Consider the following 115,343-nt stretch of genomic DNA (forward strand, 5'->3'; position numbering starts at 1 on the left):
TCTCTTTTGCTTTCAATTATAAGCAGCAGGATCCTTTTAGCCAATTGGATGTCGGAGCTCAACTTTATTTGGAGCCTTTGGTATTAGGTCTTTGGTATAGGGGATTGCCAAGTAAGAACTCTCTTCCAAACAATGAAGCGGTGATAGGACTGATAGGAGTTTCTCTTCCAAGTGGGTTGGATATAGGATATTCTTATGATGTAACCGTCTCTAAATTAGGTCTAAAAAACAGTGGAGGAGCTCACGAAGTATCGATTAGATACACTTTTTTATGGGGAGATCCGAAATCTAGAAACCAAAGAGGCAGGGTAATTCCTTGTTTTAAATACTAGATTTTCCTACTTCAGTCTGTTTTTAGGACAAAAAACAATATTCAGCCTCTAGTTTTAGGGGTTTGGTATAGAGGAATCCCGGTTTCTAATGAAGAGCAACCAAATCATGAATCAATCATAGCCCTAGTTGGTATCTCTTTAGGTGGAGGTTTAGATGTAGGATATAGTCATGACTTTACTATCTCCTCTTTGGGAAATGCAAATACCGGTGGAGCTCACGAAATTTCGCTTCGATATAGCTTCCTTTGGGGAAAAGCATCAGGAGCTGGAAGAAAATCCTCTATGCCTTGCTTTAAGTACTAATATTAAAAAGCATAGAGGAATGAGTTAATTTCTATACTGTCAGTGTGTTTGAATAATTATGGAAGGCCTAATACTTACAAAAGCTTATATTTTAGAACCTTGAAAGAATGTCCCTTTTTTCAAAGTAAAATATTTAAAAAAACAGCAGAAGTATTTAAATTTTAATTGGGATAGAAATAGTGCCGCTACACCAGCCTGCCATCAAATCACCATCATATTGGCCTAAGTAATATAAGATTTCCCATTCTTTTTCAGTATCAATTACATAGGGGCCAAAAAACTCTTGGTCAGCCATTGGGATTGGCTCCATACTAGCATTGCCCCTAATTGTATGGTGATAAAGTTGTCTCAATGGAATTCGGCTCAATAACCTATTAGCTAACACAGTTGGACCAGTAGCTTGCGTAAAGAAATTAACAGCATATAATCTTGACTTATAAGCTTCTGCTAGAGCAGGGTTATTGATTGCCTCAGCCTCTACGATTTTTGTTTTAAGCCATGTCATCCTATTTTGAAAATAAGTAGAAAGGCTATCCATAGTTAAGCCTACTTGTGCTAGCCCATCTTCAGACATTGCAAATCTCTGATAGGGTAGACGGCGACTAACGACATCGTTAGGAAATATTTGATACAATTGTTTGTCGGGACAATTCATATCCAAAGGATCAAATCTTGATAACACCATTTTGGAATCATCAGGGCTGGAGATTGTAAAAACAAAAGGATTAACTGTAAATCGGTCGGGATCTCCATCGGAGGTTATTTGGTTTCTACCTTCAAAGATTGGTCCATTGAATGGCCCATTGGATTTAGGGCGATTAGCAAATCTGCATAAAAAGCCCTTCATTTTTTCAGTGAGATCCGAGACTACTTCACCGTTTATCTGTACTTCTTTCACCAGGATTCCAATCCCTCTAGAATTATAATTTACATAATCAGGAGAGGCTTCACGAATGTTTTTAATATCAAATTGAGGATTGCTTCGAAGAGGGTCTTTAAAGGCAGAATCTTTATCACCATATGCATCCTGGATGTCTTTTGCCTGTGACCAGATCGAAGGATCCAGGAGGGTTTCACCTGCAACTGAATATGTAAATCCGCTGATTCCCCGTTGTTCGTTAGAAGGGTCAGGGTCAGTTGCCAATCGGCATTGAAAGTATCCGTCAAAAATTATGTCAAGAGTGGCCATAAAAAGTATTAATTAAAGGTGTTAGAATAATTTTGGAATCCTTTGGAAGGAACTGGTGCTTCCATATTTCCATCCCAATAGGCACAAAAGTTTTTTCCAATTCTCTCGAAGTTTTCTTGCAAATACCCAAAAGATGTATCAAAATCCCGAGCGTCTTTTTGTTTATAGAAAGCCATATGGTAGCCCTTCTCAATACAAAGATTTTTCAGTTTTTCTGCTTTGCTACTCATATCATTGAATTGATCTAAGTAATATTTGCAGTCATCAGAAGGGAGAATAGCATCCTTAATATCAGTTTCATTGTTAGGTGAAATATTTAATAGGAAATCGGGGCCGGCACATCTTTCTGGGACTTTTCCTTCATTGGGAACAAAATCGGCATCTGCCGGAAGCCTACAGATCATCTCCCCAAGCGGTCTAATAATATTAGTCATGAAAGGATAAAATGCAGTTTGAAAATATGCATTTACCTTATTTGGTCGGATTCCAGTCGTTTGGTCTATTTCATAATGTCCAAAAAAGCCACTTAGCATTTTCACCATAACAGAATATGCTTGGTCAAATAATTCCATGGCTTTTATTGCCACTTCATTTGTGACTTTATAGGTAGCTTCGTAAGGGGCGTTTTCCTGGGTGGATGGGTTTTTCAAATGTTTATTTTCTTCTAGAGAGATTGTAGGGTTCCAGACTACAGGAAGAGCTGGCTCAAAAGGTAACCCGGTTATTTTTTCTTCATTAGAAATCTCATCGAGAATAGTTTGAAACACCCAAAAATGACTTCCCAAAGAAGGTGGTACTCCCCAAACTCCTTCTCCCTCCTCTACAATTTGGCTGATTGCTTCATCCACATACTCCACAAATTGACCGATTACTAATGGATTTAATGTGATGTTAAATCCATAATGTTCATCTACTATTCTCTCAAAATTCTGGCCCTCAAAAATCTGGTAGTTTAGACCAATTATTAAAAATGCTCTAATAAACGTATACAATTCTTCAACGCTATCGAAGTAAGTTCCATTTATAAGTGGTTGATGAATTTTATCTAATTCTGAATCTTGGAGATCATTAGAAAGGAATGCTGATAAAAAATCAAGGGCTTTTTGCTGGGACGCTATTGGATCAAAAGGCTTTGATTGCTGATGTGGAATTGTAAAGAGTTTTTTAAGAGTATCAGAAATTTCAGTTGCATCCAATGGATCTGAAACGGGCAAATGGTCTGGTTTTTCCCAATACCTAAATATCTCAATAGCCACAGGAGAAAAGGGCATAAGATTTACTGGTTTCCCCATTGGGAATGATTCTGCTGGCACTGGAAAATTAGGCCTATATAAATATGGATTTTCACCTATAATTGCCAATAGGTTCATATCATAACAAAGGTGCCCCATTTCTTCTCTTGAAACCATCAAGATATTGGCTTCCCATCTTCTTATTTTCTCAATTTGAGCTAATCGTATTTGATTAATTCTTTGTTGCTCTGAATCAGTTGAATCAGGTTTGTAATCTGAAAATTCCTCTGGATATTTCTTAAGACTAAAGCTTGTGAAAAGATATTGCATCGCAAGCAAATGCTCAGTAGTGCTTGCCTGTTTTAAAAGTGAATTAATTAATTGAATAAATTCTTTTTTCTCCCCTTCTGAAATATTTAGAATCTTTTGAAGTAGATCTCCTTCAAGTTGGATTTTATTGTGTTTTTTCTGTGACATATTTTGTTAAAAAATAAAGGTTATTATATAATTTCAAGAAATACAGTATCTTAAATATAAGCTTTTGTTGGGACTAGCCCCATTTTTTTTTATATTTCAATAACAGTTTTTTCAATTTCAAAATAATTTTTATTCAAATGCCAAACATTAAGAATGGAGTGAATCTCGATAATATCGAAGCACTCGTAGGAGCGATCCAAAATGATCCCACAGTAGCAAAAGTTCAGTTTAAAGCAGAATCAGAATGGATGGGCGGAACCCAAGCTTCTGTCACAGTTTCTGAATTGTTTTCAAACGGAGCAAACATCAGAAGTGAAGGAAGCAAATTCAATTTAATAGTTGATGAGCCAGCTGTGCTGGGAGGAAAGGATGAACATCCTAATCCAGTTGAATACCTCGCCTCAGCATTATGCGGTTGCCTAACAGCAGGTATTGCTACTAATGCAGCACTATTTGGTACTGAATTAGAGAAAATCAATGTGGAGGTTTTTGTGAATTTTGATATTCATGGTGTGCTGGGCCTAGATCGATCTAAGCCAAGTGGTCCCCTGGATCTACATTATAAGGTAACGTTAAAAGGGAAGAATGGAGCCACCATGGACCAGCTTATCAAATCGAAGGAAACTCTCGATAAGAAATCTCCAATAAAAAACACCATTGAGCTTCCTTTGAGAGTAACGACCGAAGTTGTGATAGAGGAATAATCATGTCTGCAAAATATACTTCATTTGGTGTTGGTTTCTCTGAAACAACAAATTCAACGCTTGCTGGAGTAGAAGCAACTAAACAAGCATTATCTAAGGCTGGACTTTCTCCACAGGAAGCCCAGCTTTGTTTTTTGTTTTGTACTTCACGTCATGATGCAGAAAGTTTCTTCGAAGGTGTAAAATCTTGTGTTGGAAGAGAAACTCAATTTTTTGGAGGTTACTCCAATGGATCTTGTACCAATACAGAGCTTGGATATGATGGATATCAAGTGGTGGTAGGTATTTTGAGCAAAGGAGATTATAAATTTGATCTGATTTTAAAGGAAGGAATTGGTTTCCATGAATATGAAATAGGGAAAGAATTAGGGCAAGAAATTCAAAAAAAGGACCTTGGTAGAAATGCTCAAATGTTCTTGCTTTTTGATGCCGTAAATAGATTAGAGGGGAGATTTCGGATGAATTATGGAACTCCTTTTATTAAAGGAATGAGTGAATCAATTACTGAGTGGCCAAATATCATTGGTGCCAGGATGCTCGGGGATATGAAGTTTAAACCTACCCATCAATGGTGTGGTAGGGAAATGAGCAAAAATGCGGCGATGGCGCTGCTTTTTCATGGAAATATTCAGATTGATTCCCAAATTATGCATGGCTGCCAACCTGCAAGTGCGTATCATCAAGTAACTGCAGTCAAAGGGGCCAATATTTTGGAATTGGACAATCAGCCTGCTTTAGATGTAGTCGGGGAAATATTAGGGAGTGATTTGATTGAAAGACCTCAGGAATTAAAGTTTTTTGTCACATTGGGAAAAAATGTTGGGGACAAATGGAAACCTTATAGTCCTGGTGATTATATCAATAGAATGTGTGTGGGTGTAGATACGGTAGGCAAAGGGCTTTATATGGCAGAAATGGATATAGAACCAGGGATGGAAGTGCAATTGATGCGAAGAAGTTTTGAAATGGAGTACGTTTCTATTCGAACCAAAAAATTGATTGAGCGGGTGAAATCAAATAATAGGAGGATAATTTTTGGTTTATATATAAATTGTTCTGGACGGGCGGCAGCTTATTCTAACCAAACAGATGAAGATGTCCGGTATGTTCAATCAGCAATTGATGGGGAGTTTCCACTATTGGGCATTTATGAGGCTGGAGAACTAGCTATGATCAAAGACCAACTTCAGGTGCTTGATTGGACGGGGCTCTTTTGCATTTTTAGTGAAAAAATAACAAATGATTAATGGAGCCGGAGTCAAATGATCAGCAGATTAAAGAGCTTCAAAGGCAGGTAAAATATTATCGTGACCTTTCTGACGAAGTTGCGGGACAAAATATCAGGAGTGATTCTCAAATTTCATTGCTCAAAAGAAAACTGACCCAAAAAGAAAATGGATTTACCATTCTATCTGCTTTACATGATTCTTTTGGCCAGCAAATTTTTGAAGAAGACTTTATCGTCAATACACTTTTATTGATCAATACAACACTGAAGATGGATAAAACAGTGGTTGTCTGGAAAGCTCCAGGAAAAAACCACGTTTTTCAAACAAGATTTCATATGGGGTTTGAAAAATCAGAAGTAGAAAAGATCATGCCGGTAGAAATCGATTTTTTTGAAGCAGAGGAAAAGATTGTTCGGCCTTTTATTAAAAATAAGATGAGTCCTCCTAGTCATATTGCAGAGGAGCTACAATCAAAATTACTTATTCCATTTTTCATCTCAGTCCCTATTAGGATGCGGAGTGAGATCATAGCCTGGATGATTACAGGGAGGGAAAAAGAGGCTTGGCCTTTTTATCCGATTTTAGATGAGGGAGATCTTGATACTTTGGTATCTATTTCAGGTTTTCTGGAAGCTGGACTTTCCAATGCCAGTTTATATAATAGCCTAGAAAAAGCAAATGAAGAATTAGAATCTTACAATCAGGAATTGGAAAAACGAGTAGCAGAGAGAACCAAAGATCTGAGGAAGAAAAATCGGGAGTTGACCTTTGAAAAAAAACGATCAGAGGATTTGTTGTTGAATATTTTACCAGAAGAAACCGCAGAAGAGTTAAAAAAATATGGATTTGCAAAGGCAAAACTTCAGGAAAATGCAACAGTGATGTTTACCGATTTTGTCAATTTCACCAAATTTTCATCTAGTATATCCTCCGAAGAATTAGTGGCTGAGTTGGACCATTGTTTCAGGAACTTTGATACAATTACTACTAAATATAGATTGGAGAAAATAAAAACAATTGGGGATGCTCACATGAGCGCCTGTGGAGTGACAGGAGATGGAGGAGATGCATCAGATGTGATTCGGGCAGGTTTAGAAATGAGGGATTTTGTAGAAAAATATGCGCTTGAAAAACCTGAACATCTACGTCCTTATTTTAAAATAAGAGTAGGTATCAATACTGGCCCAGTTGTATCAGGAGTGGTCGGATTAAAGAAATTTTCCTTTGATATCTGGGGTGATACTGTAAATACCGCAGACCGAATTCAGTCTGGATCCATTGCAGGAAAAGTGAACGTTTCAGAAAGTACTTATCTCTTGACAAAAGACTTATTTGAATTTGAAAACAGAGGTAAAATTGCTGCCAAAAACAAGGGTGAAATTCAAATGTATTTTGTGGAAAGAAAGGTTAACTAGGAGATGATGGAGGTTCTTTCTCCATTAATACTCTGGTCTTTGGAAGACATTCAGGATAATTTTTCTGAATAAATTCTATCATTTTTTCACGAACATAAACCCTCAAATCCCAAGCTACTGGGGAATTTCTGGCACTAACCAATATTCTGGTTTCAACTGTATGCTCTTTTGCATCACTGACTTGTAAAACTTTTACCTTTTTATCCCACAAATCTGTCTTTTCGAGGATCCTATCTAATTCTTTTCGCAGCTCATCAAAAGGAATTGTATAATCAGTGTATATAAATACAGAGCCTAATAAGTCACCGGAAGTTCTAGTCCAGTTTTGAAAGGGTTTTTCCAGAAAATAGGTGGTAGGAAGGACCAATCTTCTCAGATCCCAAATCCTTACCACAATATAATTCAAGTTGATCTCCTCAATCCAACCCCATTCTCCTTCTACAACCACTGCATCCTCTAACCGGAATGGTTGAGTAAATGCAATCTGAATTCCGGCTATCAGTGTTCCTATCGCTTTCTGAGCTGAAAAACCAATGATGATTCCTGCAACTCCAGCAGAAGCGAAAAAGCCGACTCCTACTTTTCTCACCGATTCAAAGGATAATAAAATCAGTCCTATGGAAAATAAGATAATGATGAAATTGGCGATTTTGACAAGGATGTTGATTTGGGTGTAGACTTTTCTTGCCCTTAAATTATCCTCCTGAGATATATCATATTGCTTGAGAAACATGGATTTGACAATCTGCATTCCTACTAAGAAACACCAGGTAAATCCAAATATTATCAAGACTGTATTGAGATGAGGTAAATAGGCCATCAAACCTTCCCATTCTTTGGCCTCTTGTCCAAAATAAAGTTTCAAAAAGGATAGAATTAGGGTGACTACTAATGGCAAAACCAAACGTTTGTAATATTTCATGGCGGTAGTAAAAAGAGATTATTCGGATAAATCCGACATTGAAAAAGGTGATTTTGGGCGAATCAATTCTAGAAATTAGGGAAATACGAGTACAAAGTCAAAAATTGAAAATTTTCACATTCATAATAATGATTTCACTGGATTGGATTTTATCCTGTGATTTATGCTTTCAATTCTATTCAAAAAAAAACCGCCTCATAGGAAGGCGGTTCAAAATTGTTTTTGGAATTTTTATTTTTCAGGCATTCCGCTCTCTTTCCAAGTCTCAAATAATGCTATTTGATCAGCTGTCAAAGCTGGTTTTTTTAACTGAAAAGGCATAAATCCTTTCTCATCCTGTGGCTTCTTTACCCTCTCTAAAATATCATCAATATTTGAGGAAACTGCATTGTAAGTGTCTAGGTACTTTTTCTTGCCTTCATCAGGAAAATGGCAAGGAGTACAACTTGCAATCAAAATTGGCTTGATGTCTTTTTCATAAGAAACTGCTGACAAGGAAGGAGCAGTAGCTTTTTTAGAGCTTGTACAGGACTGGTAAACAATCAAGCCAAATGCTGCAATCAAAATTAAGTAGCGTGTTTTCATAGTGTTGAATTATTGGGTTAGGTAGATTCTTTCTCTTAGATGGATTGTGAAACAATAATTTAAAGTCTATAGGAAAAACATAGAAATGTAAGTAATTCTTTAATAAAGAAAAATACGAAATTTTATATGGGGAGTTATTTTATCCAGAAAAATAAATAGTTGTTTATCTGTTTTATATCGAAATAATAAAAGAGAGGCTCAACCTATATGAGAATTATTGACACGGAACTGGTTTCAAAGCAAGTCCATGACTGTAATCCAATGAATCGATATTTACCTGTACCGGAATCCCATCCACTTCTTTCATTTCTCCAAAACCTTCTTTCCAACCCTCATCAGTGTTTTTGAAGACCACTTGACGTTTTGAAGTTTGACCTTCTGATTGAAAAGTGTATTCAGCGATAATCAAATTATCCCTGATTTCCCCGTCAATGGTTCCTGAATTTTTATCCTTTTCAAATAAGGAATAATCCAGAGTTCCATTGATATTCGTTCCGTCAATATGGGTAGTTAATTTAATGGTGTCTTTCTCACTTATGTATTGAAAACATTCCGTGTTCATGTCCGTAAGTTGTTCATCCTCTGGGGAAAAGGCTACCTCAATTGGGGAATCTTCTTTTGGCCCTTTGCAAGAAATCATGGCCAATACAATAAAAAATGCGGCTATAGATGCTTTCATGATGATTTTTTGTTTTGTCTTCCTTAATTAATGCAAAAAGACCGCCAATAGGATGACGGTCTTTTTGATTTTATTGAAAAAAGGTAGGTTAATCTCCAATCCATTCGGCTACAAAAAGATTGGTGTCCCTTGTGCCACCATTGTTTCTATTGCTGGAGAAAACAAGGTATTTCCCATCGTTAGAGAATACTGGGAAAGCATCAAAGGTCCCATCATGAGTGATTCTTGTTAATCCGGTTCCATCTAAATTGATCATGAATAAATTGAAAGGATAGCCTCTTTCCGTCTCATGATTGGAAGCAAAAATGATCTTCTCACCAGATGGATGGAAGAAAGGTGCCCAGTTAGCTTTGCCCAGATCTGTTATCTTTTTCACGTCAGATCCATCTGCATTTGCCACATAAAGCTCCATGCTGGTTGGCATCACCAAACCTTCATTTAAAAGATCTTTGTATTCTTTGATTTCTTCTTCTGTTTGAGGACGAGATGCTCTCCAAATAATCTTTGATCCATCTGGTGAGAAAAATGCACCGCCATCATATCCTAAATCTGAAGTAATTTGCTTGACATCGGACCCATCTATATTCATAGTATATAGCTCCAAATCGCCAGTTCTAATAGATGTGAATATAATTTTATCCCCTTTTGGTGAAACTGTTGCTTCTGCATCGTAACCAGGAGTATCGGTCAATTGAGAGATAATATTTCCTTGCTGATCAGCGGTGAAAATGTCGAAGCTATCATAAATCGGCCAGACATATTTGCCATCTTCTCTTCTTTCCGGTACAGGCGGGCAGTTTTCATCTCCCAAATGCGTGGATCCGTAGACAATGGTTTTGTCTCCCGGAAGGAAGTAAGAACAGGTAGTTCTTCCTAGACCTGTACTCAGTCGCTGAGGTGCATTGTTTTTCAAATCATCTTCTCTCCAATTGGTATAAAATATCTGATCACAATCAGATCCCCAACCAGAATAATCTGATTGAAACACAAGCATCGAATCATCAAATGACCAATACGCTTCTGCATTGTTCCCTCCAAAAGTGATTTGTTTGATGTTTTTTAAATACTTCATTTCCTCTGGAGTCAGAAGAAGTGAGTCTGAGGCTGAGTGCGCATTGGATTCTAGCTCAGTTTGAACTTCCGTCTTTGGGCTACAAGCAAAGGAAAGTAGCAGCATGGCAACAAAAATTTGTCTCATATTTTTGATAGAAAATTAAAGGATAGCAAGGCAAAGTTACCATTTATTATCTTTGGCAAAAGATGATTAATACTATGAAAAACTTCCATAAATATACATTTCCAATCTTTGTCATTTTTCTTGCTTTGGCGAGTTGTAATACTGCTCCTTCGGAGGAAAGCTTGTTGAAGGGTTTGAAAGAAGATGTCACATTTCTAGCAGCGGACGATCTCGGCGGGCGAGCTATAGGAACTGAAGGTGAACAGAAAGCTTCAGAATATCTTGCGGCGGAGTTTGAAGAAATCGGTTTGTTGCCGAAAGGTACAGAGGGGTATTTTCAGCCTTTTACCGTATCAAAACCTAGTAATCCACATGAAGAGGCGATAATTGGAACAGATGGAGAAGGGGTAACAGGCAGAAATGTAGTCGGTTTTATTGATAATAATTCAGAAAATACCATCGTCATCGGAGCACATTTTGATCACTTGGGAATGGGAGGACAAGGGTCTCTTCATCGTGGAGATTCCGCAATTCATAATGGTGCGGATGACAATGCCAGTGGGACAGCAGCCTTAGTAGCTTTGGCAAGAATTCTTAAACATGAAGAGCACAAAAGCAATTTTCTGTTTATCGCTTTTTCAGGTGAGGAAAATGGGTTGTGGGGTTCCAACTACTTTGTGAAAAACCCTACTATCGATCTTTCTCAAATTAATTACATGATCAACATGGATATGGTTGGTCGAATGAACGAAGAAAAAACTTTGGCGATCAATGGTGTTGGAACCAGCCCTAGTTTTGTTCCTACATTGGATTTGGCGAATGCCGACAGCTTGAAATTAGTAACCTCTGAGTCTGGTGTTGGTCCTTCCGATCACACTTCGTTTTATCTGCAGGATTTGCCGGTACTTCATTTTTTCACTGGCCAACATGAAGATTATCACAAGCCTTCAGATGATTCGGAATTAATCAACTACGATGGTTTATTGCTTGTTGTGAAATACATTGATAGGCTAGTTAGTCAATTGGATACTGAACCAAAACTGGCTTTTACCAAAACTAAAGACAGCAATGGAGATTCTCCAAGGTTTACGGTTTCCTTAGGCGTGGTTCCTGATTATTTGTACGATGGCAAGGGAATGAGAATTGACGGGGTTTCGGAAGACAAGCCTGCTCAGGCTGCTGGATTGATGAAAGGAGATGTGGTTGTTCAAATGGGCGACTCCACTATTGTCGATATGATGAGTTACATGCGCGCATTAAGCTCTTTCCAAAAAGGTGATGAAGTGCTTCTAGGCTATGAGAGAGATGGGGAGAAAAAGGAAGTGAAGGTTGTTTTATAGTAGCTAGAAGCAAGACTTAAGAATCAAGACTTTAAAAAAAACCCGAGTTCACTATAGAACTCGGGGTTTTGTTTTCGTTTATGTCATTAAAGTAAATTAAAGATTTTCTTATTTTACTTTCCTTCGCCATATTCAAAGGCTTGCAAATGCTCTTGTATTCAAGGGTTTACTCAATTGGGTTCGCTTGAACTCCTTCGAAAGTCATTTTGATCGGCTTGATCGTTCCGTCTTCATTAAATTCCATCACATCAATACAAGTTACCCGATGGTCTCTTCCTTCATTTGGAATAGGTCTTCTGTGATAGACCATATACCAATCATCAGTTCCAGGCTTTTGGAAGGCTGAATTGTGACCTGCTCCGGTTGCAACTGTAGTATCTGATTCCAGAATCGTTCCGATCCTTTCCCAAGGACCATTGATATTATCTGACATGGCGTAGGCCACTTTGTAGCTGTCATTTGTCCAGCCGCCTTCTGACCACATGAAGTAATATTTTCCCTCTCTGATAAATACAAAAGGTCCTTCTACGTAGCCTTCTGGAGTAATTTCATGAAAAAGCTCTCCGTCTTCCCAAGGTTCAAAACCCGTAAAGTCAGCATTCAGTTTCCCGATGTTACAATGACTCCAACCACCATATAACATGTAATACGTACCATCCGTGTCTTTGAACACAAATTGGTCAATGGGTTGCGCATCATTGTAAAATTCCGAAAGCAAAGGCTTGCCTAGGTGATCCTTGAAAGGTCCTCCTGGGGAGTCAGCCACCGCAACACCCAATCCACCGAAGTGGTTGATGTCATTATCTGGATCCCAACCTGGACGACTTGGTCGCTGAATGTCATTTGCAGAGAAGAAAAGGTAATATTTCCCGTCTTTTTCGATTGCCGCAGGAGCCCACATGGCTTGTCTAGCCCATTTGATCGCAGCAGTGTCCAATATATTTGCATGCTTTTCCCAGGTCACCAGGTCTTTGGATGAAAAGGCATCGAAATGCAGTTGGTCGGTGTATCCAGCAGAAAAAGTCGGGTAAACCCAATATTCATCTCCGAATACAATTCCTTCTGGATCTGCATACCAACCTTCTACAATTGGATTTCCGGCAAGTTTTGGAGCTTCAGTTTCTTCTGTTGTTTTTGGAGAAGAACAGGCAAAAGCTAGAGCTAAAGAGCCTGTCATTAAATAATAGCTAAGTTTCATGAATTAGAATTGAGATCAAATGAAATCGAAATTTAAGCAGCACAAACCAAAAGAAGTTGCGTCTGGTGTAAAAGTGCTGAAAAATGAGGATTTTCTTAGATTGAGCCGATTAAATCGTCTATTCGGCTCATAAAATAGATAATTATGAGCCGAATAATTTTTGTGATTCAAATCCGCCCTATAAAGTTTAATCTGCTACAAATAATACCTAAAATCAGAGAATCTCCATTTTTTCCGATTCACCCTCCCAAAAAGGGGGATTTCTACTATCTTTGTGCCTGCTTTTGAGGAGCATGGAAACCTTAGGGTTTTCTTTGCAGTTTTAGACTTTCAGGTTCTTTGGAGTCAAATTCTAAAAAGCATTAATCAGAATCAAATCACCTACTTGCCTACAAGAAAGGATATTGTGAAGACATATAAAGAGTTTAAACAAGTTGACTACCCTGCAATAGGGGAGGACGTACTTCAGTACTGGAAAGACAATCAGATTTTCGAAAAATCCATCGCCAACCGAGATGGAGCCGAAACCTTTACATTTTTTGAAGGTCCACCTTCGGCAAATGGTACTCCTGGTATTCACCATGTGATGGCCAGAACACTGAAAGATATCTTTTGCCGATACAAAACTTTGCAAGGCTACCAAGTAAAAAGAAAAGGTGGCTGGGATACGCATGGTCTTCCTGTGGAGCTTCAGGTTGAAAAAGAATTAGGGATTACCAAAGAAGATATCGGTAAAAAAATCTCTGTTGAGGATTACAACAAGAAGTGTAAGGAAACAGTCATGCGATTCAAAAATGAATGGGATGAACTGACAGAAAAAATCGGCTATTGGGTTGATTTAGATGATCCTTATATCACATTTGACTCTAACTACATCGAAACACTTTGGCACTTGCTAAAGAAGTTTTACGATAAAGGCCTCCTTTATAAAGGATATACCATTCAGCCATTTTCCCCAGCAGCGGGAACAGGTTTAAGTTCGCACGAGCTTAATCAGCCGGGAACGTACAAGGATGTGAAGGATACGTCCATCACTGCCCAGTTTAAACTGAAGGGTCAGGAAAATACTTACATCTTAGCTTGGACGACGACTCCATGGACTTTGCCTTCCAATTCAGCCTTAGCAATCGGTGAAAACTTGGATTACGTGAAAGTGAAAACTTTCAATCCATATACTTATGAGCCATGCTATGTGATTTTGGCGAAAGCCAGAATGAATGCTTATCTCAATCCAAAAGCAAAGGATCTAAAAGTAGAAGATTATAAGGCTGGAGATAAATTGATTCCTTTTGAAATCATCGAGGAGTTCAAAGGGAAAGATATGCTAGGTTGGGAATACGAACAGCTTTTCCCTATCGAAGCTTTGGCTCTGCCACATCCAGCTTTTACTGTGGTTTCTGGAGATTATGTTACCACCGAAGATGGTACAGGTATCGTGCATTTGGCAAAAGCTTTTGGTGCAGATGACTTTAGAACTTTGGTGCAGAATAATGTTCCAGGAGTTTTTGTGAAGGATGAGCAGGGAAATGAAATTCCTGTGGTTGACAGACAAGGTAAATTCATCCCGGTTGTGGGTGAATATTTGGCTGCAAAGATGAAAGAACATGGAATCACCGCTCATAAAGAATATGGTGTAAGTGATTTTTATGTAAAGAATTATACAGAAGATGATGAAAACGCTGCTGACTTTAAAAACACAGATGTCATCATTTCTATCATTTTAAAGAATGAAAATAAGGCTTTCAAAGTAGAGAAATACGAGCACAGTTATCCTCACTGCTGGAGAACTGATAAGCCGGTATTGTATTATCCTTTGGAAAGTTGGTTTATCAAAACCACTGCATACAAGGATCGATTGGTAGAGTTGAACAAAACGATCAACTGGAAGCCAGAAGCAACCGGAACGGGTCGTTTTGGAAATTGGCTTGAAAACTTGGTGGACTGGAACTTGAGCAGATCAAGGTTCTGGGGAACACCATTGCCTATCTGGAGAACTGAAGATGGTTCGGAAGAGAAATGCATCGGTTCAATTGCCGATTTGCAATCAGAAATCGAAAAATCTGTTACCAAAGGCTTTATGGAAAAGTCTCCTTACGAAGGCAAAGAGTTAGATCTTCATAGACCTTATGTGGATGATGTGATCTTGGTTTCCGAAAAAGGAGAAAAGATGTTCCGCGAGCCGGATTTGATTGATGTTTGGTTCGATTCGGGAGCGATGCCTTATGCACAATGGCATTATCCATTCGAAAACCAGGATGTATTCAAAGCAAATTATCCGGCAGATTACATTGCAGAAGGTGTGGATCAGACCAGAGGTTGGTTCTTTACATTACATGCAATTGCCGTGATGCTTTTTGATAGCGTAGCTTTCAAAAACGTGATTGCAAATGGTCTTGTACTCGATAAGAATGGCAATAAAATGTCCAAGAGATTGGGCAATGCAGTGGATCCTTTCAAGACTTTGAAAGAATATGGTCCAGATGCAGTTCGTTGGTACATGTTGAGCAATGCCAATCCTTGGGATAACCTGAAATTCAATCTGGATGGAGTAACAGAAGTGCAGCGTCGCTTCTTTGGTACTCTTCAGAATACCTATAATTTCTTTGCGCTATATGCAAACTTGGATGAGTTTGTTTATGTGCAATCCAATGCAGTTCCTGTAAGTGAGCGTGCAGAATTGGATCAATGGATTATTTCTAAACTTCAGTCTTTGATCGCTGAGGTGGAAGCAGCCATGGATAACTATGATGCAACCAAAGCTACTCGAGCTATTATGAATTTCACAGTGGATCAATTGTCAAATTGGTATGTGAGATTGGCTAGAAAGAGATTCTGGAGAGGTGAAATGAATGCAGATAAGCAAGCAGCTTATGAGACATTGTACGAATGTCTGCTTTCATTGACGCAGTTGATGTCTTCTTTCTCTCCGTTCTATTCTGACTGGATGTATCAAAATTTGACGAAGTCCGCAGCAGATGGTAAAGAGTCTATTCACTTGACAGATTGGAAAAAGGCAGATAATGCTTTGATCAATACTGATCTGGAAGAAAGTATGGAGTTGGCTCAGACGATTTCTTCTTTGGTTCACTCACTTAGAAAGAAAGAAAAAGTAAAAGTTCGTCAACCATTACAGCGTATTTTGATCCCGATTTTAAAAGAGAAAACAAAAGCACAAATCGAGCATTTGGCTGAGTTGATCAAATCGGAAGTCAATATCAAAGACATCGAGTTTATTGATGACGCATCGGGAATTTTGGTGAAAAATGTGAAACCTAACCTTCCTGTTTTAGGTAAGAAGTTAGGGCCGAAAATGCGTTTCGTTGTGGCAGCAATCAATGGCTGGGGTCAGTCAGAAATTGCAGAGATCGAGCGTGAAGGTAAAATAGCCGTTGATGTGGACGGAGAAACTCTTGAGCTTTTGCTAGAAGAAGTTCTCATTACATCACAGGATATTCCTGGCTGGTCAGTAGCATCAGACCTTGGAGTTACAGTGGCTTTGGATGTGACTATTTCCGAAGAACTGAAGCAAGAAGGTGTTGCCAGAGACTTGGTAAACAGAATCCAGAACTTAAGAAAAGACATGGGGCTGGAGGTGCAGGATAAGATCAACATCTCGTTAGAAGATTCCTTTGACCTAGTGAATGCATCTGTGGAAAGTTTTGGTGAATATATCCAGTCCGAAACTCAAGCTTTAAATCTCACTTTGGTGAAAGAGTTGAAAGATTCTACCAATTTGGAAATGGATGATTTTGAAATCGCTGTAAAAGTGGAAAAGGCCTGAGGTCGAATCAAATAGAATGAATAAATACGTGAAATATTTTGGCATTGCACTGTTGGTGATCTTGATTGATCAGGCGGTAAAAATGCTCGTGCATTTCGAAATGGATTTTGGCTCTCCGGGTCAAATTCCAATTTTTGGAGATTGGTTTAAGCTTCATTATACCACCAATCCAGGAATGGCATTTGGGATGGAAATAGGCTCAGAATATGGTAAGCTGATTCTAACTTCTTTCCGTTTGGTTGCTATGGCAGGAATAGGATACTATTTGTACCATATTATTGAGCAAAAGAACCATCCGGTATTTATCGTGTGTATTGCTATGATTTTGGGAGGAGCAATTGGTAATTTGATCGACTCTATTTTCTATGGAGTTTGGTTGAATAATGCGCCATACAATGCGCCTTCTCCATGGTTTCATGGTCAGGTAGTAGACATGTTCTATTTCGATATTTGGGAAGGATATCTTCCGGACTGGGTGCCGCTTTGGGGTGGAGATTACACCGCATTGTGGCCGATTTTCAATGTCGCAGATGCTTCCATATTTATTGGAGTAGCTATCATCTTGATATTTCAGGGTCGTTTTTTCCCGGATCATAAAGAGAAAATCCCTGATAATCCACCAGTGGAGGAAGAGAAAACTACACTGGAAAGCAACTAAAAAGAGGTCTCATTTCTAAATTTCGGAAATGAGACCTCTTTCTTTAATTATTCATTTTTTTTCAGGGTTTGGTGAAAAAATAGATTCAAAACCTCCTTTCTGATCAATTTTTATGTAATTTTCAAGCTGCATTTGATTCAAAATGTAACTATGTCCTCATTTTTGGTTGCTCTTGAAAATAAAGTAATTAGGAGCTGCCTCGCTGTTAGTTTAGAACCCTGTTATGATAGTTGATCCGGAAAAACCCTTTGAGATTATTTATTCACTTTTTAATCATGAGTACCTGGGATTATTACTGGACTCATTTACGATTCAATTAGATGAACAAGGAAGACTTTCTTTGGCTCATCAGAATATCAGTTCTGTCAATGCGAAAGAATTCTCCGCAAAGCTAGACAAAGCGGATTTTGAACTCATTAAGCTCATGGATAGCATGCAGCAGGAGGCCGTAGTCAAAAAACATAACAAGAGAAACCTGAAGCCAAAAGAGTTTCTTCGCAAAATCTATGATGAGAATACCGGGAATGAAACGATACAGAAACTGATCGAAGAAAACCTGGAAAACACCAGAGCCAAGATTTTTCCTTTGCTGAAAGGTAAGAGATTGTTTGAAATGGGAAACGATGGAAACCCAATTTGGAAAGAAATTGAGGTGACTGATCAGAAAGCTACAGTGCTGTTTCATTTTAGAAAAAATGAAGAAAACACGCATTATTTTCCTACAATCAAATACAAAGGAGCCAAACTCGAATGGCAGTATAAAAATGGGTATTTGGTATGCCATAATCCTGCTTGGTTAGTGGTGAACCAGATGCTATTTAGCTTTGAGAAAGGCATTGACGGGAAAAAGCTGAAGCCCTTTTTAAACAAGAAATTCATTGTCATTGATAAGCGCTTTGAGCGTGAATATTACCGTAAGTTCATCACACAGCTATTGGCACTTTTTGATGTGTATGCGGAAGGCTTTGATATCAAGGTAGAACGCGGAGATCCGAAGCCGATTCTTTGTATCGCCGATTTGCCAGCCAATTCTGGGCAAAATCTATTTGGGGAAGAGCTAGAGAATATCACCGAAGATCAATTGGTTTTTTCTCTCAAGTATAAATATGGAGATTATGTGTTTGACTCGGCAGAGTCGATCAATAACTCGGTGAGACTGGAGGAAAATGGAGAACATTATATTTTCCATAAAGTGATCAGAAGCAAAGAGAAGGAGAAAGCGATCGTCAAATATTTAGAAGGGCGAGGGCTGGAGTTTGTCCATGGCAAGCGTGCGATGAGTAAAATCAATGCCTTTGATTGGATCAGTGAAAACCTGGATCGACTGGAGATTGAAGGTTATAAGTTTGAACAAAAAGAAAGTCCTAAAGGAAAAATCTACCACATAGGCAGAGCTCAGATTTCTATTGAGGTTCAGGAAAACATCGATTGGTTCGATGTGAATGCCCAAATCAAATTCGGGATTTATCTAGTTCCTTTTGCGAAGCTTAGAAAACTTCTCGTGCAGGGGAAAACCGAATTTGAACTGCCTAACGGGGAGTATGCGGTCATTCCAGCCTCTTGGTTTGTCAACTATTCGGAATTGTTTTCTTTCCTAGAGGATAAAGGAAATACAGGCCAGATGATGATGCGTAAACACCATTTGGCATTGGCGAAAACATTGGAATCTGGCAATTTGGTGCAGCTGACGCTAAGCAGAAAACTGGAACAATTGCGGGATTTTGAAACGATTGAGGAATATCAAGTTCCCTGCAAATTTGCTGGAACTTTGAGACCGTACCAACATGCTGGATATAACTGGTTGAGATTCCTGAATGAATTTAAGTTTGGTGGTTGTTTAGCGGATGATATGGGTTTGGGTAAGACTGTTCAAACCTTAGCACTTCTGGCACATGAAGCGGAAGTGAATGAAGGCCAGACTTCTTTATTGGTTATGCCGACCTCCTTAATTTATAACTGGGAATTGGAAGCGAGGAAATTTACACCTGACCTAAAGATCCTGGTTTATACCGGAACGCAGCGAATTAAAGATCCATGGAGATTTAGCGATTACGATCTGGTTTTGACTTCGTATGGGATCATCCGTTTGGACATCGAAATATTGAAAAGCTTCTTTTTCAATTATGTGATTCTAGATGAATCTCAAGCGATCAAAAATCCAAGTAGCAACATTGCTTCTGCTGTCAATCAATTGAAAAGTAAGCAGCGATTGATTTTGACTGGTACACCGGTGGAGAATGGCACCATGGATTTATGGTCCCAGATGAACTTTGTGAATCCTGGATTATTAGGAACTCAAAACTCTTTTAAGAAGCAGTTTCTCCAACCGATAGAAAAGCAAAATGATCGTAACAAAGCCATAAAGCTTCACTCGATGATCAAGCCTTTTATTCTTAGAAGGCTAAAATCTCAGGTAGCAACGGATCTTCCAGAGAAGATTACTAACGTGAAATATTCAGCGATGACAGCGGAGCAAGAGAGCGTCTATGAAGAGGTAAAGAGCTATTACAGAGAAAAGATTATCTCCGATATCAAAGCGACTGGAAGGAATTCCCAACAGTTTACATTGCTACGTGGTTTGACTCAGTTGAGACAAATTGCAAACCACCCGAAATTGGTCAGAGATGATTACGAAGGTGAATCTGGTAAGTTGGAGGATATTACATACATGCTTCAATCCACAATTTCTGAAGGGCATAAAGTTCTTGTATTTAGTCAATTTGTGCGTCATCTCGCCATCGTGAAAGAGTATCTTCAAAAAGAGAAAATACCATTCTCTTACTTGGATGGATCTACCAAAGATCGCCAAGCACAAGTGGAGGCATTTCAGGAGCAAGAAGATATTAAAGTGTTTTTGATTTCATTAAAAGCAGGTGGTGTCGGTTTGAATTTGACTAAAGCAGAATATGTGTTCCTTTTGGATCCATGGTGGAATCCTGCTGTGGAGGCACAGGCTATTGATAGAGCGCATAGAATCGGCCAGGAAAACAAGGTCATTATCTATAAATTCATTTCACGAAATTCTGTGGAGGAAAAAATTATGGCACTCCAAAACCGTAAACTGGCGCTTGCCGGAGAGCTGATCAGTACTGAAGAAAGCTTTATGAAAAGCCTAGATCAAGAGGATATAGCCGCGCTTCTGGCATAAAGCCCCCATAAATTCAAAAAAAGGGTATGATTAAGGATCTTACCCTTTTTTTATTGACTTGATTGTCAAATAAATAGGGACTAATTCAAATTTTTTAATAATAATTTATTGTAGAAAGAGAGAATTTACAGACAATATTTTTCTAAATTAAACATACTCAGTACCATTAGAACCTACCGCACACATGCCAAGAGCAAAAGCCGATAAAGATCGGAAAATCTTTGTGTTGGATACTTCAGTAATCCTTTATGCACATAACTCCATCATGAATTTTGCCGAACACGATGTGGTCATTCCGATTACCGTGTTGGAGGAACTTGATCAGTTCAAAAAGGGCAATGACACCAAAAACTTTGAGGCGAGAGAATTTATACGGCTTCTGGATAAGTTATCCAAAGACCATATGATTCATAATTGGACTCCGCTCAATGGGAAAACGAAGGGGAACTTTCGAGTCCTGATGAATCCTGAGAACCAGATCAATGCCAATGAGATTTTCGGTGAGGAAAAAAATGACCATAAGATTTTGAATGCCGCTTTGTATCTCAAGCAGCATGAACCTTCGAGAAAAGTAATCTTGGTCAGTAAGGATATCAACCTTAGGCTCAAAGCCAAATCTTTGGAATTGCTGGCTGAAGACTATGAAACCGGTAAAATCAAGAACATTACAGAACTTGAAAATACGGGTAAATACGTCTTGGAGGATGTAGATCCAGAAGCTATAAATAAGCTCTATGAAGTGGGTTATATTGAGGCTAAAGTAGTTTTGGGCACAAGGAAGAGAAAAGCGAATGCCTATTATATCCTAAAAAGTGATAAGAATTCAGTTTTGGCTTATTTCAATCCAGAAGAGAATATCCTGGAGCGTGTGGATAAAAAACTGGCCTATAACATCAAGCCTAAAAATGCAGAGCAAACCTTTGCATTGGATGCTATTACTAATCCTAGAATTCGTTTGGTATCGATTCAGGGTGTGGCAGGTACGGGAAAGACTTTATTGGCTCTAGCCGGTGCATTAGAGCAAAGAAGAGATTACAAGCAGATATTTCTGGCTCGTCCGATTGTGCCCTTGAGCAACAAGGATATTGGATATCTACCAGGTGATATCAAATCCAAACTGAATCCATACATGGAGCCACTTTGGGATAATTTGAAATTCATCCAAAACCAATACAAAGAGACGGATAAGGAATTTCAGAAAATCACTGAGTTGGTCAATCAGGAGAAATTGGTGATCCAGCCATTGGCCTATATTCGTGGTAGATCGCTGTCGAATATTTTCTTTATTGTGGATGAAGCACAAAACTTGACTCCGCATGAAATCAAGACGATTATCTCAAGAGCGGGTGAAAATACCAAGATCGTATTTACGGGTGATGTATTCCAGATTGATACACCTTATTTGGATTCTCAATCCAATGGATTGTCGTATTTGATAGATCGAGTTAAGGATCATCCACTCTATGCACATATCAAACTCGAGAAAGGAGAGCGATCTGAATTGGCAAACTTGGCTAATGAGCTTTTGTAGATAAATTTCGTTTTAGGAATTTCAAAAGATGCTTCCCTCAAGGAAGCATCTTTTTTTATGGAAAATTTTATTTGGTTAAAAGTCAATAATTTTAAGATTTATTGTAACCTTACAAAAACCCGAAATGCTTTATTTTTTTTGTTCGCAACTGGCAGATAGGTGTACGAAAATGCACATATTAAAACAATGATTTCATGTTAAATATCTGAAAATCAACATATTAATATTTTTGGTCGCTTTTTGGCATTATAGGTAATACGAATTTAAACCAACTTATTTACTGCCATGATAGCTACATATTTATCTCAGAAAAACATTTGTGCTGTACTTGGCTTACTAATGGCTTTCACCATTGTTTGGAAAGCCAAAACAGAAGCAAGTTCCTACACACAAGAGCATACTGCCCGATTTGAAAATACTAAACCAACGAATACTATCGGACAAAAGGTGGATGTTTACCACATCTCCACAGAAAAATTAAAGCCTGAAATCCAGTTTGAAGATTTGGATTTCAGGCCTGTAAAATCTTAAAGATTATTACTCGTAAGGGTTAATTTGGTTGATTGTTTGGTTATCAAAAAAGGTGAGTTTTGCTCACCTTTTTTATTATCTCAACTTTCAGTAATTGTATTCAATTTAGAAAGGAAGCTATTATAATATTGTCTTCCTACTTGTACGACAGCACCTTGCTTGAGGGTGATTTCTTTGGTGTTGAAGTACTCGATTTGTCCAAGGTGGACGATAAAGGATTTTTGTACGCGTAAGAAATATTGAGAAGGAAGAATGTCCTCAATTTCTTTCATGGATTTACGAATGCTGAAATCCCTGCTTTTGGTAAAGATGGTCACCATGTTTCCATTGGCTTCCACATAATAGATGTCATTGTAAGAAACTCGCTCAAAAGCATTATCCGCTTTGATAAATACTGCGTCTGTCACCAGAAATGGACTATCTACACCAGTTTTGGCTACAGCAGTTTCATTGCTAGGATTGGTTCTTTTGTTATAAAGAACAATCTCCACAATGGCATGAATATCATTCGTGTTAAATGGTTTTACAATAAAACCGGCTGGATTGATTCTTTTAGCTCTTTCGATGATCGTCGGGTCACTGTAGGAGGTCACATATACCAAAGGTGCATCCACCATCTGCTTGACAATTTCTCCTAATTCAATACCGTCTTTGTCTCCTTTTAATTTGATATCCATGAATATCAAATCCGGACGGTTTTTTTTAATGACTTTGATACATTGATTCGCTGAGTTTGCGATATCAATATTGACGTAGCCCAGTAATTCGAGTATCTCTTGAATATTCTCGGCAATACTGATTTCGTCTTCTACTATTAAAATGCGCTCTTCTTTCATAAGATGCCTTTAGGATTTCTAGATTGACGTATTAAAAGATTCTAACTTAATATTTTATAAATATACCCTAATAACAGAATTTAAATCCGTAAATCAAATGCCTTTTTTTGCATATGAAATTAAAGCTCCTTTATAAGCTCATCATTTCTTTAAATCTCGCAGCTTGTCTTCTACTTACTTCGATTCGGTCACCGCCTTTAAGAGTAACTACCAGTCCCCCGTTAAACCAAGGTTCAATCCCTTCTACCCAGCCTAAATTAATAATATGCTTTCTGCTTGCTCTAAAGAATGACTTTTCATCCAATCGCTCATCCAATGCATTTAGAGACTTGTGAATCATTGGTTTAAAGTTATCAAAGTACACCTTAATGTAGTTTCCATCAGATTCAAATAACCTCACATTAGATAGTCTCACAAACCAGCATCGATCTCCGTCTTTTACAAAGACCTGATCTTCCAGAGTCAGTTTCTTTTGATTTTGAGAGTAATTTTGCTCCTCTTTTTTATTACCTCCATCTATTTTAGTAGACAGTTTATTGATCGCCTCTTCGAGTCTTTTTGGTTCGATAGGTTTCAATAAATAGTCAAGAGCATTTACCTGAAAGGCTTTCAAAGCATATTCATCGTATGCAGTGGTAAAGATTACATGAGGAACCTGATCCAATTCTTCCAGTAATTCAAATCCTGTTTTTTCAGGCATCTGAATATCCAAGAAAATCACATCTGGGTTGAGCTGTTCGATTTTTTCTTTAGCATCATCGACGTTTACAGCTTCACCGACTACCTCTACACTTTCCAATTGATTTAAAAGGGTGATCAGCTCTTTTCGAGCTAGTCTTTCATCATCTATTACAATTGCTCGCATTATATTGTTAGTATTTGTTATTCTAAGTTAACCCTTTGTTTCGGGATTTTAATTTCTGTGATTACAAACTGAGTTCCTGAGTTAAAGATACGCAATGTACCTTTTTCCCCATAAATCAGTTTCAATCTTTGCAGGGTGTTGCTTAATCCATGTCCGCCTTCTCCTTTGGCTTTTAGAGTAGGTGGGGTGAGTAACCTACCGCTGTTTTTGACCTGGATATACAGATCATCGTCTATGCCTTCACGACATTTTATTTCGATTACTCCTCCTTTGACTAAGTTCGAAATTCCATGTTTGATGGCATTCTCCACGATGGTTTGGAGCATCATAGGAGGGATTTTATAACTGTAAGCCTCGTCTTCAATTATATAGCTGACTTCAAGTCTTTCCTCAAAACGGATAGTTTCCAGAGCTAAGTAATCTTTGACGGTACTTAATTCGTCCGCAAATTCAATCACCTGTTTCTTATCCATCATCAAAGAAAATCTCAAAATATTGGAAATTCTGGTTATAGCAGATTTAGCTTTGGCTGGATCCTCATCGACCAAAGCCCTGACGCTGTTGAGGGCATTGAAAATGAAATGGGGATTAAGCTGGCTTTTTAAATGGTTTAATCGAATCTCATTGATTTTTGCCTCATACTTCAGCGAAGTATTATAGTTGTCCAAAAAGTGAAAAAGGAAATAAGACAAAAACCAGATCGCATAGAAAAGGAAGCTCAGGAATAAATTGGCAGAAATTACCAAAATTTTAAAATCTTCCTCCGGATTTAAAGTCCCAAATGCAATATTGATAAATACCTGAGCAATGGTATTAATTAGACTGAGTGCCAATAGTGCCAATAATGCTTGCAGCAGAAGTTTGGAAATTTCCTGCTTGAACCATTCGTAGGACTTGACGATGTATCGGAGAAAATGGGTAGAGACTAAATAAAATGCCGCCAACACTATAAAAGCCCAGATCTGAACAGAGGAAATCCCTTTAGATAAATTCGCGAAGAAAATATTGACAAAGGCAAAAAATCCCCATCCCAAAATCTGTAAAATCCAATATAAGCTGAATCTATTCATACCCTGCCAAAGATAGGCAACCCAGTTTTTTGATCTCTTTTAATGTGATAAATGGAGTAAAGCCTTGATTTTTACCCAGATCAGTGGTTTAGCTCTTGTCTAAGAAATTTGGCCGTATGGCTTTTAGTGTTTTTTGCAACATGTTCTGGAGTACCTTGGTCTACAATTGTACCGCCTTTATTCCCTCCTTCAGGTCCCAAATCCACAACATAATCAGCCATTTTGATCACATCCATATTATGCTCGATGATCAATACAGTATTTCCTTTATCGACTAATCTATTTAATACCAACATTAGCAAATCGATGTCCTGGAAATGCAATCCAGTGGTGGGTTCATCCAGAATGTAAAAGGTCTTCCCGGTATCTTTTTTGGATAATTCTGTAGCTAATTTTACTCGTTGTGCCTCTCCACCTGAAAGGGTCGTCGCATGCTGTCCAAGGGTGATATATCCTAATCCAACATCATTCAGAGTGCTTATTTTTCTGAGGATTTTCGGTTGATTTTCAAAAAACTCTACAGCCTGCTCCACGGTCATATCCAAAACATCAGAAATGGATTTTCCTTTAAAACGGACCTCTAGCGTTTCTCTATTGTATCTTTTTCCTTTACAGGTTTCACACGGGATATGCACATCTGGAAGGAAATCCATCTCGATCAACTTCATGCCTGCTCCCTCGCAATCCTCACATCTTCCACCTTTCACATTGAAAGAGAAACGACCCGGTTTATAGCCCCTGATTTTTGCTTCCGGAAGCTCAGTAAATAAGGTTCTGATGTCTGAAAAGACTCCTGTATAAGTTGCAGGGTTGGATCTTGGAGTTCTTCCAATTGGAGACTGGTCTACCTCAATAACTTTATCCAGTTCTTTCAATCCATCGATGCTTTTATAGGGCATCGGTTCTTTTTTGGATCGGTAGAATTCCTGGCTTAAAAGTGGAAATAAAGTTTCGTGGATCAAGGTACTTTTCCCGCTACCAGAAACTCCCGTGATACAAATCATTGTACCTAAAGGCAATTTGAGATCTACATTTTTCAGGTTGTTTCCAGATGCTCCTTTGAGTTCCAAATCAATTCCTTTTCCCTTACGACGTGATTTAGGAATTGGTAAACCCAGTTTCCCAAGAAGGTATTGAGCAGTGGTTCCAGTAGTTTTCAAAACTTCTTCAGGCGTACCAGCTGCTACGACATGGCCTCCATGTCTTCCCGCTCCAGGTCCCATATCTAAGACAAAATCTGATTCTAACATCATGTCTTTGTCATGTTCTACCACCAAGACAGAATTCCCAAGATCTCTTAGGTTTTGAAGGGCTTTGATCAACTTCACATTGTCTCGTTGATGCAGGCCAATACTCGGTTCATCTAGAATGTATAAAACACCCACGAGTTGGGTCCCGATTTGAGTTGCAAGTCGAATTCGCTGCGCTTCCCCTCCCGAAAGTGTTCGCAATGGTCTGTTCAGTGATAAATAATCCAAACCAATGTCCAACAAGAAACCAATTCTCTTTCTGATTTCTTTTAGGACTTCCGCCGCAATGATATTTTGCTTGTCTGTGAGTCTTTCTTCTAGGCCTTCAAACCACTCTCCCAAGCTATTGATATCCATCACAGCAAGCTGGCCAATGTGTTTGTCGTCAATTTTAAAATTGAGTGATTCTTTCTTCAGTCTGTACCCATCACAATCAGGGCAAACTTGGGTCGTAGTAAATTCACTCACCCATTCCTGAATTTTATCCGAACTTCCTTCTTGGTATTTCTGAAGGAAATTGATGATTCCTTCAAAAGTGGTATGCCATTTTGTACCAGGGTATTTCACTGAATCGACAGCAACTTCCATTTTATCTCCGTGCAATAAAATTTCGATCACTTCTTCAGGAAGATCTTTGATCGGTGTGCTCATGGAGCATTTGTATTGCTTTAGTACGGCCTCTATCTTTTTGAAAATCCAGATATCCCGATACTCACCCAAAGGCGCTATGCCTCCTCTTGTGATACTAAGTTTTGGATCTGGAATGATGCTTTCTCTCGTGATTTCCTCTTTAATCCCTAAACCATTACAAGTAGGACAGGCACCATAAGGGCTGTTGAAAGAAAAGTTGTTTGGTGCAGGCTCATCGTAAGAAAGACCAGTTTCGGGATCCATCAAGTATTTTGAGAAATGATGAATTTCGCCTTCTTCATCACGGATCATAATTACCCCTTTGCCATGCTGAAGTGCAGATTTCAATGATTGAGTGATGCGGAATCTGTCTGACTCGTCTGCCACAATTCTGTCGATCACAATCTCAATATCATGGATTTTGTATCGGTCCACTTGCATTTTTGGGACCATTTCCATGACCACTCCATCTACTCGTACTTTCGAAAAACCCATTTTACGGATTTGCTCGAAGAGTTCTCTGTAATGTCCTTTTCTGCCTTTTACTACCGGGGCAAGGATATATAATTTCTTATTGGAAAATTTTGAAAATAGCTGCTCAATAATCTGATCCTCGGTTTGTCGGATCATTTTGGCACCAGTTAAGTATGAAAAAGCTTCTCCAGCTCTTGCATAAAGTAAGCGCATGAAGTCATAAATTTCTGTAACGGTTCCAACAGTAGATCTCGGGTTTTTGGAAGTGGTCTTTTGCTCGATGGCAATTACCGGCGAAAGGCCGTTTATTTTATCGACATCCGGTCTTTCCAATCCACCCAAAAAAGATCGTGCATAGGCAGAGAAAGACTCCATGTAGCGTCTTTGCCCTTCTGCGTAAATGGTATCAAAAGCCAAAGAGCTTTTACCACTTCCACTTAGGCCAGTGACCACGACTAATTTATTTCGTGGAATCTTTAGATCCAGGTTTTTTAAATTATGCTCTCGGGCACCAAAAATTTCAATAAATTCTTCCTGACTAGAAGTAGCTTGACTCATAAATTTCGGGGCAAATACAATCGGCAAAGGTAAGAAATTTAGGGGGTAAGAGGTAGCCGAAATCTAAATTGTAACTTGAATCTGTGCGAGTTGGTTTGTTTTGTGACAGTTTATTTCCCAAAGATTTAAAGAGAGCCTTAATTAGCCTTTTTTTGAGGACGTTGATCGGAATGAAAGCCTTAATTATCAATAGTGCTAAAAGCAAAACCTTCCATTAAGTCAAAGGATTTGCAAGTCACTTATGAAATCAAAATGGATTTTGTCAAAAGCCTTTATTTTGGAAGTTCAATTTCGTAGGATTTGCCTCTTTTTACATTGAGGTTTCTGTCACGAAGCCAAGGATTATAGAGTTTTAATTCCTTGTAGCTACTTCCATTTTGTTTTGCCCAGCTGGCGAGATTTTTTATGTCGGAATTAACTTTCAAAACTCTCAATTCCGGATTGGTATAATAATCGGATTCACTTAAATGAAAACCGAACTCGCCTGGGTTTTCAAAAATTACTTTAAAAGCCAAGATTCGGAACATATATCTACTTGTCTCATCATTTAAATAGAGGTCATAGTAATTGTCCTGAAGTTGTTCGGATTGTCGCCTGGCAAAGCCTGATTGCCCCATGTTGTAACTTGCAGCCACTGAAGTCCAATCGCCAAATTTTCTATGCGCTTTTTTCAGATAATTACCTGCTGCAACAGTGGCTTTCTCTAAATGATATCGCTCATCAACATCCTTGGAGACTTCAAGATTATACTCTTTTGCTGTCGCCGGCATAAATTGCCAAAAACCTCTAGCGCCAGCCGGAGATGCAACATTCATTAATCCCGATTCGGCCATAGCCAAATATTTAAAATCATCCGGAACATTATTTTCCTTGAGCAGGCGCTCTATTTCCGGTAGGAACTTGGCAGACCTTTTCATCAATAAAATCATGTTGGACTGCCAATAAGCATTTACATATATTTCCCGTTCTAATCTTTCTCTCACATCTGGGATTTCCAGAGGAACTTTTTCGCCAGAAAAGCTCAATTCCTCAGGCAAATTGAAAAGCTTAATGGAATCCCTTGAAGGCCTTGGCATTGATTTCAAAACTCCTTCACTTGCGATCGGACTGATGATAGCAGGTGAATCAGGAGATTTTAAAATCGCATAACCGGCCATGGCTATTCCGACAAAAAGTAATGAATAGATGAAGAAGAGGTGCTTTTTGCTCATTAGAAATTAGGGCTAAGAAGGTATTTGCTATAGAAGTCATCGATCACTTTTACAGCTTCCGTAGGATCTTCCACGATAGTGAAAAGTTCCAAGTCCTCCTCATTGATGTAATTATTTTCCAAGATCGTATTCTTTATCCAGTCCAAAAGTCCAGTCCAATAATTTTTTCCGACCAAAACGATTGGGAAACGTCCTATTTTATTGGTTTGGATTAATGTCAACGCTTCAAAGAATTCGTCCATCGTTCCAAACCCTCCAGGCAGTACTACGAATCCTTGGGAGTATTTCACAAACATTACCTTGCGGACAAAGAAATAATCAAAAGTCAACAACTTATCTCTGTCTATATAAATGTTGTTGAACTGCTCAAATGGGAGTACAATGTTGAGACCTACGGACTTACCTCCTTCAAGATGTGCTCCTTTATTTCCTGCCTCCATGATACCTGGACCACCACCTGTGATCACACCATATCCATGTCTGACAAGTTTTGCAGCAATTTCTTCTGCCATTTTATAATGAAAGTGATCTCTACTTGTACGGGCAGATCCGAAAATAGAAACACATGGGCCGATCTTCGCCAGTTTTTCAAATCCTTCTACAAACTCTGACATCACCTTAAAAATCACCCATGAATCTGAGCTCTTAATCTCATTCCAATCCCTCTCTTTAAACGCCTGTCTTATCCGATCTTCTTGATTTGTATCTTCTATGTTGCTCATTTCAATCTAGTTTTTTTAAAGAAAACGATCTCTAGCTAAAAATGTCTAGTTAGTATGGATTTTTTCCAAAATGAATGCCTTTAATCGGCTGATAACCAAGTTAAAAAAAATAAAGGCGGGTGAATGAATCTTGTGTCTTCTCTTTGTGTACTTTCGCAAACTATTTTGACATATCATTGAATCTGGAAGAAAAGTCTCTAGCAGTATTGAAGGTTTTCAAGGAGCTGGAGGAAGAAGCAAGGGAGTTTACTTCAAAAAGCGGCCTGACCTGTGTCACGGGATGCGGTGCTTGCTGTGCCAACCCCCAAATACCCGCCTCCCCCTTAGAATTTTTACCTTTGGCTTTTGATTTTTACAACAAAGGAATTGCAGAATCAATTTTGACTTTACTGGAGACTGGTGATGATGAAGGGAACTGCATTGTTTATCGTGCTCATCCAACCAATGAGAAATCCGGCTACTGCACAAATTACCTTAATCGGGGTATGATTTGCCGGCTTTTTGGAGCTTCAGCAAGAAAAAATAAATACGGATCGAAAGATATTATTATCTGTAAGACATTAAAAGAAGGGAAAAAGGAGTTTTTTGAAGAAGCTACCAAAAGGATAAATTCTGACTTACCGATTCCAAATGCTTCCAAGTATTACATGTTTCTGGATGAAATCGATGATTCTTTGACAAAACAGATGTCAATAAATAAAGCAATCACATTTGCTTTGGAGTTGGTTCTTCGATTTAAATTTTATGAAGAAAAGTTCGAGGAGACTACCTAATTTTTTTGCTCTTTCGATTTCAAGTATATTGTGGAATAATTTTGAACCGAATTTTACTCTATGTTAAAAATTGGAGAAATAGTCCAAACAGTAAAAGGAATCGTTGAGACTAAATTAGATATTGTAAAACTAGAAATACAGGAAGAGTTTCTTGGGATTGTCTCCAGGATTTTGCTTCTGCTTTTTATGTGTGCAGTTTTCCTGTTGGTTTTGCTTTTTTTTAGTTTTTCATTAGCATTTTTCTTGAGTCAGTATACCAATTCTCCTTATTTGGGATTCTTGTTGGTGGGACTTATTTACCTGACGGTATTGGCCTTTTTATATTATACCAGATATTCAAATACCTTCCAGAAAAATGTTCAGGAAGGTTTGAAGGTGTTTATATTCAATGCTCGTAAAATCAAAAAGAAAGAAGATGAACCAGGAGCTTGAAAACAAAGCAGAAGAACTAGAGCAGACTTTAGCCAAACAGCTGGAATTACTAAAAAGAGACTCTGAGGACTGGATAAAAATTGGCGGGATTGCCCTTGCCGGAGGTTTAATTGCCATGGCAATTTTGAAAACCAAAAAACGGAAGAAAAATAAGAGTACAGAAAAAGCGCTGGCTCTTTTGGAGAAGGAAGGTTTGCTGACAGAGGAGATCAAAGAACGCTTGAAACATAAACCAAAATCAAGTGGGTTCTTCCCGACTTTGGGGCAGCGTTTAATGGTTTTAGGTCTTGCTTATGCCAAAGAAAAATACCTTCCAAACTTGTTTAGCACTGGATCCGAGGAAGATGCCCCAACAGGAAACGAGAAAAATCAGTAATCTCCTTCAGTCATTAAATCAATCTAAAAAGAAAGGATTGGCTTGGTTGATCGATCCTGATAAATTCCCAAGTGCTGATTACTTTATTGAAAATTTTGATTGGGTAAAAGATTCTGATTTAGACCTGATATTAGTAGGAGGAAGTGATTTTGAAAGGAGTGATTTTTCCGAAATCATAGATTCCATCAAGAAAATTTCTGGAGAGATCCCGGTAGTGATTTTTCCTGGGTCTCAATTGCAATTGGCTGAAAACGCCGATGCCATCTTATTTCTTTCTTTACTTTCTGGAAGAAACCCAGATTTACTGATTGGTCAGCATGTGCACGCAGCTCCCAAAATTTTAAAGATGGGTTTAGAGGTGCTTCCAACTGCCTATTTACTGGTAAACAACGGTGAAATAACGAGAGTGCATACTGTGAGCCAGACTTTACCTATTTTAAATTCAAACCCTACACTCGTAAAAAACACGGCTTTGGCTGGATACTATTTGGGTTTGAAGTATTTTTTTATTGATGCTGGTAGTGGGGCAACAAATCCGGTCTCAAGTCAGGTAATTGAGTCAGTTAAAGATTTGGTGCCTTGTCCACTGATTGTAGGCGGTGGTATTGACAACTTGGAAAAGCTCAAAGATGCTTTTGAGGCAGGGGCTGATTTAGTAGTCTTGGGGAATGTAATAGAAAAAGACCCCGGATTTTTGTCCGAGGTCTTAGATTATAAAGCTTGGTATAATTTGTCTTTAAACATTAATTAAAGACTCTCTTCTTCTCATTTTCCCAGCTGGTACTCCGTACATCATTTTAAATCTTCTACAGAAATATGCTGTGTCTTTGTAGCCAACTTCTTTTCCAATATCTCTGATGGATTTTTTGGTGGTTCTTAATAATTCCACTGCAGCTTCCATTCTTTGATATTCGATATAATCCTGCGGATTGATGCCAGTCAGCATTTTAAAATATTGACCTACATAGTCTTCAGAGACATTCGCAACTTTAGCCAAGATTTTGTTTGAAAGATCTCCCCCAAGGTTTGTTTTGATATAATTAAATAGATCGATCAAACGTGGATCCTTGAAGTAGGTAGAGTTGGTAGATAATTCCTCCAAGAACAATCTGTTTTTCAGGATATGGCGAAGTAATTCAATCACCAAAATCTCTGTTTGAGCTTTTAATGCTCTTTCCCTACCGACGTGAGTTTGCTCCATTTCCTTCATCAGATCTTCGATGATCGTAGCCAAACGATCATTAAATCGGATGATAAAAGGAGGGATGTCCAATGAATTGAAAAAGTTAACGACATCAAAAACTTTTGATTCAAAGCTGACCATGGAAATGCAATCATCTTCGGTATTTTTGATTTCCCTAAAGCTCAAGCTTTGAAGGTGTTTTTTCTTGGATTCTAAAAACTGATCAAGGTTAACTTCACTCTTTTTTGCACTACCACCGATCGTTAAAACAGTTTTCTGACCGCCTGGTAAAAAAAGCACCTCTCCCTCATTCACTAATTCCTGATCTTCGCCAAATTTAAGAGTTCCATGGTGCAATAATACCAATGTGTTATCGGATTCTTCATAGTTAACAACCGTTGCAGGCTTTTCAACCCGGTAGTTATTGCCTCTTAAAAATCGAACATTGATCGATTCAATTACTTTGTTGTAATATTCCATTATTTTTTAGTAGAAAAACAGAAAACAAAAATATGATTTTTCTTACTGAAAAACATAAAAATTTGATAAAAGGTCTAAATAAATAAAAAATGGGTATAATTACTTGTAATTATACCCCCTAGAATTATTTAAAAACTGGATTATCTCAATATTCCTCTGGATATTACTATTTTTTGGATTTCAGAGGTTCCTTCATAAATCTGTGTGATTTTAGCATCGCGCATAAGTCTCTCCACGTGGTATTCTTTTACATATCCATAGCCTCCATGAACCTGAATTGCTTCCACAGTTACATCCATAGCTACTTGAGAGGCATACAATTTAGCGATTGCTGAAGCATGGGCATAATCTTCGCCTTGATCTTTAAGCCATGCAGCTTTGTGAACCAATAATCTTGCAGCTTCTATTTGTGTGGCCATATCAGCCAATTTGAATTGGATAGCTTGATGCTGGCTGATTGCTTTTCCAAAAGCCTTTCTTTCTTTTGAATAAGCCAAAGCCAATTCATAAGCTCCGGCAGCAATTCCAAGTGCTTGGGCTGCGATTCCGATTCTACCACCATTCAAGGTTTCCATGGCATAGGTAAATCCAAATCCTTCTTCTCCGATTCTGTTTTCTACTGGGACTTTTACATCGGAGAACATCAAAGAATGTGTGTCTGAGCCTCTTATTCCCAGCTTATCCTCTTTTTTTCCAACTACAAAGCCATCCCAGCCTTTTTCAACTATAAATACAGAAATGCCTTTATGGCCAAGTTCAGGGTGAGTTTGGGCAATTACCAAATAAACACTTGCAGAAGAACCGTTTGTGATCCAGTTTTTGGTTCCATTTAAAATGTAATGGTCTCCATTTAAAACAGCCTCGGTTCTTTGAGATGTAGCGTCTGAACCTGCTTCAGGTTCTGAAAGACAAAAAGCACCAAGAATTTCACCAGCTGCTAATGGTTTTAGGTATTTTTCTTTTTGTTCCTCTGTTCCATATTTTTCAAGACCCCAGCAAACCAAAGAGTTATTTACTGACATAGCCACAGAAGCAGAAGCATCAATTTTAGAGAGCTCTTCCATTGCGAGGACATAAGAAATTGTGTCCATTCCACCTCCATTGTACTTAGGATCCACCATCATTCCTAAAAAACCTAATTCTCCCATTTTCTGGACTTGTTCTTTCGGAAAAATGGCTTGAGTATCTCTTTCTATTACTCCAGGAAGTAATTCTGACTGGGCAAATTCTCTTGCCGCCTCACGGACTGCGATATGTTCTTCTGTCAGTTCAAAATTCATGATCAAATTGTGGGTTTATGTTCTCGAATGGAAGATATACCAAAAAAAGAAGAGGGGCAAAAGCTTGCCCCCCTTCAAAATTCTTATTTGATCTGGATCAATCCCTTCCGCCAAAGAATACCATAATATAATAGGCTAATGTTGTAATAGAAGCGAGAGCTGCAACAACATACGTCATCGCTGCCCATTTTAAGGCATCTTTAGACATTTCATATTCCGCTGGAGTCACGATGTTTCGTGTTTTTACCCAAGCCAACGCCCTGCTACTTGCGTCAAACTCAACTGGGAGAGTTACAATAGTAAATAGTGTAATCACTGAATAGGATCCCACGATGATATAACCAATAAATGGTACAGGCAGACCTAAAGCCAGACCACCAAATAAAGAAGCGATCAAAACAATGTTCAAAATCTTACTTGCGCTATTTTGGATAGGTACTAGTGTAGATCTAAGATTTAGCCAAGTGTAAGAAGTAGCATGTTGAACTGCGTGTCCACATTCGTGAGAAGCAACAGCAGCTGCGGCAGCATTTCTTCCATAGAATACATCTGGACTTAAATTCACTGTCTTATTAGCAGGATTGTAGTGATCCGTCAATTGACCTTCCACACATACTACCTGAACATCATGAATGTTATTATCTGCCAGCATTAATTTGGCGATTTCAGCTCCAGAAAGATTTGCCTGTAATGGAGTCTGAGAATATTTTTTAAACTTACTTTTCAATCTGCTACTGACAGCAAAGCCAGCGATAGCAAAGACGATTACAATTAGAATAATCATAGGATATTTGTTTGCTCTTGATAACGAATTAAACTTCTTCTGGTTGTTTCCAAGTTGGTATTTTCATCATAACTAACCAACTGATTATTCCCAAAACAAGTACTAAAATTAATTGAGTACCGTGGATGATGGCAGCGAATATTTTACCATCAACTTCAGATATACCGAACTGAATCAAAATAAAGGCCACAAGTGCATGAAAGGTACCAATGCCCCCTTGAACAGGCGCTACCATGCCAATACTACCCATTACCATGACCAAAAGGACTTCTCCAGAAGACAAATTGGCAGTACTTTCAATTCCCAAAGACACGGTATACATGGTAAGGAAATAGATAATCCATAATAAAATAGAGCTTGTCCAAAAGCCAATAGGGTTATCCATTTTTCCGATTCGCTTCAGTCCTCCCCCAATTTCTCTAAAGAAATGTTGGATTTTATTGATCAGACCATGGTCACTGAATCTTTTAAAAATGAATCTAATTATTAATACCAAAACCACTAAGCCTCCAATTGCAATAGGGAGATTTGATTGGATGCTTGAGATTAAACTTTCTACATTGACTAACTGACCAGCCAGTTCCAAAAACAATTCGTTCTGTACCAGAAAAGCCAATAAAATAGTTCCTATCAAGCAAAGCAGGTCGACACTTCTCTCTAGTATTACAGTGCCTAATAAGTGTCCCATGGAAATCCCATTTGTTCTGGTCAGAACTCCGCATTTCGCCACTTCGCCGGCTCTTGGAATCATGAGGTTTACCAAATATCCGACCATGGTCGCATGGTATCCAAGGATTGGGCTGACCTTTCTCCCTTCATCTGAATGAATCAACAATGTCCATCGCCAGCCTCTCATTGCATAGCCAACGAAAGAAATAAGGATGGAGGCTCCTATCCAAAACCAATTACTGGATTTGATTTGCTCGATCAGACTGTCTAAAGCAATATCCTTATATAAAAACCAAAAGATCCAGACAGCTATTCCTAAAGAAATACCTACCTGGATCCATTGTTTAAGTTTTTGATTGTTCATCAAATAATTTTATTTCTTTCGTCAGGAAAAATCAGGACTGGTTTGTGTTTTTTGGCTTCTTCCATATCCATTCCAGCATAAGAAATGATGATTACCACATCTCCCACCTGAGCTTTTCTGGCTGCTGGGCCATTAAGGCAAACTTGTCCGCTGCCTCTTTCTCCTGTTATTACATAAGTTTCCAATCGCTCGCCATTATTCACGTTTACAATCTGAACTTTCTCATTTTCAATAAGATTAGCAGCGTCCATCAAGTCTTCATCAATTGTGATTGAACCCACATAATTGAGTTCGGCTTGTGTGATTTTAACTCTGTGTATCTTGGATTTTAATACCTGAATTTGCATTGTTTGAAATTTGCCGCAAAATTAAGGAATTATTGGAAGGTTATCTATTAATCTGATATTTCCTATATATGAAGCCACGCAAATGGAAGATTTTTTTGTAGGATCGAATTCTGAATAAACCAGAAATGTTTCTGGATCCACCAATTCAAAATATTCCAATTTTGCCAAAGGCTCTGCCTCAAATACCTGCGTAATTTGGTTACGAACAGCCAACCATTTTTCACCCTTCATTAGTTCATTTTTAGCATGGGTCAAATTGTTAAAGAGTAACAAGGCTTTTTCTCTTTCTGAAGAAGAAAGTCGCATGTTTCTGGATGACAGAGCTAATCCATCGCCTTCTCTTCTGGTAGGAACGACCGTAATCTCTACAGGAAAAGATAGATCTGCTACCATTCTTTTGATGATCGCAACCTGTTGTAAATCTTTCTGACCAAAAAACGATTGATGAGGTCGAATAATATTGAAAAGTTTAGAAACAATGACTCCTACTCCACTAAAATGACCTGGGCGAAATGCTCCTTCCAATACAGTTTCAAGCTCTCCAAAATTGAAGCTAAGTCTAGGTTTTTCTGGATAAACGCTCTCTGCTGATGGTAGAAAAACAAAATCCACATTTTCTTTTTCCAAAAGCTTCAAATCCTGGTCAGTTAGGATTGGATATTTTTCGAAATCTTCGGAATTATTAAACTGAATTGGATTTACAAAGATAGAAACGACTGTTAAATCAGTTGATTTTTTGGAAGCTCTGATCAAGTCTAAATGACCTTCATGAAGTGCGCCCATGGTGGGGACAAATCCTATAGATTTCTTTGTTTGGAGCGCCTGAAGCCAGTTTTTTTGCCACTCGGCCCCGGTATTGAAAACCTGCACGGGATAGGGGTATTTGATAGGTAAATAGCAGCAAAACTAGATTATATTTTAGAAAAACAAGGCTAATAAGGCTTTTTTTATTATCTTTGTGCCGTTGTTTATCACCTAATAACGCTAAAATCCAAAGAGCATGTCTAAACTACGTATCCTCTACGTTGCCAGTGAAATCAACCCTTTTCTCGAAACTTCTGAAGTAGCAAATTTCCTAAGATCACTTCCTCAAGCGATGCAAGAGCGTGGTATGGAGATTCGTATTTTGGTGCCAAGATTCGGATTGATTAATGAAAGAAAAAACAGATTACATGAAGTTGTTAGACTTTCAGGAATCAACATTGCAGTAGGAGAGGAAGAAAAGCCATTAGTGATCAAAGTTGCATCTATTCCAAATGCAAAACTTCAGGTATACTTTATCGATAACGAAGATTACTTCCAGAGAAAAAGTGTATTCCATGATAAGCAGCAGAAATTTTACGAAGACAATGATGAGCGAGCAATTTTCTTTTGCAAGGGCGTCATAGAAACAGTTAAAAAGTTAGGTTGGGCACCAGATATCGTGCATTGTAATGACTGGATGACCAGCTTAATTCCAATGTATCTGAAGACGACTTATAAAAATGAGCCATTATTCAAGGATACTAAATCAGTATTTGCGATATACAACAACGGATTTTCTCATACCTTTGGCGATGATTTGTTAAACAAGGTTAAGATGGTGGACATAGATGATACTATTTTAGCACCTTTGAAAAGCAAAGACTTCGAAGGCTTTATCAGCATGGGTATGCAATATGCAGACATGGTGGTCAAAGGCGGCGAAGTGTCAGATAAATTGAACCAACTAATAGAGGATTTCTCAAAAGACAAGAAGTTTGAAATCAGCATCGAAGCAGAAGAACAAGCTCATGAAGAGCTCTACGGCATTTACACAAGTCTCGCCGGTTAATTTGGCCTTTTTGGCCCTCTTGTCCATTATTCTAACAAGTTCTTGTAGTGACCCAGCCACAGTAGGCATCGAGTTAGCTCCTGAAAACAACCAGATTGGGGTGTTTTTTGAGGAGCTAGACTTACCTGCTGAGGTAGTGTTATTGGATTCGTTTAATACAACCAACAAAGGAAATGTAATTGTTGGGGTGGAAGAGGACGATTATTTCGGTAAAACTGAAGGGACAGGATACACAAGAATGTATTTCGAAACTTCCGACGAAAGACCCGATGATCAGGCATTTTTAGATTCCATGATTTTTGAGGTCAGTGTTACTGGTGTTAACGGTACTGATCTTGATCAACCTAAACGTATTTCTATTCATCGGCTGACCGAGTCAATTCTCGATACTACTTATTATAATTTTGATAAGTTGATGTATGAGGAATTACCGATTGCCTCTGGTGAATTTGTGTTTGGAGAAGTTCAGGACACTGTTGTATCCATGAATATCACTCAGGAATTCCAAGAAGAACTATTTGGTAAAATGGTTTTTGGATTTGAGTTTAATGATCTATTTAGATTCAGAGATTATTTACCAGGAATGGCCATTAAAGGACGTGATGGAGATAATACCTCTTTTGAAATTGATCTAGGCGATAATACTAGAATTGCTACCTATTACCATCATTTAGGAGATACTGCATCTACTTTATATGAAATTAATACATCCTCCTCGAGGTATTTTAGTGGAATTGAAAGTGATAGATCAGGTACGCCAACAAGTGTTGTAACTGAATTGGGTAAGAATTATACTACAGGATCTTTGGTAGGGCTTAAAGCTGGTTTAGGAATGGTCATAAAAGTGGATACAAGCCCTCTTGACGCATTTTTGGATACACTTTCTGGAATTACCTTTAACCAAGTTAATCTTGAAATTGGTGAGATTGAACCTGTTCCAGAGGGAAAAAGTCCTTCAAGTCCTCTTTCTCTTTATTTTACAGATAATTCCAATAAAATTCTAGAGGGAAGTAACACGCTTTACCTTTCGGTACAAGCTGATGGGCAATTTCAAGTTTATACAAACGAAGCTGGAGACGTTGTTCCTTCCACAACTTACCCTGCTTCAGTGAGATTCGATTCAGAGACGAACATGTATTCTCAATTAGTAACATCACATGTAAATGCAATATTTAGAGGGCAACTGACTAGAAAAGATTGGTTAATATATGGAGGGTTCTCAAGCAGCAAGGTTGGAACCAGTGGAGATATTTTTAGACAATCTATGAGGCAATTCGTCGTTGATTCAAATAAAATTAAGTTAAAGGTGATTTATTCTAAAATAAGGTAAAACCCTTTTGACTTTATTATAGGTAGCCTACTTCTTTTTTTAAGAAGTAGGCTGTTTTTTTTGGCATGAATACTGTTTCTTTGCGAAAGTCTAAAACATCAACCAATTATTTTTAACTATGTGTGGAATTGTCGCTTATGTGGGGCAACAAGAAGCTTTGCCAATTATCATCAAAGGATTAAGAAGATTAGAATACCGAGGTTACGATAGTGCCGGAGTAGCTCTACTCGATGAGCAAGGCTTAAGTGTCTATAAAAAGAAGGGAAAAGTATCCGAGCTTGAGAAATTTTTAGAGACCAATCTAAATCTCACTTCCAAAATCGGAATTGGTCATACAAGATGGGCAACCCATGGTGAACCTAATGATGTCAATGCCCATCCTCATTATTCTTCTTCAGAACACCTTGCAATTATTCATAATGGAATCATCGAAAATTATGAGGTACTCAAAAAAGATCTTGAGAAGAAAGGTTATCATTTTCAAAGTGATACGGATACGGAAGTATTCATCAAATTCATTGAGGATATTTATGTAAATAATGATTGTAGCCTGGAAGAAGCATTAAGGCTGGCACTTCATAAAGTGGTTGGTGCTTATGCCATAGTTTTGATCAATAAGGATGAACCTGATACTTTAATTGCTGCGAGAAAAGGTTCTCCATTAGTGATTGGGGTAGGAGAAGATGAATACTTTTTGGCCTCTGATGCAACTCCAATCATCGAGTACACGAATAAAGTTGTTTATCTGGACGATTACGAAATAGCAGTAATCCGAGATAATAAGCTTCAGGTTAAAACCATAGAAAACGTACAGACCAATCCTTATATCAACCAATTGGAGTTGGAGTTAGAGGCAATTGAAAAAGGTGGCTATGAGCATTTTATGCTTAAAGAAATCTATGAACAGCCAAAATCCATTGCGGATTGTCTAAGAGGAAGATTAGATGCTAAGTCTGGTAGATTAGTTCTCGGTGGTTTGAGGGATTATATGAACAAATTCCAGAATGCCGAACGAATCATCATTACAGCTTGCGGAACTTCTTGGCACGCTGGATTGGTAGCTGAATACCTTTTTGAAGAATTTGCTCGCGTACCAGTGGAAGTAGAATATGCTTCAGAATTCAGGTATAGAAATCCGGTTATCAGTGAAAAGGATTTTGTCATCGCAATCTCACAATCTGGGGAAACAGCGGACACCTTGGCAGCAATTGAATTAGCCAAATCAAAAGGTGCTACTATTTTTGGAGTTTGTAATGTGGTAGGATCTTCAATTCCTAGGGCAACTCACGCTGGTTCATATACCCATGCAGGACCTGAAATAGGGGTCGCTTCTACCAAAGCATTCACGGCTCAAATTTCCGTTTTAGCAATGATGGCCTTGAAACTAGGTTTCCAAAGAGGAACCTTGACAGAAAGCAGATACATTCAGCTTTTACATGAATTAGGTTCTGTCCCTGCTAAAGTTGAAAAAGCATTGCAATCCAATGATGTGATCAAATACATCGCCGGAGAATACAAAGATGTAAGAAATGCACTTTACCTGGGAAGAGGCTATAATTTCCCTGTTGCATTAGAAGGAGCTTTGAAGTTGAAAGAAATTTCCTATATCCATGCAGAAGGCTATCCGGCAGCAGAAATGAAGCATGGGCCAATTGCATTGATTGACGAAGAGATGCCAGTTATTTTCATCGCAACTCAAGATAGCTCGTATGAGAAAGTCGTTTCAAACATTCAAGAGGTTAAAGCTCGAAAAGGAAAAGTTATTGCTGTGGTAACAGAAGGTGATACTACTGTGAAAAGTATGGCAGACCATGTCATAGAAATTCCGCCGATTCATGAGGCATTTGTGCCTTTAGTAGCGGTTGTACCACTCCAGTTGTTATCCTATCATATAGCAGTATTGCGGGGCTGTAATGTCGATCAGCCAAGAAACTTGGCAAAATCAGTTACAGTAGAATAAATAGAATGGCTGTCCAAAAAGGGCAGCCATTTTTTAATTACATGCACCTTCTGTCCAGGAAGTAACGCCCGCCAAATCTGCTTCACAAGCATTTCCATAGGTCTTTCTGTCACAGCCACAAACTGGATTATATTCTAATGTACAAGCTCCGACCCTGATTTTCTCCGGATCGATACAATTTTTAATAGGCTCTTCATTTTCGCAGGCAAATGACGAAAGTAAAACCAATATGCTTAATATTAATTTCAATATTTTCATGACTATTGAACGTTGAATAGACTTGTAATGCAACTGGAATCCTGTTTTTTAGTTTTTATTGGATTTTCAGGCTACCGATAAAATTCCCTACTTTTGCAACGCGAAAGAAAAATTATGCTGGACAAATTACAAGCCCTTAAAGATCGATTTGAAGAAGTTGGACAACTAATCGTATTGCCTGAAAGTATGGCGGATATGAGCAAGTATGCCAAGCTGACTAAGGAATACAAAGATTTGGAGAAAATTGTGGCCGTGTATGACGAGTATAAATTAGTACTTCAAAACATCACTAGCTCCAAAGAACTCCTGGATAAAGAGAAAGATCCTGACTTTAGAGATATGGCGAAAGCCGAAATCGAAGAGTTAAAGGATCGAAAAGAAGTCTTAGAAGCTGATCTCAAACAACTGCTGATCCCGAAGGATCCGAATGATTCCAAAGACTGTATCCTGGAAATCCGGGGAGGTACTGGTGGGGATGAAGCAGCAATTTTTGCAGGTGACTTGTTCAGAATGTATGAGCGTTTTTGTGAAATGCAGGGTTGGAAATTGACAGTGCTCGATTTGACTTTTGGCTCAGCAGGTGGTTACAAAGAAATTATTGCCACAGTTTCTGGCGCAGATGTTTACGGTATGCTCAAGTATGAATCTGGTGTCCACCGGGTACAGAGAGTTCCTGCGACTGAATCTCAAGGAAGAGTTCATACCTCCGCTGCTTCGGTGGCGGTATTGCCAGAAATGGATGAAGTAGAAGTACATCTCGATATGAATGATATCAGAAAAGATACTTTCTGTTCTTCAGGACCAGGAGGTCAGTCTGTAAACACCACTTATTCAGCTGTTCGATTGACACATGGTCCAACAGGATTGGTTGTAACCTGTCAGGATGAAAAGTCTCAGATCAAAAACTTTGAGAAAGCTTTGAAAGTGTTACGTTCAAGAATCTATGAAATCGAATTGGCGAAGCATAATGAAGCAGTAGGTGCCCAAAGAAGATCCATGGTGGGAAGTGGTGACAGATCAGACAAAATCAGAACTTACAATTACTCTCAGTCACGTGTCACCGATCACAGAATCAACAAAACTGTCTACAATCTACCCGATGTGATGGATGGGCATATTGAGGATTTTATTTCCGCTTTGAGGTTTGCAGAAAACTTAGAGAAAATGCAGGCCACTGGAATGGAAGAATAGAGCCTTTTTGAACAGAATAATTTTGGCAATTTTATTGTTTTTGAGAATAGCCTATTAACTTGAGGAATTAATCAAACGACTTTTATGAATATAGCAGGAGAAAGAGGTATAAGTTTAGTGACTTGGAATGAGTCCCATTTTCATCAGCTCTATCCTCTTGCCAACAATCCAAAAATTGCCATGAATCTGAAGGATAGCTTCCCTCAGCCTTACACCATTCATGATGCCCGTCATTGGATTGAACACAATCAGAAATTCAATCCACCGCAAAATTTTGCCATTGAGTTTGAAGGGAAACTGGCCGGAGCAATTGGGGCAGAACGTGGGAAAGATGAACTTCGCACAAATATGGAATTAGGATTTTGGGTAGGAGAACCTTTTTGGGGTAAAGGAATTGCGAATGAAGCAGTAAAGCTTTATACCAAGTTCATTTTTGAGAAATTTGATATTCAAAGACTATTTGCGCAAGTCTATGATTTTAATGGCCAGTCCATGAATGTTCTCGAAAAAGCAGGATATATCCCGGAAGCAATTTTGAAGAAAGCATTTGTGAAAAACGGTGTGGTCGGCGATATTTTCCAATACGTTATCGTACGAGGCGAACAACCTCAATAACTAGCTTTATTTTACTACTACTTTCCTGATAACCGTCTGATGATGGTTTTTTAACCGTATCAATATAATACCCCTAGGCAAATCAGTCAGATAAATCTCTGTCTGACCCTCATAAATCTGGCCTTGAAGAAGTTTTTGTCCTAAAGTATTGATCACCGTTACCTCCTGAAATTTTGATAAATTTTCTGAAGAAATGGTCAAAAATCCTTGGCTCGGATTTGGATAAATTTTCAGTGCCAAATCGGCCTCGGGCTCTATCCCTGTAATAATATTTACATTGACGGTTAATAGTCTAGGTTCTCCGTCATTACAAGAGTTTTGGGGAGTTACTTTTATCGTAAAATCTCCTTCCAAGAGCCATTCAACAATGATTTTGTGAGACCCTTGTCCTGAAAGTATACTTCCTCCATTTCCGCTGATTTCCCATTGATAATCGATTCCATCTAAAGGTTCCACTTCATAAGAATAGGTGTCAAAACCAACCTGAACATCACCTTGGATCTCACTTGGCTGATCTGGTGCAGCATTTATCAGAATATCTTTTAGAATAGGCTCTGACTTTCCACACTGATTTTCCAGTACCACACTTATTTGATGTTCTCCGGTTTCTATCCATTGGACTTGAATCTCATGTGAATTTTCACCTTCTATAATTTCACCTCCATTCACCGTCCATAAATAGTCAATGCCCTCTATTCTTTCCAAAGAATAAGTTTCAGGTTGATTGGTACAAACAGATCCATTTCCTTCGATTTCTAAGTTAGAATCTGGTTTTGAAACCACTAATACCTCCAAAGCTGAAGTTTCGCCATTTCCGCAGAAATTTTGTCTGCTTACAAAAACTCCTTGCCTACCAGATGTGGTCCAGTTTACTTGAATCGTTGTGGTGCCTTGTCCGGAAATAATTTCTCCTCCATCCACTCTCCAGACGATTTGAGATCCGGAAACTGCTGCGTCTTCTACCTGATAAAACGAAGTGCCTATACAAACTTCTGTTTCACCGGTGATTTCACTGATGCCGGGAGGTGGTACACAGGTATATGTAAGAATTGTTCCATCATCTCCGGCTGTAAATGCCACTAGGGATGTTCCCATACTGACAGAATTAAGATCTCTTACAGTACCACTTTCTATTTTTAACCAGCTTTCGCCTCCGTCTTTTGTCTGTAAAGTCAATCCATTATCGCCCACAATCATCCCAATATTCTCATCCCAAAAATCAACCGAATTAAGGTTTTCAGTAACTCCTGAGTTAATGCTTCGCCAGGTTTTGGCCATGTCTTCGGATTTTAAAATTACACCTCCATCTCCTACGATTACTGAGGTATTAGAATCCAGTTTAGCCAATGCTTTCAAATCCTGATCTGTCAATTTTGGGAGATTTTCCCAAGTGTTTCCTCCATTTGTCCAGCTAATCTGGCCATTATCGCCGATAGCAAATCCAACCTGATAATCAAAGTAGGTGACATCTTTCAAGTTTTCAGAAGTGTTTGTAGCAATGTTTGAATCCCAAGTTCCACCCGAATCAAAGGATCTGGCGATATATCCATTGGTTCCGGTCACATATAAAACTGATGGGGCAAACAAGTAAAAACCAGTGATGCTTTCTGCTGTGGAAGCAGGAACAGGAACCCAGGCCGAACCTCCATTTCCTGTTCTATACATTTTTCCGGATTCTCCACTTGCATACCCAAACCCAGTATTCCAGAAATCAATGCTGATGATATCAAGCGGCTCAGGAAGAGGTCTACTTATTATAGAAGTGGCTGCATTGGAGGTGACAAAAAATTGCCCATTATCCCCGGCAATAAACCCGGTCCGATCTGATTTAAAATCTATGGAATTGAAATTTGTGCGATATCCTGCTAGTCTTGTTGACCAGCTTGAACCTGAATTGACAGAACTGATTAAATATCCATCTTGACCTACCGCTAAGGCAAGATTGCTTTCCGGAAGAAATTCTATTGAATTGATTTTTCTTGTATTCGTTGCGCCTAAATTTATTTTAGAAAAAGAAGCGCCGGAATTGGTAGATTTTAATAAAGTACCTTGATCTCCTCCTACTAGCAATATTCGGTCATCCACAGAGTGGATGACAAGTTTTAATAAATCTACAGTAACTCCACTGGTTAAAGCCGCCCAATTTTCCCCTCCGTCTGTGGTCTTATAGATTTTTCCTTCTGCACCTGATACATATCCTACCGATTCATTGGAAAAGGAAACAGAATAGATCGCGCTGTTAAATGGCATAGGGTTTTTTGTGAAATTGGAACCTCCATTTTCAGTTTTAAGGAAAGTACCTTGATCACCCACAACAAAACCTAATTGGTCACTTAAAAAGAAAATTTCATTCAAATTTGAGGATGTGGTTGATGAAATTACTTGCCAAGAGTTGCCTTGATTTTCAGAAAGGAGAATTACACCTGATTCTCCAACTGCTAGGATACGATTGTCATTGACTTTCGAAATACTTTTTAAAGAATTTTCTGTAGGGCTATTGATTATACTCCATTGTATTCCCCCGTCCTGACTTTTTAGAATTGTACCACCTTCACCAATAGCAATGACAATTGTTTCATTGATGATCAGCAAATCATTGAGGCGTTGAACTTCAGGGATTCGAGTTTCGCTCCAAGTTAAACCGCCGTCATCTGTACGAATAATCAGATTTTCTCCCACAGCTAACCCAATAGATGAATTTGCCCAAGTGACTGATTCCAGATCCAGCCCCCAACTCTGCATTCTTTTCCAAGTTTGGCCAAAAAGTGATGGGCTCAAAAAAAGACAGATAACTGTGACGTAAAAAACCTTCCGCATAATTGGACGCATTAATCAAACAAAAATACGGGAATTACTTACTTAGCAAAGTGAAGTGCCTTATTGAGGCATAAAAGATTAAGTGAATCTGGAATCTTTGGAATCCTATGGTTAGGATTTGTACTTTTATTAATTCAAATAGCTTTCAAATGAAGAATTACTTGACGCTCCTTATTTTCTCTGTCTTGGTTTTTTCCTGCGGGCCTCGCGAAAGAGTTTCCAAAGAAGTTTTTGATGAAGTAAACAAGACCATGGAAGTCAAAAGGGTGACTGATGCTGAGATTACTCAGGAAGCAATGATTTGGGGAGACTCTATTACTACTTTAGCACAAAAGAATTTGATTTCAAATCTTCAAAAAGCTATTGAAGAAGGAGGCTTAGTTTATGCGATCCAGTTTTGCAATGAAAATGCTTCTGAATTAACTGATGTTTTGGATCCTTCAGAGGGTGTAATAATAAAGCGTGTTTCAACCAAAAACAGAAATCCTTTAAATGTACCTGATGAAGATGAAGCACAGATATTAGATGCATATGCTTATAATTCTGAACAAGGATTGGAAAGTGAACCAAATATTCAGAAAATAGAAAATGGTGAGGTATTATTATATACCAAAGCCATTATTTTCCCTGGGGGTTTGTGCCAAAATTGCCATGGAGACCCAGATTCTGAATTATCTCCAGATGTTCTAAATGAAATCAAGAATCGTTACCCTCAGGACCAAGCTTTTGGTTTTAAAACTGGCGATTTAAGAGGTATGTGGTCGGTCAAAATGCCTAAAAAAAGTATCGTAAATAGGCTATAATCCAATAGAAAATTGGAGAATTGTTGAAGACTTTAATTCAATCTACTGAATTATTGATTTTTCAATTTTTTTTAACTTTTGTTAACGTATCGTTAACGAATAATAACTTCATTTTCGAATTAAAAAACGAAGGGTTTAATCTTGTGTTGAAATAATGCATTTTCGCTTGATTAAATTATATTTTATTGCAAGAACACGGTTATGCAATCGATTGAATAGGGCAAAATACAGTCAGTATTCAAAAATATTCAGTGAGAATTTGCCTAAATTAATATTCAATTTCACCTATTAATATTAGTTAATGCAACCCAAACCAATAACCGTGTATGAAAAACTCTACTCGATTTAAGCTATTTGGCTTAACATTTTTAATGTTTCTGGGCCTCATGGGCTCAGTTTTGGCTCAGACCCGGGAGGTGTCTGGGGTCGTGATATCAGGGGAAGATAATTTGCCCCTTCCAGGTGTTTCCGTATTAGTGAAGGGTACCACTACTGGTACTGTAACTGATGTTGACGGAAAATTCAATGTAAATGTGAGTGGTTCTGATGCCACGTTGGTACTATCCTTTATTGGGTTCACCACTTTGGAGGTGCCAGTTGGGGATCGGTCGACTTTTGACCTTACTTTATTACCTGACACCAAATCTTTGGAAGAGGTAGTAGTAGTAGGTTATGGTGAGCAAAAGAAAGAAACCATTACCGGTTCGGTAGCTACTGTAAAAGGAAAGGAATTGACTCAATCTCCAGCCATGAACTTATCCAACTCAATTGCTGGTCGTATGGCCGGTGTGGTTGCAGTGAACAGATCCGGTGAACCAGGTTATGATGGATCCGGGATCCGAATCAGAGGTAGTAATACTCTTGGGAATAATGATGCATTGGTCGTAATCGACGGTATTCCAGCTAGAGCTGGTGGACTTCAGCGTTTGAATCCGAATGACATTGAGAGTATTTCTGTATTGAAAGATGCATCTGCTGCGATCTATGGTTCTAGAGCGGCAAATGGCGTTATCTTGGTAACAACAAAAAGAGGTTCGACTGGTGCTCCTGAATTGACTTTTCAGGCTAACCAAGGTTGGGCTCAACCGACTGTCGTACCTAAGTTGGCGAATGCTGCACAATACGCTGAGATGTTAAATGATCTGGATATTTATGGGCTTCCTACTTCAGAATGGGCTGCTGCAAACCAGGCTTATCAGCAAAATGGTGAGTATATCAGACCAAATGGTCAAGTAAGATCTGCTCCTTACACACCGGAAGAATTGGAATTGTATAAAAATGGGTCAGACCCTTGGCATTATCCGAATACTGACTGGTATGGGGAAACTTTAAAAACTTGGTCTCCTCAGAGCAGATACAATCTACAATTGGTTGGAGGTAGTGAAAACGTAAAGTATTTGACTTCCTTAGGTTACCAGAATCAAGATGCATATTATAAGAATGCGGCGACTGGATATAAGCAGTACGACTTTAGAATCAACTTGGATGCAAATGTTAATAAATATGTGAAAGTGGGCTTAGGTATTTTGGCAAGAGAAGAATTTAGATTCTTCCCTACCAGAGGAGCTGGAGCAATCTTCCGTATGCAGATGAGAGGTAAGCCAAATCAACCGGCATTTTGGCCAAATGGTAAGCCGGGACCAGATATTGAGAATGGTGAAAACCCTGTTGTGATTACCACAAATGCTACTGGATACGATCGTGATAAACAGGATTATATTCAGACGACTGGTAATTTAGAAATCAAGATTCCTGGAGTTGAAGGGTTGAAATTTACCGGAACTGCTGCAATCGATAAATTTATCCGTTATAGAAAATTATGGCAAACCCCTTGGACATTATACGAGCTAGGGAATGGTTTTGAAGCTGATGGCGTAACTCCTACTTTAGTTGGAACTCAAAGAGGACCTGCTGAACCTAGATTGAATGAATATACAGAACAGCGTCTGAATATCCTCTTGGGTGGGGTTTTCAATTATGATAAAACATTTGGTGAAGATCATACTTTGAATGTAGTAGCAGGTGTGAACAGAGAAACTGTAGAAGGAAATGACTTCAATGCATACAGAAGATTCTTTATTTCGCCTGCAATTGATCAATTGTTTGCAGGGGGTGACTTACAGAAAGATAACGGAGGAGGAGCATTTAACAGAGCTCGTTTGAACTACTTTGGTAGAGTTGCCTATAACTATAAAGAAAAATATCTGGCAGAATTTCTTTGGAGATATGACGGTTCTTACATCTTCCCTGAAGATACAAGATTCGGTTTCTTCCCTGGAATTATGTTAGGTTGGGTTGCTTCAGAAGAAGGATTCTGGAAAAATTCAGGTCTCGGACAAACATTTGATTTCTTTAAAATAAGAGGTTCTTGGGGTCAGTTAGGTAATGATCAGATTTATTATGATAATACTTTCCAAGAGTACCAGTTCTTATCTACCTATGGCTTTGATTCTTATATCATTGGTGGTGCACAAACTAAGACATTATATGAGACTAGGGTGCCTAATAGAGCCATTACTTGGGAGATTGCAAATAACTCCAATCTAGGTTTTGAGGGTCAATTCCTTCAAGGAAAGATTTTCTTCGAATTTGATTTATTCTATAACAAGAGAACCAATATCCTATGGAGAAGAAATGCTTCTGTTCCTGAAACTTCTGGTCTTAATCTGCCTGCAGAAAACATTGGTGAAGTTGAAAACAAAGGTTTTGATTTAAACTTGGGATATAGAGGAGGAAAAGGTGAATTCCAATATTCTATCAGCGCAAATGGTGGATATGCAAAAAATAAGATCTTGTTCTGGGATGAAGCTCCAGGAGCACCTGATTGGCAAAGATCAACAGGAAGCCCAATGAATACAGGTTTAGTTTACCAATATGATGGAGTTTTCCCTGATCAGCAATCAATTGATGCAGAGACTATAGATTACTCAGCAATTACCAATAACCTTCGTCCAGGCGACATGAAGTATAAGGATTATAATGGTGATGGTAAAATCACTCCAGACGATCGTGTAAGGATGGATGCTAATAATATTCCTACTTTCCAAGGTGGATTAAATATTTCTGCTAACTGGAAAGGGTTTGATTTGGCAATCTTATTCCAAGGTGCAATGGGAGCAAGACAATACGTAGTTACTGAATCAGGAAACATTGGTAATTATTTATTGGATGTTTATGAAAACAGATGGACAATTGATAATCCAAGTACCACAGACCCAAGAATTGCTAACAGAAATGATCAGTATTATTCCAATAATAATACCTATTGGTTCAGAAAGACTGATTATTTGAGATTGAAGAACTTGGAGATTGGTTACAACATTCCTGCTACTCTGACTGAAAAAATCGGAGTAAGAAATGCAAGGATTTATGTAAATGGTTTAAACTTAATCACTTGGGATAAGTTAAAAGTCTTTGATCCTGAAACTGATAGTTCAAGTGGACAGTATTATCCTCAGGCTAGGGTAATCAACACAGGTATTTCTGTTTCATTCTAAAAACTTGATAACATGAAAAATAAATTAAAATATTTAATTATAGCAGTAACGACATCAATGACGATGTTAAGCTGTAATGGTGATTTCCTAAATACAGAGCCACAAACAGAAATATCGGAGTCTGCTGTATGGACTGATCCAGCTTTAGCTGAGGCTTTTGTGACAGGTATCTATCAAGGCTTAGGACAAGGTGGATTCAATGAAGAGATGCTTGCATCAATGACAGATGAGGCGATTTTCACTCACCCAGGAAGAGGTATTACCACTGTAACTGAGGCAAGGATTAATCCAGCTGATGTAGGATGGAATAATGCCGGCAATAGAACTTGGAACTGGCAAAGACTTTATAGCTACATCCGAAGAACCAATTTGGCAATTGCAGAATTGTCTGAACCTCAATTTGAAAATGATGGTGGTATTGTGGATAGATTATTAGGTGAAGCCAAATTTATGAGAGCCTATTACTATCAAGATTTAGCAAGATATTTTGGCGGGGTTCCTTTGGTCGATAGACCTTACGAATTAGGTGAAGAGTCTTATGACATCGTGAGAGCTACATATAAGGAAACTATAGATTTCATTCTTGCTGATCTGGAAGATGCGCAAACTTTGTTAGCGGGTAAAAATATGGCTTCAGGTAGAACAAATGAATTAGCAGTACTTGCGTTGAAAGCTAGAGTTTTATTATATGCTGCAAGTGATCTTCATGATGCTCCTACAGCACAAGGAAATTCCTCTGTTTTAGCAGGATATGGTAATATTGACTTAATAGCTTATACGGATGGAAATAGACAAGAAAGATGGCAGAAAGCTCAGGCAGCTGCAAAAGCTGTTCTTGATAAAGCTTCTGGAAACCTTTATGGTCTTTCTGAGCCAGTTTCACATGAAGAAGGTATCCAAAACTATATGAATAACTCACTTTCCAGAAATGGGGGTGAAAAAGAATTAATTTTTGCGAGATACTTTATCAATGCCAAGCAAGAAAATGGTGGCCGCCAGGGACTTTATAATGGACCTAATGGCTATAACAACTGGGCGGGTAATAGCCCTGTTCAACTGCTAGTAGATGATTATGAAATGATGGATGGAACAGAGTTTAACTGGAACAATCCTGAGCATGCAGCTAATCCTTATGAAAACCGAGATGCTCGTTTCTATGCTTCAATTTTATATGATGGAGCTCAGTGGAAGCCAAGATCTACTGCAAATGCACCAAAAGATCCATTAGGACAAATTCAAACGGGTACATATGAAGTGACTGATGCTTCTGGAGCAATAGAAACTCACTTCGGTTTGGATACTAGAAACAGTTCTATTGAGGATTGGAATGGTAGCTACACAGGCTATTACATTCGAAAATTTATAGATCCTAATCCAGCAATTGTAGATCAAAATACATGGCAAGAGGTTCCATGGCCTATCTTGAGATACACTGAAGCAGTTCTAAATTATGTAGAAGCTTCTTTGGAACTAGGACAAGAAGATGAGGCGAGAGCTTGGTTAAACCAAATCCGTTTCAGAGTTGGGCAGCCAGCAATTACTGCTACTGGAGATGAGTTAGTAGAGATTTATAGAAATGAAAGAAGAGTTGAAATGGCTTATGAGGAACAAAGGTTCCACGATGTAAGACGTTGGATGATTGCCGAGGAAACTTTTGGCCGTCAAGCAAATGTCATTAGTATCACTGGCACTTTGAAACCAGGTAAGTCCCTCTCGATTTACAGATATGATCCTGAAATATATGATTATAATTATGTTGTTCAACCTATAGATCCAGGTAAAGAAAATAGATTATGGCTGGACAAAATGTATTTCTTCCCAATTCATAGAGATGAAATAAACAGGAACTCAAGTCTCGTTCAGAACCCTGGATTCGAATAAGTTTCTTAAATTTCCAAGCCACCCAAATCGGGTGGCTTGGTCTTTATTTCTGCTTTGAAATCGAGCACGTCTTAAACGACGAAAAAGGTATGATTAAGAGCCATGCGAGATTCCATGTGGCCTCTGAATTACAGATATACTCACATGAAAAAGTTAGTACCCAGCTTAACCCTCATTACCCTATCAATTTTTTTTTCATGTTCTAATGACCCTCAGGTTGAAAAAATAGAACAACCAAAAGAACCTTCTCTTTTTAAACTAATAGACCCGAAGGATTCAGGAGTTAATTTTCAAAACACACTGAATGAATCTCTCAATCTAAATGTCCTGATGTATGAATACCTCTACAATGGTGGTGGTGTTGCTGTTGGAGATTTGAATGGAGATGGATTGGAGGATATTTATTTTTCTGCCAACGTTTCGGGAAATAAACTTTTCCTCAATAAAGGCGACTTAAAATTTCAGGACATCACAGAACCATCCGGAGCCCTAGGTAGACCAGGGCCTTGGAAAACAGGAGTCACCATGGTGGATATTAATGGTGATAATCTTCTGGATATTTATTTATGTTACTCAGGAAATTTAATTCCTGAAAAACGAAAAAATGAACTCTTTGTTAATCAGGGAAACAACGATCAAGGCATCCCTACTTTCAAAGAAATGGCAGAAGAGTATGGCATTGCTTCAGGGGCACCAAGTACATCTGCGAGCTTTTTTGACTTTGATAAGGATGGTGATTTGGACCTCTTTTTATTGAATCACAATACCAAGTCTACCCAGATTTTAGACTTGGCTGTAACCAAATCAGCTCTTAAAGAAAAACACGAAGCTGGTCCACAGCTTTTCGAAAATAAGAATGGGAAATTTGTAGAAATCACTATCGAGGCTGGAATTTCCAGTTCCAGTTTGTCTTATGGATTGGGTTTAGCTATTTCTGATATTAACAGAGATGGTTGGCCGGATATCTACATCGGTAATGATTACACCATTCCTGATTACCTATACATCAACCAAAAAGACGGGACTTTCAAAGATCAGATTCTGGAAATGATGGATCACGTTTCCAACTTTTCAATGGGAAATGATATCGCAGATATCAACAATGATGGTTTGGTTGATATCATGACTTTGGATATGATGCCGGAAGGAAACGAAAGACAAAAATTACTTTTGGCGCCCGATAATTACGAAGTCTTTGACTTGAATGTGCGAAAAGGATTTCACCATCAATACATGAGAAATATGCTCCATCTTAACAATGGAGATGGGACTTTTTATGAGATAGGGCAGGTAGCAGGAATATCCAATACCGATTGGAGTTGGGCAAGTTTATTTGCTGACTTTGATAACGACGGATGGAAAGATCTTTTTGTAAGCAATGGATATTTGAGAGATTATAACAACATGGATTTTCTTAAATACATGGATAATTATGTGCAGACTTCCGGAGGGAAATTAAAAAGGGAAGATCTCTTGAATATGGTCAAGAACATGCCTTCCTCTAATTTGACCAATTACATCTATCAAAATAACAACAACCTAACTTTCAAGAATGTAACTGAAGCTTGGGGAATCAATCAACCAGCCAATAGTAATGGAGTGGCTTACTCAGATTTAGACAATGATGGGGATTTGGATTTGGTGGTAAACAACATCAACTCCAATGCTTTTCTATACCAAAATCAAAGCGTGGAGCAAGGCAAAGGGAATTACCTAAAAGTCAAACTTGTCGGAACAGGTCAAAATACTTTGGCACTTGGGTCATCAGTAAGATTGTTTTCGAATGGGGAAACACAGCTTTTGGAGCAAAATATTCATAGAGGTTTTCAGTCTTCAGTGACACCAATTTTACATTTTGGATTGGGACAAGTTTCAGGAATTGATTCCTTAATCATTAATTGGCCTAGCGGGAAGCAAACAAGAATGTTTGATATTCCATCTAATCAGGAAATTGAAGTTTTAGAATCTGAAGCTGGAAAAGGATCCGGATTCTCTGCTAATTCAAATCAGGTTTTATTTACCGCAAATCAGGAAATTTCTATCAAAGGAGAGAGAAAAATCAATGATTTTAAACGCCAGCCTCTTTTAACAAATGTGATTTCAGGTAATGGGAAGGCTTTGATTTCAGAAGATTTTAATGGTGATGGTAGGCCTGATATTTTTGTAGGAGCCGGACCAGGGCTTAGTGGAAGAGTCTATTTCCAGAACTCCTCAGGGAATCTAGTTTTTTCTGATTCTTCTGCTTTTTCTTTCGCGAATCAGTCTGAAGATGCAGTGGCTATTTCATTGGATGCCAACGGAGATGGATTTATGGATATTTATGTCGGAAGTGGTGGGGTCTTTGATTTTGCAGAAGGAGATATTAGATTTTCTGATCACCTGTACCTAAATGATGCTAAAGGGAAATTTGCTTTGGCTCCAGATGCATTACCAAAAGAAAACTTTGCAACAGGGACAGTTTTATCTCTAGATGTAAACCAAGATGGATTTGAAGACCTATTTGTAGGTGGAAGAGTTGTCCCCGGACAATATCCTTTATCGCCTGGAGCAAGAGTTTGGATAAATGACGGCAAAGGGAATTTTGTAGATCAAACAGATCAAATCGCTCCAGATTTTAAGAATCTTGGAATGTTGACCGATTCGAAATCTGCTGATTTAAATCAAGATGGGGTAGACGAATTGGTTTTGGTGGGAGAAGCAATGCCAATCCAGGTTTTTGAGCTAAAGGATGGAAAATTTCAAGATGCCACTGGAAATTACTTCTCTCAATTGGAAGTAGGTTTCTGGAATCATATTGCTGTTGAGGACTACAATGGAGATGGTAAGCTGGACTTGTTTGCAGGAAACTTAGGGACGAATTCTCAGCTTCAGGTTAGCGATGAAAAACCGGCTGAGCTGCTTTACAAAGACTTTGATGGAAATGGCTCTGTGGACGCTATTCTGAGCTCTTATATTGGATCAGAAAAATACCCTACAGTCAGCAGGGATGAACTACTTGGTCAAGTGAATTTTCTAAAGAAGCGGTATTTGGATTTCAAATCCTTCGCTACTGTTAAAACAGATGATATTTTCACAGAAAAAGAGCGGGAAGGTGCTGAAATTATCTCCATTAATAGACTAAAATCTACCCTGTTTTTACAAAACGCATCCGGTAAGTTTGAAGAAAAAGTATTGCCAATCCAAGTTCAATTCTCTCCTGTATTCACGTCTGAATTCTTAGATGTCAATGGAGATGGAAATAAGGATTTAATTCTTGCTGGAAATATGAACCAGACAAAATTGAGATATGGCAAGTATGATGCAAACCATGCGATGGTTTTCCTTGGAGATTCTAAAGGTGGATTTACCTACTTACCGAAATATTTGGCGGGACTTTCCGTTAAAGGGGATGTAAGAAATATTGTGCAAATCAATAATAATCTACTGTTTTTAGTCAAAGGGCAAGGTTTAAAATCGTTTGTTTTCCATTCGTCAAAAGATTAAAAAATCACATTGTTTTAATACCTAATTTACTTCTTTAAAGTTTCGCTTACGATTACCATGAAAAAACTAGTATTGCCAATAGCGCTAATTGGCGTTTTGGCATTTTATAGTCTTGAAAGACCCATTTTTGAATCCTATACGCAAAAGATCCCAGGTACGCCTGTCACTTTTGATATGACTCCTATTGAAGGAGGCACATTTAAAATGGGTTCTTCGTCCAGTGCAAATGCTGATGAAAAACCAGTTCATGAAGTGAAAATCGATCCTTTTTGGATGGGGACTCATGAAGTTACTTGGGATGCATTTGAATTGTTCCTTGATAAAAATTACGAATTGGCCATTTCAGAGGAGCCAATTGGAGAGATTGTCGATGGATTAACCCGGCCAAGTTTACCCTATCTAGATATGACTTTTGGAATGGGAAAAGAACACAAGCCAGCAATAGGAATGACCCAGTATGGTGCCATTCAATACTGTTATTGGTTGTATTTAAAAACAGGCATATTTTATAGACTTCCGACTGAGGCAGAATGGGAATATGCAGCAAGAGCTGGATCTGATTCAAAATACTTTTTCGGAGATGATTCTGAAGCGATTACTGAATATGCTTGGACAGCTGAAAACAGTGATGGAATGACCCAAATGGTCGGAAAAAAGAAACCGAATCCTTGGGGCTTGTATGATATTTATGGCAATGTATTGGAATGGACCTCCGACCAATATGACCCTGAATTTTATAAGAATTCTCCGAAAGAAAACCCTATGAATCCATCAGATGAACTGTATCCGAGGATTGTGAGAGGGGGGAGTTTCAAGACTCCTGCAGAAGAAATCAGTTCTGCAAAAAGATTTGTAAATGATCCAAAATGGAAACAATTGGATCCTCAGATTCCAAAAAGTCAATGGTGGTTTCCGGAAGCACCATTTATTGGATTGAGATTGGTGAGGCCTTTGAATCCTCCAAGTCCAGAAGAAATTAATGCTTATTATACCGCAGCACCTATTGCGGACTATTAAACCCTGAAATGACAATATTATGAAAAACACAAGAAGAGATTTTATCAAAACTTCGGCGCTGGCTACCGGTGGAGTGTTAGCAGCCAATTCTTTCGTATTACCTGGAGCTTATGCAGCACCAGCGGAAACTCACTTGAAACTTGCTTTGATTGGCTGTGGGGGTCGAGGTACAGGAGCTGTTTTCCAGGCTATGGAAACAGGTCATCCAATCAAATTGGTGGCTATGGCAGATGCTTTTAGAGATAGATTGGATGGGAGTTTGAAACCTATCCTTGATAAATATGGTGCTGAAAAGGTAGACGTTCCAGAAGACAGAAAATTCGTAGGTTTTGATGCCTACAAACATGCAATTGCCGAGGCGGATGTAGTCATTTTAGCAACACCTCCGGGCTTCAGACCTGACCATTTTACTGAAGCTGTAAAGCAGGGTAAACAAATCTTTATGGAAAAGCCTGTAGCGACTGATGCAGTAGGTATCCGTAAAGTTTTGAAAGCAGCTGAAGAAGCAAAAGCAAAGAAATTAAACGTGGTGGTGGGTCTTCAGAGACATTATCAGGATAACTATAGAAAAACCATCGCAAAAATCCATGCAGGAGAAATCGGTGATATCATCGGTGGACAAGTGTATTGGAATGACGGTGGAGTTTGGGTAAGACCTAGAAAACCAGAGCAAACTGAGATGGAATATCAGATGAGAAACTGGTACTATTTCAATTGGCTGTGCGGAGATCATATCACTGAGCAGCACGTTCACAACATTGACGTGGCAAACTGGGTGAAAAAAGGATATCCTGTTAAAGCTGAAGGAACTGGTGGTAGAATGGTAAGAACCGGCAAGGAATTCGGAGAAATTTTTGACCACCATACAGTTCAGTTTACTTATGAAGATGGTACAGTGATTCACAGTGAATGCCGTCACTTCCCTGGTGCTGCAAATAGAGTAGATGAGACTTTCCAGGGAACCAAAGGAACTGCTTATTTGAGTGCTGGGAACCATGGAGTTTTGACTGATTACACTGGAAAGAAGTTATACGAGCATGATCGTGAAAATAACATTAACCCTTATCAACAGGAACATAATGAGCTTTGGGCAGCACTTGTAAATGGTGAGTATAAATTTGCTGATGCTGAAAATGGTGCGAGAAGTACCATGACGTCTATTTTGGGAAGATATGCTACATATTCCGGTAAGGTCATTACCATGGATGAAGCTATCAATTCAGACATCAATTTATTCCCAGATACTTTGGCTTGGGATGCTACTCCTAAACTGGTTCCTAATGCTGATGGATTCTATCCTCATGCAGTTCCTGGTAAAACCAAAACTGTTTAAACCATGGAAAGAAGAAAGTTTTTAAGAAATCTAGGAATTAGCGGATCAGCTCTCACCTTAGCGACGGGAGCTGTGATGCCTTCTTTTGCAAGGAATGAAGAATTTGCGGAGCCTACCTTCAAAATGGATTTTGCACCGCATTTCGGAATGTTCAGAAATTCGGCTCCTGATGGAATAGTGGATCAGCTAAATTTTATGGCAGATCAGGGTTTTCGTTCTTTGGAGGATAATGGAATGCTAGGAAGATCTGTGGAAGAACAGACTCTTATTGCAAAAACCATGGAATCTCTAGGGATGAGAATGGGAGTTTTTGTAGTAGATGGTGGAGATAACTGGAAAGTTTCTCTGACATCTGGAAAGCAAGAATTTATGGATCATTTTCTTGATACCTGCAGAAAGTCTGTGGAAGTTGCCAAGAGGGTAAATGCTACTTGGATGACTGTAGTGCCAGGGTATTTTGAAAGAAACTTACCAATAGGCGTTCAGACGGGAAATGTGATCGAAGCTTATAAAAGAGCAGCGGAGATTTTTGAACCGCATGGATTGGTGATGGTGATGGAGCCTTTGAGTGATAACCCAGATTTGTTCTTAAGACATGCTGATCAATCTTATATGATTTGTAAGGCTGTGGATAGTCCTGCTTGTAAGATTCTTTATGACATCTATCACATGCAGCGAAATGAAGGGAATTTGATTGCCACCATGCAGAAAACCTGGGATGAGATCGCTTATATCCAAATTGGGGACAATCCTGGTAGAAAAGAACCAGGTACCGGTGAGATCAATTACCAAAATGTTTTCAAATTCATCCACGAAAAAGGGTTTAAAGGAATCTGTGGAATGGAACATGGAAATGCTAATCCTGGCGTAGAAGGTGAAAAAGCTTTAATAGAAGCATATAGAAAAGTAGATATCTCTTAATTTCGCCTATGCGAAAAGTAGTATGTGTTCTGGCTTTAGGAATTTTCTTTTCTTGTCAGACAAATGAAATAAAAGTCCCAGAAAACCCCTTGGGTTGGGAGATTTTTGAAACACCAGTGAAAGCCTCCTTAAGGGGGCTTTCTCCGGTTACAAGTGAAATAGCCTGGGCCTCTGGAAGTGGAGGGACTTGGTTACGGACAATTGATGGAGGAAAAACATGGGACCACGGTGTCATCGCAGGTTTGGATACTGTCGATTTCAGATCTATCCATGCATTTGATGCGATGAATGCGGTGGCTGTTTCAGCTGGGCAACCTGCTGTGATTTTTAAAACAGAAGATGGTGGCCAAACTTGGGATCTAAAACACAAGGAAGTTGAAGAAGCCTTTTTGGATGGGATTTCATTTGCAGATCCTAATCGTGGTTATGTCGTTGGTGATCCGATCGATGGGAAATGGATGATTTTGCAAACTGCAAACCAAGGAGAATCCTGGTACCCGGTTTTAAATTTGCCGGAGGCTAAAGAAGGAGAAGCAGGTTTTGCTGCAAGTGCAACATCGCTTATTTCCGAAGGGTCCAACATTTGGTTAGGAAGTGGTGGCACGGAAGCAAATTTGCATTATTCACCCGATTTTGGAGAAAGCTGGAAAAAGTGGAAGTCTCCGATTATGCAAGGAGAACCTTCAAAGGGAGTTTTTTCTGTGACAAAATTAGGTGGAGAGGAAGTTTATTTAGTGGGAGGAGATTACATTAAAATGGATGACACCATTTCTGTGGCAGCTTCATTTTCCACACTACATGAAAAATGGATTGCTCCGGTGTCCTCACCAAAAGGCTACCGTTCTGGAGTGGTTTATTTCCCAAGATTTCATTGGTTAGTAGCCGTGGGACCGACTGGTTCTGACTTCTCAAATGACGGTGGTCAGGTTTGGGAGAATTTTTCCAATGAAGGTTTTCATGCAGTGAAATTGGGACATGCAGAGGCTGCTATTTGGGCTTCAGGTTCCAATGGAAGAATCGCAAGGTTGAAAGTTGAATAAATCTTTTGGATTTTTAGAAGCTTCCAGATTATAAAATTTTGATAGTTTTCAAAATTTCGAAGTTAGGATTAGCACTTCTGTATTATCTTTAAGGAAAACTTATTTGAAATTTTTCCTAAATACCCTTTAATTTTAATCCATGTTTGAAATAATTCCATCTATTTGGTTAATCAATGGCAAATGCGTTAGGCTCAAGAGAGGTGATTTTGCTACGGAAGAAGCAATTTCCAATAATCCCCTTGAGATAGCCCAGGCATTTGAATCTATTGGGATTAAGCGACTGCATTTGGTGGATTTGGATGGAGCCAGAAGAGGTGAGCCAAAGAATTATCATATTCTTGAAGCAATCGCGGGGTATACAAATTTAAGTGTTGATTTTACAGGTGGTATTTCGACTGACGGCGATGTGATCAAATGTTTTGAATTTGGAGCTAAAACTGTAACCATAGCCTCTGCAGCAGCAAACCACCCTGAGCGTTTCAGTCAGTTTATTCTTTCTTATGGGAGAGAAAAAATCAACCTAGCGGCTGATACCAATCCGGAAGATCATAAAATCAAAATTAAAGGCTGGTTAAAGAAGACCGAAATAGACCTTTTCGATCATATCGAGTTTTTCTATGATAGAGGTTTGAAATATCTAAAATGTTCAGATGTCACTAGGGACGGGGTGATGCAAGGACCAAATTTTGATCTATATGCAGAACTCGTTGAGAAATTTCCAAATCTTCATATCGCAGCAAGTGGTGGAGTCAGAAATATCGATGATTTCAAAAAATTAAGAGATCTCGGACTTGGTGCAGCTGTTTTTGGAAGAGCTTTTTATGAAGGGATGTTAGAGCTTAAGGATCTAGAAGAATTCATCTCAAAAGGATAAAAAAAAAGAGGTTTTTAAACCTCTTTTTTACTTTATAAACTTTTTCTTAGTCAGCTTTAAATTTATCTACTATGTAGAGGAAGATGTTAAAGGAAAGCGTTGATGGGGCTGCTTCTTCTTTTTTAGCATCTTTATCAATTCCTCCTGCTGGAAGATCTCTTTTTACCGCAACTTTATTACTAGTAGATGGTGCAGGCAATACCTTTGTATTCAAAACTTTAGGAGAACCAGAGTCTAAATTTTGGTTTAATTCATCAGAAATTGGCTTATCCAAAGGTTTTACATTCTCTAAATCCACTTTCTCCTGCTCGGATTGAGCCAAAGATTCACCTGCAAAAAGGCACATCCCAAGTAGGGCAAGTACCGAAAAGCCGATTTTCTTAAAAGGAAATGTGGATTTCATATACATTCGTAAAATAGTATTCTATTACAGTTAACTTCAGAAATTGCAAAAGGTTCCTAAAATTATAAAAAAATTCGTCTATGCAAACGATTGACTACGAAGATTTTTACAAAATTGAATTAAGAATTGGTACGATAATACGTTCAGAAATTTTTGAGAAAGCTCGAAAACCCGCCTATAAAATTTGGATAGACTTGGGAGATGAAATTGGCGTCAAAAAATCCTCTGCTCAAATCACAGATTATTATACCCCGGAGACTTTGATTGGAAGGCAAGTGATCTGTGTTTGTAATTTTAAACCAAGGCAAATTGCAGATTTTATGTCTGAGGTTTTAGTGACTGGATTTACCCACAGCGAAGGAGGAATTATTCTCGCAGGTGTAGAAACCCCAGTTCCTAATGGTTCTAAGCTTCATTAAGGCAATGTGATGACCAACCCATTTTCCGTAAGGCTTGTGGGATAAGTTTCTAAATCTGCACAAGAACCTGCAGAGACTCTACCTGATTTTAATTCAAAACGGTATTGGTGGAGAGGACAAATGATCTCATTTATAGAATTAATTGAGCCCTCTAATAAAGAAGCTCCTCTATGTGGGCAAAATGACTGAAATGCAAAGAATTCATCTTCTATTCTCACTAGAGCGATCTTTTTATCCCCAACCAAGACTCGTTTAATTGATCGCTCATTGATCATGTATATGATTTGTTCCTTGCTAGTTCCCAGCGTAAATTTTCTCATCAATTCGAAATATTAAAATTCATTTCTTTTTTGAACCAGATGCAAAATGCATCAAATTGGAATCAAGCATGGTAGTTTTTCAATAAATTCTAATCAGAAAGCTATTAGCGAGATTAATTTTTTCCTTTCTAAAGGGAATAAGAGTCAAAATGATTGGTTTTCTGCTAATTCTTAATGAATTTCAGTAGAAAATAGTTTTTAAACCCTCTATATCATGAAAAGATTTGCTTTACTGCCCTTATTTTTAATTTTTGGTTGGGTTAATGCCCAAGACTTAGATGGGGCATGGAAACTAACCCATCAAGATGGAAGAGAGATCACTGATGAAGAATATGTGAAAATCTATCAGGATAATTATTTCGCTTTTGGAGCAAAAAAAAAAGCCGACAACCATTTTATAAGTGCTGGTGGCGGGCCTTACGAATTCCGGGATGGAAATTATTATGAAACCCTCGACTTTTTTACCCTCGACCCTTTTCAAGTAGGAACAACCAATAAGTATAAATTGGATCTCACTAATGGCAAAATGGTTATCTCCTCTGAGATAAACGGTCGAATGTTAGTGGAGATTTGGGAGAAGCTTCCTGAGAAAGTGGATGACTTGACAGGGAATTGGGTAATTACAGGTAGGAAAAGAGATGGGGAAATCTCGAGATCTACACCAGGTGCCAGAAGAACGATTAAAATATTGGGTGGAGGCCGTTTTCAGTGGGTTGCCTTTAATTCTGAAACAAAAGAGTTTTCGGGTTCAGGTGGAGGAATTTATACCGCCGAAAATGGAAAATATGTCGAAAACATCACCTTCTTTTCCCGAGATGATAGTAGAGTTGGTGCCAGTTTAGGTTTTGACTTTGAAGTGATAGATGGAGAATGGCATCATTCTGGTAAAAGCTCGACTGGAAATCCTATTTACGAAATTTGGACTCCATATGCCATTGGGTATAAACCTCCTCAAATGATGACGCAGAAATAAAAAAAGGAGCCAATTGGCTCCTTTTTTTTATGCTTCAACCAAATAAAGGTCTTTGAGCTTTGAAATCGTGTAATCGATTTCCTCAATTGTGTTATACCTGCTAAATGAGAATCGTACCGCATCTCTTTCAGGATTGTGATTCAAGGCACGAAGTACATGGGATCCAACAGTTGCGCCAGAGCTGCATGCAGATCCACCGGAAGCTGATATTCCTTCCAGATCTAGATTGAATAACAGCATACCTCTATTTGCTTCTGAAGGAGGAAGACTCACGTTTAAGACTGTGTAAAGACTTTTCTCAATATCTCCTGATAACCCATTGAAAGTAACTCCTGGAATAGCTTCCTGAATACCTTTGATGAAATGATTCTTTAATGAGATTACGTGTGCTTGATGACTTTCCATTTCAGAATAGGCTAACTCAAGCGCTTTAGTAATCCCTATAATTCCAATAACATTTTCTGTTCCCCCACGCATGTTTCGTTCTTGAGCTCCTCCATAAATAAATGGATGGATTTTTTTATCCTTGTTAACATACAGGAATCCTGAGCCTTTTGGTCCATGAAATTTATGTCCTCCAGCTACTAGCGAGTTAACTGGTAGTTCTTTAAGGTTATGAACATAATGCCCCATAGTCTGAACCGTGTCAGAATGGAAAAATGCTCCATATTCCTTGCAAAGATTTCCGATTTTATTCAAATCGTTTAAGTTTCCTATTTCATTATTCGCATGCATTAAAGAAACCAATGAATTCAGGTTGGATCGAAGAAGCTCTTCCAGTTGATTAAGGTCGATTTCGCCTTTTTCATTCACATCAAGGATGCTCAGTTTGATCAACCCTTTTTTTGCACAGACTTCTAACGTATGAAGTACCGCGTGATGCTCAAGAGGAGAAGTGATCGCATGAGTTATTCCATGGCTTTCGATTCCGCAAACGATGGCTGTATTGTCCGCTTCTGTACCTCCTGAGGTAAAGAATATTTCAGATGGACTGGTATTTAGTAATTCTGCTACTTTCTTTCTTGATTTCTCGATCGCAGTTCGCACTTCTCTACCTTGCCTGTGAACGGAAGATGGGTTTCCGTAATGAGACTTCATGAATGGAAGCATTGCCTCTATCACTCGTTCATCCATTGCCGTGGTAGCAGCATTATCTAAGTAAACATTCATCTTTACTATACTTGGGTTTTATATTTCGCAGTGAATCAGATAAGAGATTTGCTTACAATCTCCTTGATATCCTGCATGATCTTTTTTGCTAAATGCTCAGCAGTAGCCTCTGATTCAGATTCTGAATAAATTCGGATAATCGGCTCAGTATTAGACTTTCGCAAATGTACCCATTCTTTGTCAAATTCTATTTTGACCCCATCAATATCGTTGATAGGTTGCTTTTTGTACTTCTCTTTAATTTCCAAAAGGATATTGTCCACATCAATTTCAGGAGTGAGTTCTATCTTGTTTTTGGAGATATAATAATTAGGGTAAGTTGCTCTCAGCCTCGAAATCGTCTTTCCAAAATTTGCCAGATGAGTCAAGAATAATCCGATTCCCACTAAAGCGTCTCGACCATAATGGGAAGTTGGATAGATGATGCCACCATTTCCTTCACCACCGATGATGGCATCTGAGGCTTTCATTTGGTTCACCACATTTACTTCACCCACAGCAGCGGCAGTGTAGACACCACCGTGCTTCTCAGTTACATCGCGAAGAGCTCTTGTGGAGCTTAAGTTGGAAACAGTATTTCCTTTCGTTTTGGAAAGAATATAGTCAGCTACAGCGACTAAAGTATATTCTTCGCCAAAGGGAGCTCCATCTTCATTGATAAAAGCAAGTCTATCCACATCAGGATCCACAACGATTCCTAAATCAAAACTTCCTTTTTCTAGTTTCTGGGAAATATCTCTGAGATTCTCTGGTAATGGCTCCGGATTATGAGGGAAGTGACCATCTGGTGTACAGAACATCTCTTCGATCTCGGTGACACCAAGTGCTCTTAAAAGTTTTGGAACAGCAATTCCTCCTGTTGAGTTGACTGCATCTACTACTATTTTAAAGTTTCTAGCTGCAATCGCTTCTTTATCAACTAATTCTAAATCCAGTACATGCTGAATATGTCTGTCGATATAATCGTCTAGGAGGGTGTATTCTCCAAGTTTTTTAACTTCAGCGAAAGAGAAATCCTCTTTATCAGCTTTTTCTAAAATATCTTTTCCTTCAGAATCGGAAATAAACTCTCCTTTGGAATTCAAAAGTTTTAGTGCGTTCCATTGGATTGGATTGTGGCTGGCAGTTAGGATAATTCCACCACCGGCTTTTTCCAAAGGAACTGCAAATTCTACTGTAGGAGTGGTGCTTAGCCCAAGGTCGATTACATGGATTCCCATTCCTTGAAGTGTGGCAGAAACCAACTTAGAAACCATTTCTCCAGAGATTCTAGCATCTCTTCCAATGACGATTTTAGGGTTTCCAGTATTTTCCAGGACCCAAGCTCCATAAGCTGAAGTGAATTTTACAACATCGACAGGAGTTAGTCCTTCGCCGGCTTTACCTCCTATAGTACCTCTGATTCCGGAGATAGATTTGATTAGCGACACGTATGGTGATTTTATATGTTAAAATGAAAAAGTCGAAGACTCGACGAAGATTGAATTTTATTTGAATTTGGCCATGACTTTATCTACTTCATTGTCAGGATTGCCGCATCCGCTGTTAGCGTCTACAGTTTTTCCACAATAGCTGCAGGTGCCACCATCTTTATTCAAATAAGGGTTTTGTGAAGCACAGGTGCCTTTGAACTCACCGTTCTTTAAGAAAATCAGCCTTACTGACATCAAAATGAAGAACAACGCCACAAAGCCCAGGGTTAGATATACAGTTGCCATAACGGATAAATTTGCGCAAATTTAAAGCTTTACTTCGAAAACGTCCACAATTCCAGGTTAGTTTCCTTCACAATGACAAATTTGAGTACCAGAGCCCAGCAATTAGCTGCTTTTGATAGATTATTGACCATCATGGATGAGCTGAGAGCACAGTGTCCATGGGATAAAAAGCAAACAACCGAGAGTTTAAGGCATTTGACCATCGAAGAAACTTTTGAACTATCTGATGCTATTCTTGAAGGAAATCCTGAAGAAATTAAGAAAGAGCTTGGCGATATACTATTGCACATTGTGTTTTATGCTAAAATCGGATCCGAAGAAGGAAACTTTGACATTAGCACAATGATCGATTCACTTTGTGAAAAGCTAATCAGAAGGCATCCTCATATTTATGGAGATACCAAAGCGGATGATGAAGAAGCTGTAAAACAGAATTGGGAAAAGATAAAACTGAAGGAAAAAGGAAATACTTCTGTATTAGGGGGCGTTCCTAGATCACTTCCAGCTTTGATCAAATCCATGAGAATCCAAGAGAAGGCAAGAGGAGTCGGATTTGACTGGGAAGAAAAGCACCAAGTCTGGGAGAAAGTGGAGGAGGAAATGCAAGAATTCAAAGAGGAATTTAATGCAGCTTCTGATTCGGAAATCAATAAGGAAAAGGCGACTGGTGAATTTGGGGATTTGCTTTTTTCCCTGATCAATTATGCAAGGTTTATCGATATCAACCCCGAAGAAGCACTGGAAAAAACGAATTTAAAATTTATAAAGAGATTCCAATATTTAGAAAACGCAGCCAGAGAATCGGGGAAAAGTCTAGCTGATATGACTTTGGCAGAAATGGATGTTTATTGGAATGAGGCAAAGAAGCAGTAATCGGTTGGCAGTAGGCAGTCTCAATAAACAGGAAGGAAGTTTATCACCCTTTTATTTTAACCTAAATTTGTACTGGAACTTTGTACTAAAATCTTGATACTTGATACTTAAAAAAATGGCAAATAAAATTATCTTCACAAAAGAAGCACCAGCTCCCATTGGACCTTATTCTCAGGCTGTGTTAGCAGGAAATACCCTTTATGTTTCCGGTCAAATCCCTCTAGATGCAGATACAGGGGAATTAATCAATGAAAATATCACCGAAGAGACGCATGCCGTGATGAAGAATCTTGAAGCGGTATTGAGAGCAGCAGAATTTGGGTTTTCTGACGTGGTTAAATGCAGCATTTTTATTAAAAATATGGATGAGTTTGGTACTATTAATGAAGCATACGGGCAGTATTTTAAAGTAAACCCTCCGGCAAGAGAAACAGTAGAAGTAAGTAAGCTTCCTAAAAATGTGAATGTTGAAATTTCCTGTATCGCCGTGAAGTAGAAAAACTTGAATTTAATTCCTGTCCATACCGAAACCATTGTCAGCGTGCTTTCTAAAAAGGAAGTGCTGGGACATCTTATGCGAGTGACTTCTGAGGTCAACTATCTGGATCAGAGATCGAGAGGAAACAAAGACGTGAAATTTAATGGAATGGTAGGGCAAAATGGGTTTAGGGTTTCCAAAGTGGTGGACAAAGGAGATACGTTCCTGCCACTTATTATAGGAGAGGTAGAAGCAACTCCTAGGGGAAGTATCATCTTTTTGAAATTTAAACTTTTCCCGGGAGCCACATTTTTTCTGATATTTTGGAGCATTGTGTTGGTTGCATTTGCAAGCTTCTTCTTTTTTATGATCTATAATTTTAACTATGGAGTTATTTGTGCTTCCTTGGCAGTTGCTAATTATGCTTTGGCGATATACTTTTTTAACAGGCAGGTGAAGTCTTCAAGAAAGATATTCCATCAACTCATTAATTTTCAGTTGAAGGATTAGTTTCGCTTGTTAGGGAAAAAAGACCAGAAGCCTTAATTTTGGCAAAATCAATTTCAATATTCCGAAAATATGAGTGTAAGAATCGAACATGATACCATGGGGCCTGTTGAGGTTCCTGCTGATAAATATTGGGGAGCCCAAACTCAGCGATCTATCAATAATTTCAAAATTGGTGGAGAAAAGAACAGAATGCCAATTGAAATAATCAGGGCATTTGCCATCTTGAAAAAAGCGGCAGCTTTCACGAATGCAGAATTGGGAGTTTTGGAAAAAAACAAAGCTGTTGTGATCGGAGAGGTTTGTGATGAGATTTTGGATGGAAGGCTGGATGATCAATTCCCTTTGGTAGTATGGCAGACCGGTTCTGGTACTCAATCTAACATGAATACCAATGAGGTAATTGCTTACAGAGCTCATGTTCTACTTGGCGGATCGCTGGAAGATTCTAAAAAGAAAATCCACCCAAATGATGATGTGAATAAATCACAGTCATCAAATGATACCTATCCTACAGCAATGCACATCGCAGCTTATAAAATGGTGATGGAAACGACTTTGCCAGGAATAGAGAAATTAAGAAATACATTACAAGCGAAGGCTGAATCATTCAGAAAAGTGGTGAAGATCGGCCGTACGCACTTCATGGATGCTACTCCACTAACATTGGGACAGGAATTTAGTGGATACGTGGCTCAATTGGATCATGGATTAAAAGCAATAAAAAATACTTTGTCTCACCTTTCTGAGTTGGCACTTGGTGGAACTGCGGTAGGTACAGGATTGAATACTCCTCAAGGATATGCAGAGTTAGTGGCTGAAAAGATTGCAGACATTGCTGAGCAGCCTTTCATAACTGCGCCAAATAAATTTGAAGCTTTGGCAGCACATGATGCCATGGTGGAAACTCATGGAGCATTGAAGCAAGTAGCGGTAAGTTTGATGAAAATCGCAAATGATATCCGTATGCTTTCCTCTGGTCCACGATCAGGAATTGGCGAAATTTTGATCCCTGAAAATGAGCCAGGTTCATCCATTATGCCAGGAAAAGTGAATCCTACTCAGGTTGAAGCATTGACCATGGTGGCTGCACAGGTGATGGGCAATGATGTAGCAATTTCCATCGGTGGCGCAACTGGTCACTTTGAATTGAATGTGTTTAAGCCGCTGATCGCAGCGAACTTCTTGCAGTCAGCTAGATTAATTGGTGATGCTTGTGTTTCTTTCAATGACAACTGTGCCGTGGGTATCAAGCCAAATGACGCGATGATCAAGCGACACCTGGAAAATTCATTGATGTTGGTGACAGCTCTTAATCCACATATTGGATATGAAAATGCTGCTGCAATCGCGAAGAAAGCGCATAAAGAAGGAACTAGCTTAAGAGAAGCAGCCATATCTTTAGGCTTATTGACTAGCGAGCAATTCGATGAATGGGTGAAACCAGAAGATATGATTGGTAGTTTGAAATAAACTGAATCAAAAAAAGGCTTCTCTAGAGAAGCCTTTTTTATTTTTCATGTTCCTTACTCATTCGGAGTTAGAGGATTCGATTTTCTAATCAATCCATCTGGCAATTCCCCTTCTGTACTTGCGACGATTGTACAAACTGTCGCGTCTCCTGTTACATTGACGACAGTTCTAAACATATCCAGAATTCTATCTGGAGCAATAATCAAAGCAATTCCTGCCGCCGGAACCCCAATGGATTCAAGGACAATAATTAGCATAATCAATCCTGCTCCAGGAACACCAGCTGATCCTATGGATGCAAGTGTTGCTGTCAAAACGATCATCAATTGCTGTGTCAGAGTCAACTCCATTCCTAAAGCCTGAGCAATAAAAACAGCGGCTACCCCTTGGTATAAGCTCGTACCATCCATGTTTACAGTCGCTCCCAAAGGAAGTACGAAACTGGAAATTTCTTCAGAAACGCCAAGTTCCTCTTCTACTTGCTTCATCGTCACAGGCAATGTTGCTGAGCTTGAGCTGGTAGAAAATGCAAGAAGTTGAGCTGGACGGATCGCCTTGAAAAAGTCTTTGTATTTCACTTTTGTGAAAGCCATTAATATTAAAGGATAAACGACCAAAACCATGGTAAACAGTCCTCCCACTACCACTAGACTGTACTTTAGCAAAGCTAAAAGAAGCTGAATAGCAGAGTCAGGGTTTTCTCCTGCAATTTCAACAATCAATGAAGCCATCAATGCAAAAACACCATAGGGTGCAATGAGCATGATGTAATTGACGATCTGAATGATGACATCATTCATCCCGTCAAAAAATGCAATGACTGGTTCTGCTTTTGATTTTTGAATCTGAAGAAGTGAAATGCCTACTATAATAGCAAAGAATACAACCTGAAGCATCGCACCATTATCAGTCGTTGCCTGAAATACGTTTTGAGGCACTATATCGACTAATGGTTGTAATGGGCTTTGTTTCTGCAATTCAGCGGCTTGACCTACTCTAGATCCCGCGTCCCCCTCATACATACTCATGAGGTTTTCTCTGGTTTCTGAAGGAAGACTCTTACCTGGAGAGAAAATATTCACCAAGAGTAACCCGATACTTACTGCAATCACTGTTGTTACTAAATAAGTACCGATCGTTTTTCCTCCAATTCGGCTCAGTTTGGAAATATCACCCAAGTTGGAAACCCCTACTATCAAAGAGGCTAAAACCAACGGTACTGCTATCATCTTAAGGGAATTAATAAAGATGGTACCGATCGGCTTGATATAGTCTAGGGTAAAGGAATTGGGGATCGCAGTTTTAATAACCACCAACCCAAAAACCAAACCCAGCACGAGGCCTATAATGATTTGGGTGTGTAAGGGTATTTTTTTTAACATCTAGATATTCTTTAAGCCTTAAAGTTTATTGCTTTTTGCCAATATTATATTGTCAGCTATGACCAATGCCGCCATGGCTTCCACAATCGGTACAGCTCGAGGGACTACACATGGATCATGTCTTCCTTTTCCCGAAACTGTAATGCTTTCTCCAGCCTCGTTGATAGACTCTTGATCTTTCATAATAGTCGCCACAGGCTTGAATGCTACGCGGAAATAAATGTCTTCACCATTGGAAATTCCTCCTTGGATTCCTCCAGAGAAATTGGTCTTGGTTTTTACTTTATCACCTTCCTTGATGAAAGCATCATTATGCTGAGATCCACGCATGGTCACTCCGTCAAAACCGCTTCCATATTCAAATCCTTTCACGGCATTGATTCCAAGCATGGCTTTACCAAGCTCTGCATGAAGTCGATCAAAAACTGGTTCTCCGATCCCAACAGGCGTGTTTTTGATGACACAAGTCACTACTCCACCAATAGTATCCCGATCCAATCTCACTTCATCGATCAATTGTATCATTTGATCAGCAAGTTCCGGGTCAGGGCATCTCACGATATTTTCTTCCGCTAGCCCTAGATTTAATTCCTGATAAGGTTTTTCTAGTTTTAAATTTCCCACCTGAGAAACAAAAGCCTGTACAGTGACTCCATAATGATCCAACAATTGTTTTGCAATAGCGCCAGCTGCTACTCTTGCAGCGGTTTCTCTTGCACTGCTTCTTCCCCCGCCACGGTAATCTCTGATTCCGTATTTTTCAAAATAAGTGTAATCTGCATGGGAAGGACGGAACTTGTCCGAGATATGAGAGTAATCTTTACTTTTCTGATCGGCATTTCTGATCACAATCCCGATAGGAGTGCCAGTACTTTTTCCTTCAAAAACACCTGAAAGAATTTCAATTTCATCTTCTTCCTTTCTTTGTGTGGTAATTTTGGATTGGCCAGGCTTTCTCCGCTGCATCTCCAGGCGGATTTTTGCTTCATCGATTTCCAAACCGGCAGGACAGCCTTCCAATGTTACTCCTAAAGCTACTCCATGTGATTCACCAAATGTGGTGATCTTGAATAGCTTACCAAATGAATTCCCCATTACTTCTTTCTTATGATCAAAACCGCCAGTAAAATGACTGATGCCAATAAAAGCACATTGATTGCGGTCGTAAAATAGTATTTATATTGCTCGTTTAAAAACCTGTTGTCTTCCACATCGATTCTATCGTAGAGTCCACCAAGTCTCTGATTGGACAAAGCTTGGTTTACTTTACTTTCACCGACGACCCTCACGACTGCCTGTGGCTTCAGCGTATCATAAACCTCTCTCACTGGATCAAAATAAATCCATTCAAAATGGTCTCCAAGTTTGATTTCTCCAGCCTCGTTGATGGTGATGTAATAATTAAATTCTTTGATTCCAGAGACCCTGCCATAACCTCTGTTGATCTGCTGTCTTACATTCGGATCATATGTGTTTAGGTTGGCACCGGGAAGTCTTTTTGGAGGTTGGATGGCATTGATATTTCCAACTCCACTGATTCCAAGATTATAATCAAAACCTTGACCGGTTTCCACCTCGATATCCTTGATGTTTTCACGAAGCTGATATTCACCGACACTTACCTCATTTTTCAATGGGTGCGGAGGTAAAGGCTTTACCTTAATGGTTTTTGCGCTGGAAATAAAAGTTTTGAAATCTTCTTGTCTATTAGCTCCAAAGAAGGTCGGATTCTTTGCAACACGGTATTTGATCATTTCCCAAGAGATTCTTGGGATTTCAATTTCTCCTTCTGAAAAAGGATAAAAAGTTGCTTCAAAAACTTTATATCTGGTCCATCGCTTTCCGTTAATAGTAACCTGCTCCGGCTCAATATTGGTGATGTTATAATTTTCTTCCCAGACATTGCTTGGCTTCACCTTCTTCAGTATTTCATCTAATTGTCTGCCTGGTTCATAAAACTGAAATGGAGCCTGATTAGCTTCAGACATATAAAAGGCCAAGCTCAGATTAAAACCTTCTCCTACATATACTTCTTCCTTATCCACTGCCAAAGAGAAAAATGCATCGTCTTCCAGCTCAACAAATTCCGGTTCTTCAGTTTGAGAAGGTCGACCAAAGAAATTTGCAAAGGGATCTTGGGATCTTGAGGAAGAAGAACTGGATGCATCGCCTACTCTGATGGTCTTACCAGAAGAAGAATAAGCTTGGCCATTAATAAGGATATCAAATGAGGGTAAAGTGAAATCACCTTTTTTGGTGGGCTTATAATATTGGATGATACTATTGGAACTGCTCATCTGTCCATTGATAAGATTCATGGAAGATGATTGCGAAATACCTTGTTTCTGAAAGCTTGGGATTTCCGGAAACTGATCGTAGGACTTTATTTTGTCATTGGATAAGGTTACTTTAATCGTAAACGTTTCATTCAATCCAATTTCATCCGGACCCAATTCTATTTGGACATTCTGGCTGTAGGCATTGTTAAAAATTAACAATGACAGAAATACCAAAGCTGTTTGAAGGATCGTTTTAATCATGGTTGCGAAATTAGGGAATATTCTATTTTTAGAAGCCCTTATTTAACGTAACATCCGGATAAATGCTTCCGTACTAGTAATTAATTTCAGTTAATAAACCCTAAACTCTTTAAACTATGATAGAATATGTGAAGACCATTCTGCAAAAAGTTAGCTTCAGTGCGTATTTATTTGAAAGAGAACTGAAGAAAGGCCTTAAGCTTATTTTACCATCCGAACTTGAGGGATTTAGAGATTGGTGCTATGATATGTTTGGCAAAGTCCATCCAAGCACCCTCAACCGCTACTTTCAACCAGTCTAAAATTGTAAAAGCCCCGTTCCGTAAGGTTCGGGGCTTTTTCTTGGTTGATTGGTGGTTGTGGTAGTTTTTATTTTTAATCTTTTATGTTGAAATCTGGATAAGCACTCATAGAGTGTTCATTGATATCCAGACCTTCTGTTTCTTCTTTTTCATCCACTCGGATTCCAATAGTTTTCTTCAGAGTGAAGAAAATCACCCAGCTGAATGCTACACAGAAAGCACCGACTGAAACTACTCCGATCAGCTGAGAGATAAATTGTCCCATTCCAGCAAGATCTCCGAATATTCCGACTGCTAATGTTCCCCAGATTCCACCTACTAAGTGTACAGAGATAGCACCTACAGGATCATCCACTTTGATTTTGTCAAAGAAAACAACAGCAAATACAATCAGTCCGCCGCCGATAAATCCGATGATAGCTGATTCTCCAACTCCCATTTGGTCAGCTCCGGCAGTAATACCAACCAGACCAGCCAAAATTCCATTGAGAACCATGGTGATATCGTAAGTTTTGAATTTCAAATACGACACAATCAATGCTCCAAATGCTCCTGCTGCTGCCGCAATACAGGTAGTGACAAATACTTTGGAAACCAAACCTGGATCTGCGCTTAATACGGATCCGCCGTTGAAACCAAACCAACCAAACCAAAGTAGGAATACCCCTGCAGTGGCCATTGGAATATTGTGTCCTGGAATGGCAGTCATTCCTCTTTCGGTATATTTTCCAATTCTTGGGCCTAATAAATAAGCTCCAATTAAAGCTCCCCAACCTCCTACAGAGTGAACAATAGTGGAGCCTGCAAAATCATAAAAAGGAGTTTCAAGAGTGTTTAAGAAACCTCCACCCCATTTCCACATTCCAACAATTGGGTAACAAATAGCTACATATAGAATAGAGAAGAAAATGAATGGACCGAGTTTTACTCGCTCAGCAACAGCACCAGAAACAATTGTTGCTGCAGTAGCGGCAAACATAGCCTGGAAAATAAAATCAGTAAAGAAGGTATACCCCTCATTATAGTTGCTGGAATCCCAGCCTTCTGGAAGTGGTAAACCAAAACCTGCGAATCCAAAGAAAGAGCCAGCAAAGTCAGCTCCTGGATACATTAGGTTGAAACCCACAAATGCATAAGTCAAAAGACCGATAGCAGGGATAATTGTATTTTTAAAAAGGATGTTTACAGTATTTTTTGCTCTTGTCAATCCAGCTTCCAAGCTGGCAAAGCCTAGGTGCATGATGAAAACCATTGTAGTGGCCACCATCATCCAAAGGTTATTGACGGTAAATAATTCTTGCATAGGTTTGATGATTCTAGAGTGATATGAAAATTAAAGTGCGTTTTCTCCTTTGTCGGAGTTTCTGATTCGATAGGCATCGAGTACATCGTAGACAAAGATTTTTCCATCTCCGATTTCACCTGTTTTTCCTTCGGTCAGGATGCAATTGATGACTGGCTCAACCAATTCCTCGACAGTGACAATTTCCAACTTGGTTCTTGGGATGTAAGCTGGTTCATAAGCAACCCCACGGTAGGTTTGTTGACGTGCATGTTCAAGACCCATTCCTTTCACTTCGTAGAAAGTGAGGAATTTTACGCCAAGTCCAGCCACACAGGAATGGATCTGATCAAATCGAGAAGTTCGAATAATCGCCTCTATTTTTTTCATATTTCACAATGGGTTTAGTGGTTTATTGAAATTTTGGCATGAAGGTAATAGAAAAATTAAATCTATATCAAAAGCAGGTTAAAAAAATAGCTGCTTGTCAATGAAAAAGTGTAAAATATTTTTAAAATGGGTATTCTGGATGTCTCTTGTTTGGAAAAACTATGTTTCGATTTTAAAAGTAGGGTGTTTTTGATTCCACTTTTTAGAAAATCTACCAAAATTGAAGTTTGTCTCAAACCAATAAAAAATTAATTTTGCCACCGCAAAACCAATTTATTATGAATCAGAAACCAACACTTTTAGTATTAGCTGCCGGAATGGGAAGCCGTTATGGAGGAAACAAACAAATAGACGGATTTGGGCCTAGCGGAGAGACCATTCTTGAATACTCTATTTATGATGCGATTCAAGCTGGTTTTGGCAAAGTCGTTTTTATCGTCAGACAAGAGATCCTCGAAGAAGCCAAAGAAATGTTCCTTCCTAAAATGAAGGATAAAATTGAAGTTGATTTCGTAGTTCAGTCCTTAGATAGTTTTGTCCCGGCTGAATTGAAGCAAGCAGATCGTAAAAAACCATTTGGTACAGCCCATGCTGTTCTTTGTGCGAAGGATGCTATCAAAGAACCATTTGCAGTGATCAACGCTGATGATTTTTATGGAAGAGAGGCATTTGTGGAAGTGGGTAAATTTCTGACTTCCGAAGTGAAACCTGACTTAAATGCGATGGTGGGATATGCTATCCAAAACGTGCTTTCTGAAAATGGAACAGTCAGTCGTGGTGTTTGTGCTACCAATGAAAAAGGACATTTGATCGGAATGGTGGAAAGAACTTCTATCGCAAGAGAAGGTGATAAAATTCTGAGCCGTGGAGAAAATGAAGTGTTGGAAATTGCAGAGGATACACCAGTAAGTATGAACTTCTGGGGATTCCATCCCAATGTATTTAAGGATATCGAAGAAATGTGGAATGAATTTCTTCCTGCCAACCTAGATAATCTGAAATCTGAATTTTACATTCCAACTGTTGCGAACAATTTGATTCAATCTGGCAAATCAGCTTTCGAAATTTTAAAAGGCGGGAAAGTATGGTTTGGAGTTACCTACACAGATGATAAACCAGTAGTGATCCAGGCTCTAAAGGATTTACATGAAGCGGGAGAATATCCGGCTAATTTGTGGAAATAAATGAAAGAGGCTTCGGCCTCTTTTTTTATTGAAACTGCTTAAATATCACCAATATTGGGTATTGATCTTGCTGATTTGGATGATTATTTTTAGGGATTAACTTTCAAAAAATGGCGACTTTTTTCTACTTACTAGTTGTAGCTCTAATTTTCCTTTTCCTTGTCTTTCTTTTTGTAATCGTTTTTAAAAAAGGTGCAGATGTATTGAAGGGTATATTCTCTAGAGATAAAAAAATAGAGAATTAATCTTAAAAGAGGCTTCGGCCTCTTTTTTATTGAATTACTTTTCCTTTTTCCAAGCTGAAAAATGACACGTCAGAATCTATTTCTGACAATATTTTCTTTGACCTTTCTGGTCTGGCATCTGTCAAAAATATTTGCCCAAAAGTATGCTGAGAGATGAGCTCCATCATTTTGGCAATTCTCAAATCATCCAATTTATCAAAAATATCATCCAACAATAAAAGGGGTTTCTCGCCTTTTTCTTTTTCGAAGATTTTGAACTGAGCTAATTTCAAGGAGATAATAAAAGACTTTTGTTGGCCCTGACTTCCGATTTTTCTGATCGGATGATCTCCAATGAGAAAGTTGAAATCATCTTTGTGAATTCCTGCATTGCTGTTTTTAGTGATCAGATCTTTTTTTCGAAGGTTTTTGAAATAACTCTCGAAATCCTCCCGGATTGCTTCCGAATCATAAACGATGCTTACATGCTCTTGACCTTGAGAAATATCGGCATAGTGACTTTGCAAAAGAGGTGCTACTTCTTGAAGTAATTCATTTCTCCGTTTTGACAGGGTTCTGCTCAATTCGATCAACTCCGCATCATAGCTATCCAACAAAGTGAAATCCCGTCTTCCTGTCTCTGCAAATTGCTTTAATAAGGCATTTCTCTGTTTGAGAAAGTGGTGATATCGAATCAGCTGGTGGAGATAGTTTTTATCCAGTTGGGACAAAAGCCCATCAAAAAACTTCCTCCTTCCATCACTGCCTCCTTTAATTAGATCTGTATCATCTGGCGCGATTAAAACCAATGGAATCAGCCCCACATGTTCGGAGGTTTTGTCCAAGGCTTTTCCATTTTGGTAAATAAGCTTTTTCTTTCCTAGCTCGACCGTACATCTGACTTCCAAAGGTTTCTCGGCAAGCTCAAACTGACCTTTAATTGCAAAGAAGTCTTTTTCATGCTGCACATTAAGGCTGTCACTGGACTGGACAGCACTCTTGGTAAGTGATAGATAGTGAATGCCGTCCAGAATATTGGTTTTTCCACTTCCATTCAGTCCGACGATGCAATTAATCTGGGCTGAAAACTCCAGTTGGGTCTTCTCATGGTTTTTAAATTGAAGGAGATCCAGAGACTTGAGGTACATGAGATTGGTGAATTATTTTGGCGACAGCCTGATATTTAGGTCGGGATGATTATATTTGAGGCCTAAAATAGCATATTTTGATCATTACGATATGGCAAAGAAAACTGCAGCGACTAAGTCTAAAGTAAAATATTCGAAAGAAACTTACTCTTATTGGTATGAAAGCATGCTCTTAATGAGGAGGTTCGAAGAAAAAGCTGGACAACTTTATGGTCAGCAAAAAATCAGAGGATTCTGTCATTTATATATTGGCCAGGAAGCTTGTGCATCTGGAGCGATTTCAGCTTTGACGAAAGATGATAAGTGGATCACTGCCTATAGATGTCACGCTCATCCACTTGGACTCGGAACTGATCCGGGAGCGGTGATGGCGGAATTGTTCGGAAAAGCAACAGGAACTACCAAAGGTAAAGGTGGATCCATGCACATTTTTGATAAGGAAAGAAATTTCATGGGAGGTCACGGGATCGTAGGTGCTCAGGTGCCAATGGGTCTTGGAATTGGCTTCGCTGAAAAATATCAGGGCACTAAAAATCTTTGCATTACTTATATGGGTGATGGTGCTGTGCGTCAGGGAGCTTTTCACGAAGCTTTAAACCTAGCGATGCTTTATAAAACTCCGGTCATCTTTGTGATCGAAAACAATGGCTACGCGATGGGTACTGCTGTAAAAAGATCCTCAAACGTAGATGATTTGTCTACACTTGGAGAATCTTACGACATGCCTTCTTTCGCAGTAGACGGAATGAATGTAGAAGCAGTGCATGAAGCAGTGGCTGAAGCAGCGGAAAGAGCAAGAAGAGGAGATGGACCGACACTATTGGAAATGAGAACTTACCGATACAAAGGTCACTCTATGTCAGATCCTCAGAAATACAGAACCAAAGAGGAAGTAGAAGAATACAAGCAGCGCGATCCGATCGAGCAGGTTTTATCTACCATCAAGGAAAATAAAATTTTGACTGAAGAAGAGATTTCTGAGATCGTGGATCGGGTAAAGAAAAAAGTGGCAGATGCGGTGAAATTCGCTGAAGAATCCCCTTGGCCTGACGGAATGGATGCTTTCAAGGACGTTTATGTTCAGGAAGACTATCCATTTGTGATGGAATAATCGAAAAAAAGCATTGTTCAGAAAGCCATGAAGTTACAAATGCTTCATGGCTTTTTTATTTGACTTTGTGTAATTCATAAAAAGCGTATATTTGCGGTCGAAATTTGAGTAACATGGCAACGAAACAATCCAAAAAAGTAAATCCTCATCATCAGCAAGATATCTTGGAGAATCCAGAAGAGATTGCAGAGAGATTAAACAGAGGTGAAGCTTTTTTAAAGAAAAACAGTAAAGTATTGGGAGGCGTATTGATCGCCGCGATTATTTTGATCGGTGGAATTCTGTTTTTCCAATTCAACACCCAAAATCAAAACAAAGCTGCTCAGGCAGAAATGTTCCAGGCAGTTTATTATTACGAGCAGGATTCTGTAGAATTTGCTTTGAAAGGTGACGGAATCAACTCTGGTTTCTTGACTATTGTGGATGAGTATCCAAGAACTGATGCTGCTAACTTGGCGCATTTCTACATTGGTTCTATCTATCTTTCAGAAAGAAAGTTTGATGAGGCAATTTCAGAATTAGAGCAGTTCTCTGCAGATGATTACTTGATCCAAGCTCAAGCTTATTCCTTGATTGGGGATGCTTATTTAGAACTTGGAAATAACGATCAGGCGATTTCTTTCTTTAAGAAAGCAACTTCTTATGAGCCGAATAAATTCTTTACTCCTAAGTACTTGTCAAAATTGGCGATTGCTTATGAAGAAGCGGGTCAAATCGAAAATGCGATTGATGCTTATGGAGAGATCGAAGAGAAATATTTCGAATCTTACGAGTATTCTGCAGCACGAAAACACAAGGCGCGCCTAGAAGGCCTTGCCGCTCAATAATGCTGCTTTAAAAAAAGCATACAAAAGAGAAGAGTAAGGCCAAAAGTCTTACTCTTTTTTTGTTTTAAAAATAAATAAACCATCAATATGGCAACTTCTTTAAAAAGCCTAAGTGATCATTCTTCCAAGAATATCACAGATATCAGTTCCAAAACTTTTGGCATCATCGTTTCAGAATGGAACGAAGAAGTGACTGAAGCCTTGTATTCAGGCGCTTTGCAAACTTTGCTTTCTCACGGGGCAAAAAAGGAAAATATCATCCGAAAAAATGTACCTGGATCTTTTGAGCTTTCTCTTGCCTCTCAGTGGATGGCACAGGATGAAAACATTGATGCAGTGATTTGTTTGGGTTGCGTAATCCAAGGAGAAACCAAACATTTTGACTTTATCTGTGACGCAGTCGCACATGGAATTACAAATGTCAGCCTCAAGTACAATAAACCAGTAATTTTCGGTGTTTTGACACCAAATACACAACAGCAAGCTCTAGATCGTGCCGGCGGAAAGCATGGCAACAAAGGCGATGAAGCTGCCATCACAGCCATAAAAATGCTGGGATTCTAAGACAAAAACCTATTAACCTATTTTATTGACCTTATGAAAATCATGAAATTCGGAGGGACCTCAGTGGGTCGCCCCGAGCGAATGCACCTGGTGAAAGACCTAATCACCAGAGGTGATGAACCTACTATTGTTGTTCTTTCTGCCCTTTCTGGCACTACCAATGCATTGGTGGGCATCGGGGAGGCACTTGCAGCTGGAGATAAAAATTTGGCCAAAGAAAGAATCGATACGCTTCATGCTCATTATTTGGTGTTTTATAAAGAGCTTCTTAAAACTGAATCAGCTCGCGCCAAAGCGGAAGATATCATCAAAGAACATTTTGAGTTTTTGAATATTCTATTGAAAATCTCTTTTAACGAGGCGATCAACAGAGATATTTTAGCTCAGGGAGAATTGCTTTCTACGAAGTTGTTCTATACGCTTTTGGAAGAATTGGAAATTCCTGCGGTTTTCCTTCCTGCATTGGACTTTATGAGTATCGATGAGAATTCGGAGCCGGAATTAGGCAAGATCTCAGAAAAGCTAAAAGCGATTTTGGCAGAACATTCAGGAGCAAGAATATTTGTGACCCAAGGATATATCTGTAAAAACCATCGTAATGAAGTGGATAACCTAAAGCGTGGAGGTAGTGATTATACTGCTTCTTTGGTTGCCGCTGCTATCCAAGCTTCCGCTTGTGAAATCTGGACAGATATCGATGGAATGCATAATAACGATCCTCGAATCGTAGATAAAACTCGTCCTATCGCCGAAATGTCATTTGACGAAGCAGCGGAGTTAGCTTATTTCGGAGCAAAAATCCTTCATCCTGCCTCTATTTGGCCTGCTCAATTGTACAATGTGCCTGTGAAGTTGCTGAATACCATGGAGCCAGAAGCCCATGGAACATTAATCAAAGCTGAAGTAGATACTACTGGTGTGAAAGCCATTGCTGCGAAAGATGGTATTACAGCGATTAAAATTAAGTCTAGCAGAATGCTTTTGGCTTATGGTTTCTTAAGAAGAGTATTTGAGATTTTCGAAAAGTACAAGACGCCAATTGACATGATCACTACTTCTGAGGTGGCTGTATCAGTTACGATTGACGATTTAAGTCATTTAGATCAAATCTTGGCAGAGTTGGATACTTTAGGCTCTGTGGAGGTAGATAAGAATCAAGCGATTGTCTGCATCGTAGGTAACCAGATTTCTGAAACCAAAGGAGTCATCAAAGCAGTGATGGATTCCTTGGAAGATATTCCTGTTAGAATGGTTTCTTATGGAGGTAGTAGACATAACGTTTCACTACTTGTGGATGCGAATTTTAAAAATGCAGCATTGCAAAAATTGAATTCAGGAGTTTTTTCCTGGTAAAATATGGAGGTTGTCTCAAAAGTCTAAAATTTGTCTGCCTGAGCGGAGTCGAAGGCCTTTAGAATCGAAATAACAGACATTTCGATTTCGAGACTCTCGTCTCTCAAGTGCTCAATGTGACAAAAACCAATTATGAGACAGCCTCTTTTATTTAGAATCATTCTGTTTATTTTTGCTTATGTCAAAACCAAAAGACCGCCCTGGTTTCCTTCATAGACTTCAAGCCAAGTGGCAGTTGAAAAGTGTTTTTCAGGTGGTCTTGGTTTTGGTGGTTTTTGCCTGTACAGGTTTTACCATCCTTTTTATAAAAGCACCTATACTGGATTTTTTTGGAGTGGAAAAAGGAGGCTTTTGGAATACCATTCTTTATCTCTTGCTTGTGCTTCCTCTCTATCAGATTTTCTTACTGATTTATGGGTTTCTTTTTGGGCAGTTTAATTTCTTCTGGGAAAAGGAAAAGCAAATTTTCAGAAGAATAGGCTCTTTATTTAAGAAAAAAAAATAATCAAGAAATCCTGCTCCAGTTCACAGCAGTTTTCTTTTGTTGCTTCACTTGCCTTAATACTGGTGCATTTTCCGGTAAACTCAAACTAGGATCTTGAGCTAATAATTGCTGAGCGGCATCTCTAGCCAAAGTCAAAATCGGAGCATCTTTGCTTAAATCCGCAATCAATAAATCGGTTATCCCACTTTGTTGGGTGCCCATCAAGTCTCCTGGACCTCGAAGCTTCAGATCCACATCAGCGATTTCAAATCCATCATTGGTCCGAACCATTGTTTCCAACCTGACACGTCCTTCTTTGGATAGCTCATACTTGCTCATCAAGATGCAATAGCTTTGCTCTGCACCTCTTCCCACTCTTCCTCTTAGCTGATGGAGTTGGGAAAGTCCAAAACGCTCAGCATTTTCGATTACCATAACCGAAGCATTCGGCACATTCACTCCAACTTCGATGACGGTTGTAGCAACCATGATTTTGGTTTCGCCTTTGACAAAGCGTTGCATTTCATAGTCTTTCGCTTCCGGCTTCATGGATCCATTCACGATGCTTATTGGATAATTTGGAAAAGCCCGGGAAATGCTTTCGAAGCCATCCATGACATTTTTTAAATCCAATGTTTCAGATTCCTCGATCAAAGGATAGACAATATAAACCTGTCTTCCTTTTTTGATTTCCTCATTGATGAAACCAAAGACTTTTAGACGGTCCTTGTCGTATCGATGAACTGTCTGGATCGGTTTTCTTCCTGCAGGTAATTCATCAATGACCGACACATCCAAATCTCCGTAGAGTGTCATCGCCAATGTTCTGGGAATAGGAGTGGCAGTCATCACCAAAACATGTGGGATAGAATCTTCATTTTTTGCCCATAATTTGGCTCGCTGAGCTACGCCGAATCGGTGCTGCTCGTCCACTATCGCCAACCCAAGATTTTGGAATTGCACCACATCTTCCAGCAACGCATGTGTTCCGATGAGAATTTTTAATTCTCCAGAAAGTAGTTTTTCATGGATGGCTTTCCGCTTAGATTTTTTTACTGAACCTGTAAGAATTTCAATCTCCATTCCCATCATATCCGCATATTCCTTTAGTCCTTCATAATGCTGATTGGCCAAAATCTCTGTTGGTGCCATCAGGCAGGCTTGTGCTCCGGAACCAATCGCGATCAACATGCAGATAAAAGCGACCATGGTTTTTCCGCTTCCTACATCACCTTGAATCAGGCGGTTCATCTGCTTTCCGGATTTCATATCAGCGAAAGCCTCCCTGATCACCCGCTTTTGAGCATTCGTCAGTTCGAAGGGGATATGGTTCTGATAGAAATCTGTCAGTAATTCTGTATTGCCTAGGGATTGTCCTCTGAATTTTTCCGTTCGCGTTGCTTTCAGCATCAATAGCCTCAACTGAAGAAAAAAGAATTCTTCAAACTTCAGACGTTTGCGAGCCCGATGAAGCAGCTCTGGTTTACTGGGGAAATGAATTTGCTGGATCGCTTCTTTTTTGCCGATCAGTTGGTATTGATGAAGGATTTCTGCTGGAAGTGTTTCGTTGATATGAGGAAAACAAGCATGTACCAGCACTTCCATGATTTTGGAAATGCCTCGTGAATCCAGAAATCGGGCTCTCAACTTTTCTGTGGTGGAATACACCGGCTGAAAGTTATTCCTCTGTTCATTGGCTGAGCTCAGTGGTTCCATTTCTGGATGTGCAATACTCCATTTACTTCCATATCGGGCAGGTTTGCCGAAGAAAATATATACCGCCCCAGTAGGTAATTTTTTCTGAACCCATTGGATACCCTTAAACCATGTCATTTCCATCTCCCCGGTTTCATCGGCCACATGAGCTACAAGTCTCTTTTTGTTTCCGATGCCAATCAGTTCCACTTTCTGGATTTTTGCAATAATCTGCACATTCTCCAAATCAGGATTGAGATCACGGATTTTGAAAAATCGCGTTCTGTCCTCGTATCGAAATGGGTAGTGTTGGATCAATTCACCATAGATAAAAATATTCAATTCCTTATTGATCAGAGCGGCACGCTGAGGACCGACTCCTTTCAGAAATTCAATTTTGGTGTCAAAAATTCCAGACAAGAGGGATTATGATTAGGGAAAAAGCAAATTAAAACCAGTCAGGCCAAATGCCAATAGAATTGACGGGAAATGTCTCAATTCAATCTTACAATCCTGTGATATTTTTCCAGATGTTTTTCAAAAGAGCTCTTTGCTCTTGCTGACTTTTTAAAAAGATCATCTGGTTTTTTGCACGATGTAAGTTTTGCTCAGGGTATTGAACTCTGTAATAAATATTTCCCTGCAGATGATCCGAAAAAAACCGTAATCCCATAATACAGGTCATAACTTCTCCGGCTATTAATAGGGATTTGGCTTCCTCAATGGTTGCCATATCTTTGATTCCTTCCCAATATCCTGTGAGTAATTTTTCAAAAATAGCAGGCCTGATAGCCAGATTGTCCCAATTCAGACTTGTTTCTTGTTCTCCACATGCGACGGTCCTGACAAGGTCGCCAAAATCATATAAAAGAAGCCCTCCCATCAGCGTGTCCAAATCAATAATTGCTGCTACTTTTTCCAGGCTTTCTTCAAAAATCAAATTGTTGATCTTGGTGTCGTTATGAGTGATTCTTTGTGGGCAACTGGCTAAAAATTCTTTATAGGATTCGACAAGTGTTTTTTGACTTAGATAGAAATCCAAGATCTCTTTTTCTTCCTTTTCTATTGATTTTGCTTCACTTGCGGCTTTTTCAAGATTTTCAAACCGCCACTCCAGTCTATGGAATTTCGGGATGGATTCCTGCATTTCATCTGCCTGGATTTCTTTTCCCCAAAATGCAAATGTCCCATAGGCTTTTGAGGCAAGGTGGGCTTGATTTGAATTTTGGATTTCCTGAAGTGTCACACCTTTGACGAAGTCAAAAAGACGGAAAAGTTTTCCTTCGAAATTTGTCAATGAATCCCCGGAATTGTTCAGTCTAGGAAGTGGTAGCGCAAAAGGGAGTTTGGAGACATCCCCTTTTTCTCCCATGATAAAATGATTGTGGGCGATTCTCTCAGGGTACTTAAAAACTGAATTATTAAACTCCTGTAGGATAAATTTGGAATCGGGACTTTCTATCAGGTAAGTGCCATGGATCAAACCGGATCCAAATGGATTGCACTGATACTTTTTCCCTTCTAAAAAGCTGTATTGGTTAAGAATAGCTGAGATCTGCTCCATTTTCATCCTGCAAAGCTAATTCATCTCCAAAAATTAAAAAGTTCGAAATAAAAAAAGCCGACCTCATGGCCGGCTTTCCTTGGATTTAGTCCTGAAAAATTCACAGGAAATTAGTTTTCAAAATTTTTGAGAAACTTTACTTGGAAGCTAAGACATTTGGTCAAGGAGATAAAATTCAATTTGAAACCACTAAATTTTTTCTTTTTACCGCTAAATCATGCCAATATTATATCCAGATTAAAAAAATTAAATACATTAGTAAAAAATATTAATTAAGTTCTTTTCATTTTTAAAAAAAATGAGAAAAATGAATTCTAAAAACCCATAATTATGAATGTAACCGCCATTGATTGGGGCATCATTGCCGCCTTCTTTGTCATTTCCCTTTTGATAGGTCTTTTTACAGCTAAACAAGCAGGTAGTTCCGCTAAAGAATTTTTCCTTTCTGGAAGAAATATGCCTTGGTGGCTTTTGGGAGTTTCAATGGTTGCAACGACCTTCTCTGCGGATACCCCTAATTTGGTGACAGACATCGTTCGTAAAAACGGTGTAGCCGGTAACTGGGCATGGTGGGCATTCTTGTTGACGGGTATGTTGACTGTTTTTGTTTATGCCAAACTTTGGAGAAGATCTGAAGTGACTACCGATTTGGAATTTTACGAACTGAGATATTCCGGAAAAGGTGCTGCATTCTTAAGAGCATTCCGGGCTATTTACCTTGGTGTCTTTTTCAATGTGGTGATCATGGCTACCGTTTCTTTGGCAGCGATCAAAATCGGTGGTGTGATGTTGGGTTTAAGTCCCATACAAACTTTGTTGATTGCATCAATTGTGACTGTGGTCTATAGTTCCTTGGGTGGATTGAAAGGTGTTTTATTAACTGACTTCTTCCAGTTCTTTATTGCCATGATCGGTTCTTTTGGAGCTGCGTATTTCATTTTAGATCTACCGGAAATCGGTTCATTAAATAACTTATTGGCGCATGAGAATGTAGCGGATAAATTAAATTTCCTGCCTGATTTCACCGATCCAAACGTTTACATTCCATTATTTATCATGCCAATTGCCATCCAGTGGTGGGCAACTTGGTATCCAGGTGCAGAGCCTGGAGGTGGAGGATATATCGCCCAGCGAATGCTTTCTGCTAAGGATGAAAAGAATGCTATCGGTGCAACCTTGTTCTTTAACATTGCACACTATGCGATGAGACCTTGGCCATGGATTTTGATTGCCTTGTCATCTTTGGTGATATTCCCTCAGATTTCTGACTTGCAGGCAGCATTTCCAGATATCCCTGCAGATAAATTAGGTGATGATTTGGCCTATTCAGCCATGCTTACTTACCTGCCAACAGGTTTGATAGGTATTGTTTTGGCATCCTTGATTGCTGCGGTAATGTCCACGCTTTCTACGCACCTTAACTGGGGCTCTTCTTATATCGTGAATGACTTTTACCTAAGATTTGTCAAGCCAGAAGCTTCTGACAAGGAATTGGTATCTGTAGGTAGAATTTCTACCGTTTTGTTAATGGCACTATCTGCCCTATTGGCTTTGGCACTTTCTTCTGCTTTGGATGCTTTCAATATCCTTTTGCAAATCGGTGCTGGAACGGGCTTGATCTTTATTTTAAGATGGTTCTGGTGGAGAATCAATGCATTCACCGAGATTTCTGCCATGGCGATTTCTTTTGTGGTAGCGATTTTCTTTGAGGTGATCAACCCAAAAGTCAATTGGATTTTGATCCCAGAAAATCAGGCTTATTTGAAATTGATTTATAGTGTAAGTATTACTACCGTGGGCTGGTTATTGGTTACGTTTTTAACCAGACCTGAAAAGGATGAAGTTTTACTTTCCTTTTATAGAAAAGTCACTCCAGCAGCCTTTGGATGGAAAAAAGTGTTGGACAGATATCCGGCTGAGAAGCAGGTAATGGGCCAACTTCCAAAAGAAATCGGCCTGATGGTAATCGGTGCTGTGATGATTTACTCAGCATTGTTCTCTACAGGATTCTTTATTTACGGAAATATCCTGAGCGGATTTATAGCCGCTGCTATTTCTGTAGCTGGCGGGGTAATTATTATTAGATCCTGGAAAAAGCTGAATTAATTATTCTTGAAATTTAACGGAATTCATCAGGTGGGCCATGTCCACCTTGATGTATTCTATCACAGGAGCTAGCGAATCATTTTTCATCGCTGTATTAAAGTAAAGTGCTCCTCTTAAGAAATTTTTGGTAGAATCTGTGACAAAAAACTGGAACTGCGTAGGTACTTCTCCAGTTAATTCTGCGATGACACCGGTATACCCTTCAGGAGTGACAGCAACGGACTCCTGAATTCCATAAGCTTTGATTTGATGTTTGGCTGTCAGTTGGAAAGCATCACTGGAAAGTTTTCTAAAGCTTACCCCATCGCCGATTCTTTTATAAGTCAAATGCACTTTTGCACCAAAATCCACATAGTGTAAATTAATCCATTCATCTTCCTCCACATTAAAAGAGTCCGCTTCCACTTGGCTGTGGGCAGAATATTCTAATTGGTATGGATAGCCTTCTTGGAGATGTTGAAATTGATGAGCAGGCAAGTCAATCCGGTTGTATCCCGGAGGTTTTGGGAGATAACTTTCCCCACATGCTGCTAAACCTAATGCCATAGGTATATACAAAAGATATTTACGCATGGTTTAAAATTAGACAATAGGTTTGAAATGATGGGATAATAGATGAAATTTAACAAAAGAACCAAACCCTATATTCCATGAAAAAGGTAGTACGATTACTTACCGGAGCTGTTTTAGCTTCATTTTTAGTGCTTGCAGCGGGAGCTGTAAATGCCCAGACCACGATGGAGGAGTTTATGGCCAAGTGGGATAATACTAAAAAGTATACACTTGATATCCTGGATAAAATGCCGGATTCAGGGATGGATTACAAAACAGATCCAGCTGCAATGTCCTTTAAAGAGCAAATCCACCATGTCGGAAATGCAATTGTGGGAATTTCACAGGGCTTTTTGAAAGGAACTGATCCGGGCTTTGAGATCAATTTAGAAACCGCAACCCGAGCAGAACTAGCTGATTACGTTGGCAAATGCTTTGATTATGGTAAGAAAACCTTAGCTGCATTGTCTGCTGAAGATGCTGGTGAAAAAATTGAGGTCTTTGGCAATACCGTTTCAAGAAGACAAGTTGCAGCATTATTGATGGATCATACTTCACATCACAATGGATCTGCAGTCGCTTACATCAGAACTCAGGGAGCTGAGCCTCCTGCTTATGTAGGATTCTAATTTCCTGAATCAATCGAATCAAAAAAGGCAGATCTACTGATCTGCCTTTTCTTTTGTCAACCTGTGCGGAATTAAAATGTGATTTGATTGGATAAATCAAGCCTTCGACTCCGCTCAGGCTGACTAATTTGTTTTCGAGTCAGGCTCTTTTATTTATTTTATTCTGTAATCCAAGCGACTTTTTCATCCATGGAATCTCTTTTTCCCATTGGCCAATTTTCTACCGCAGGTTTGGCTACATAGAAAAATCCCATCAGCATATCCTCTCCTTCCAGTCCAAAATCTTCTCTTGCCTCAGGCCAGAAAGTAGGTCCGCCTGTTCCCCAATAAGCAGCAAGCCCATGCGCAGAGGCTGTTAAATACATGTTCTGTACGGCCATTGCCACTGCTGAAATTTCTTCCATCAAAGGAATGCCTTCAGATCTCTTCATCAAAATGGCAATGACATGAGACGCCTTCTGAGGATTATCTAAAAACTTATTGTAAGTAGCTTCCAAAAATGGAGTCCCGTTCTTTTCGGCTCTCATTTTATACATATCTGCCTGATATTTCCCGAAGGTTTTTAATCCTTCCCCTTTGTAGACGATGAATCTCCAAGGCTGAGTCAATTTATGTGTTGGTGCCCATCTGGCGTTTTCAAGCATTTCCTCAATGATGCTATCCTCTACAGGATCATTTTCTTTGAATTGTGCGACAAACATGGATCTACGTCCACGGATGATTTTATTGACTTCTTCTAAGTTGAAATCAGGTTTTTGCATGGTGATTAATTTTATTCTTTATTCCAAATCGGATTTTGAGACTTAAAAGTTCAAGCCTTCTTGATTATCGGATCAAATTTGTCAGGAATTCCCGGATATCTTTTGACAGTGCGTCAAAATCTTCCTGATGATTATACATCATATGGCCCGCTTCGTAATACTTCATTTCTATTCTCTCCTGTGGGAAATCATGTCTTGCAAACGTATACTCGGCGTCAAAAAACGGAGTGATCAAATCGTAATATCCATTCGCAACCATCACTTTCATCGCCGTATTTCTATGCATTGCCTCACTGAGTGATCTCGCTGTGCTCACATAGCTTGGTTCCCAATAAGCTCCATCCGGCACCGGTTTCCAATTCCAGTTTCCTCCCATTCCCACTGCAGATGAATAATAGGGGCGCTCCATTTTTACGGCCAACTCTCGGGTAAGAAAATCATTCCAAACAGCAGTATAAGCAGCACCAGTCATGTAGCTACTTGGGTCTCCTAAAACCGGACCTTCAGCTGCTTGATCAGTTTCTGTCGCAAAGTAGCGACCATCTAAGGTTCCGATCGCTTGTCCTTCTTCTCGAAGCAATTCTTTCTTGAAGCGATGCATCAGAATTTGATTATCTGATCTGAGGATAAAAGCTTTGTCTAACCCTGTGAAATAGGCCAGTTTATCCGCAATTGCGGATTTCTCAGCTTCACTTTGTTTTTCGCCTTTGTATAAAGCTGTTAGATAGGGACCGTAAGCAAAGTCTCTGGCTTCCTGTACAAAATCTTCTAGAGTTTTGCCCGAACCTGCTTTTTTATGGTACCAAGCCGTAGCAGCCATGGAAGGCAAATAAGTGAAAAAGGAAGTGATATTATCTTCCCAAGAAGACGAACCTGCATAATCAAGAGCTTGAGAAATCAAGACAATTCCATTGATTGCCATGGTCTGACCACCACCTTCAAGCACTTCGGCGATTTTCGCAGCACGGGTGGTGCCAAAGCTCTCACCTGCAATAAATTTCGGTGCTTGCCATCTTCCATGTTGAGTTACCCAGATTCTCATAAACTGGGCAATCGATCTCGCGTCTCCATTCAGACTCCAGAAATCCTCATTTTTACCTACTCCTTCCACCTGACTAAATCCAGTTCCTATTGGATCGATAAACACCAAGTCAGTAATGTCAAGAAGAGCCTGTGGATTATCCACAAAAGTGTAAGGAGCCGACCCATCGTCAACACTCGCATCGGAATCTGTCTTGACAACTTTAGGGCCGAAAAATCCCATGTGTAACCAAACGGAAGCAGAACCTGGGCCTCCATTAAAAATGAAGGTCACGGGTCTTTTGGAAGAATCTACACCAGTTCGGATGTAAGCAGTACTCCACATTCCAGCGGTCACTTCTCCTTTGCTGTTGCGGAGAAATGTCTCACTCACCACTGCTTTGTAGTCTACTTTTTGACCATTGAAAGTACCAGACATGGCTTTTTCAAACTTCAATGGATCTCTTGTGACTTCTATTGATTCTTCCTCCTGCGCAAAAGCGAAAAGTTGAATGAAAAGAAGAAAGGTGAAAACGGATAGAATCTTTTTCATGATTGGTGGTTTTGTGATCCTAAAATTTACAGTTAATAATTGAATCCTACTTTTATGCCTCCATACCAATTCCTGGTTGGAGCAGGTTGGTAATACCTTCCACCAAAAGGATTGAGGTCATTTCCAAGGGAATAGCTTTCGTCCAGCAGATTGTCAACTCCTCCAAATGCTTCAATTTCCCATGCTTTTCCGATCCATTTGACCCAACCAAAGCGGAGGTTTACCAAATTGTATGAATCTTGGTAGACAGTATTGGCATCATTTAGAGGCATTTTATCTGTAAACTGGTGAGTGAAATTCAGGTAAATTCCCGGAGCCGTTCGGAGGTCAATTCTGCTGACAACTGTATTTGGAGCAACTCCAGTCAGGTCATTTCCTGAATAATCGTTGTCTTGTTTTTGGTAGTCTTTGAATTTGAAATAATGTCCTGTGAAAGCTGTTCCAACTTTTAGATCAGAGAAAAACCCGGTATTGTTTTGGAGAATTGCATAATCAATTGCCACTTCGATGCCTTTTTGATCTGTAGCTCCGGCATTTCTAAAAAGAACCACACCTTGTTCATTGGTGTAAGTTGTAATCGTTTGTTTTAGCTGAAAATAAAAAGTTGTTGCTTCAATATTTAGGCGTTCTTTACCCAGTCTATAGCCCAATTCAGTATTTATACCTTTTTCCGCCTCCAAGTCGAGATTTAAACTTCCCTCATTGGTTCTCACCTCGTCGATGGTTGGTGGAGAGAATCCACTGCTTAAACTTGAGAATAGAGAAGAATACTGGTTTAGCTGATAATTGAAAGCAAATCTTGGGACAACAATCGGGTCAAAAGTTCGTGTTTGTACTCCCAATGGTCCTCCAGTTGCATCGATTTGACGGTCGATCTCAAAACTTGAAAAGTTTTCACTTAAACCAACCGTCATCAATAGTTTCTCGGAACCTTGCCACTCCGCTTGCTGGAACAAAAAGCCTTGGGTTGCGCGCAGCTTGTCAGCAAATCGTATGGTATCTGCTACGCCTCCACGATTTCCGAAATTTGTGGCTTCGGTAAAACTTGTCTGGAATTCACCACCTGCGATGATTCTAAGGTCTTTTCCTCCCAGTTTGCTATCTATTGTAAAAGTGGACCTTCCCCCGTAACCAAAACCCAACTCCTTTTTGTAATCGAGGTTAAAAGGGTTTTCAAAATCGTTCGTATTCAAATAGAGAACAGTATTATTCTTTGCTCTATTAGATATTTTATACAACTGTGCCATGGAAGCAAAAACAGATTGCTGGGCTATTGAGCTGTTTTGGGCTACAGATCCTGGGCGGGCCTGGGTTGGATCTTCAGCAAGCTGATCTGCATTTAAAGCTCCTGGAATTTGATAATTAAGGTCAGAAATCAACAATTGAGTTCGTATTTCTTGCTTTTCAGAGACAGGAAAATAGCTTCCTAGCTGAAATACTTTTCTGTCCATTGCAGACTGCTCTCTATAGCCATCTGATTTCTGTGTGACATAAGAAGCTTCAAATCCTCCGGCTCCAACTTGCTGGGAAATCCCCAGTCTAAAGCGTTTTAAACCAAATGATCCTGTCATAAAATCAGTGCTAATCCTTCCGCCATTTGGATTTGCCTGGCTTTTAAGATTGACTACGCCACCATTTCCAGCTCCATAAATACTTCCTGATGGCCCTTTGATTACCTCTGCAGTTCTGATGTTGGTGAGATCCAATAAATTCAAGGCGGTCGTTCCATCGGGAGAGGTAAATGGAACTTCATTCCAATAGACTTTTACATTCCTAACGCCGAAAGGTGCTCTCAAGGAACTTCCGCGGATAGAGATTCGATAGGAAGCTGGTGCTCTTTCTTCAATTCGGATTCCAGGTTTGGTGTTAAAAGAATTGACGATAGATGTTTCGTTAAACCTGCTAAAGTCCTTTTCTGAAACAAGAGAAATAGAGGCAGATTGTTCGAGAATTGGTCGTTCAGACTCAAAAGCTGAAACAGTAACAGCAGCAAGATTGATGCTGATCGGTGAAAGTCTGACCTCATGTTTCCCTGGGCCAAAAGTTGTTTCGAAAGATTCATAGCCTTCTAAAGCAAACGAAAATTTGATGGTTTCGTCTTTTGGGATTGAAACGATGCCGTTTGAGTCGGTACTAAGAATGGGCGAGCCTTGAGACTTCACCCGCACATTTTCAAGTGGTAAGTTGCTGTTGTTATCTATGATTTTTAATTCGATCTGTGCAGAGAGTTGGAGGCTTGCTAAGAATAGAATTAAGGTAAATGCCTGTTTCATGCTGGAAAAATAAAAGGAATCTTGGAGAGTAAAGCCAGATTCTTTGACAAAGGTTTCATTCCTACTTTTTAAGTAGGTTGTGAAAGGTATGGATTGTGCCAAAACGAGTCTAAATGTTTGGAAAATAGGGTGAAATGAGATACTTTCTATGGGCTTTTGTACTGAGATCCAATTTATTTCTATGAAAGCCTTTTCGACCCAAAATATCCAGTTAGCCTATGAAATCCATCCACCTATTTTTCTTAGGATTTACATTATTATTTGCTTGCCAACCAAAAGAGCAAAATGAATACGATCCAGATTCATACATAGATCCCGAACTTTTCAAAGATCATATTCGGGTTACAGATTATCAGACTCCAGAAGAAGAAATGGCCGGATTTCATTTGCCTCCTGGATTTGAAATAAACCTCTACGCTTCCGAACCGGATATTACCAAGCCTATCAATATGGAATTTGATGACAAAGGACGGCTTTGGGTGACCCATTCAATTGAATATCCTTATGAGGCATCTACAGGTTCTGGCACAGATAAAATCACGATTTTGGAAGATACAGATGGAGATGGGAAGGCAGATAAATTCACGGACTTTGCCAGTGATTTAAACATCCCAATTGGCATCATGCCAGTGAAAGGTGGAGCAGTCGCATACAGTATTCCGAATATTTATTTTTTCGAAGACAAGAATGGAGATGATCGATACGATGAGAAAAAGGTGCTTTTGGGACCTTTTGGACACGAAGATACCCATGGGATGATCAATAATTTTATGCGCGGAATTGATGGTTGGATCCATTCTTCCCATGGCTTTAGAAATACTTCTAATATCGCTGGAGCAGATGGGGATAGTATCCATATGACTTCAGGGAATACTTTCCGATTTAAGATTGATGGGAGTCGTGTGGAGCAAACTACTTATGGAAGAGTAAATCCCTTTGGCTATGCCGTAGATGATTTTGGTTATATTTATTCAGCGGATTGCCATTCTATGCCGATTTATCAAATCATCAATCAAGGAGATTACCCACATTTTGGCAAAAAATCCCCTGGACTTGGTTTTGGCCCGCAAATGATGGATTACCAGATTGGATCAACAGCACTTTCGGGCTTGGAGTATTACACGGGTTTAGATTTTCCGGAGGAATATCGAAACAGTTTTTACTCGGGCGATGTGGTAGCTTGTCGAGTGAGTAGAAACTCAGTAGAATACATTGGTTCTACACCTCAGGCGATCAAAGAAAAAGATTTTTTGGTCAGTGAAGATCCTTGGTTTAGACCTGTGGATATCAAAATAGGTCCAGACGGCGCTTTATATATTGCGGATTTTTACAACAGAATTATTGGGCATTACGAAGTTCCTTTAGATCATCCGGGAAGGGATCGGAAAAGTGGGAGAATCTGGAGAATTACCTACAAAGGTGATTCTGGAGAAAAAACGGATTGGTCTCAGGCAACAATAGATGAGTTGGTAGAAGGATTGGGAAGTGAGATTTTTCATCATCGAATGTTGGCTTCGAATCGTTTGGTAGATTATTCTGGCGAAGATGTAGTTGCGCCGATGAAGGAAGTTTTGGCAGACCCAAAAGCCAATTCCAAACAAAAAGTCCATGCCCTTTGGGTGTTGAAAAGGCTTGATAAACTGAGTTTTGATGAGTTGAGAAAAGCCTCTGAAAGTCAAGATCAAGAAGTTAGAGTTCATGCTTTTCGGATTTTGGGAGAGTATCCAACCTTAGGTGAAGAATATAAAAAGCAGGCTTTGGCAGGGCTTAAAAACTCAGATCCGCATACGCAACGTGCGGCGGCTGATGTGTTAGTCAAACACCATGATCAGATGGATATTCAGCCATTGATAGAAGCAGTTGAAAAAACTCCGATGAATGACTCCCATCTGAAATACACTTTATTGATAGCTTTGAGGGATCATCTCAGGGAAAGTGAAATTCTGGATCAGACTGTTACTCAAAACTGGAGCACAGAAGATGCTGCGGTGCTCATGGATGCTATGACGGATGTACCATCGTCCAAGGCTTCAGAGTTTATTTTTGCCAATCTGAAAACCCAAAATCCAAGTCATGATCGTACTGTTGCTTATTTGGAGCATGTGGGAAGATACATTCCTGAAGGGCAACTGAATCAGGCCATTTCTTTTATTCAGGAGAAATTTCAAAACGATCCTGCTGCTCAATATTCTTTGTACCAAACCATTCAGTCAGGATTAGGCCAGCGTGGAGGAAATGCTGCAAGCAATCAAATGAAAAATTGGGCAATATCTTTTGCGGGAGATTTCCTTAAAAATCTGGAAAATAAGCCAGCCGCCATCAAAGATCAGCCTTCTGCACATGCAGATGAAGAATATGAGTATTATGAAGAAATAGCGAGACAACAGGTCTTTGCGACACAGATTGCGAAAGAAAATAGACTGAATTCCTACGAACCTGGTCTTCGGGATTTATTAAATTCCTCCTGGGCAAAAAACCGTCCGAAGGCGATGGCGGGCCAGGCACTTTTAGAGTTGAATCCTTCAGAAAATGCCAGTTTGGTAGAAAGTAAACTTTTGGACAAGGATGCGGATCCAGCATTTCGTGAGGAATTGGCAAGAGCGATAGGAGGTTCAACTTATTCCGGAAGTTTCGCCATGCTTAATAAAGCTCTTCAAGAAGCTCCAAGAGGATTGCAAGTGGCAATAGCTACAGTATTTGTAAATTCAAATGAGGGAAGAAACAGCCTTCTTCAGGCTGCGAAAGAAGGAACGATTTCACCTAGAGTGCTTTTGGATCGACGCGTAAATGAGCAATTACTTTCGAAAATGAACCCTGCTCAAACTCAATCCTATGAAGCTTTGACGGAAGGAATGGCCTCAGTAGTTGAGGAAAGGCAAGACTTGATTGATGCTCGGTTGGCTAGGTTTGTACCTAAACCAGACATCGAAAAAGGGAAAGCGATTTTTATCAATACCTGTACAGTTTGTCATCAAATTGAAGGTCAGGGAGGGATTATTGGTCCGCAACTGGATGGAATTGGCAACTGGGGAAGAAGGGCTTTGACGGAAAAGATTTTGGATCCGAACAGAAATATTTCTCAGGCATTTAAAACCTATACGATTACCACGAAAGATGGAGACATGCTCAGCGGCTTGTTTAGAAGAGAGGAAGGCGAGCAGGAAATCTATGCAAATGCAGCAGGGCAGGAGTTCTCTGTTGCCAAATCAAATATCAAAGAGAAGAAAGTATCTCAATACACTTTGATGCCTGATAATTTTAATGAGTCCATTTCGGAGGAAGATTTTGATGCGTTGATCGGGTTTTTATTGACACAAAAATGATTGAAAAGTAGGCAGTCTCAGTACCCTGTCGCAGTGCAATCTCAATTAAAAAACTATTGAATATCACGGACTCTTTACCCAAAAACCATGAGAAAGAATCAAGTTACTTTCCTGTTATGTTTAGGATTTGGTATAAGCCATTTCTGTGAAGCTCAATTGATGGCCGATCGGGATAAAAGTCAAGATATTCCTTTCAAAAAGACCGTTTTATTCACTGATTTTGTATCCGAGGGAGTTGCTGTTGGAGATGTCAATAAAGATGGAAAATTAGATGTGATGGCTGGGCCATTTTGGTTTGAAGCCCCCAATTGGGAAAAGCACGAGATTTATGAACCGAAATTATATGTGCCCGAAAAAGAATGGAGCAATTCGATGTTGAATTTCGATCTGGATGTAAATCTGGATGGTTGGATAGATTTGATTCGGGTGGATTTTCCTGGTAAAGCCGTGTACTGGCATGAAAATCCAAAGGGTGCCGATGGGCATTGGGAAGTTCATATGATCCATGAAACAGTAGGGAATGAGTCCCCGAATTTTGTAGACATAGATGGTGATGGAAGAAAAGACATCCTTTGTGGAGATGTGACCAATAAACAAATGATTTGGTTGAAAGCCCCTACAAAACCAGGTGAAACAGGGTGGGAAAAATATACAATAAGCCAGCTGGAAACACCGGGAAGTGAGAATTTTTCACATGGACTTGGATACTCTGACATGAATGGTGATGGAAACCCCGATGTGGTAATCAGGGAAGGTTGGTGGGAAAACCCTGGTGATCCAATGCAATCAAATTGGAGCTGGCATCCATCCAATTTAGGAGAACCTGTATCTCATATGTATTCCTATGACTTCAATCAAGATGGATTTGCGGATGTATTCGCTGCCTCAGCTCATGAGCGAGGGATTTGGTGGTATGAAAATCTTGGAGATGGTTCCAATCAAAAATTTGAAAGGCATTTGCTTACTGAGGAAATGTCTGAAACCCATGCAGTCGCTTTCGAAGATCTCAATGGAGATGGTCAAAAAGATTTTATTACCGGCAAACGGTATTATGCCCACATGAGAGAAGGAACGGGTGCTTTGGAACCAGCCTATTTATACTGGTTTGAGTTTGTGCCTGGGGCAAGTCCAAAATGGAAAGCACATCAAATTGACGATGACTCAGGAGTCGGACTGAATGTGGTCGCGAAAGACATCAATGAAGATGGATTGCTGGACGTGGTGATAGCCAATAAGAAAGGGATCTTTGTTTTCGAACAAATGGAGAAACCATCAAAATAGCTGGAAATAATCAACCCTTTTCTGAAAGGGAGGGGAAGTCGTGAAATCGGAAAGTTATTTTCTTTTATTATTTTTTCGAAAAACTATCTGGCTCTTCCTATAATTTTTTCTTTATTTTCTGCTGTATTTTAGGTAGTATGCTCCCTCAAATTCTGAATTCATGAAAAAATATATTTTACCTGCATTATTGCTGGGTCTTACCTTTTGTCAAGAAAAGGGAGAACCTGTTACCCCTGTAGAGCCGACACCTGCCCCAAGGCAAATTGCTTGGCAGGAATTGGAATATTACGGATTCCTGCATTTCAATATGAATACTTTTTCTGATCGGGAATGGGGATTTGGGGATGAAAAGCCAGAGCAGTTTAATCCAACCGAATTGGATGCGAGACAATGGGCTAGGGTAGCAAGTGAAGCAGGTATGAAGGGCTTAATCATCACGGCCAAGCATCATGATGGATTTGTGCTTTGGCCTTCAGCTTACACAGAACACTCTGTGAAAAACAGCCCTTGGAAAGATGGAAAAGGAGATTTGATCAAGGATTTATCAGAAGCCTGTAAGGAATATGGGTTGAAATTCGGTATTTATTATTCTCCATGGGATAGAAATCACCCTGATTACGGAAAGCCGGAATACATTACCTACATGAGAAATCAGTTGACCGAGTTGCTGACGAATTATGGGGAAATTTTTGAAGTTTGGTTTGATGGAGCCAATGGTGGTGATGGGTATTATGATGGAGCAAATGAAACCAGAAAAGTAGATAAATTGACCTATTATAAATGGCCTGAAGTTTATGAATTAGTGAGAGAATTACAGCCAAATGCTGTGATGTTCAGTGATGGTGGACCAGATGTGAGATGGGTTGGAAATGAGCATGGGGAAGCTTTCGAAACTAACTGGGCAAATTTGATGCGAGATTCAGTCTATGCAGGAATGCCTGATTATCCTCAGAAATATGCGCCAGGTCAAGAAAATGGGACGCATTGGGTGCCAGCTGAAACCAACGTTTCAATTCGTCCGGGATGGTATTATCATACCTATGAAGATCATAAGGTCAGAAGCTTGGCAAACTTGGTGGATATTTACTACAATAGTATTGGCCGTAACACTTCTCTGTTAATCAATTTCCCAATTGATACCCGTGGCTTGATCCATGAAAATGACGAGGAAGCCATATTGAAGTTGGGAGAAAAGGTGAAAGAAGATTTTGCTGTGAATTTGGTCTCTCAGGCTGTTGTGTCTGCGTCAGTGGAAAGAGGATCAGATTTTCAGGCAGAATATGTACAAGATGAAGATTACGAAACTTACTGGTCTGTTCCTGATGGCCAAAAGTCTGGAAGTTTGGAGATCGATTTTGGTAAGCCAACTGTTTTCAACCGCTTGTTGATTCAGGAATATGTGGTCTTGGGCCAAAGAATTAAGTCTTTTTCACTGGAGAAAGAAGTGAATGGAACCTGGGAAAAAGTAGCGGAAGGGACTACAATAGGTCATAAGCGAATTTTAAGATTCCCAGATACGAAAGCGCAAAAAATCAGAGTAAACTTCCTGGATTCCAAGGATGTTCCTGTGATTGCTGAAGTTGGTATATATCATGCACCAAAACTGTTATTGCCTCCTACTGCCAAGCGTGCTACTTCCGGTGAAGTAACCTTGACCGCACCTGATACTAATTTGGAGTTATACTACACTTTAGATGGTAGCACTCCAACGAAGGAAAGTCAAGCCTACAGTTCCCCAATTCCGGTAAATGAAGCTACCACCTTGATGGCAAGTTCTTTTGATCCTGCCACAGGAAAAATGAGTGATCCGGTTCGTTTGGATTTAGATTTGCCAAAAGCTGGCTGGAAAGCAATAGGAACAGCAGATATGAAAGCCATCGATGAAAACTCCAATAGTTACTTCACCAGCGAAAATGGGATGCTGACGATTGATTTGGGAGAAAAAATTGAAATTCAGGGCTTTAGTTACATGCCAATGCAGGCAAGATATCCAAGTGGGATTATCACCAACTTTGAGTTTCAGGTGAGCGAAGATGGCAAGTCTTGGAAAACTGTTTCTTCTGGAGAATTTTCCAACATAGTGAATAGTCCTATTGAGCAATTGGTGCGTTTTGAGCCAGTAAATGCTGAGTTTATTCGCTTGAAAGCAGCAAAAACTGCCGATGGAAATGGTGCTACATTTGGAGAGGTCGGAGTATTAACAAAATAGGCAGGGTTATTAGATTGGGCAATTTCAAGCCAATGGTCATAAATCAATAGATTTTCATGTCCTTTTTGGTTACATTATTTGCCCGATTTAATCATACCCAAAATACGAATCTATGAATAGAAGGATTGCCCTGAGGCATCTGGCTTTGATTTCAGGAGGATTGGCATTTATCCCTTCCTGCGATTTCAGTTCAGATGATATCCTCACAGCTTACAATAATCTGAAAATCACCCAGTCCCAAAAGCAATTGCTTGGGGATATATCCAATGTCATTATTCCAGCCGGAGAAATAAAAGGAGCACTCGATATTGAAGTGCCGGATTTTATATTGGTCATGGTCAATGATTGTTTGAATTCAGAACAGCAGACGTTGTTTTCTACAGGCTTAGCGGCATTTCCAGACTTCGCAAAACAGTCCGGAGGTGGGAATTTTGCCAATTTGAATCCAAAAGAAAAAGAAGCGATAATCCTCTCTGGCCAAAATTTGGAAGGGGATGAAACCGAGAAAGGTGCCGAAAATAAAGCGATTTCTTACTTTTTAAATACCACAAAAAGATTGACGATTCAGGGCTATATGGCCTCTGAGTACATCCAATCTGAAGTAATTCCTTATTCCCTGATCCCTGGAGCTTACAATGGTTCTGTGTTGATTTCGGATATCCAAAAACCTAGAATCAATGGCTAATTTAAATATCAGAAACAAGCAGGAGCGGACTTACGAAGCCATCGTGATCGGTTCTGGAATCAGTGGGAGTTGGGCAGCAAAGGAACTCTGTGACCTTGGAGTAAAAACCCTGATGCTTGAGCGTGGAAGAAATGTAGAGCATAACAAGGACTACCCGACAACCAATATGCTTCCTTACGAATTTGAACATCGTGGGCAAATCACCCAAGCTGAGAAGGAAGCAAATCCAATCGTCAGTAAGTGTTATGCCTTTCGTGAAGACGCTAAACACTTCTTTGTCAAAGATGCTGAGCATCCTTATGTACAGGAAAAGCCATTTGACTGGATCCGTGGCTATCAGGTAGGAGGAAAGTCTTTGCTTTGGGCAAGACAGGTGCAGCGCTGGTCAGACTTTGATTTTGAAGGACCGGCAAGAGATGGGTTTGCAGTGGATTGGCCGATACGATACAAGGATATTGCTTCTTGGTATAGCCATGTGGAGAAATTCGCGGGTGTTTCAGGTAACAAAGACGGATTACCCAATTTGCCTGATGGTGAGTTTCTACCTGGATATGATCTAAATATTGTGGAGAAGCATTTTCAGGAGCAACTGAAAAAAGCTTATGGCAACGACCGCCACTTAATTTCTTCTCGATGTGCACATATTCATGAACCTAGGCCAGAATTTACAGCGCAAGGCAGAGCTTTCTGTCAAAATAGAAACTTGTGTCAAAGAGGTTGTCCATTTGGTGGTTATTTCAGTTCCAACTCCTCTACGATCCCTTGGGCTTTGAAAACAGGGAATCTGACATTGAGACCAGATGCGGTGGTTCATTCCATTATTTATGATGAAGAAGCTGGAAAAGCTACTGGAGTACGAATCATCGATGCGAATACCAAGGAAATGGAGGAGTTTTATGCACCGGTGATTTTCTTAAATGCGGCAGCATTGAATTCCAACTTGATTTTGATGAATTCCACTTCAAATCGTTTTCCAAATGGTTTAGGAAATGACAATGGTCTTTTGGGTAAATATGTGGCGTTTCATAATTACAGAGCACAAGTTTCCGGTCAATATGAAGGTCATTTAGAATATACCACTTCCGGTGGAAGACCAACCAGTGCATATTTCCCAAGATTCCGAAATGTGTACAAACAGGAAACGGATTTCCTTCGAGGTTATGCTGCTGGTTTCTCTGCAAGCCGAGGTGTAAGGCCAAATACGGAAGGCATCGGAATGGACCTGAAAAATAGTCTGCTTAATCCAGATCAATATGGACCATGGTATGTGGGTTCGCATATGATGGGAGAGACCATTCCAAAGGAAAGCAATTATGTTGCTTTGGATCCAAACTTGCAAGATCCTTATGGCATGCCTCAGCTGAAAATCAGTGTGGATTACGATGACAATGATGAGAAGATGATCAAGGATTATCAGGAGCAGATGTCAGAGATGTTTGAGAAAGCTGGTTTTACGAATATCCGTGTGAATGACGATCATCGTCAACCGGGATTGGATATCCATGAGATGGGAGGCGTAAGAATGGGGAAAGACCCGAAAACTTCGCTTTTGAATGCCAATCATCAGCTTCATGCCGTACCAAATGTCTATGTGACGGATGGTGCAAGTATGACTTCAACTTCTACCCAAAACCCTTCCTTGACTTATATGGCTTTTGCGGCGAGAGCAGCGCATCATGCGGTGGCGGAAAGCAAGAAGTGAAGTCAGAAAGCTAAAGCTTGCCTACCGAAGGTAGGTGAGAAGTCTAAAAGTAAAGTCAGAAATCTAAAGTGAGAAAGCTGAAACTGAAATCTGAAAATGGAATAAGAGTCATTTCGACTGGAGCTTGCGAAAGGAGCCTGCCTTCCGATGGTAGGAAATTTCTTATAATTAACTTAATCATAAATACCCTCTTGGAAGCAATTCTGGGAGGGTTTTTAATTAAAAAATGAACTAATTCTTGTTTGGTATTTTTTAAACTATCATTTTAAAGAAGTTTTCAATTAGTAACCTAAACAAATTTTATGAAAAACATTTTACCCCCCCCCCAAGTACAAAAACCTGATTAATTATTCTTCAGGCTTATTTTTGATGCTATTTTTAGTGACATCTTTTCTTTTTACTTCCTGTATAGAAGAACCAGAAGCTCCAAAAATCCAAACAGTAGAAAACGATCAACTGGTGAAAATCAAAGCCTGGTTTGAAGAGAATAAAACGAAACTGAGACTTCCTGAGCGAGGTTCTAATTTCAGATCAGAATCCCAGGAATTGATTTTGCCATTTTTTGAAAAAGAACCCGATTGGGATAAATTTCATCATTACTATTTTCCGGATGGCAGAGAGGTTTTTGAGGTGTCTTTAGAAAATGCTACAAAGTATTTTCCGAAAAGTTTTTTAGATAGCTTTCCAGATCAAGATGCATCAAAGTTTATAGTCCAAAATATAATGTTTATAAAAGATGTTGCCAGTGATAGGTTTGACCCCCTAATTGCAAGGTATTATCCTGGAGATGAATATTCAAAAAGTAAAATGAAAAAAATCTTCTTTAGTGGGATAAACGAATATTGGTCTGGTAGAATTGATATTTTTACTTATGATGAACATCATTTTGTGGGATTTGAAGTGTTTGAAAGTGAAATTAAAAAATCAATTAGATATGGAGTAAATAACAATTTAAATTCTAGAATTGCTGGTGATTGTCAGGTTTATACAAGAGAAGTTGTTTGGGTATCAAATGAACCCGGAGATCCAGAAGATGATCCATATGGTTATGGCACGACTTATCATTCCTTGACAATAACTGAGGTGTCTTGTACTGGAAGCATGGGAGAGAATCCTCCTCAAGGAACAATTTATATAGATGGAGATCCATATTATGAGTTTGGTAATGGGGAAGAAGGGTGCCCTGATTGTGATTATATTATTCCAGTAATTTCAGATCCTGGAAGTATTATTCTAAATCAATTAACTAATCCCTGCGCAAGTGGTATTTTAAAACAATTGTTAAAAACATCTAACATAAAGTCAAGCGTTGGACATCTCAATCAAATGAATGAAATAGTTCAATTGTTAAATAATGCAAATGACTTTGATTTCATTGTTAAAAATGGAGATTTAGCAAATGGTACTCAACGAGAAATAGTGTTTAATTTATCTACTGGAAAAAATGAGGTAACCATAAATTTAAACAATGCCTATTTAGAAAGTGCAACTAGATTATCTATAGCTAGAACTATTCTTCATGAATCAATTCATGCATACTTATTATATGTCGGATGCGCTCCTCAGGATGAAGGGATTTTTTATAATGTCATGATGAACTATGCTTATTCAGAAGGTCTCATTATGAATGATATTCATCATGGCCTTATGTCGCAGTTTGTAGATGCAATTGGATATTCGCTTAATGAATGGAATTCCAAATATGGTGGCGCAAACAGCATTCCAAGAGGTTATTTTGATGATATTGCATGGGGAGGTCTTTCAGCTAAATCTTTTATTAATGAGACAGGGCAATATGTCTGGTACCCCTCTTTTAATGTTCTAATTACTTCTGAAAGTGAACGAATTCGAATACATAATAATATTGTACATGAATTAAAAAATGATGAATATGCTAAAAGTGATCCTTGTTAATTTAATTTTCTTTGGCATGACAGAAACTCAGCTCGAGTCTTCCAAAGAATATGAATTAATCAATTATTTGGTATGTGAGAAAGATGATTCAGTATTTATAGATGAGCGTTTTATCTCCTGGAATGAAGTGGGTTACCACTCATATAATGAAATAAATGTTATTAACATGAAACTTGATAGAGAATTCTATGAAGACCATAAGCAACAAATTGATCAAATTATAAATCCTACCATCCAACAAAAAGTCGAACCAGATTTTATAAAATGCAAGGTTAATTTGAACAGGACAATATCCTTCTCGCCTAAAAAAACAATTTATTCCTATTCCTATCCAATGCTTATGAGGGGTGAAGACCAAAAACTTTATGGAGTTATAATTGAAAGGAGGACCTTTGAAATCGATAATTATTCAAAGATTAAGGTATTTAAAAAACTTAAAGATTCTTGGGAGTTGGTTTATGAGAATCTAATTTCATTCTCCTAATTGAATTCAAATTTAAACAGCCCAAGTCTTTCGATTTGGGCTGTTTTTGTATAAGAAAAGTGATTTTATCCAATCTGCTCTTCGGGATTTGCAATCCCGAAGTTCTTTCCGAAGATTTTTAATCTTCGTTTTTGCAGTTTTTGTTAGGTGAAAGACTAACTAATTGAAATTTTCAAATTTCCGGATTAGAATTCCTTTGATCTAAGTTCAGGATTGCAAATCCTGAACAGCGCTAACAGCACTAATATATGAACCCTAATTGCGCTGATATTTGGCTTTACTTTTCTATACGCTTAAAAAACCTTTGCGAACTTTGAATTTACCTTTGCGTGCTCTGCGGTAAACTCAAAAAGGCAATTTTCCCAAATCCACATTTCCACCGGAAAGGATAATCCCTACCTTTTTTCCTGCAAAGCGGTCTTGATTGGCTAATAAAGCTGCTAATGGTACCGCACAGGAGGGTTCGATCACGATTTTCATCCGCTCATAGATCAGGCGCATGGCTTCGATAATCTGTGGATCAGTGGCCAGAAGAATATCTGCAACATAATTCTGGATCAGTTCGAAATTCAAAACTCCTAAGGATGTCAACAAACCATCCGCAATGGTATTCGGCCTTGATTGCGGAATGATCTTTCCTGCTTGAAATGATTGAAAAGCATCATCTGCACCTGCTGGTTCTCCGGCGATTACTTCTGTTTTTGGAGAAAGGTAATGTGTCGTCAAGGCTGTACCACCAAGCAATCCTCCACCTCCAACTGGAGCCATGATGATGTCTAAGTTGGGTTGATCTTCAAGCAGTTCCAATACACAAGTGGCCTGTCCTTCGATCACATCCATAAAATCGTAAGGAGGAATAAATGTCGCTCCGGTTTTGGCCACCACTGCCTCCAAAGTTGTTTCTCTTGCTTTGAGATTCGGTTCACACTCGATGATTTCCCCACCATAACCTTTCACTGCTTTCTTTTTGATTTCAGGTGCATTGGAAGGCATCACAATATAAGACGGAATACCAGCCACGCTTGCCGCTCTAGCCAAAGCTGCTGCGTGATTGCCGCTACTATGTGTTGCCACTCCCTTTGATTTCTGCTCTTCGGTCAATTTCACCACTGCATTTGCTGCTCCACGGGCTTTGAATGCTCCGACCTTTTGAAAGTTTTCGCATTTAAAGAAAATCTCGCAACCTGCAATTTCATTGATGGCAGTGGAGGAAAGAATCGGAGTGCGATGAATAAAAGGCTTGATTCGGGCATGTGCTGCTTTGATGTCAGCAAGAGAAGGAAAGGTCTGGCTCATGGCCTGAAATTAGGGAATTGGAGAGAATTTGTGAATTAATTTTTTTGTCAGAAAACGAATCTAACAATGATGTCAGCCTAAGTCTTAACTATTCTTCGAACATACAAAAAGGGAACAGTCATAGTTGGCAGGGAATAGTGTTTATTTGGAGAAGCAAGAATCATCTTGAAATCTGCATAGAAAATAACTTACTTCCTCTTTGGTACTTTTGAGGCCAAAAGTACCCAAAAGCCTCATCCCTAAACTCTCCTTCAAATCGGTTATAAATCAAGTGATTAATTCAATTCGTTACGATTTGATTTTTTCGCTTTGGCATCTCCTAAAAATCGGCGGATCTCCCTCGTACCTTGGGAGCTAGCCGATTTTTTAACGGAGCTGCCATCCGCTCAAAAACCGGATAGTTTAAGGGAATTCCTCCAAAATTCGATTAAGCTACAAAACGACATTTCAATTTAAGAAGAATCGTTAATTAGACGTGCGGTGGGAGGATTTGGCAGCGGGGCAGGCGAAGGCTTTGTGTGGTGGAAGCTTTGCCAAATCTTGATTTTTTCGTCCTTTTGCATCAAGGCAAAAGGACAAAGGATACAAATAGCAAAAAGTTTATTTGGAGAGGCAATTATCAACTAATATTGATTCCCATTAACAAGGAATAAAATTTTGAATGTATTGATTTTTCAAAATTTAAGTTAACCTGTCATTTTTAGCACTTGAGAGTCGAGAGTCTCGAAATCGAGGGGTCCTCGACTCCGCTCAGCCTGACACCTTGAATAGATTTAACCAATCGCCTATAAAACAAAACCACATTAACAGCTCCTTTCAAATTGTTTCTCATCCTATTCAAACAAATCCCCAGAGTTTTTATCTTCAGGCATGAATTGGAAAGCCCTGAAATTTTTCCCTGTCATGGGAGAAGCTTTGACAGCAAGTAATACTTCGAAATTGGATTTTAGCCCTGCCAATACCGAGTTGGAAAACATCGATTTGGGCAATACAGCAGCGTTTGATGCCTATGTTTTTTCCCAACTTTCTGGGAAAAACAAAAAATATGGAATCGGTGGATACTTTGAGCATCGGGCGATTTATAGAAGATCGGAGGTATTTGCCACGCAAGAATCAGATTTCCGAAATATCCATTTGGGGGTTGATATCTGGACCGAAGCTGGGGCTGAAGTTTATGCTCCTTTTGAAGGGAAAATTCATTCTTTTCAGGACAATGCAGGCTTTGGGAACTATGGACCCACGATCATTCTAGAACATGAGATTGAAGGGGAAAAGCTCTTTTCGCTATATGGTCATTTGTTTTTAAGCGATTTGGAAAAGCTTCAGGTCGGGCAAAAGATTAAAGCGGGAGATTTACTTTGTCATGTCGGACCATTTCCGGAAAATGGGGATTGGCCGCCACATTTACATTTTCAACTCATGCTCGATATGCTAGGGAATGTTGGAGATTTTCCTGGCGTTTGTTCCCAGCGGGAAGTAGAAAAGTATCAGAAAATTTGCCCTGACCCAAATCTGGTCTTGAATTGTCCTTTGATTTAGGTATTAGACTTGGTAATCAAGCGCAAACCTTCTAAGGTTAAATTCCTATCTATTTCATCAAATACCTCCGTTAGCGGTGTTAAAACGGAAGACAATCCACCTGTAGCAACCACTATGTATTTTTCTTTTGTTTCTTGCTCGATGGTTTCGATCATGCCCTTGACCAATCCGGTATATCCATAAAGAATCCCTGATTGGATCGCATGAATCGTGTTTTGTCCCAAAGCAGACTCTGGCATTTTCAATTCCACATTGGGAAGTTTGGCAGTGTTATGAAACAAAGAATTGATTGCAGTCCGTAATCCTGGTACAATATTGACGCCTTTGATGGTCCCATTTTTATCGACTACTGTAAATGTCAAGGCCGTACCAAAATCCACGATTAGAACCGCTTTTTGGAATTTCGAGTAGGCAGCCATCACATTGCACATCAAATCTGAGCCTATTTCGTTTGGCTTGAGAGAAGTAACCGGGAGATTTTTATAGCTTTTTGGCTGGATCAGATAAGGTTCGGTGCCAAAGTAATTTTCGCAGAACTGAATTATTGTTCCATTGATTTCAGGAACTACTGAGCTGAACCCGATTTTTGAAATATCTGAAGGGGAGATGCCATGTTCCAAAAAATAGAGCGGCACCTTTTTGCTGAGTTGGGAAATTAGCTTTGATCCTTTAGTATCTACCCTGAAATGATTTGTCCATTTCTTTTCACTTTCCTGATAAAGGGCAAAAACTACATTGGAATTTCCCGCATCTATTGCTAAAAACATTGTTTCTTTGATTTGATTAAATTTAACCTTTCAAAAAAGGAAAATCCAAATTATAACCACCTAATCAAAATAGAAATGTATTCATTAAGAGAAGGTCAGATAGATGATCTCCCAAGGGTTTTAGAATTGATTCAAGAGTTAGCCTTGTATGAAAAGGCTCCAGAGCAGGTTACCAATACCTTGGAGATGATGAAAGAAGATGGGTTTGGTCCAAATCCTGTCTATGGAATGTTTGTCTGCGAAAAAGACGAAACCAAAGAAATCATCGGAATTGCCATCTATTACTATCGATATAGCACTTGGAAAGGAAAGCGACTTTATCTGGAAGATCTGGTGGTAACTCAGTCAGAAAGAGGTAAAGGTGCAGGCAAATTGCTTTTGGAAAGAACGATGGCCAAATCACTGGAAGACGGTTGCACGGGGATGATGTGGCAAGTGCTTGACTGGAATGAGCCAGCGATTAACTTCTACAAGAAATACGGAGCTGCAATAGAAGGTGGCTGGTACAATGTCCATATGCAGGATTATGAGATCAAAGAGATTCTGAACTAAGGGAATGTAATCTTCGTCTCTGCTCGGATTGACAAATAAAAATCTTTTGAAAATTCAATAAAAAAATCCGGCTTGAGGGCCGGATTTTATTTTTGGAGGAAGTATTCAACTTATCCTTTTAAGCTATAGTTTGGAGCTTCTCTTGTGACGCTCACATCGTGTGGGTGAGATTCTTTCACGCCAGCAGCAGTGATCTTCACGAACTTGCCATTTTTCTGAAGGTCTTCAATGGTTTGCGTTCCACAGTACCCCATTCCTGCTTGTAGTCCACCTACCAATTGGTAAAGAACTTCAGAGACAAGACCTTTGTAAGGAACTCTACCTACGATTCCTTCTGGTACCAATTTCTTGATATTATCTTCTGCGTCTTGGAAGTATCGGTCTTTTGAACCTGATTCCATTGCTTCCAATGAACCCATTCCTCTGTAGGACTTGAATTTTCTTCCTTCGAAAATGATCATTTCTCCAGGAGCTTCCTCTGTTCCTGCCAAAAGAGATCCGATCATAATAGAGCTACCACCAGCAGCGATGGCTTTTACCAAATCACCGGAATAGCGGATACCACCATCAGCAATGACTGGAACACCACGATCTTTCAATGCTTCAGCACATTCGAAAACTGCTGAAAGCTGAGGTACACCCACACCAGCGATAATTCTGGTAGTACAGATAGATCCAGGACCTACCCCAACTTTCACAGCATCAGCTCCAGCGTCTGCCAATGCAATCGCTGCTTCTGGAGTAGCAATATTTCCAACGATCACTTCCAGATCTGGAAATGCATCTTTAATTTTTCTACAAGTATCTATTACTCCTTTAGAATGTCCATGGGCTGTATCAATAGAAACCACATCCACGCCAGCACTTTTCAATGCCTCTACTCGCTCTACGATATCAGCAGTAACTCCTACAGCTGCTCCTACTCTTAGTCTTCCGTATTCATCCTTACAAGCATTTGGCTTGTCTTTTCTTTTGAGAATGTCTTTGTATGTAATCAAGCCAGTCAGCTTGTCTTCTTCGTCAACTATCGGAAGCTTTTCGATTTTGTATTCCTGAAGAATTTCTTCTGCTTGTTCCAAAGAAACTCCAGACTTAGCTGTGATCAGGTTTTCAATCGTCATGATTTCTCTGATCGGACGATTTTGATCTTTGATGAAACGAAGGTCTCTGTTTGTGATGATTCCTTTTAGGATTCTGTTTTCATCTACAACAGGGATACCACCGATATGATATTCCCGCATGATGGTTTCTGCATCACGAACTTTAGAGTCGATGTGAAGGGTAATCGGATCCAGGATCATTCCTGCCTGAGAACGTTTCACTTTTCTCACTTGAGCAGCTTGCTGGTCGATGGACATATTTTTATGGATAAATCCAAGACCACCTTCCAAAGCAATAGCAATGGCTAATTCAGCTTCAGTAACCGTGTCCATCGCAGCGGAAACCAAAGGAATGTTTAATCTGATTTTTTTGGTGAGTTGAGTGGAAGTATTCGTGTCTCTTGGTAGGACTTCAGAATATCCAGGGACTAAAAGCACGTCGTCGTAGGTGAGTGCTTCGTAAAGGAACTTGTCGGAGTTTCGATTCATGGCAAATATTGGTTGTAGGTAACCCTATTTGCCCGTCAAAATTACAAACAAAATTCTTTATCAAACTAATCTCAGGCAAAATAAATACCGAATCTTCACAGAAATTTCCCTAAAAAGGAAAGATACTTCTTGAATTCAAGAAATTGTGTGGCTTGAAAATGGTTCTTGAATCAATTTTCGGGAATGAATAACCCGGATAATGATATACAAAAGTAATCCGGTAGGCCCGGCCATAAATGTAAGTACCAAACAAGGCAATAAAATCCAACGGTTGATTCCTCTTAGGTCGGCATTGTAGGAAATCCACATTCCTACAAACAGGTCAAAAATCAAGTAATGTATCCATCCAGCCAATAATGCCGCATCGCTTGAAAAGAGCTGTTTTACATTAGCCAAAGTATCAAATCCGCCTCCGTTTCCATCACCCATTCCCTTTACGAAAAAGAATAAATAAGCCCCACTTAATAGGACAAAAATAAAGCTAAACAGGAATTGGTATACCCATCGTTTTTGGTACAAAACAAATAGGAATATCCAACATAAAAATGCGAGCGAATTGGCTATCGTAAAAATCAGTTCTAACTTCATTTGCTTAAAAATTGAGCAATGAAGTTAGAAATAACTTTTTGATTTTGAGAGGAATATCTCTGAAAACTATTTTTTAAGCAGTCTGGCGATATAAAATCCATCAAAGCCACTTTCATGCGAAAGAACCTTTTGATCTTCGATCAATTCGAAGTCTTTACCGGCTTCAGAATTCAGAAATTTCTGGACTTGATCTTGATTTTCGGAAGGCAAAATGCTGCAAGTCGCATAGACCATTTGACCTCCAGATTTCAACATGGATGGGTAAGATTGAAGAATTTCCTGTTGGGTCTGTCTTACTTTCTCAATCGACTCGAGACTTAATTTCCATTTAGTATCTGGATTTCTTTTCAAAACGCCAAGACCAGAACAAGGAACATCCAAAAGTAGTCTATCTGCGGATTCTTTCAGTCTCTTGATCGTCTTTGATCCCTCAATAACTTTTCTTTCGATGATCGAAACTCCATCTCTTCTAGCTCTAAGTTTTGTCTGCTGTAGCTTCCATTCTTCCACATCCATGGAAAGGATTTTTCCTTTGTTTTCCATCAGAGCGGCTAGATGAAGAGATTTCCCACCAGCACCGGCACAGGCATCGATTACTCGCATTCCCGGCTCCACTGCCAAAGATTCTGCTACGAGTTGAGAAGAACCATCCTGCACTTCAAACAATCCCTCTTTGAATGCTGGATGACGGAACACATTCTGGCGCTCATCTAAGATCAGCGCATCTTTGTAACCTTTGATGATGTGAGTGGAAATATTGGATTCGGCTAGCATATTTCGGAGACGCTCCCGAGTCGTTTTCAAGGTATTCACCCGTAAAACCACATCCGCCTCTTGATTTAAGCTATGGATTTCTGCTTCCCATTTTTCTCCCAATTCCTTTTGACCTAATTCTTCCAACCAATCCGGAATGGATTCGATCAAAGCAGGATCTTCCAGCTTTTCATATTTCCCTTTTAGCTTTTCAGGCTGAATTTTTTCAAATTCCTCCCATGGCGGTAAACTATGACCTTGCATCAGCCAATAAGTCCCAAAAAGGTCATATGGATTATTTGAAGGACTTAAATAATTGATCAATCTCCACCAACGTACCATTTCATAAGTTGTTTCGGCTATAAACGAGCGGTCTCTAGCACCCCATTTTGGGTTAGATTTTAGTGTCCGTTCGATTACTTTATCTGCGTATTGACCTTCTTCGAAAATGGCCGCAAGTGCTGTGTGCACTCCACGTATGGTGTTGTTATGTAGCTTCATGGGATAGAAATTCTCCACAAAGGTAGGCTTTCTTTCTATTCCTTGGGAATGTGTTTTTAAAATGGGCTAAAGATCAGACCAAAACGCACTCCATCTCGCGCCACAGCAGAACCCAAATCGTAATGATTCCCAAAATATTGGGAAATAGCACCTAAAAATGGATCGTACGCAAAATCAATCGTTTCATATTGGACTCTCTTGTCTTTCAGGATTTGCTTTCTGTATTCTAAAATATTGGCTCTTACTTCCAGACCCAGCCAGGGTTTTAGCTGATAAGCAAAGGCAATATCCAATCCTGCTCTCCAGTTTGTTTCCTCAAACGGGATTTCGATTCGTGAGTAAGCAATACTTAAACAGGTAGGACAATAAAAATTACTCGAGGTAGGGTAATAACAATTGACACAAGGGTAATAGCTTCCAAAATCCGGTGAAATAAGTAGATTCCCTTCATTCCTGGATTCCTTCATACCATAGAGACTCAAATTGATGGAGGTTTTTTTACCGAGGTTGATGAATTTCTTTAGAAATACCCCATAACCTACGAGACTGTTTTTGAAAGAAGCTTCTTGGCTTGTATTTCTGTAGCCGATGACGGGATAATTATCGTTTTCGTCTAGTTCTCCGTAGATAGGGTAACTAATTTCAACTGGTGAAACCTGATCCTGATAGGAACTGAAATTGGTGATAATGCCCAAAGACCAGTTTTTCTTGAGGTTTATTCCGATCATTGGTCGGATACTTCCTAGCATATCCCGCTGTACTGCCAGAGGATCAGTATTATAATTTGCTCGCTGCCAATAACTCGCGTCAAAGCCAAAATAAAACTTTGAATCGCTGGTTTGGGCTTTGGCACAGAAGGAGAAAAGTAGCGCCAAAAATAGGAGTTGAATTTTTTTCATAAGAGATAGTCATGGGATTGCTACCTTTACGGCAAATTATGGCTATTCGCAACATCAATGAGCAACTATAACGAACTCGTAAAACAATGGGCAGCAGAGCTGACTCAATACTCTCCTGAAGAGGCTAATAATCTAATCAACTGGCTTTTAGAGTACCACTTGGGCGTGAGAAAAGTGGATATGCTTAATGGTGTAGAAGAAGACAGTATTTCTGAAGCTTTGTACGAAGATTTTGAGCGATTGAAGACAGGCGAACCTGTTCAGTATATTATCGGGAAGGCGCCGTTTTACGGACGGGATTTTTTTGTAGATGAATCAGTTTTGATTCCTAGAAATGAAACGGAAGAGCTGGTGCACATGATTATCAAGGAAAACCCAAAGCCAGGCATGAAAATTTTGGATATAGGAACTGGTTCTGGATGTATCCCAATCAGTTTGGCTTTGGAGATGAAAGATTCAGATGTTTACACAGCCGATGTTTCTGAGGATGCCATCGAAGTAGCGATGCAAAACGCGGAGCATTTGGAAGCGGATGTGACGTTTTTACATTTGGACATCTTGAAAGAAATGCCTCAGCTTAAAGATTTGGATATTTTGGTTAGTAATCCTCCTTATGTTCCTGAAGCAGAATGGGTGGATTTGCATAGTAATGTGAGAGATTTTGAGCCGGGATTGGCACTTTTTGTACCTGATCATGACCCACTATTGTTTTACAGGGTCATTGCAGAAAAAGCGAAATTGATGCTTAAGCCAGGAGGGAAATTATATTATGAGATTCATAACAACTTTGGCCCTGAGACTGTCGAATTATTGGAGGGATTAGGATATACTGATATCAACCTTGTGAGAGATCTGAACGATAAAAACCGTATGGTTTCGGCTACTTTCTTAGGATAACTTAGCGTATTTGTTCTCCGATCCAAAACATGGAAGGAGCTTTGATTTCAGTTGTTCCTTCGGGGACTTCAATAAATGTTGCATAAGAAATGGGCAGAATCATCTGTCCATTTTCATTTAATATCTCTACAGGCAGGCCTTCTTTTGCATGGATATGAATCGTGGATTCAGCAAACCATTTTTTGAAATTTCCATCTTTGATCGGGTAATATTTCCAGTCACCATCAAGGATGGTTAAGTCCATCAATTTGGTTTTTTCCTGAAGTTCAAGTGCCTGAAGATGCGGGAATCCGACGAGATGGGCAGCATAATTACTACTTGCCAATAGATAATTTAGTCCTTCATCGAGAGAATTTTCTGGCTCAGATCTCAGGAATTTTACAGGATATTGCTCTTCTAGCAAATGCATGTTTTCAGACTGAAATGCTTTTGTGGCCAAAATCACATCGATTTTAATTCCCCAGCTCAGGACCTGATCCAAAGCTTTCTCAGCAACCAAAACAGTAGGAACCCATTCT

General features: G+C 39.2%; 98 protein-coding genes (2 of these 98 running past the window's edge). 53 read left to right on the plus strand and 45 right to left on the minus strand.

Annotated features, from left to right (window positions below; all coding sequences use genetic code 11):
- Together FHS59_RS11590 and FHS59_RS11595 are read left to right on the plus strand one after the other, a co-directional pair.
- Window positions 1–332: the 3' portion of a PorP/SprF family type IX secretion system membrane protein gene (locus FHS59_RS11590; protein ID WP_246388415.1), read on the plus strand. 685 nt of this gene lie to the left of the window's left edge; 332 of the gene's 1,017 nt are visible here — the last part of the coding sequence; the start codon falls outside the window, past its left edge; its stop codon occupies window positions 330–332.
- Between the two features lie 39 nt (window positions 333–371).
- Window positions 372–635 (plus strand): type IX secretion system membrane protein PorP/SprF, encoded by a 264-nt coding sequence (locus FHS59_RS11595; RefSeq protein ID WP_317168198.1) that lies wholly within the window; start codon window positions 372–374, stop codon window positions 633–635.
- 154 nt (window positions 636–789) lie between these two features.
- Here the strand turns inward: FHS59_RS11595 and FHS59_RS11600 are convergent, their stop codons facing one another.
- Both FHS59_RS11600 and FHS59_RS11605 read right to left on the minus strand, forming a co-directional pair.
- On the minus strand, window positions 790–1,824 hold the full coding sequence (locus FHS59_RS11600; RefSeq protein ID WP_184495303.1) for a hypothetical protein: 1,035 nt from the start codon (window positions 1,822–1,824) through the stop codon (window positions 790–792).
- Window positions 1,825–1,832: 8 nt separating this feature from the next.
- Window positions 1,833–3,533 (minus strand): ferritin-like domain-containing protein, encoded by a 1,701-nt coding sequence (locus FHS59_RS11605; protein WP_184495304.1) that lies wholly within the window; start codon window positions 3,531–3,533, stop codon window positions 1,833–1,835.
- Window positions 3,534–3,670: 137 nt separating this feature from the next.
- Between FHS59_RS11605 and FHS59_RS11610 the strand changes: the two genes are divergently transcribed.
- From FHS59_RS11610 to FHS59_RS11620, 3 genes are read left to right on the plus strand one after another with little or no spacing between them, the layout of a single operon-like run.
- Window positions 3,671–4,237 (plus strand): OsmC family protein, encoded by a 567-nt coding sequence (locus FHS59_RS11610; RefSeq protein WP_184495305.1) that lies wholly within the window; start codon window positions 3,671–3,673, stop codon window positions 4,235–4,237.
- Between the two features lie 2 nt (window positions 4,238–4,239).
- Window positions 4,240–5,484 (plus strand): FIST N-terminal domain-containing protein, encoded by a 1,245-nt coding sequence (locus FHS59_RS11615; protein WP_184495306.1) that lies wholly within the window; start codon window positions 4,240–4,242, stop codon window positions 5,482–5,484.
- A complete protein-coding gene (locus FHS59_RS11620) occupies window positions 5,484–6,881 on the plus strand; it encodes an adenylate/guanylate cyclase domain-containing protein (RefSeq protein WP_184495307.1) in 1,398 nt (465 codons plus the stop codon). Before FHS59_RS11615 ends, FHS59_RS11620 begins: the two co-directional genes overlap by 1 nt.
- Here FHS59_RS11620 and FHS59_RS11625 read toward each other — a convergent pair.
- The 4 genes from FHS59_RS11625 to FHS59_RS11640 all read right to left on the minus strand — a co-directional run bounded on the left by FHS59_RS11625 (window position 6,874) and on the right by FHS59_RS11640 (window position 10,265).
- Window positions 6,874–7,803: a mechanosensitive ion channel family protein gene (locus tag FHS59_RS11625; RefSeq protein ID WP_184495308.1), complete on the minus strand. Its 930-nt coding sequence runs from the start codon at window positions 7,801–7,803 to the stop codon at window positions 6,874–6,876. The genes FHS59_RS11620 and FHS59_RS11625 overlap by 8 nt on opposite strands.
- A 231-nt stretch (window positions 7,804–8,034) precedes the next feature.
- Entirely contained in the window at window positions 8,035–8,388 is a 354-nt protein-coding gene (locus FHS59_RS11630; protein WP_184495309.1) for a hypothetical protein, read from the minus strand.
- 214 nt (window positions 8,389–8,602) lie between these two features.
- Window positions 8,603–9,067 carry a hypothetical protein gene (locus FHS59_RS11635; RefSeq protein WP_184495310.1) on the minus strand — a complete coding sequence of 155 codons (465 nt, stop codon included), beginning with the start codon at window positions 9,065–9,067 and terminating at the stop codon, window positions 8,603–8,605.
- An 88-nt stretch (window positions 9,068–9,155) separates the two neighbouring features.
- Window positions 9,156–10,265, minus strand: coding sequence for a TolB family protein (locus FHS59_RS11640; protein ID WP_184495311.1), 1,110 nt, complete (start codon window positions 10,263–10,265; stop codon window positions 9,156–9,158).
- Between the two features lie 74 nt (window positions 10,266–10,339).
- On the opposite strand from FHS59_RS11640, the gene FHS59_RS11645 reads away from it, so the two are divergent.
- Window positions 10,340–11,584, plus strand: a complete 1,245-nt coding sequence (locus FHS59_RS11645) for a M28 family peptidase (protein WP_184495312.1) — start codon at window positions 10,340–10,342, stop codon at window positions 11,582–11,584.
- A gap of 166 nt (window positions 11,585–11,750) precedes the next feature.
- On the opposite strand, the gene FHS59_RS11650 is transcribed toward FHS59_RS11645, so the two are convergent.
- The gene (locus tag FHS59_RS11650) at window positions 11,751–12,782 is read right to left on the minus strand and encodes a glycoside hydrolase family 43 protein (protein ID WP_184495313.1); all 1,032 of its coding nucleotides are present in this window, start codon (window positions 12,780–12,782) and stop codon (window positions 11,751–11,753) included.
- A gap of 406 nt (window positions 12,783–13,188) precedes the next feature.
- On the opposite strand from FHS59_RS11650, the gene ileS reads away from it, so the two are divergent.
- From ileS to FHS59_RS11675, 5 genes are all read left to right on the plus strand, one after another.
- Entirely contained in the window at window positions 13,189–16,563 is a 3,375-nt protein-coding gene (gene ileS / locus FHS59_RS11655) for an isoleucine--tRNA ligase (RefSeq protein WP_184496102.1), read from the plus strand.
- A 16-nt stretch (window positions 16,564–16,579) separates the two neighbouring features.
- Window positions 16,580–17,221, plus strand: a complete 642-nt coding sequence (locus FHS59_RS11660; protein ID WP_184495314.1) for a lipoprotein signal peptidase — start codon at window positions 16,580–16,582, stop codon at window positions 17,219–17,221.
- 223 nt (window positions 17,222–17,444) lie between these two features.
- The gene (locus tag FHS59_RS11665; RefSeq protein WP_184495315.1) at window positions 17,445–20,369 is read left to right on the plus strand and encodes a DEAD/DEAH box helicase; all 2,925 of its coding nucleotides are present in this window, start codon (window positions 17,445–17,447) and stop codon (window positions 20,367–20,369) included.
- Between the two features lie 184 nt (window positions 20,370–20,553).
- Window positions 20,554–21,900: a PhoH family protein gene (locus FHS59_RS11670; RefSeq protein ID WP_184495316.1), complete on the plus strand. Its 1,347-nt coding sequence runs from the start codon at window positions 20,554–20,556 to the stop codon at window positions 21,898–21,900.
- A gap of 285 nt (window positions 21,901–22,185) precedes the next feature.
- Window positions 22,186–22,431, plus strand: coding sequence for a hypothetical protein (locus FHS59_RS11675; protein ID WP_184495317.1), 246 nt, complete (start codon window positions 22,186–22,188; stop codon window positions 22,429–22,431).
- An 80-nt stretch (window positions 22,432–22,511) separates the two neighbouring features.
- Here the strand turns inward: FHS59_RS11675 and FHS59_RS11680 are convergent, their stop codons facing one another.
- From FHS59_RS11680 to FHS59_RS11705, 6 genes are all read right to left on the minus strand, one after another.
- Window positions 22,512–23,267, minus strand: a complete 756-nt coding sequence (locus tag FHS59_RS11680) for a LytR/AlgR family response regulator transcription factor (RefSeq protein ID WP_184495318.1) — start codon at window positions 23,265–23,267, stop codon at window positions 22,512–22,514.
- 130 nt (window positions 23,268–23,397) lie between these two features.
- Complete coding sequence (locus tag FHS59_RS11685; protein WP_184495319.1) at window positions 23,398–24,132, minus strand: LytR/AlgR family response regulator transcription factor; 735 nt, start codon at window positions 24,130–24,132, stop codon at window positions 23,398–23,400.
- Window positions 24,133–24,149: 17 nt separating this feature from the next.
- A complete protein-coding gene (locus tag FHS59_RS11690) occupies window positions 24,150–25,202 on the minus strand; it encodes a sensor histidine kinase (RefSeq protein WP_184495320.1) in 1,053 nt (350 codons plus the stop codon).
- 80 nt (window positions 25,203–25,282) lie between these two features.
- Complete coding sequence (uvrA, locus tag FHS59_RS11695; RefSeq protein WP_184495321.1) at window positions 25,283–28,114, minus strand: excinuclease ABC subunit UvrA; 2,832 nt, start codon at window positions 28,112–28,114, stop codon at window positions 25,283–25,285.
- A 272-nt stretch (window positions 28,115–28,386) separates the two neighbouring features.
- Complete coding sequence (locus FHS59_RS11700; protein ID WP_184495322.1) at window positions 28,387–29,325, minus strand: lytic transglycosylase domain-containing protein; 939 nt, start codon at window positions 29,323–29,325, stop codon at window positions 28,387–28,389.
- Window positions 29,325–30,047, minus strand: a complete 723-nt coding sequence (locus tag FHS59_RS11705; RefSeq protein ID WP_184495323.1) for an LOG family protein — start codon at window positions 30,045–30,047, stop codon at window positions 29,325–29,327. Before FHS59_RS11705 ends, FHS59_RS11700 begins: the two co-directional genes overlap by 1 nt.
- Before the next feature lie 119 nt (window positions 30,048–30,166).
- Here FHS59_RS11705 and FHS59_RS11710 point away from each other — a divergent pair, with 119 nt between their 5' ends.
- The 4 genes from FHS59_RS11710 to FHS59_RS11725 are packed head-to-tail and all read left to right on the plus strand — an operon-like array spanning window position 30,167 to window position 32,379.
- Window positions 30,167–30,820: a YkgJ family cysteine cluster protein gene (locus FHS59_RS11710; RefSeq protein WP_317168189.1), complete on the plus strand. Its 654-nt coding sequence runs from the start codon at window positions 30,167–30,169 to the stop codon at window positions 30,818–30,820.
- Between the two features lie 60 nt (window positions 30,821–30,880).
- Window positions 30,881–31,252 carry a phage holin family protein gene (locus tag FHS59_RS11715; RefSeq protein ID WP_184495324.1) on the plus strand — a complete coding sequence of 124 codons (372 nt, stop codon included), beginning with the start codon at window positions 30,881–30,883 and terminating at the stop codon, window positions 31,250–31,252.
- Entirely contained in the window at window positions 31,236–31,628 is a 393-nt protein-coding gene (locus tag FHS59_RS11720) for a hypothetical protein (RefSeq protein WP_184495325.1), read from the plus strand. The genes FHS59_RS11715 and FHS59_RS11720 overlap by 17 nt, the downstream gene beginning before the upstream one ends.
- Window positions 31,597–32,379: a geranylgeranylglyceryl/heptaprenylglyceryl phosphate synthase gene (locus FHS59_RS11725; RefSeq protein WP_184495326.1), complete on the plus strand. Its 783-nt coding sequence runs from the start codon at window positions 31,597–31,599 to the stop codon at window positions 32,377–32,379. The genes FHS59_RS11720 and FHS59_RS11725 overlap by 32 nt, the downstream gene beginning before the upstream one ends.
- On the opposite strand, the gene FHS59_RS11730 is transcribed toward FHS59_RS11725, so the two are convergent.
- The 6 genes from FHS59_RS11730 to panC form a co-directional block, all read right to left on the minus strand.
- Entirely contained in the window at window positions 32,365–33,291 is a 927-nt protein-coding gene (locus FHS59_RS11730; RefSeq protein ID WP_184495327.1) for a helix-turn-helix domain-containing protein, read from the minus strand. The two genes, FHS59_RS11725 and FHS59_RS11730, sit on opposite strands and share 15 nt — an antisense overlap.
- Window positions 33,292–33,431: 140 nt before the next feature.
- Window positions 33,432–34,571 carry an acyl-CoA dehydrogenase gene (locus tag FHS59_RS11735; RefSeq protein ID WP_184495328.1) on the minus strand — a complete coding sequence of 380 codons (1,140 nt, stop codon included), beginning with the start codon at window positions 34,569–34,571 and terminating at the stop codon, window positions 33,432–33,434.
- Between the two features lie 97 nt (window positions 34,572–34,668).
- Window positions 34,669–35,355 (minus strand): zinc metallopeptidase, encoded by a 687-nt coding sequence (locus tag FHS59_RS11740; RefSeq protein ID WP_184495329.1) that lies wholly within the window; start codon window positions 35,353–35,355, stop codon window positions 34,669–34,671.
- 28 nt (window positions 35,356–35,383) lie between these two features.
- Window positions 35,384–36,388 carry a lysylphosphatidylglycerol synthase transmembrane domain-containing protein gene (locus tag FHS59_RS11745; RefSeq protein WP_184495330.1) on the minus strand — a complete coding sequence of 335 codons (1,005 nt, stop codon included), beginning with the start codon at window positions 36,386–36,388 and terminating at the stop codon, window positions 35,384–35,386.
- Window positions 36,388–36,735 carry an aspartate 1-decarboxylase gene (gene panD, locus FHS59_RS11750; protein WP_184495331.1) on the minus strand — a complete coding sequence of 116 codons (348 nt, stop codon included), beginning with the start codon at window positions 36,733–36,735 and terminating at the stop codon, window positions 36,388–36,390. The genes FHS59_RS11745 and panD overlap by 1 nt, the downstream gene beginning before the upstream one ends.
- A gap of 21 nt (window positions 36,736–36,756) precedes the next feature.
- On the minus strand, window positions 36,757–37,605 hold the full coding sequence (panC, locus tag FHS59_RS11755; protein ID WP_184495332.1) for a pantoate--beta-alanine ligase: 849 nt from the start codon (window positions 37,603–37,605) through the stop codon (window positions 36,757–36,759).
- 130 nt (window positions 37,606–37,735) lie between these two features.
- Between panC and FHS59_RS11760 the strand changes: the two genes are divergently transcribed.
- The 3 genes from FHS59_RS11760 to glmS all read left to right on the plus strand — a co-directional run bounded on the left by FHS59_RS11760 (window position 37,736) and on the right by glmS (window position 41,838).
- Window positions 37,736–38,548: a glycogen/starch synthase gene (locus tag FHS59_RS11760; protein WP_184495333.1), complete on the plus strand. Its 813-nt coding sequence runs from the start codon at window positions 37,736–37,738 to the stop codon at window positions 38,546–38,548.
- Window positions 38,508–39,878, plus strand: a complete 1,371-nt coding sequence (locus FHS59_RS11765; RefSeq protein ID WP_184495334.1) for a DUF4270 family protein — start codon at window positions 38,508–38,510, stop codon at window positions 39,876–39,878. The genes FHS59_RS11760 and FHS59_RS11765 overlap by 41 nt, the downstream gene beginning before the upstream one ends.
- A 118-nt stretch (window positions 39,879–39,996) precedes the next feature.
- Window positions 39,997–41,838, plus strand: coding sequence for a glutamine--fructose-6-phosphate transaminase (isomerizing) (gene glmS, locus FHS59_RS11770; protein WP_184495335.1), 1,842 nt, complete (start codon window positions 39,997–39,999; stop codon window positions 41,836–41,838).
- A gap of 33 nt (window positions 41,839–41,871) precedes the next feature.
- Here glmS and FHS59_RS11775 read toward each other — a convergent pair whose 3' ends face one another.
- Window positions 41,872–42,096, minus strand: coding sequence for a Kazal-type serine protease inhibitor family protein (locus FHS59_RS11775; protein ID WP_184495336.1), 225 nt, complete (start codon window positions 42,094–42,096; stop codon window positions 41,872–41,874).
- 114 nt (window positions 42,097–42,210) lie between these two features.
- Here FHS59_RS11775 and prfA point away from each other — a divergent pair, with 114 nt between their 5' ends.
- Window positions 42,211–43,287 carry a peptide chain release factor 1 gene (gene prfA / locus FHS59_RS11780; protein ID WP_184495337.1) on the plus strand — a complete coding sequence of 359 codons (1,077 nt, stop codon included), beginning with the start codon at window positions 42,211–42,213 and terminating at the stop codon, window positions 43,285–43,287.
- An 84-nt stretch (window positions 43,288–43,371) separates the two neighbouring features.
- Window positions 43,372–43,902 (plus strand): GNAT family N-acetyltransferase, encoded by a 531-nt coding sequence (locus FHS59_RS11785; protein WP_184495338.1) that lies wholly within the window; start codon window positions 43,372–43,374, stop codon window positions 43,900–43,902.
- A gap of 6 nt (window positions 43,903–43,908) precedes the next feature.
- Here FHS59_RS11785 and FHS59_RS11790 read toward each other — a convergent pair whose 3' ends face one another.
- Entirely contained in the window at window positions 43,909–46,644 is a 2,736-nt protein-coding gene (locus tag FHS59_RS11790) for a YCF48-related protein (RefSeq protein ID WP_184495339.1), read from the minus strand.
- 224 nt (window positions 46,645–46,868) lie between these two features.
- Between FHS59_RS11790 and FHS59_RS11795 the strand changes: the two genes are divergently transcribed.
- From FHS59_RS11795 to FHS59_RS11835, 9 genes are all read left to right on the plus strand, one after another.
- Window positions 46,869–47,522 carry a Tll0287-like domain-containing protein gene (locus FHS59_RS11795; protein WP_184495340.1) on the plus strand — a complete coding sequence of 218 codons (654 nt, stop codon included), beginning with the start codon at window positions 46,869–46,871 and terminating at the stop codon, window positions 47,520–47,522.
- A gap of 326 nt (window positions 47,523–47,848) precedes the next feature.
- Complete coding sequence (locus tag FHS59_RS11800) at window positions 47,849–51,019, plus strand: SusC/RagA family TonB-linked outer membrane protein (RefSeq protein WP_184495341.1); 3,171 nt, start codon at window positions 47,849–47,851, stop codon at window positions 51,017–51,019.
- A 12-nt stretch (window positions 51,020–51,031) separates the two neighbouring features.
- Window positions 51,032–52,900 (plus strand): RagB/SusD family nutrient uptake outer membrane protein, encoded by a 1,869-nt coding sequence (locus tag FHS59_RS11805; RefSeq protein ID WP_184495342.1) that lies wholly within the window; start codon window positions 51,032–51,034, stop codon window positions 52,898–52,900.
- A 144-nt stretch (window positions 52,901–53,044) separates the two neighbouring features.
- Window positions 53,045–56,383 carry a VCBS repeat-containing protein gene (locus FHS59_RS11810; protein WP_184495343.1) on the plus strand — a complete coding sequence of 1,113 codons (3,339 nt, stop codon included), beginning with the start codon at window positions 53,045–53,047 and terminating at the stop codon, window positions 56,381–56,383.
- 57 nt (window positions 56,384–56,440) lie between these two features.
- Window positions 56,441–57,400 (plus strand): formylglycine-generating enzyme family protein, encoded by a 960-nt coding sequence (locus FHS59_RS11815; protein WP_184495344.1) that lies wholly within the window; start codon window positions 56,441–56,443, stop codon window positions 57,398–57,400.
- 19 nt (window positions 57,401–57,419) lie between these two features.
- On the plus strand, window positions 57,420–58,733 hold the full coding sequence (locus tag FHS59_RS11820) for a Gfo/Idh/MocA family protein (RefSeq protein ID WP_184495345.1): 1,314 nt from the start codon (window positions 57,420–57,422) through the stop codon (window positions 58,731–58,733).
- A gap of 3 nt (window positions 58,734–58,736) precedes the next feature.
- Window positions 58,737–59,654, plus strand: a complete 918-nt coding sequence (locus tag FHS59_RS11825) for a hydroxypyruvate isomerase family protein (protein ID WP_184495346.1) — start codon at window positions 58,737–58,739, stop codon at window positions 59,652–59,654.
- An 8-nt stretch (window positions 59,655–59,662) separates the two neighbouring features.
- Window positions 59,663–60,694, plus strand: coding sequence for a WD40/YVTN/BNR-like repeat-containing protein (locus FHS59_RS11830; protein ID WP_184495347.1), 1,032 nt, complete (start codon window positions 59,663–59,665; stop codon window positions 60,692–60,694).
- 139 nt (window positions 60,695–60,833) lie between these two features.
- The gene (locus FHS59_RS11835) at window positions 60,834–61,568 is read left to right on the plus strand and encodes a 1-(5-phosphoribosyl)-5-[(5-phosphoribosylamino)methylideneamino]imidazole-4-carboxamide isomerase (RefSeq protein WP_184495348.1); all 735 of its coding nucleotides are present in this window, start codon (window positions 60,834–60,836) and stop codon (window positions 61,566–61,568) included.
- Window positions 61,569–61,614: 46 nt separating this feature from the next.
- On the opposite strand, the gene FHS59_RS11840 is transcribed toward FHS59_RS11835, so the two are convergent.
- Window positions 61,615–61,971, minus strand: a complete 357-nt coding sequence (locus tag FHS59_RS11840; RefSeq protein WP_184495349.1) for a hypothetical protein — start codon at window positions 61,969–61,971, stop codon at window positions 61,615–61,617.
- A gap of 80 nt (window positions 61,972–62,051) precedes the next feature.
- On the opposite strand from FHS59_RS11840, the gene FHS59_RS11845 reads away from it, so the two are divergent.
- Window positions 62,052–62,390: a tRNA-binding protein gene (locus FHS59_RS11845; protein WP_184495350.1), complete on the plus strand. Its 339-nt coding sequence runs from the start codon at window positions 62,052–62,054 to the stop codon at window positions 62,388–62,390.
- On the opposite strand, the gene FHS59_RS11850 is transcribed toward FHS59_RS11845, so the two are convergent.
- The gene (locus FHS59_RS11850; protein ID WP_184495351.1) at window positions 62,387–62,710 is read right to left on the minus strand and encodes a Rieske (2Fe-2S) protein; all 324 of its coding nucleotides are present in this window, start codon (window positions 62,708–62,710) and stop codon (window positions 62,387–62,389) included. The genes FHS59_RS11845 and FHS59_RS11850 overlap by 4 nt on opposite strands.
- Before the next feature lie 214 nt (window positions 62,711–62,924).
- On the opposite strand from FHS59_RS11850, the gene FHS59_RS11855 reads away from it, so the two are divergent.
- The gene (locus FHS59_RS11855) at window positions 62,925–63,683 is read left to right on the plus strand and encodes a hypothetical protein (RefSeq protein ID WP_184495352.1); all 759 of its coding nucleotides are present in this window, start codon (window positions 62,925–62,927) and stop codon (window positions 63,681–63,683) included.
- 27 nt (window positions 63,684–63,710) lie between these two features.
- Here the strand turns inward: FHS59_RS11855 and FHS59_RS11860 are convergent, their stop codons facing one another.
- From FHS59_RS11860 to FHS59_RS11870, 3 genes are read right to left on the minus strand one after another with little or no spacing between them, the layout of a single operon-like run.
- Complete coding sequence (locus FHS59_RS11860) at window positions 63,711–64,853, minus strand: cysteine desulfurase family protein (protein ID WP_184495353.1); 1,143 nt, start codon at window positions 64,851–64,853, stop codon at window positions 63,711–63,713.
- A gap of 35 nt (window positions 64,854–64,888) precedes the next feature.
- Window positions 64,889–66,283 (minus strand): phosphoglucosamine mutase, encoded by a 1,395-nt coding sequence (glmM, locus tag FHS59_RS11865; RefSeq protein ID WP_184495354.1) that lies wholly within the window; start codon window positions 66,281–66,283, stop codon window positions 64,889–64,891.
- Between the two features lie 57 nt (window positions 66,284–66,340).
- Complete coding sequence (locus FHS59_RS11870; protein WP_184495355.1) at window positions 66,341–66,571, minus strand: hypothetical protein; 231 nt, start codon at window positions 66,569–66,571, stop codon at window positions 66,341–66,343.
- 72 nt (window positions 66,572–66,643) lie between these two features.
- On the opposite strand from FHS59_RS11870, the gene mazG reads away from it, so the two are divergent.
- The 4 genes from mazG to fumC all read left to right on the plus strand — a co-directional run bounded on the left by mazG (window position 66,644) and on the right by fumC (window position 69,902).
- Window positions 66,644–67,444, plus strand: a complete 801-nt coding sequence (gene mazG, locus FHS59_RS11875; protein WP_184495356.1) for a nucleoside triphosphate pyrophosphohydrolase — start codon at window positions 66,644–66,646, stop codon at window positions 67,442–67,444.
- Between the two features lie 115 nt (window positions 67,445–67,559).
- Window positions 67,560–67,940: a RidA family protein gene (locus tag FHS59_RS11880; protein WP_184495357.1), complete on the plus strand. Its 381-nt coding sequence runs from the start codon at window positions 67,560–67,562 to the stop codon at window positions 67,938–67,940.
- A gap of 6 nt (window positions 67,941–67,946) precedes the next feature.
- Window positions 67,947–68,432 carry a hypothetical protein gene (locus FHS59_RS11885; RefSeq protein WP_184495358.1) on the plus strand — a complete coding sequence of 162 codons (486 nt, stop codon included), beginning with the start codon at window positions 67,947–67,949 and terminating at the stop codon, window positions 68,430–68,432.
- 69 nt (window positions 68,433–68,501) lie between these two features.
- The gene (gene fumC, locus FHS59_RS11890; RefSeq protein ID WP_184495359.1) at window positions 68,502–69,902 is read left to right on the plus strand and encodes a class II fumarate hydratase; all 1,401 of its coding nucleotides are present in this window, start codon (window positions 68,502–68,504) and stop codon (window positions 69,900–69,902) included.
- A 53-nt stretch (window positions 69,903–69,955) separates the two neighbouring features.
- Here the strand turns inward: fumC and FHS59_RS11895 are convergent, their stop codons facing one another.
- The 5 genes from FHS59_RS11895 to FHS59_RS11915 form a co-directional block, all read right to left on the minus strand.
- Window positions 69,956–71,284 carry a dicarboxylate/amino acid:cation symporter gene (locus tag FHS59_RS11895; RefSeq protein WP_184495360.1) on the minus strand — a complete coding sequence of 443 codons (1,329 nt, stop codon included), beginning with the start codon at window positions 71,282–71,284 and terminating at the stop codon, window positions 69,956–69,958.
- Between the two features lie 18 nt (window positions 71,285–71,302).
- On the minus strand, window positions 71,303–72,379 hold the full coding sequence (gene aroC, locus FHS59_RS11900; RefSeq protein WP_184495361.1) for a chorismate synthase: 1,077 nt from the start codon (window positions 72,377–72,379) through the stop codon (window positions 71,303–71,305).
- Window positions 72,379–73,824, minus strand: coding sequence for a BatD family protein (locus tag FHS59_RS11905; protein WP_184495362.1), 1,446 nt, complete (start codon window positions 73,822–73,824; stop codon window positions 72,379–72,381). The genes aroC and FHS59_RS11905 overlap by 1 nt, the downstream gene beginning before the upstream one ends.
- A 375-nt stretch (window positions 73,825–74,199) precedes the next feature.
- Window positions 74,200–75,429, minus strand: coding sequence for an ammonium transporter (locus FHS59_RS11910; RefSeq protein ID WP_184495363.1), 1,230 nt, complete (start codon window positions 75,427–75,429; stop codon window positions 74,200–74,202).
- Window positions 75,430–75,459: 30 nt separating this feature from the next.
- A complete protein-coding gene (locus FHS59_RS11915) occupies window positions 75,460–75,798 on the minus strand; it encodes a P-II family nitrogen regulator (protein ID WP_184495364.1) in 339 nt (112 codons plus the stop codon).
- A gap of 278 nt (window positions 75,799–76,076) precedes the next feature.
- On the opposite strand from FHS59_RS11915, the gene FHS59_RS11920 reads away from it, so the two are divergent.
- Entirely contained in the window at window positions 76,077–76,982 is a 906-nt protein-coding gene (locus tag FHS59_RS11920) for a nucleotidyltransferase family protein (protein WP_184495365.1), read from the plus strand.
- Window positions 76,983–77,253: 271 nt separating this feature from the next.
- Here FHS59_RS11920 and recF read toward each other — a convergent pair whose 3' ends face one another.
- Window positions 77,254–78,354 (minus strand): DNA replication/repair protein RecF, encoded by a 1,101-nt coding sequence (gene recF, locus FHS59_RS11925; protein WP_184495366.1) that lies wholly within the window; start codon window positions 78,352–78,354, stop codon window positions 77,254–77,256.
- 91 nt (window positions 78,355–78,445) lie between these two features.
- On the opposite strand from recF, the gene pdhA reads away from it, so the two are divergent.
- The 5 genes from pdhA (at window position 78,446) to FHS59_RS11950 (ending at window position 82,714) form a co-directional block, all read left to right on the plus strand.
- A complete protein-coding gene (gene pdhA, locus FHS59_RS11930; RefSeq protein WP_184495367.1) occupies window positions 78,446–79,465 on the plus strand; it encodes a pyruvate dehydrogenase (acetyl-transferring) E1 component subunit alpha in 1,020 nt (339 codons plus the stop codon).
- Window positions 79,466–79,578: 113 nt separating this feature from the next.
- The gene (locus FHS59_RS11935; protein WP_184495368.1) at window positions 79,579–80,292 is read left to right on the plus strand and encodes a tetratricopeptide repeat protein; all 714 of its coding nucleotides are present in this window, start codon (window positions 79,579–79,581) and stop codon (window positions 80,290–80,292) included.
- Between the two features lie 87 nt (window positions 80,293–80,379).
- Entirely contained in the window at window positions 80,380–80,856 is a 477-nt protein-coding gene (ribH, locus tag FHS59_RS11940; RefSeq protein WP_184495369.1) for a 6,7-dimethyl-8-ribityllumazine synthase, read from the plus strand.
- Between the two features lie 33 nt (window positions 80,857–80,889).
- Window positions 80,890–82,209, plus strand: coding sequence for an aspartate kinase (locus FHS59_RS11945; RefSeq protein WP_184495370.1), 1,320 nt, complete (start codon window positions 80,890–80,892; stop codon window positions 82,207–82,209).
- A 178-nt stretch (window positions 82,210–82,387) separates the two neighbouring features.
- Window positions 82,388–82,714, plus strand: a complete 327-nt coding sequence (locus tag FHS59_RS11950; RefSeq protein ID WP_184495371.1) for a DUF6787 family protein — start codon at window positions 82,388–82,390, stop codon at window positions 82,712–82,714.
- Here the strand turns inward: FHS59_RS11950 and recG are convergent, their stop codons facing one another.
- Both recG and FHS59_RS11960 read right to left on the minus strand, forming a co-directional pair.
- Window positions 82,715–84,808 carry an ATP-dependent DNA helicase RecG gene (recG, locus tag FHS59_RS11955; RefSeq protein ID WP_184495372.1) on the minus strand — a complete coding sequence of 698 codons (2,094 nt, stop codon included), beginning with the start codon at window positions 84,806–84,808 and terminating at the stop codon, window positions 82,715–82,717.
- An 85-nt stretch (window positions 84,809–84,893) separates the two neighbouring features.
- A complete protein-coding gene (locus FHS59_RS11960; RefSeq protein ID WP_184495373.1) occupies window positions 84,894–85,952 on the minus strand; it encodes a phosphotransferase enzyme family protein in 1,059 nt (352 codons plus the stop codon).
- A 330-nt stretch (window positions 85,953–86,282) separates the two neighbouring features.
- On the opposite strand from FHS59_RS11960, the gene FHS59_RS11965 reads away from it, so the two are divergent.
- The gene (locus tag FHS59_RS11965) at window positions 86,283–88,058 is read left to right on the plus strand and encodes a sodium:solute symporter family protein (RefSeq protein ID WP_184495374.1); all 1,776 of its coding nucleotides are present in this window, start codon (window positions 86,283–86,285) and stop codon (window positions 88,056–88,058) included.
- Here FHS59_RS11965 and gldD read toward each other — a convergent pair whose 3' ends face one another.
- Window positions 88,059–88,631: a gliding motility lipoprotein GldD gene (gene gldD, locus FHS59_RS11970; protein ID WP_184495375.1), complete on the minus strand. Its 573-nt coding sequence runs from the start codon at window positions 88,629–88,631 to the stop codon at window positions 88,059–88,061.
- A gap of 77 nt (window positions 88,632–88,708) precedes the next feature.
- Between gldD and FHS59_RS11975 the strand changes: the two genes are divergently transcribed.
- Window positions 88,709–89,239 carry a DinB family protein gene (locus tag FHS59_RS11975; protein WP_184495376.1) on the plus strand — a complete coding sequence of 177 codons (531 nt, stop codon included), beginning with the start codon at window positions 88,709–88,711 and terminating at the stop codon, window positions 89,237–89,239.
- 158 nt (window positions 89,240–89,397) lie between these two features.
- Here FHS59_RS11975 and FHS59_RS11980 read toward each other — a convergent pair whose 3' ends face one another.
- From FHS59_RS11980 to FHS59_RS11990, 3 genes are all read right to left on the minus strand, one after another.
- Window positions 89,398–90,000: a nitroreductase family protein gene (locus FHS59_RS11980; protein WP_184495377.1), complete on the minus strand. Its 603-nt coding sequence runs from the start codon at window positions 89,998–90,000 to the stop codon at window positions 89,398–89,400.
- Between the two features lie 64 nt (window positions 90,001–90,064).
- Window positions 90,065–91,573 (minus strand): S10 family peptidase, encoded by a 1,509-nt coding sequence (locus tag FHS59_RS11985; protein WP_184495378.1) that lies wholly within the window; start codon window positions 91,571–91,573, stop codon window positions 90,065–90,067.
- A gap of 32 nt (window positions 91,574–91,605) precedes the next feature.
- A complete protein-coding gene (locus FHS59_RS11990; protein WP_184495379.1) occupies window positions 91,606–93,846 on the minus strand; it encodes a TonB-dependent receptor in 2,241 nt (746 codons plus the stop codon).
- Between the two features lie 218 nt (window positions 93,847–94,064).
- Between FHS59_RS11990 and FHS59_RS11995 the strand changes: the two genes are divergently transcribed.
- From FHS59_RS11995 to FHS59_RS12025, 7 genes are all read left to right on the plus strand, one after another.
- Window positions 94,065–97,169 (plus strand): PVC-type heme-binding CxxCH protein, encoded by a 3,105-nt coding sequence (locus tag FHS59_RS11995; RefSeq protein ID WP_184495380.1) that lies wholly within the window; start codon window positions 94,065–94,067, stop codon window positions 97,167–97,169.
- A gap of 87 nt (window positions 97,170–97,256) precedes the next feature.
- On the plus strand, window positions 97,257–98,450 hold the full coding sequence (locus FHS59_RS12000) for an FG-GAP repeat domain-containing protein (protein ID WP_184495381.1): 1,194 nt from the start codon (window positions 97,257–97,259) through the stop codon (window positions 98,448–98,450).
- Window positions 98,451–98,610: 160 nt separating this feature from the next.
- Complete coding sequence (locus FHS59_RS12005; RefSeq protein WP_184495382.1) at window positions 98,611–100,659, plus strand: alpha-L-fucosidase; 2,049 nt, start codon at window positions 98,611–98,613, stop codon at window positions 100,657–100,659.
- Window positions 100,660–100,771: 112 nt separating this feature from the next.
- Window positions 100,772–101,344: a gluconate 2-dehydrogenase subunit 3 family protein gene (locus FHS59_RS12010; RefSeq protein WP_184495383.1), complete on the plus strand. Its 573-nt coding sequence runs from the start codon at window positions 100,772–100,774 to the stop codon at window positions 101,342–101,344.
- Window positions 101,337–103,046, plus strand: a complete 1,710-nt coding sequence (locus FHS59_RS12015; RefSeq protein WP_184495384.1) for a GMC oxidoreductase — start codon at window positions 101,337–101,339, stop codon at window positions 103,044–103,046. Before FHS59_RS12010 ends, FHS59_RS12015 begins: the two co-directional genes overlap by 8 nt.
- Before the next feature lie 369 nt (window positions 103,047–103,415).
- Window positions 103,416–104,960: a hypothetical protein gene (locus tag FHS59_RS12020; RefSeq protein WP_184495385.1), complete on the plus strand. Its 1,545-nt coding sequence runs from the start codon at window positions 103,416–103,418 to the stop codon at window positions 104,958–104,960.
- Window positions 104,961–104,976: 16 nt separating this feature from the next.
- Complete coding sequence (locus tag FHS59_RS12025) at window positions 104,977–105,444, plus strand: hypothetical protein (RefSeq protein WP_184495386.1); 468 nt, start codon at window positions 104,977–104,979, stop codon at window positions 105,442–105,444.
- Between the two features lie 345 nt (window positions 105,445–105,789).
- Here the strand turns inward: FHS59_RS12025 and FHS59_RS12030 are convergent, their stop codons facing one another.
- Window positions 105,790–106,740: a pyridoxal-phosphate dependent enzyme gene (locus FHS59_RS12030; RefSeq protein ID WP_184495387.1), complete on the minus strand. Its 951-nt coding sequence runs from the start codon at window positions 106,738–106,740 to the stop codon at window positions 105,790–105,792.
- Between the two features lie 870 nt (window positions 106,741–107,610).
- Between FHS59_RS12030 and FHS59_RS12035 the strand changes: the two genes are divergently transcribed.
- Window positions 107,611–108,279, plus strand: a complete 669-nt coding sequence (locus FHS59_RS12035) for a peptidoglycan DD-metalloendopeptidase family protein (RefSeq protein ID WP_184495388.1) — start codon at window positions 107,611–107,613, stop codon at window positions 108,277–108,279.
- On the opposite strand, the gene FHS59_RS12040 is transcribed toward FHS59_RS12035, so the two are convergent.
- Window positions 108,276–109,046: a type III pantothenate kinase gene (locus FHS59_RS12040; protein ID WP_184495389.1), complete on the minus strand. Its 771-nt coding sequence runs from the start codon at window positions 109,044–109,046 to the stop codon at window positions 108,276–108,278. The two genes, FHS59_RS12035 and FHS59_RS12040, sit on opposite strands and share 4 nt — an antisense overlap.
- Before the next feature lie 75 nt (window positions 109,047–109,121).
- Here FHS59_RS12040 and FHS59_RS12045 point away from each other — a divergent pair, with 75 nt between their 5' ends.
- Complete coding sequence (locus FHS59_RS12045; protein WP_184495390.1) at window positions 109,122–109,598, plus strand: GNAT family N-acetyltransferase; 477 nt, start codon at window positions 109,122–109,124, stop codon at window positions 109,596–109,598.
- 110 nt (window positions 109,599–109,708) lie between these two features.
- Here the strand turns inward: FHS59_RS12045 and guaB are convergent, their stop codons facing one another.
- The 4 genes from guaB to FHS59_RS12065 form a co-directional block, all read right to left on the minus strand.
- Window positions 109,709–111,187, minus strand: coding sequence for an IMP dehydrogenase (gene guaB / locus FHS59_RS12050; RefSeq protein WP_184495391.1), 1,479 nt, complete (start codon window positions 111,185–111,187; stop codon window positions 109,709–109,711).
- Window positions 111,188–111,322: 135 nt separating this feature from the next.
- Window positions 111,323–111,775 (minus strand): ABA4-like family protein, encoded by a 453-nt coding sequence (locus FHS59_RS12055; RefSeq protein WP_184495392.1) that lies wholly within the window; start codon window positions 111,773–111,775, stop codon window positions 111,323–111,325.
- A gap of 66 nt (window positions 111,776–111,841) precedes the next feature.
- The gene (locus tag FHS59_RS12060) at window positions 111,842–113,029 is read right to left on the minus strand and encodes an RsmB/NOP family class I SAM-dependent RNA methyltransferase (protein WP_184495393.1); all 1,188 of its coding nucleotides are present in this window, start codon (window positions 113,027–113,029) and stop codon (window positions 111,842–111,844) included.
- Window positions 113,030–113,085: 56 nt separating this feature from the next.
- Window positions 113,086–113,928, minus strand: coding sequence for a hypothetical protein (locus FHS59_RS12065; protein WP_184495394.1), 843 nt, complete (start codon window positions 113,926–113,928; stop codon window positions 113,086–113,088).
- A 57-nt stretch (window positions 113,929–113,985) separates the two neighbouring features.
- Between FHS59_RS12065 and prmC the strand changes: the two genes are divergently transcribed.
- Entirely contained in the window at window positions 113,986–114,825 is an 840-nt protein-coding gene (gene prmC / locus FHS59_RS12070) for a peptide chain release factor N(5)-glutamine methyltransferase (RefSeq protein ID WP_184495395.1), read from the plus strand.
- Window position 114,826: 1 nt separating this feature from the next.
- Here the strand turns inward: prmC and FHS59_RS12075 are convergent, their stop codons facing one another.
- On the minus strand, window positions 114,827–115,343 hold the 3' portion of the coding sequence (locus tag FHS59_RS12075; protein WP_184495396.1) for a thiamine pyrophosphokinase. It continues 95 nt past the right edge of the window; only the last 517 of its 612 coding nucleotides appear in the window; the start codon falls outside the window, past its right edge; its stop codon occupies window positions 114,827–114,829.

Origin of the sequence: Algoriphagus iocasae (assembly GCF_014206875.1) — a bacterium.
GTDB classification, from domain to species: Bacteria; Bacteroidota; Bacteroidia; order Cytophagales; family Cyclobacteriaceae; genus Algoriphagus; species Algoriphagus iocasae.

Excerpts from the sequence above, each read along its gene's own strand:
- FHS59_RS11990 (WP_184495379.1), bottom strand. The coding sequence starts at position 93,846 with ATGAAACAGGCATTTACCTTAATTCTATTCTTAGCAAGCCTCCAACTC.
- FHS59_RS11830 (WP_184495347.1), top strand. The coding sequence starts at position 59,663 with ATGCGAAAAGTAGTATGTGTTCTGGCTTTAGGAATTTTCTTTTCTTGT.
- guaB (WP_184495391.1), bottom strand. The coding sequence starts at position 111,187 with ATGAATCGAAACTCCGACAAGTTCCTTTACGAAGCACTCACCTACGAC.
- FHS59_RS12015 (WP_184495384.1), top strand. The coding sequence starts at position 101,337 with ATGGCTAATTTAAATATCAGAAACAAGCAGGAGCGGACTTACGAAGCC.
- FHS59_RS11915 (WP_184495364.1), bottom strand. The coding sequence starts at position 75,798 with ATGAAAAAAATAGAGGCGATTATTCGAACTTCTCGATTTGATCAGATC.
- FHS59_RS11815 (WP_184495344.1), top strand. The coding sequence starts at position 56,441 with ATGAAAAAACTAGTATTGCCAATAGCGCTAATTGGCGTTTTGGCATTT.
- FHS59_RS11760 (WP_184495333.1), top strand. The coding sequence starts at position 37,736 with ATGTCTAAACTACGTATCCTCTACGTTGCCAGTGAAATCAACCCTTTT.
- FHS59_RS11805 (WP_184495342.1), top strand. The coding sequence starts at position 51,032 with ATGAAAAATAAATTAAAATATTTAATTATAGCAGTAACGACATCAATG.
- prmC (WP_184495395.1), top strand. The coding sequence starts at position 113,986 with ATGAGCAACTATAACGAACTCGTAAAACAATGGGCAGCAGAGCTGACT.
- prfA (WP_184495337.1), top strand. The coding sequence starts at position 42,211 with ATGCTGGACAAATTACAAGCCCTTAAAGATCGATTTGAAGAAGTTGGA.
- FHS59_RS11855 (WP_184495352.1), top strand. The coding sequence starts at position 62,925 with ATGAAAAGATTTGCTTTACTGCCCTTATTTTTAATTTTTGGTTGGGTT.
- FHS59_RS11820 (WP_184495345.1), top strand. The coding sequence starts at position 57,420 with ATGAAAAACACAAGAAGAGATTTTATCAAAACTTCGGCGCTGGCTACC.
- glmS (WP_184495335.1), top strand. The coding sequence starts at position 39,997 with ATGTGTGGAATTGTCGCTTATGTGGGGCAACAAGAAGCTTTGCCAATT.
- FHS59_RS11685 (WP_184495319.1), bottom strand. The coding sequence starts at position 24,132 with ATGCGAGCAATTGTAATAGATGATGAAAGACTAGCTCGAAAAGAGCTG.
- FHS59_RS11705 (WP_184495323.1), bottom strand. The coding sequence starts at position 30,047 with ATGAGCAACATAGAAGATACAAATCAAGAAGATCGGATAAGACAGGCG.
- FHS59_RS11795 (WP_184495340.1), top strand. The coding sequence starts at position 46,869 with ATGAAGAATTACTTGACGCTCCTTATTTTCTCTGTCTTGGTTTTTTCC.
- FHS59_RS11745 (WP_184495330.1), bottom strand. The coding sequence starts at position 36,388 with ATGAACAATCAAAAACTTAAACAATGGATCCAGGTAGGTATTTCTTTA.
- FHS59_RS11860 (WP_184495353.1), bottom strand. The coding sequence starts at position 64,853 with ATGAATGTTTACTTAGATAATGCTGCTACCACGGCAATGGATGAACGA.
- FHS59_RS11635 (WP_184495310.1), bottom strand. The coding sequence starts at position 9,067 with ATGAAAGCATCTATAGCCGCATTTTTTATTGTATTGGCCATGATTTCT.
- FHS59_RS11950 (WP_184495371.1), top strand. The coding sequence starts at position 82,388 with ATGTCAAAACCAAAAGACCGCCCTGGTTTCCTTCATAGACTTCAAGCC.
- ribH (WP_184495369.1), top strand. The coding sequence starts at position 80,380 with ATGGCAACTTCTTTAAAAAGCCTAAGTGATCATTCTTCCAAGAATATC.
- FHS59_RS12030 (WP_184495387.1), bottom strand. The coding sequence starts at position 106,740 with ATGAGCCAGACCTTTCCTTCTCTTGCTGACATCAAAGCAGCACATGCC.
- fumC (WP_184495359.1), top strand. The coding sequence starts at position 68,502 with ATGAGTGTAAGAATCGAACATGATACCATGGGGCCTGTTGAGGTTCCT.
- FHS59_RS11800 (WP_184495341.1), top strand. The coding sequence starts at position 47,849 with ATGAAAAACTCTACTCGATTTAAGCTATTTGGCTTAACATTTTTAATG.
- FHS59_RS11910 (WP_184495363.1), bottom strand. The coding sequence starts at position 75,429 with ATGCAAGAATTATTTACCGTCAATAACCTTTGGATGATGGTGGCCACT.
- FHS59_RS11725 (WP_184495326.1), top strand. The coding sequence starts at position 31,597 with ATGCCCCAACAGGAAACGAGAAAAATCAGTAATCTCCTTCAGTCATTA.
- mazG (WP_184495356.1), top strand. The coding sequence starts at position 66,644 with ATGACAAATTTGAGTACCAGAGCCCAGCAATTAGCTGCTTTTGATAGA.
- FHS59_RS11665 (WP_184495315.1), top strand. The coding sequence starts at position 17,445 with ATGATAGTTGATCCGGAAAAACCCTTTGAGATTATTTATTCACTTTTT.
- FHS59_RS11600 (WP_184495303.1), bottom strand. The coding sequence starts at position 1,824 with ATGGCCACTCTTGACATAATTTTTGACGGATACTTTCAATGCCGATTG.
- FHS59_RS12060 (WP_184495393.1), bottom strand. The coding sequence starts at position 113,029 with ATGAAGCTACATAACAACACCATACGTGGAGTGCACACAGCACTTGCG.
- FHS59_RS11935 (WP_184495368.1), top strand. The coding sequence starts at position 79,579 with ATGGCAACGAAACAATCCAAAAAAGTAAATCCTCATCATCAGCAAGAT.
- FHS59_RS11735 (WP_184495328.1), bottom strand. The coding sequence starts at position 34,571 with ATGAATTTTGAACTGACAGAAGAACATATCGCAGTCCGTGAGGCGGCA.
- FHS59_RS11845 (WP_184495350.1), top strand. The coding sequence starts at position 62,052 with ATGCAAACGATTGACTACGAAGATTTTTACAAAATTGAATTAAGAATT.
- FHS59_RS11980 (WP_184495377.1), bottom strand. The coding sequence starts at position 90,000 with ATGCAAAAACCTGATTTCAACTTAGAAGAAGTCAATAAAATCATCCGT.
- FHS59_RS11650 (WP_184495313.1), bottom strand. The coding sequence starts at position 12,782 with ATGAAACTTAGCTATTATTTAATGACAGGCTCTTTAGCTCTAGCTTTT.
- uvrA (WP_184495321.1), bottom strand. The coding sequence starts at position 28,114 with ATGAGTCAAGCTACTTCTAGTCAGGAAGAATTTATTGAAATTTTTGGT.
- FHS59_RS11740 (WP_184495329.1), bottom strand. The coding sequence starts at position 35,355 with ATGATTATTCTAATTGTAATCGTCTTTGCTATCGCTGGCTTTGCTGTC.
- FHS59_RS11605 (WP_184495304.1), bottom strand. The coding sequence starts at position 3,533 with ATGTCACAGAAAAAACACAATAAAATCCAACTTGAAGGAGATCTACTT.
- FHS59_RS11775 (WP_184495336.1), bottom strand. The coding sequence starts at position 42,096 with ATGAAAATATTGAAATTAATATTAAGCATATTGGTTTTACTTTCGTCA.
- FHS59_RS11660 (WP_184495314.1), top strand. The coding sequence starts at position 16,580 with ATGAATAAATACGTGAAATATTTTGGCATTGCACTGTTGGTGATCTTG.
- FHS59_RS12045 (WP_184495390.1), top strand. The coding sequence starts at position 109,122 with ATGTATTCATTAAGAGAAGGTCAGATAGATGATCTCCCAAGGGTTTTA.
- FHS59_RS11850 (WP_184495351.1), bottom strand. The coding sequence starts at position 62,710 with ATGAGAAAATTTACGCTGGGAACTAGCAAGGAACAAATCATATACATG.
- FHS59_RS11765 (WP_184495334.1), top strand. The coding sequence starts at position 38,508 with ATGAAGAGCTCTACGGCATTTACACAAGTCTCGCCGGTTAATTTGGCC.
- FHS59_RS11680 (WP_184495318.1), bottom strand. The coding sequence starts at position 23,267 with ATGAAAGAAGAGCGCATTTTAATAGTAGAAGACGAAATCAGTATTGCC.
- FHS59_RS11670 (WP_184495316.1), top strand. The coding sequence starts at position 20,554 with ATGCCAAGAGCAAAAGCCGATAAAGATCGGAAAATCTTTGTGTTGGAT.
- FHS59_RS11630 (WP_184495309.1), bottom strand. The coding sequence starts at position 8,388 with ATGAAAACACGCTACTTAATTTTGATTGCAGCATTTGGCTTGATTGTT.
- FHS59_RS11895 (WP_184495360.1), bottom strand. The coding sequence starts at position 71,284 with ATGTTAAAAAAAATACCCTTACACACCCAAATCATTATAGGCCTCGTG.
- FHS59_RS11690 (WP_184495320.1), bottom strand. The coding sequence starts at position 25,202 with ATGAATAGATTCAGCTTATATTGGATTTTACAGATTTTGGGATGGGGA.
- FHS59_RS11730 (WP_184495327.1), bottom strand. The coding sequence starts at position 33,291 with ATGGAATATTACAACAAAGTAATTGAATCGATCAATGTTCGATTTTTA.
- FHS59_RS11975 (WP_184495376.1), top strand. The coding sequence starts at position 88,709 with ATGAAAAAGGTAGTACGATTACTTACCGGAGCTGTTTTAGCTTCATTT.
- FHS59_RS11790 (WP_184495339.1), bottom strand. The coding sequence starts at position 46,644 with ATGCAGAGTTGGGGGCTGGATCTGGAATCAGTCACTTGGGCAAATTCA.
- FHS59_RS11920 (WP_184495365.1), top strand. The coding sequence starts at position 76,077 with ATGAATCAGAAACCAACACTTTTAGTATTAGCTGCCGGAATGGGAAGC.
- FHS59_RS12065 (WP_184495394.1), bottom strand. The coding sequence starts at position 113,928 with ATGAAAAAAATTCAACTCCTATTTTTGGCGCTACTTTTCTCCTTCTGT.
- FHS59_RS11810 (WP_184495343.1), top strand. The coding sequence starts at position 53,045 with ATGAAAAAGTTAGTACCCAGCTTAACCCTCATTACCCTATCAATTTTT.
- FHS59_RS11715 (WP_184495324.1), top strand. The coding sequence starts at position 30,881 with ATGTTAAAAATTGGAGAAATAGTCCAAACAGTAAAAGGAATCGTTGAG.
- FHS59_RS11985 (WP_184495378.1), bottom strand. The coding sequence starts at position 91,573 with ATGAAAAAGATTCTATCCGTTTTCACCTTTCTTCTTTTCATTCAACTT.
- FHS59_RS11960 (WP_184495373.1), bottom strand. The coding sequence starts at position 85,952 with ATGGAGCAGATCTCAGCTATTCTTAACCAATACAGCTTTTTAGAAGGG.
- FHS59_RS12040 (WP_184495389.1), bottom strand. The coding sequence starts at position 109,046 with ATGTTTTTAGCAATAGATGCGGGAAATTCCAATGTAGTTTTTGCCCTT.
- FHS59_RS11995 (WP_184495380.1), top strand. The coding sequence starts at position 94,065 with ATGAAATCCATCCACCTATTTTTCTTAGGATTTACATTATTATTTGCT.
- FHS59_RS11700 (WP_184495322.1), bottom strand. The coding sequence starts at position 29,325 with ATGAGCAAAAAGCACCTCTTCTTCATCTATTCATTACTTTTTGTCGGA.
- panD (WP_184495331.1), bottom strand. The coding sequence starts at position 36,735 with ATGCAAATTCAGGTATTAAAATCCAAGATACACAGAGTTAAAATCACA.
- FHS59_RS12025 (WP_184495386.1), top strand. The coding sequence starts at position 104,977 with ATGACAGAAACTCAGCTCGAGTCTTCCAAAGAATATGAATTAATCAAT.
- FHS59_RS12035 (WP_184495388.1), top strand. The coding sequence starts at position 107,611 with ATGAATTGGAAAGCCCTGAAATTTTTCCCTGTCATGGGAGAAGCTTTG.
- FHS59_RS11720 (WP_184495325.1), top strand. The coding sequence starts at position 31,236 with ATGAACCAGGAGCTTGAAAACAAAGCAGAAGAACTAGAGCAGACTTTA.
- FHS59_RS11645 (WP_184495312.1), top strand. The coding sequence starts at position 10,340 with ATGAAAAACTTCCATAAATATACATTTCCAATCTTTGTCATTTTTCTT.
- FHS59_RS11610 (WP_184495305.1), top strand. The coding sequence starts at position 3,671 with ATGCCAAACATTAAGAATGGAGTGAATCTCGATAATATCGAAGCACTC.
- FHS59_RS11835 (WP_184495348.1), top strand. The coding sequence starts at position 60,834 with ATGTTTGAAATAATTCCATCTATTTGGTTAATCAATGGCAAATGCGTT.
- FHS59_RS12055 (WP_184495392.1), bottom strand. The coding sequence starts at position 111,775 with ATGAAGTTAGAACTGATTTTTACGATAGCCAATTCGCTCGCATTTTTA.
- FHS59_RS11965 (WP_184495374.1), top strand. The coding sequence starts at position 86,283 with ATGAATGTAACCGCCATTGATTGGGGCATCATTGCCGCCTTCTTTGTC.
- FHS59_RS12010 (WP_184495383.1), top strand. The coding sequence starts at position 100,772 with ATGAATAGAAGGATTGCCCTGAGGCATCTGGCTTTGATTTCAGGAGGA.
- FHS59_RS11840 (WP_184495349.1), bottom strand. The coding sequence starts at position 61,971 with ATGAAATCCACATTTCCTTTTAAGAAAATCGGCTTTTCGGTACTTGCC.
- recF (WP_184495366.1), bottom strand. The coding sequence starts at position 78,354 with ATGTACCTCAAGTCTCTGGATCTCCTTCAATTTAAAAACCATGAGAAG.
- FHS59_RS11615 (WP_184495306.1), top strand. The coding sequence starts at position 4,240 with ATGTCTGCAAAATATACTTCATTTGGTGTTGGTTTCTCTGAAACAACA.
- FHS59_RS11825 (WP_184495346.1), top strand. The coding sequence starts at position 58,737 with ATGGAAAGAAGAAAGTTTTTAAGAAATCTAGGAATTAGCGGATCAGCT.
- FHS59_RS11880 (WP_184495357.1), top strand. The coding sequence starts at position 67,560 with ATGGCAAATAAAATTATCTTCACAAAAGAAGCACCAGCTCCCATTGGA.
- FHS59_RS11620 (WP_184495307.1), top strand. The coding sequence starts at position 5,484 with ATGGAGCCGGAGTCAAATGATCAGCAGATTAAAGAGCTTCAAAGGCAG.
- FHS59_RS11675 (WP_184495317.1), top strand. The coding sequence starts at position 22,186 with ATGATAGCTACATATTTATCTCAGAAAAACATTTGTGCTGTACTTGGC.
- FHS59_RS11640 (WP_184495311.1), bottom strand. The coding sequence starts at position 10,265 with ATGAGACAAATTTTTGTTGCCATGCTGCTACTTTCCTTTGCTTGTAGC.
- FHS59_RS11785 (WP_184495338.1), top strand. The coding sequence starts at position 43,372 with ATGAATATAGCAGGAGAAAGAGGTATAAGTTTAGTGACTTGGAATGAG.
- gldD (WP_184495375.1), bottom strand. The coding sequence starts at position 88,631 with ATGCGTAAATATCTTTTGTATATACCTATGGCATTAGGTTTAGCAGCA.
- aroC (WP_184495361.1), bottom strand. The coding sequence starts at position 72,379 with ATGGGGAATTCATTTGGTAAGCTATTCAAGATCACCACATTTGGTGAA.
- FHS59_RS12005 (WP_184495382.1), top strand. The coding sequence starts at position 98,611 with ATGAAAAAATATATTTTACCTGCATTATTGCTGGGTCTTACCTTTTGT.
- FHS59_RS11945 (WP_184495370.1), top strand. The coding sequence starts at position 80,890 with ATGAAAATCATGAAATTCGGAGGGACCTCAGTGGGTCGCCCCGAGCGA.
- pdhA (WP_184495367.1), top strand. The coding sequence starts at position 78,446 with ATGGCAAAGAAAACTGCAGCGACTAAGTCTAAAGTAAAATATTCGAAA.
- FHS59_RS11905 (WP_184495362.1), bottom strand. The coding sequence starts at position 73,824 with ATGATTAAAACGATCCTTCAAACAGCTTTGGTATTTCTGTCATTGTTA.
- FHS59_RS11625 (WP_184495308.1), bottom strand. The coding sequence starts at position 7,803 with ATGAAATATTACAAACGTTTGGTTTTGCCATTAGTAGTCACCCTAATT.
- FHS59_RS11870 (WP_184495355.1), bottom strand. The coding sequence starts at position 66,571 with ATGGCAACTGTATATCTAACCCTGGGCTTTGTGGCGTTGTTCTTCATT.
- FHS59_RS12000 (WP_184495381.1), top strand. The coding sequence starts at position 97,257 with ATGAGAAAGAATCAAGTTACTTTCCTGTTATGTTTAGGATTTGGTATA.
- FHS59_RS12020 (WP_184495385.1), top strand. The coding sequence starts at position 103,416 with ATGCTATTTTTAGTGACATCTTTTCTTTTTACTTCCTGTATAGAAGAA.